We start from the raw sequence: 115,343 nt of genomic DNA on the forward strand, positions 1-115,343 counted from the left end.
TAACTGGGGCTGGAATGTAGGATTTGGGAATAGATGGAACAATTGGGGATGGAACAACTGGGGTTATAATTCTTTCTGGTGCCCTCCTTTTTATGGAGGTGGATATTATGGTGGCTGGGCATTCAACAGTCCATGGAATTACGGATATTATGGCTCTCGCTATAGAAACTACGGATACAGATACAATAATGGCTATTATGGAAATAACAGATATTATAGCAGAAGAAATGTAGCATATAATGCTAGCAGAAGAGGTAGTTACTACTCAGGTAGATCAAGCAATATAAATAGTAATAACATTAATTCATCTAGACGTAGTAGTGCTGTAAGTAGTACAAACAGAAACTCGGCTACTTCAAAATACAACACATCAAGAAGAAGCACTAGCTCTGTAGCAGCATCAACAAATAGTAGAAGAAGTTATAATTCTAATGGCACTCGCACATATAATAATACTCAAAAAAGAACAGTAACGAGCAGAACACCGTCTACAAATTCGGTAAGAAGATCCTCTTCATCTTCGGTAAGAAGAAGTTCAAGTACCGTTTATAAACAACCTTCTAATACTAGCAGAAGCTCAGGAAACACTTCAAGATCTTATTCATCTTCAAGAAATTCAAGTTACACACCAAGTAGAAGTTCTAGCTCTAGTTCTGGATCTGTTTCAAGATCTTCCTCTAGTAGTCGTAGCTCAGGAAGTAGCAGAAGTTCTGGATCTTCAAGCGGAGGAAGACGTCGTTAAAATTTGAAAAAGAAAAAATACAACTACATGAAAAAGTTACATTTACTGTTCATAGGTTTGCTATCTATGTCAACAATTTACGCGCAAGATATTAGCGATGCCGTAAGATACTCTCAAGATAACATACAAGGAACAGCTCGTTTTAGAGCCCTTAGTGGAGCCTTTGGTGCTTTAGGTGGCGATATGAGTGCGGTTAGTTTAAACCCTGCTGGTTCGGCTGTTTTTAGCAGAAGCCATGCTTCCTTTTCTGCATCAAATATAGATACAGAAAACGACACCCAATACTTTAATGGACTAAGTAATACTAATGATTCTAGTTTTGACATTAACCAAGGTGGAATTGCTTTTGTATTTGCCAGTAATACCAACTCCCCTTGGCGAAAATTTACAATTGCTATTGCTTACGATAGAACGAACAATCATGAAACAAATTGGAGAGCAAGTGGCTTAAATACAAACGATGATGGTAATTTTAGCAATTCCATTGCTAGTTATTTTTATGACTATGCAGATGGCAAAAGGTTAGATGAAATATCAGCTTTTTCAGATGAATCATTAAGCGATGCTTATCGAGATATAGGAGCTTCTTATGGTTTTGAACATCAGCAAGCATTTTTAGGTTTTGAGTCTTTTATCCTTGAACCTGACGATATTGACAACAATGCCAATACAACATATTCTTCCAATGTTAGCTCTGGAAATTTTGATCATGATTATTCTTATTTTGCATCTGGATACAATGGTAAAGTCACATTTAATATAGCGGCTCAACATGAAGATAATTTATATTTAGGGTTAAACTTAAATTCACACTTTATTGACTACCAACGTTCTACTCTATTATTTGAAGACAATTCAAATGCAGGATCTATTGTTAACAGTATAGAATTTGAAGATAACCTATCTACTAGAGGTAATGGTTTCTCTTTTCAATTAGGAACGATACTCAAATTAGCAGATGCGTTTAGAATTGGTCTTACTTACGATTCTCCCACCTGGTATACTATTGAAGAAGAAACAACACAATATTTAGCAACAGTAAGAGAGGATGCTGGCACTAATGCCACGCAAGTTATAAACCCAAACACTGTAAATATTTATCCTCAATACAAACTACAAACACCATCTAAAATAACAGGAAGCTTAGCGTATGTTTTTGGAAAACAAGGATTAATTAGTTTTGATTATTCTCGTAAAGATTATAGTCAAACAGAGTTTAAGCCAGGATTCGATTATACTGATTTAAACACTGGCATTAACGATATATTGACCGATGCTTCTACTTATAAAATTGGTGGTGAGTACAAACACGAACAATTTAGCTTTAGAGGCGGATATCGTTTTGAAGAAAGCCCATATAAAGATGGTATTACTATAGGCGATTTAACGGGCTATTCTTTAGGAATTGGTTATAATTTTGGAAACACAAAATTAGACATTACTTACGATCAATCTGAACGTTCTTTCGAAACCCCTTTATATAATATTGGATTAATTGATACTGCAACTATAGATAGAATAAATTCTAACATAACACTATCATTAAGTTTTAATATATAATATAAATTTAAGATACTCTTAAAAAGGTTTGACTATTAAAATAGTCAAACCTTTTTGTTTTTAATGTAATTAAACTAGTAATAGACAGACAAACACAAGAAAATTAATTGTTTGTTAAGACAAAACATAACAAAAGTGTTTTACTTATCTTTGCAGACTAAAAACACCACTTTTTTAGCTAATGAAAATTGAAAACAACATAGAAGAATTCGAATCTTTAGGAGATGACCATATTGGAACTTCTTCAAACACACCATTAAGAAATGATGCTTTTAAACTTTCTAACGAAGAAAAAATAGACATTATTAAGGATGATGTGCGGCATATTATGGAAACCTTAGGTCTTGATTTATCAGATGATAGTTTAAGCGGTACACCAAACCGTGTTGCTAAAATGTTTGTTAAGGAAATTTTTGGAGGACTAAATCCAAAGAAAAAACCAAAGGCGTCCACTTTTGAGAACAAGTATAAATATGGAGAAATGCTTGTTGAAAAAAACATCACAGTTTATTCAACTTGCGAGCATCATTTACTACCTATAGTTGGGAGAGCTCATATCGCTTATATTTCTAACGGTTCTGTTGTTGGTCTGTCTAAAATGAATCGTATTGTAGATTATTTTGCTAAACGTCCACAAGTTCAAGAACGTTTAACCATACAGGTGGTAAAAGAACTTCAAGAAGTTTTAGACACACAAGATGTTGCTTGTGTTATAGATGCTAAGCATTTGTGCGTTAACTCAAGGGGTATTAGAGATATTGAAAGTAGTACAGTAACTTCAGAATTTGGGGGTAAATTTAAAGAAGAAGCGACTCGTAGAGAATTTTTAGATTATATAAAATTAGATACAAAGTTTTAATTTATTTTTAACCATAACCAAATCATTACAATTAACATGCATCTTTTTCAGCATCAACAAATAAAACTATACAATTCCCTTACTGGTAAAAAAGAAACATTCAAGCCCATTAACGAAGGCTATATAGGCATGTATGTTTGTGGCCCCACTGTTTACAGTAATGTGCACTTAGGTAATGTAAGAACCTTCATGTCTTTCGATATGGTATTTAGGTACTTAAAGCATTTAGGTTACAAAGTACGTTATGTTAGAAATATTACTGATGCTGGTCACTTAGAGAATGATGCCGATGCTGGTGAAGATAAAATCACTAAAAAAGCACGTTTAGAACAAATAGAACCTATGGAAGTTGTACAGCGTTATACTGTAGATTTCCATAACATATTAAATATATTCAATTTTTTACCACCAAGTATAGAGCCTACCGCTACAGGACATATTATTGAGCAAATTGAATTGATAAAAAATATTATAGATAATGGGTTTGCATACGAAGTAAATGGCTCTGTTTATTTTGATGTTCACAAATTCGACGAAACAAACGATTACGGTAAATTAAGTAAACGGAAACTCGATGATTTAATTCATAATACACGTGAATTAGACGGACAAAGCGATAAAAAGAATCCTCAAGATTTTGCGCTTTGGAAAAAAGCAGAACCACAGCATATTATGCGCTGGCCTTCACCCTGGAGTGATGGTTTTCCTGGTTGGCATTTGGAATGTACAGCAATGAGTACCAAATATTTAGGCGACAATTTCGATATTCATGGCGGTGGAATGGATTTAAAATTCCCGCATCACGAATGCGAAATCGCTCAAAATGAAGCTGCTAAAGGAAAATCACCTGTAAACTATTGGATGCATGCTAATATGTTGGAGTTAAACGGACAACGCATGTCTAAAACAACAGGCAATACCGTTAACCCTGATGAATTATTATCTGGAAACAATACATTTTTTAGTAAACCTTATGCACCTAGCGTTATTAGATTTTTTAATGCACAATCATCTTATCGAAGTGTTTTAGATTTAACTGATGATGGTTTGTTAGCAAGTGAAAAAGGATTCTACAGATTGATGGATGCTGTTAATCTTTTAGATGATTTAAAAGCTTCTGAAACATCTAGTATTGATATAAATGCATGGAAACAGACATGTTATGATGCTATGAATGATGATTTTAATACGCCAATTTTAATTTCGCATTTATTTGAAGCTGCAAAATACATCCATCAAATTAAAGAAGGTTCTGAGACAGTATCTTCTGAAGATTTAAACACTTTTAAGAATACCATCAACAGCTTTGTTTTTGATGTGTTAGGCTTAGAAAACACCAGTTCTAATAATGAATCTGGAACCGAAAAACTGTCTGGTGCTGTTAATTTATTAATTAAACTAAGACAAGAAGCTAGAGCCAATAAAGATTTTGCTTTATCTGATAAAATTCGTGATGAATTAGCCGAAGTTGGCATCCAACTTAAAGATGGTAAAGAAGGTACGACTTTCTCTGTAAATTAGTTTTATTGCTTGTCTGCTAAGTTATTTGTTATAAAGCTGTTGGTTTACTTCGACTAATTATTAGAAGGCTTTGTCATTCCTGCAAAGGCAGGAATCCACTTTATAAAAATTAAGTTTTAATTAAAAGATTCCCTCCTACGAGGGAATGATAAATTTAAATGTTAAAAAAACTACTCATTGCACCGTTTCTATTTTTGATAAAAGTGTATCAAACACTTATATCACCATTAACGCCTGCAACTTGTAGATTTCAACCAACATGTTCTCATTATACCAAAGAAGCCTTGCAAAAACATGGTTTATTTAAAGGCGGATGGCTGGCTGTTAAACGTATTTTTAGTTGTCATCCTTGGGGCGGTTCGGGGTATGACCCTGTTCCTGAAAAGGAGGATGATTGAGTTATTTCGACATGACAAAAAATTAATTTTTCTCAGGAATCTCTTTCAATATCTCCAATACAAATTTCCAATATTTTTGAACTGATGAAATCTGAGCACGCTCATCTGGTGAATGTGCCCCTTTAATATTAGGTCCAAAACTTATCATATCCATATCTGGGTAATTCGTTCCTAAAATACCACATTCTAATCCTGCATGACATGCAGCCACATGTGGTTTTGTTCCATTTAGGTCTTCATATAATTTCGCCATAACTTTTAAAATAGCAGAATCCATATTAGGGGTCCATCCAGGATAATCACCAGAGAATTCTACCTCACAGCCTGTTAATTCAAAAGTGGCACGTAACGTATTTGCTAAATCCATTTTAGCACTTTCTACAGACGAACGTGTTAAACAACCTATATAGATATTTCCTTCCTTAACCACTACCCTAGCGATATTGTTTGATGTTTCAACTAATTCTGGAATATCGGCACTCATTCTATATACACCATTACAAGCAGCATATAAAGCGCGTGTTAAACCTTCTTGAACCCCTAAATCCATAATAAATTCTGGTGTGTCACATTTAGAAACGCTAATTTCCAAATCAGGTTCCATCGTTTTCAATTCGGCTTTTATAGCGTCTCTTTGCAGTTTCATTTCTAATAGAAATGCTTCTTCATGAAGCCCATCTATAGTAACCACAGCATTACTTTCTCGTGGAATGGCATTACGCAAACTCCCCCCATCAATCTCAGAAATTCGTAGTCCGAAATTTTCAAAACCATCAAACAACACACGGTTCATTATTTTATTAGCATTCCCCAAGCCTTCATGAATTTGCATACCCGAATGTCCGCCTTGTAAACCTTTAACGGTCACTTGATACCCTACTTTAAATTCTGGTGTTTCTTCCTCATTATAACTTCTAGTAGCAGTAACATCGACACCTCCTGCGCATCCTACGCCAATTTCATCATCTTCTTCCGTATCTAAATTCAAAAGAATACCACCTGTAAGCAAACCTCCTTTTAAACCCATAGCCCCTGTCATGCCTGTTTCCTCATCAATAGTAAACAAAGCTTCAATAGCAGGATGCTCAATAGCTGTACTTTCTAAAATAGCCATGATGGTGGCAACTCCTAATCCGTTATCAGCTCCAAGGGTTGTCCCTTTTGCTCGTACCCAATCGCCCTCTACAAACATATCGATGCCTTGGGTATCAAAATCAAAATTAGTATCACCATTTTTCTGATGCACCATATCTAAATGCGATTGCATAACTATGGTCATTCTATTTTCCATTCCTGGAGTTGCTGGTTTCTTTATAATAACATTCCCAACTTCATCTTCTATGGTTTCTAAACCTAGGTTTTTACCAAAGTTTTTCATAAATGCGATCACCCGTTCTTCTTTTTTCGAAGCACGTGGTACAGCATTTAAATCTGCAAATTTATTCCAAAGTTGTTGTGGTTGAAGTTGTCTTATTTCCGAACTCATTTCTGTCTATTTTCCTTTTGTATTATAATTTACAAAGATACAAATTGAGGTCTACAAAATAAGACTTTGTTCAGCTCATATAATATAACCACTAATAAGATGCTATTTAATCAACAGCGTCCTTTTTAAACCTGAGTTTGATGTAAGAATCGTAGATAAAAGTCAATAAATATGCTAGATTCGACTTATAATTAACATAGACTAGCTGGCTAGTTTATGTTAATTTAAGGAAGAAGATGGTATGTTTAGTGGTTTTTAGCTTGAAATTAGTAAAGTCTCACATATTATAAAGAGCCAGAAACATGCCTACTTAACGTAACAAACTAATAAACAATGCTTTACATGTAAGCCCTCGTTTTTCTTGGGTCGAACTCAGGTTTTAAGCTTTTTTTAAGGTTTTATTAAGTAAGCCCATAGCTATATATAAAACAGGCGAAATTAATATCTCCTGTATGGATAGAGCAAAATCCCTTAAACTCAAGCTTATTTCAAATATAAACCAATCAAACAAACCCAAAAAGGTAATAATACCTAGCCCAGAAATATGAACAAGGTGCCAAAGAGACGACATCCATGTATCTTTTAATTTTCCAAGATGGAACGTCCCAACTAAATAAACTGCTATTGTAACTGAGAATGTAATAACATGTTTTACTTTTCTTGATATTAATAAAGTATTTTTATTTTCTACAAAATATAAATAGAACCAAGAATAAATAATAACAATAAATATAAGTCCTAGTATAAAACGACCTTTATCCGATTTGTAGGGATTCATTTTTAAAATGTATTTTGCGGCAATAGAGCATCCATATCAAAAATGTAGCAGTATATACAGTCGCTTTAAATAAATAATGATGTGCAAATTCGAAGTAGATATAAAAATACTCTCGTAGATAGATTAATCCAACACATCTTAAAATATTTATAATATCAAGGACTATTAATCCTAGAATAATATAAAGTATTTTACGCCAAAATTTAGAAGGCATACAAATAATAAAACCAACGTATAAAGCCATTAATGACAATCCGTTACAAGCATTAGCTATATATAAAACTTTATTGTCATAATGATATATCGCCGAAACCTGATTTTCTTGTGTTTCTCCTGCGTAAACAGAGCTCCATCCTTCAGTTTTTGCAATAAACCCATCCATTGAAGTGAAATTATTTAAAAACTGAACTGAAGATTCTCCAACGTGTGTAGTCAATAGGTGATCTAAAAATTGTGAGTCAAATAAGAAAACACCATAAATAATTTCCCAAGCAATGAAAAGCAATAAGGCTTTTCCTAAGAAAAGCCTTATTGGTAAAGGAATTTTATTTTTTAATAAATTAAAGTTTATCATTTTTATTCCCAAACAATTTTCTGATTCCAAAAGCAGCACCACCTATTAATAAGATACTAAGACCTCCATCTAAAGGAATAGAATCTGGCTTATCTGGTTTATCACATTTACCTTTACACTTACGTGAACCACATTTACGACATCTGTTTTTCTTTTTATCGTTATTCCACCACTTACCAGAAATGGCAATGAAGTTAGAAAGAACAGGAGTCTCACTCGCAGGAATTGTTATCACACTAGCAGAACTTGCATTCATATTAGTAGAAAATGTTAAAGCTAAAAGTAGCATAAAGATACTAATAGTTTTAAAAAGGGTATTAGTCTTGATTTTCATAATTTTAATAGTTTTTTATTTGAAAAGATTGATTATAGCTATTCAAATATATTTTTATTTTTCTCTTGCTAAGAATTTTTTCGATGAATCATAGTTTTTTTCATTTAAACTACTTAAAGCTCTATAAAAACTGTTCAAATTTTATTCTTTAGTTTACTTTATCGTCTAAATCTATCACTTTATAGCATTTTTTTTAATGATATAATTCGCATTTATTTTGCCTTGACTGAAAACGTAATCCACCCAAACTAATTCCAAAAACATATGCGTTTGTGCTGGTTTTTGCTTTTTTTGTCATGTACTTAGTAGAATAATAATTATTTTTTTAGGTACTTTTGATTTATGCTGAAGAAAAAAAAAACAATTATAGCACTTTTAGTCATTCCGCAGTACTTATTAATTAAGTTTTTATCTAACTACCCTGAGTTTATTGAACGATTTTACAGCAATGGATTATACCCTTTAATTTCTAAAATATTTAGGTACACTCTGGGTTGGATGCCTTTTTCGTTTGGGGATTTAATATATACTTTTTCTATTATTTATATAATACGGTGGTTTTATAAAAACAGAAAACGCCTAAAAAAAGATACCAAGCAGTGGTTTATAGATGTATTTTCCGCTATCTCGATTATGTATTTTGCATTTCACTTGTTTTGGGGGTTTAATTACTACCGCTTACCATTACATAAGAGCTTGAATCTGGCTAGTGATTATACAACGGAACAGTTAATTTCTGTAACAGAAAGGTTGATTATAAAATCGAATACCCTTCATTTTAAGATCACTAAAAATGATACCATTAAGGCCGATTTACCTTATAGTAAAAGCGATGTGTTAAAGATGGCACCTGCTGGCTATGAAAATTTGAAACAGCTCTTTCCTCATTTAGAATACCATCCAAAAAGTATAAAAAAATCATTATATAGCTATCCGTTAACTTATATGGGCTTTAGTGGCTATTTGAACCCGTTTACCAACGAAGCACAGGTTAATAGCTTAAATCCTGTTTATAAAGTCCCCACAACAGCTTCTCATGAAATCGCACATCAATTAGGCCATGCTGCCGAAAATGAAGCCAACTTTATTGGGTGTATGGCAGCAATAAACCATGACGATATTTATTTTAAGTATACGGGGTACACCTTTGGGCTCCGCTTTTGCTTAAATGAAATATACAGACGTGATCCTTGTATATATGAAGATATGGTTGCAGATGTTAACAAAGGTATTTTAAAGAACTATAAAGAGGTTCGTAAGTTTTGGGAAGCGCATGAAAATCCTACCGAACCTTTATTTAAATTATTTTATGGTAACTTTTTAAAAGCTAACAATCAAAATAAAGGTATGGAAAGTTATAGCTATGTAGTGGCTTTATTAGTTAATTATTTTGAAACTGAAAGTTTATAGATTTATTCTACAAGTCTGGTTTCTTCTGGAACTTTAAAAGGGAGGCTTTCGTTTTTTTATAAGTGCTTAATTTTCAATCGTTTGTCATTCAGAGCACAGCGAAGAATCTTTATCATTAATCTCTAAAGATTCTTCAGTCGTACCTCCTTCTGAATGAACATTACTATTTGTACAAAAACCGAACCTATATTTGTCTATTCAACAATTAATTTTTGTGCAATTTCGTAAAAGCCATCATTAACCTTTAAAAAATACAGCCCTCTTTTTAAAGAAGATACATTTATTTGGATCGTTTTATTGTATGGTTCCTCTTCCGAGTTTAATATTAATTTTCCTTGAATATTGTATACGCTTACATTTACTTTACTACTAATATTTTTATTAAACCTTAATTCTACAATGTCGTTTGCTGGATTAGGAAACACTAAAAAACTTTGGTTAATTAAATCGGTATTAGAAAGCGTTGTAATAAATTCGGTATTAAATGTATTGGTTATTACAGCTTCATTAAAATCGAAATAAATTTCAGCTGTATTTGGTATAATATCTCCAATATTATATCCTGCTAAAGGCTTTATTTTATAATATACATAACCATGACTATTGGGTTCGTCCATATCCTCACTTGGCAAATGGATATCATCAAACTTCCAATTTAGCTGTGCATCTGTTCTTGTAAAAACATAATCATGACTTGCGCTCAGCATTTTAATGGTCGATTTATCTAATTTCGGATTCAACGTATTATCAATCGATACATTTATCGCATCTGCAGTTCCTACGTTTTGAAATCTTACTGTGTAATATAAATAATCATTGTTATTAAAACTGTCGTAAAAGATATCTGGACCATGAGATTCTGCAATATCATTTGGATCGTATGAGCCTATTACGGTTTCTGATAATACCGACGTGTTATTTTCGGTAGACAAATCGATAACAGAATAAGTCGCTGTGTTAGTTAATAGTGTCCCCAAGCTTGTAGCTACAGGAACATTCATCTCTACCATAACTGTCTTTTGCTCATTAGGTTTTAAATCAACAAAATCTAAAGTAAAACCAGTTGCTGTATTGTTTACAGTATCTCCTATATCAACATTGGTTACGGTATTAAATGTTACTAAAGGGTCATGAACAAACTCCACAGTACCAGAAGAGACTGTTTCTAAGCCTTTATTTTTAATTACTAAATAATTAACATAATCAAACCCTGGTCTTGGTGGTACATAAGAAATTAAATAAACCGCAATATCACCACAATCTTGTGTTTTTGTAACAGGAAAATTATAATTAACCATACTACCATTTGAAACGCTTACTGAGTCGTATGAAACTGTTGTAATATCATAACAAGCATCATACTCTGTAAATATTTCATAACTAATATCGTACGTATTATTTTCGTCATCACTTATAATATTGAATACACCATTTGACGAATATAAAACATGCTCAACTCCATCATTATTTTTCTCGTAGGTTAGAGCGCCATTTAAAAAATTGATTTCATCATTATCAAAAGTAGTGTTAGAATCTGTATCATGAAAAGCATTAACTTCTATAACACCTTTAGCCGAGCAGTCTTGAACGACTAATTGTAACGGTAAAATAGTGAAACAACCATAGCCTTCCATATTTTCAACATCAACATATATGGTTTGAGGGTTAGTGATATTAGTATAATTATCAAATATAGCACTACCATATTCATCGTTTTCATCTGTATAAAAAGAAATATCATATATTATTCCTTCACTATTAATTTGATCATAAATTATAGATAAATCAAATAACGCAAATCCATCACCACTTTCATCATCACAAACTTCATAAGGATCTAAGGCGTTTACTAATGGTGGCGTGAAAATGGAAAAACTAAATGATGTTATTGCATAAGTCCCCCCAATACTTTCATCTACCCGTGCATACATTGTTGTAGAATCCGAAATAATATAAATTTCAGATAATTGATTTTCATTAGCTTCTGCATCAGCTTGTGATAAATAATAGGAAACAGAAGAATTATCTGAGTTTTGGTTTCCCATAATAGCACTATCTAAGCTAGTCAAATCATACTCAATTAAACCATCATAATCTTCATCACAAATATAAATATCACCTGGATTATTAGCTCCAGTAAACCAAACCCTTATTTTAAAAGAAGTAGTCGCCACATAGCTAGAGGTATTATGTACTGCTCTTACAAAAATTGTCTGTGGGTTTCTAGTATTTGAAAAAGCTGTAGGGTTTATTATAGAATTAGTTCCTGTATCTGCATCACTTTCTAATACATGATAAGTTAAAGTATAATCATTTTTATCATTTGTACCACAAAATATATTCGCAGATGTTAAATCGAAAGTAGACAAACCACCAGAATTTGCCTCATAGACTACTAATTCGGGTCTGGGGGTTAATAGCTTTTTAACTTCTATAGGATTTTCTCCTGTTAAAAATTCAATGCTATCAGGAATAATTTTATTTGCTCTATAATAAATAATTTGAGGAGTTGAAACATTTATATAATTCTCTGGATTTATTATAGGATTCGTTTCATTAAGCATATCCTCTTGAGTCGTATAATAAACAATGGAGTGGTACTCTTCTGGCTCTCCTTTATCACTTCTACAAAATGTTGCAAAAGAAAATGAATCTACTAAATTGAATATTGCAAAACCATCATCATTATCATCACAAGCATATATTGGTGTATATCCACAAGGTACTGGAGGCAGGCCTTGAATTTGAGAGTAAACAGTAAAAGATAAAAAAATGAACAGAAAAAAGAGTAATCGTTGTACCATAATTGTAGTAGATTTGTTTAAACAAAAATAGAAAGAAATTGTCTACATTAGTAATAACCAGTACACAAAACCCATTTATTCGACAACTTGCACAATTAAAAGATAAGTCGCGCGAACGTAGAAAAACAGGGCTGTTTTTAATTGAAGGGGAACGTGAGATCTCTTTGGCTTTAAAAGGAAATTACGAACTAGAAACGGTTTTATTTTACCCTGAGTTAATTTCGCAAGAACAACTTAACGACTTAACAAACCAACAAGCCAGCACGATAGAAATTTCTAAAGAGGTATATCAAAAATTAGCCTATCGCGATACTACAGAGGGTGTTTTAGCAGTTGCTAAAAGCAAAGATCATGACATCAATCATTTAGAATTCAGCACTAAAACCCCATTAATTTTAATTGCTGAGGCTCCCGAAAAACCAGGTAATATAGGTGCTATTTTAAGAACTGCTGATGCTGCCAATGTAGATGCCGTTATTATAGCTAATCCAAAAACAGATCTATACAACCCCAATATTATTCGTTCTAGTGTGGGTTGCGTATTTACCAATCAAATTGCAACTGGTAGTACTTCTGAGATTATTACCTTTTTAAAAGAAAATAATATCGATATTTACTGTGCCGCTTTACAAGCGTCGGTAAATTACCACACACAAGATTTCACTAAACCAACCGCTATTATTGTTGGTACAGAAGCTACTGGATTGAGTCATGAATGGCTAGAAAGTTCGACTCAAAATATTATTATTCCCATGCAAGGAGAAATAGATTCCATGAATGTGTCTGTTGCCGCAGGAATTCTTATTTTTGAAGCGAAGAGACAACGGGATTTTTTATAAAAAAAACAAATTCTAAATCCTAACTATTAGAATTTGATATTTTAAATATTGGAATTTAAACAATTATGACATCAACAACTTTATTCTATATTATTATTGCAATTATAATTATCAACTTTTTGGTCGATAAAATCCTGGATGCTTTAAATGCCAGGCATTATAACGATGCACTTCCTAAAGATTTACAGGATGTTTATGATGATACAGAATATAAAAAATCACAAAACTATAAAGCTACTAATTATAAGTTTGGTATTTTAACTTCCACATTTTCTATTCTTTTAACCTTAGGATTTTTACTTTTTGATGGTTTTGAGTTTGTAGATAACATCGCCAGAAGTTACAGCAATAACCCCATTATTATAGCTCTTATTTTCTTTGGTATTATTATGATTGGTAGTGATATTGTTTCAACGCCTTTCTCTTATTACAGCACCTTTGTTATTGAAGAAAAATTTGGCTTTAATAAAACAACACTTAAAATTTTTATTCTTGATAAAATAAAAGGTTGGTTGATGATGGCGATTGTTGGCGGTGGTATTTTAGCACTCATCATTTGGTTTTACCAAGTTACTGGAAATCATTTTTGGTTATATGCCTGGGGAGCAGTTGCTGTATTTACACTGTTTATGAATATGTTTTACTCTAAACTTATAGTACCATTGTTTAATAAACAAACACCTTTAGAGGCAGGAAGTTTACGAGATAAAATATCTGAATATGCACAAACAGTTGGTTTTAAACTCGATAAAATATTTGTGATTGATGGCTCTAAACGTAGCACAAAAGCCAATGCCTATTTTTCTGGGTTTGGTAGCGAAAAACGTGTCACGCTATACGATACTTTAATTAACGATTTAGACGAGGAGGAAATTGTTGCTGTACTAGCACATGAAGTTGGCCATTATAAAAAGAAACATATTATTTTTAATCTGTTTGCTTCCATTTTATTAACAGGATTCACCCTTTTTATTTTGTCGCTTTTTATTTCAAATCCATTATTATCGAATGCATTGGGTGTGGAGATTCCTAGTTTTCATATCGGGTTGATAGCTTTCGGATTATTATACTCCCCTATTTCTGAAATTACGGGTTTAATTATGAATCTGTTTTCTAGAAAATTTGAATACCAAGCAGATGATTATGCCAAAAACACTTATAAAGGAGCCCCTTTAATTACATCGCTTAAAAAGTTATCTAAAAATAGTTTGAGTAATTTAACACCGCATAAAGCTTATGTGTTTATGCATTATTCGCACCCTACTTTATTAGAACGGATTAGAAATTTGAAAAAACAGTAATTTTCAGCGCAACCTTTTGTAATAATATTCATCTACAAATAAATGTTTGTTATGAAAAAGTTAAATCTTATTTTACTCTCTTTTTTAGTCCTTGTTTCTTGTTCAAATGACGATGATAGTAGTCCTTCTTTAAATATTAACGGAACATATACATATAGTATTCCCAATTGTGACAATGGTGGTAATTACGAAATACATTGTGAGCTGTTTGTTATTTTCGTTAATGATACACAAGTAAACCCTATTTCAATTACTGGTGGTGATATTGTTTATCAAACTGACTACACGATAAATAATAACGTTGTCAAATTCAACAAATCATCTGATTTTAATTTCGATGTTTCTTTTGAAATTATAGACAACACTACTCTTAAGCGTATTGAAGATAGTACTATATGGGTGAAAAGCGAGTAAGAACTTGCGTTAACGATTGAACGGCATGTCTGAAATCCTTTTTGTTTTTCTCAAAAAGATTGAGTAGTGAAAGCGTGTTAAAATGCCAAAAAACAACAATAAATCTTCTTCTAAACTTAAAAAGATTCCTTCCTGTGAGGGTATAAAAATAAAAGCTTACCTTTGCGACTTCAAATTCCTCAGAGTGAGGATGTGTTACTAGAAGTTTAGGTTTAAGTATGTCGATTCGCTTCTTTATGTAACACTACATAATAAATCGCATACATATAACAAGAATGAGCACATTCCAAGAATTAGGTCTTAATGACGACCTTTTACACGCAATTACAGATTTAGGTTTTACTAAACCAAGTGAAGTACAAGAAAAAGCAATCCCTATTTTATTAGGTTCTGAAACAGATTTAGTAGCATTAGCACAAACAGGAACTGGAAAAACGGCAGCGTTTGGTTTTCCTATGTTACAAAAAATTAATATTGATAGTAGAACAACTCAAGGTTTGATTTTATCGCCTACACGAGAACTTTGTTTACAGATTACTAACGAAATGAAACAATACGGCAAGTACTGTAAAGGTCTTAACGTTGTTGCTATTTATGGTGGGTCTAGTATTACAGATCAAGCTAGAGAAGTTAAGAGAGGCGCGCAGATTATTGTGGCAACTCCTGGTCGTATGAAGGATATGATTAGCAGACGCATGGTGGACATTTCTAAAATCCAATATTCGGTTTTAGATGAAGCTGATGAAATGCTAAACATGGGTTTTAAAGAAGATATCACCGATATTTTATCACATACACCAGATGAAAAAAATACATGGTTATTTTCGGCAACGATGCCTCGTGAGGTAGCAACTATAGCTAAAAGATTCATGAATGATCCGCAGGAAATAACTGTTGGAAATAAAAACGAAAGTACTTCGAATGTATCTCACGAATATTATTTAGTAAATTCCAGAGATCGTTATCAGGCTTTAAAACGCTTATCGGATGCCAACCCTGATATTTTCTCGGTTGTATTTTGTAGAACTAAACGGGATACACAAAAGGTAGCCGAACAACTTATTGAGGATGGGTACAGTGCAGGCGCTTTACACGGAGATTTAAGTCAGAACCAACGTGATTTGGTAATGAAATCGTTTAGAAACAAACAAATACAAATGTTAGTGGCTACAGATGTTGCTGCTCGTGGTATTGATGTGGATGATATTACCCACGTTGTAAATTACCAATTACCAGACGAAATTGAAACGTATACACACCGTTCTGGACGTACGGGACGTGCTGGTAAAACAGGGGTTTCTATGGTGATTGTTTCTAAAAGTGAGGTACGTAAAATAAAAAGTATTGAACGTATTATTAAACGCCAGTTTGAGAAAAAAAATATTCCGGATGGCGCAGATATTTGTGAAGTACAATTGATGTCTCTTGCTAATAAAATACATAACACAGAGGTTAATCATGAAATTGATAAGCATTTATCAAATATTAATGCATTGTTTGAAGACACAGATAAAGATGAATTGATTAAAAAATTCTTCTCTGTTGAGTTTACACGTTTCTACAACTATTACCAAAAATCTAAAAACTTAAATGTTTCTGATGATGGGGGTCGTGGTCGTGACGGTGGACGTGATTATGGTGGTAAATCGAATTCTACGCGTTATTTTATAAACGTTGGTAGTAAGGATGGTTTTGACTGGATGAAACTAAAAGACTTCTTAAAAGAAGTTTTAGAGTTAGGTAGAGATGATGTATTTAAAGTAGAAGTAAAAGAAAGTTTTTCATTTTTTAATACTGAAAATGAAGCAAAAGAAAAGGTATTAGCTTTCTTCACCGATTATAAACATGAAGGACGTTTTGTTAATGTCGAAATATCTGAAAACAGAGGTGGCGGAAGACGTAACGACAGAAACAGAGGTAGAAGACGTGATGATAGAAAAGGAGGAGGAAGACGCGAGGATAAAAAATATAACTCTGGAAACAGAAACGAAAGACGACGTTCTGATGGTGATTCAAGACCAAGACGTTCAGATTCTTCCTTTAGTAGTGGTTCAAATGCACCTAGACCCAGACGTTCTAGACGTTAGTAATAACTTGTGATAATATATATTAAACACCTAAATATACACAGCTGTATATATTTAGGTGTTTTTTTTATCATATCCTATATTTTTTGTCTTAACCTATTAACCTCAAAAATTTATCAAACAAAAAACATTTGCTGTGCCTAATACAAGTTCAAATAAAATTCCTTGAGTAATTTGTTTGCTTGGTTTACCATCAGCTTTTAAACTGATTAACCTACCAATTGCAAAACCTACAAAAATTAGAGATGCAACAAAGTGAGAAGTAAAAGTTAGCTTTTCAATAAATATCCCGAGTGCAATGATGATTCCTGCAGAAAGCATTACTGCACTAACTCCTCTCATTTCGTTTAATAGGCTAGCATCATTTTCTAGTCTGATTCCTGAACTTTTTAAATAGGTTTTTATTGGATTGCTCAACCTCATTACACCTACAAAGACAAGCATTAAAGCTGATAATGACAAGATTGCGATTTTAATAATTTCCATTTTTAGTTTTTTTAATTAATACTTCTGCAAATGTAAATTGAGGTTGTGACAAAGGTGTGTCAAGGGTATTTCTGATTCTTTACATATTTTTCAAAATATTCTTTAATAGTCATATTGTGAGGCCTAAATGTTTCGCTTTCGGTAACAAGTTTTTCAATAAAATCTATTCTAAAGTGTCTAAAATCATTTCGCAATCGACAAAAAGCTATTAATAGAAAATCTCCATGAATGCTGTAGATAGCAAAAGGCTCAATATTTCGGGTGGTTCGTTTATTTTCGGACGATAAATAGTGCATTGTTAAAACTCTATATTGGGTAATAGCCGATTGTATCTGCATTAGGTTATTACTCGTTTTCGCCTCATTATTGTTACCGCTAAAATAAATTCTGTCTGCCAACAAATCTGCGTTCCCCTTTTGAGAGTATCTTAAAATAGCTTTAATTTTTTCTATGCCGCTAGAAATGTTTTCAACAAACGACGAGTCTTTGTTTTTAATCGCCAATTGTTCCATCGTAATTAATGCATTAGCTTCGTCCTCTGAAAAAAGAACTGGAGGTAGGTGGTATCCCTCCATAATTGAATACCCTCTACCTTCTTCGGTTACAATAGGAATTCCAGATTTTTCAAGTGTGCGAATATCCCGATATATAGTCCTTACACTTACATTATGTCTTTCTGCCAATTGTGTAGCTGTAACAATTCTTTTCGCCTGAAGCTGAGTTAGAATTGCAGTTAATCTCGAAAGTCTTGGTTTCTCTTTTTCTTCCATCTTCGTCGGTTTTTTCTACTTGTTTCCTAATGGTTATAAACGTCAAATTCTATATTTGGAGGACTTTGTTAATATACACAGAACTTTGAAATTAGTACAAATGCCCTATGTTTTTTATACATCTCTGTACAGCGCTTTATAAATTATATTTTAAAGATTCTTCAGTTATTATAGTTTCTATTTTAGTAGTCTCGCTTTTTGTTTTTTGATTCTTTTTTTTAGCAAAGTAAAAAATGTCTTTTAATTGGTTATTATTCTTCCAGATGAGTTTGATATTTCTATTATTTAATTCTTTTTGACATAAAAAACTCGGAATTAAAGCGATTCCTTTACTAGTTTTTAAACACCTAATAATTGAATTCATATTTGGAACAATATAATTAGGCTTGTTATAGTGTTTTTTATTAAAATTTAACAACCAAAATTGTCTTATAAATCCAGTTACATTAGAAGAGCTATACCAAATTTGGTTTTTGAGTCCATTTTCTAATGATTTCCATTTTTCATTCTTAATGTCAGCTTCTATTTTTTCGGTTTCAGTTTCGTTATTAGCAACTAACCATATATTTTGATGAAAAAAAGGAGTATAACTAATGTTTTGATTCTGGTTCTTTTTAGGAGTAATGACCAGGTCTAAAACGCCTTCTTCTAATTCTTTTAACATTTGAGGGTATTCCCCGAAATGTGCTATAATGTCAAAATCAAAATGACTCATATTAGGTTCAAAAAAAGTTTGAAAAACTTCCGAACACATTCCTACACTTATTGTTTGTCTATTACCTGTACCTGTTTTTTTAAAATGTTTTTCTGATTTTTCTAATTTTTGTAATGAATCAGAAATGTAATCATAGAGAATTATTGCTCTTTCCGTAGCAATCATATTTCGAGATGTTCTCTCAAAAAGTTTGTAACCTACATACGATTCTAAAGAACTGATATGTAGACTAACTCCTGGTTGTGAAGAAAAAAGTTTTTTAGAGGCTCTTGTTAAATTACCTTCTTCATATACAGCTTTAAAGGTTCTATACCATTCTAAATTTATCATTACTATTATTTTTATGATACAAATATATGATTTGTATTATTTTAATTATATATGTGCTTACCATAATTTTGTAGAAAATAAAATCAGATATAGATGAAAAATATTTTAATAATAAATGGTTGGCATAACTTTGCTGTTGCAAAAGGAGAATTTAATAAATCTCTATTTACGATTAGCAAAACCTTTTTTAAAGACAAAAATAATTATGAGATTAAAGTAAGTGAAATAAATAAAAATTATGAAGTAGAAAAAGAAGTTTCGAAATTTGTTTGGGCCGATATTATTATTTATCACACACCAATTTGGTGGTTTTCAGTCCCTTTTAGGTTTAAAAGATATTTAGATGAAGTATTAACAGCAGGTTACAGAAATGGGCTTTGGAACAGTGATGGAAGAAGTTTTGATAATCCAAAAATTAACTATGGAACAGATGGCTTATTAAAAGGTAAAAGTTATATATTAACAACAAGTTGGAATGCTCCTAAAGAAGCATTTACCTTACCTAATGAATTGTTTAATCAGTTGAGTGCTGATCATGGTGTTTTATCTGGATTTCATGCAATGAATAGATATTTAGGTTTAAGTTTAATAGAATCTTTACAGTTCCACGATGTTGAAAAAAACGCAAATATTATTGAAGAACTTTACAGGTATAAATTATTTCTAGATAAATATTTTGAAGCTTGTTCTTAATGCTATACAACGGTGGAGTATGAAATATTGGGGAGTTCGTGGACGCTCCCCTATCAACCGATAGAAACCTTGCCAGCGTGCGGTCAATGTCATTAAGCGAGCGGTGCGCTTGGCATACCACTTAAACCCTAATATTTTATACCACGTGCTGGTTGCAGTATTTATTTTTTATTTACTTTCATAATCTTTGCTTCAAGCTTCTTTTTAGGTTTTGGCCCTGTTACTATACATCTAAATCTAATACAAAATTCTTTTTCTTCAATCTTAACAGGAGGGGTTTGCTCATATCTCATGGAATGCAATTGTCTTTCAAAATATAATCTGGGCATTTGTTTAAATAAATCAATTACTTGGTTATCTATTAGCTTGTCAATACTTTTTATAATTCTAAGTTGCGTTGTATCTACAAATCCATTTGCTTTCAATTTAAAATACGCAACAAAATCACCTCTTATACAATCAACAAATAATTCGTTTGGATATTTTATTTTCTCTGTCAAGTATTTACAAATCCTACCTTGTAATGCAGTGTCAATACACTTATTATCTAATGAATCAAGAAAAGAGATTTCAAATCGAGCATAATTACAATTCTCATTCACTTCAGAGTCTTGAGCATAAATCAAATTTGTAAATAGAATCAATATCGAAGTTATAAATATACTTTTCATTATTAATCAGTGTCAATGTTCTTTTCTTAAAATTCTGACTAACGTCTTTTTACCGTTCTGAAAATCAACTATTAATGGTTTAAATTTTAAGTCGTGTGTTTTTCTTTTTTTCGCTAAATAACGTTCGCTAAAAGTAATTATTTGTTTTTTTACAAAGGAAGAAATTACCTAGAGCGTTCCGTATATGGTGTCCAAATATCTTATGAAAGTGTCATGTATTTACCTTGACTGCTTTTATTTTTTTCTAACTCGTAGTTTTTTAACTTCCTCAATGGAAAGTCCTGTTGATGCTGCAATCAATTCGTCATCAGCACCATTTCTTTTTAATTGTTTAGCAATTTCAATCGTATTATTTTTTTTAGCAATTTCTGTTGCTTCTTTTTTAATTCTTTGTTCCAACACGAATTTAGGAACATACTTGGTGCTTTTTTTTAATTCATCAAACAGTCCAACATTAGAAAAACTAAAATAACTTTCATCAGATATTATCAAATGATCAATAACTTCGGTTTTTACAATAATTCCAACTTGAATTAATCTATCGGTTACGTCTTTATCTGCATCCGATGGTTTTAATTCGCCACTCGGGTGATTATGACATAAAACTATTTTTACAGCTCTTTTTTGCAAGGCAAAGCTAAAAACCTCCATGGGGTCTGCTAATGTTTCATTTACAGTTCCTAAACTAATGAGTTCTATAAAAAGAATGCGATTGTTATTTGCCAATCCAAGAACCCAAAAGTGTTCTCTGTTCTGATCAATTTTACCTTCTCGCAATAAAATACGCTGCATGATTCCGTAAATATCATCAGAATTCAGGATCTTAATTTTTTCTTCTTTAGTTAGTTTTATATCCATAGCATAAATGTAAGACTTTTTTCAAAATGGACCCTGTGTTTTTATTAGCGGTTGTTTAATTTATTTTCGATTATCTTTTCCAATTTCTTAATTTTATCTGAAGGTTTTCCCCGTTCTCCTAGTCTTATTATTGTGAATAATAGCGTTATTAAAATACCTGGGCTTACTATTTTTTTTGATAGTTTTGATACTTCAAGATCTTTTAATGCAATCAGCTTTTCTTTTTGTTCGCCATCGCTTTTTACTAATTGGTTTGCGAATTTCCAGGCGCTATCTCTAGCCAGTTTCATACTGAAGTTTATTAAAAAGTCATCTACCTTTTTTGTGAATTTTAAAATTTTTAGTAGCGTAGGCCAGATTTCAGCTAAATCTTTTTGGACTTCACCTACTAGCGTTGCCAATAATTCGTTTATTTTATTAAAATCTGATTCTAATGATTTTATAGTGTTAGCATCTGTTATTTCAGATGCCGCTATGCCCAAATCTAAATTTATATGAGCATTCATTCCTAACAATAAATGCTGCAACACTATTAGCATACCATCTGTCGACGATCTAAAAGCTATTTCCCACGATTTTGTTACTTCCTTTTTTTCTTGATATCCTGAGTATGCTGCTAAGTAGCGATTCGCAAAAATAACGTCCAATTGCTCCATCCTCTTATCGTCATCGAAATAATTTGTGCCTATTTTTTCTTTTATATTTATCGTTACATTTTGATATAAAGCCGCGAAATATCCAAGTGTACTTTCTTCTTTTATGGACTGCTGAATGATTTGCTCTAAATATTCTATGACTTCTTCTATTGTTGTTGCTTTCATTTTTTTGGGGTTTGTTTCGAACTCAAGTTCTTTTCGTTATTGCTTTGCAAAGTCTGTGGTTTCATAGGAATGTTCTATTTAAGAGAGTGCAAAGTTTGAAGCTTTATTCTGCGAGGTTTTAACTCATCTTTTTTAGCATGTTTTAATATTCTTAGACAAATCAATTAATCATTTCTTTGCTTTTCTCATCTTCAACAGATAAAGACAACTATTGGGACATTCTTTCTTTTAGTTAAAAAAATCAAGTAAGTTTTTTGGTTTATCTGACAGATAATGGAATCCTAACAAAATAATATCAATTTGTTTTCATTTGATTTTATATACAACGATTTGAATACCGCCCCTTTTTAATTGGAGTTTATTTTTTGTTATGCTTATTTTCTAGTTTTTTTGTTTCTTCTTTCAATGTTTTGGCTAATTTTATTAAGGCAATATTCATTGCTCTCCATTGCTCAACATCACTGTCATTTTCAATTTTGTCAAACTTTTTCTTGAACTCAATCATTGTCGAAATCACAGGCTGACTTTCTCCATAATAAGGTAAATCTGCCCAATAAAGTTGGTAGTATCTTTTTGACGCTTCTATCCAATCAGGAGTATTATAAGTATTTCTATTTGCAAGTATTGATGTGACTTTAACAGTTTCCCTATATAATTCAATTAGAGCAGACTGCTCTTTAATAAACTTTTCCTCTCCAGAAGCCCATTCAAGAATATGACTATCAGTAGAGAAAATCTTAATTAGCCGTAATTTGCGTAACCACAAATCTGGATCGGGAGTCTCAGTCGCCTGAAGATATGAGTTTAATAGACTCTGTTCTTTCTGAGTTTTAGCTTTATATTTCTCTAACTTTAACTTTCCTATGTCAATTACGAAGAACGTTGCCACCGCCCCAATTGCAGCTACGACCCATTTTAAAAGATTTATCGTTTCAGGTTTCATGTTTTTTGTTGTTAAGTACTGTTATTTATGTTCCAATTCTAAATTCTGGCACAATCCAATCTTTTTCTCAATTCAGTTTTTCTGATATGCAAAAATTTGGATTGTGCCTAACTTGTAAATAAACATAATTGCGTTTATTTTTTATCTGCCTCTTCAAATATAAATAAAAATCCTACAAACTGAATACTTATTACTGAATTTAAACCACTTACAGCAACTCACATAAATCCTCCCTTATTTTAATAAAATTACAACCTAGCCATACCACACAAAAAACACTAAAATCCAAACATTTACAACATTACCAACCCTAAAAACAAATCTATAAATCTATATTCCTGATTAAACTTTTTTGTTAATTTTTAGTCAAATTACAACTTAACTACAGCTTTTGCCGTTTTGTTTAGTATTTTAGCTATTGTATTTAACTTAAAAAAGTAAGTCATAGCAATTAATTTAATATAAATCGTTGATGACGAATGACATCTGACAACCGAAAGGAAGTCTGGTCTTAAAACAATAATATAACTAATGAAAAACTACCTATTTCTTTTTGCTTTGATTTTTACTTCTACTGTTTGTATGGGGCAAGAGGCTGATAAAGTTTTAGGTGTAGTTCTTGATGCATCAAACGATTTACCTCTTGAAAGTGTTAATATTGTTAACCTTAATCAAGTAATTGGTACAACAACCAATAAAGAAGGAAGCTTCGAAATTTCTGCTAAAGTAAACGATACACTACATTTTTCATATTTAGGTTTTAAATCTATAAAGGTAAGAGTTACTAACGACTGGTTAAAGTTTGGAAGTTCTAACATCAAATTAACAGAATCTGCTTTAGCTCTTGAAACAGTGACTGTGAACCAACTAAAATTAACGGGATATTTAGAAGTTGATATAAAGCAATTACCTGTAATTAATAATAATTACCGTTACAGTATTTCTGGATTACCAAGTGCAGGTTATGAAGCTGGCTCTAAAGGAGCCATAACCAAAATTATCGGGTCTATTTTTAACCCTGCCGATTTTTTACATCGTATGTTTGGTAAAAAATCAAACGAATTACGGAAGTTAAAAAAGATGAAGGAAGACGATGAAATTAGAAACTTATTAGCCTCCCGTTTCGATAGAGAAATGCTAACTGTTTTATTACAAGTAGATCGTGTTGATCTAGATGAAATTGTAAGCCAATGTGATTACTCTAAAGGCTTTATACAAACTGCTAACGACTTACAAATACTAGATGCTATTAGTGAGTGTTACGAAGAATACAAACTACTAAGTCGAGGCAGGGGTAAAAGAATTTAGGTCTAAAAACGCTGTGATTCAGAGCAAAGCGAAGAATTTTACTTACTTAAAAATCAAAGAATTAAAAACCATAAAAGATTCTTCAGTCGTTCCTCTTTCTGAATGACACCCGTATTACGTCATTTCATCCGCTAGTTAAAATTTTAACACAGATCTACCATTGACGCGTTCTATAAACAACTAACTTTCAGACACTTGTCATTCAGAGCATTCCGACAATTGTCGGAGTCGAAGAATCTTTATAATTAATCTCTAAAGATTCTTCAGTCGTTCCTCCTCTGAATGACAAACGATTACATATTAAGTATTTATAAAAAACTATCAATGGTAGCAAAGCAAAGAATCTCATTATCCTTTCTTTCAATTAAAACTAGAAACTATTGCCCTATCCATATTAGTCACAGGAATCTCGAACCAACCTACCATATTATTATCCATAATTTCTAATGTTCTAAAATTTCTTTTAAACTCGCTAAACCTTCTTCGAAATCTTTCCCTACATGCTTATCAACATTATATAGTAACATAAAGATATTAGTCGGTATTTTATTAATCCCAGAAAATCCCCAGGTCACTTTTGTTTTTCCATTGCCAACAGTTTCAACACTTGTAACGGCATCAGACTCCGATTTCCAAGGTTTAAAAAAACGTAATCTAGCTTCTACGCGATCATTCTCAACAATATGCGTTATTTCTTGTTCTCCCAAACCTACATCTTTATTACCATCCCATTTGGCTATAAATCCAACGTCACCATCATTACCTACAAATTCTTGTTTCATATCTGGATCTTTCTTTTTCCAAGGCGACCAATTATCTTGATTTTTAATGTACTTTAAATATTGAAATACTTCTGGAAGTGGTTTATTAATTACAATACTTCTATTTACTTGATATTTTTTGGGTGCTATAAGAGCTAAAAGAATAAATAGCACAACAATTGCAAGAATGACATAAAGAACTATATACATGGTTATCAGATTATTAATTAACGTTTTTAAAAATACAAAAATTATTATTTACTATAAAAACGAGCAACAATCTCATCGTAACTTTTAATTGTTTTTTTGCACCAATCCAAACGTTTTTCTAATACTTCTTGATCTGTTAACTGCCAATCAATAGAAGTTTGTCTCAATTTAGTCGTTACATGTTGTAAAATTATTGCTGCAGATACCGATATATTTAAACTCTCTGTAAAACCAACCATAGGTATTTTTAAATAACTGTCTGCGGCATCTAAAACTTCTTGAGAGAGCCCTTCCGTTTCTCTTCCAAAGAAAAAGCAGGATTTTTTAGTGATATCAAATTCGTGTAATTCACAATCATTTGTATGAGGTGTTGTTGCTACTATTTGGTAGCCTTTTTGTTTTAAATCCGAAATACAATTACCTACCGAATCATATCTATTCAGATCCACCCATTTTTGGGCTCCCATAGCAATTTCTCTATCTATATGTTTTGAGTTTTGCTCTTCAACAATGTTTACTTCTTGTATTCCAAAGACATCACAACTACGTACTACCGCGCTTGTATTGTGTAATTGATAAACATCTTCTGTAGCAACTGTATAATATTTGGTACGCTGTGATAAAACATGATCAAAACGTGTTTTACGGTGCTCGGTTAGGTAGCTTTCTAAATGCTCTAAAAGTTTAGGATCTATCATATTATAATGTAAACACCGAATTTAATAAAAAAGAGTGATTCTTGCTTTGGTAGGAATGACAAATAATAACTATTTTTATGATATGAAAAAACATATTGTTGTACTTACAGGTGCTGGTATAAGTGCCGAAAGCGGTATTAAAACCTTTAGAGATGCTGATGGTTTATGGGAAGGTCATGATGTTATGGAAGTGGCGACACCAGAAGGTTTTAAGGCGAATCCGGCATTGGTTTTAGATTTTTATAACCAACGACGCAGACAGCTCTTGGAAGTAGCTCCTAATACTGCACATTATGATTTAGCTAAACTTGAAAGTAATTTTAAAGTGACCATCATTACTCAAAATGTAGATGATTTACATGAACGTGCTGGAAGCAGCAATGTGATTCATTTACATGGTGAGTTACTAAAGGTAAGAAGTACTTTTGACGAAACCGATATTCAAGAAAGGCAAACCGATATCGTGTTAGGCGATACATGCAAAAAAGGATCACAATTACGCCCTCATATTGTTTGGTTTGGTGAAGATGTGCCTATGATTGAAAAGGCTGTTTCTATTTGCGAGACAGCCGACATTTTAATCATTATTGGCACTTCTATGCAAGTGTATCCCGCTGCAAGTTTGATGCATTATGTCCCCGAAAATACTGCAACTTATTTTATAGATCCGAAACCAAATATTGATAGTAAAAAAAATCTAACTGTTATTGCTGAACCTGCTACCGTTGGAGTTTCTAAAATTTTAGATATACTAAATAAATAATATTTTTTGAATTATTTTTTTAGTTCTAATACCGTTTTATATTTCCCCTGTAGACAGCTATAAATAGCTTATAAAAATACTTTATAAGAAATAAAACTTAACTAATCTTTTTCAATAATCGTAATGGGTAAATCTTCGGTTCCAGCATAAAACACAACAATTTCAGCAGGTTTATTGCCCTCATTAATACCATAATGTACTTTGTTCACCAGCTCCACTATAACATCGCCTGCTTTAAGTTTTAAAACCTTATTATCTATATCTACAACGGTTAATTCTCCTTTTAATAAAATGCCCGAATTAATTACAGGATGGTAATGTTTATGTAATGTCGTTTTAGGAGGAATCGTTATTTTTAAAACCGTAATCTTTGGATTTCCTTCTGGATACTTAGGAAGTGTATCGCCATTCCAACTTTTAGTAGTCTCTGCTAGTTTAACAACTTGGATCTCTGTTATTTTACTAGCACCACAAGACGATAAGATTAACACGAAATTTAAAAGGGTAATTATTCTCTTCATGTTTAATTGATTATTTATTCTTTTCCTCAATCCACTTACTCATAAACTTAGTACTTTGCATATTGTGATGTTGTAGCATTTGCCCCGTAAAGTTGTTAAGCCGATTGTTACTGAGTTCATCGACCATTTGTGTTATTTTATTAGATAGTTCTTTTTGAAAATCTCCTTTGTTAAAGCGTCCATTTATAATCTGAAATCCGTTTTGTTGCTTTTCTTCCCAAAGACTTTTATTTGTATATAAATCAACAGCTCTATTAACAAAATTTTCTGGAGTATCTTCTATAAAACCATTAGGTTCTAAGCTACCAAACATCCCTTCTGCTCCAATAGTAGTCGTTATACATGGCGTGCCATTTTGCATGGCATCTACTAATTTCCCTTTTAAACCCGCTCCAAATCTTATGGGTGCTAAACAAACTCTGGCTTGTTGCATAACATCGTTTACATGTTCTGCAAACCCTTTAATTAGAAAGCCCTCTTTTATATTATGGAGCTGATTGACTTTTTGTGATGCATACGCTCCGTAAACACGTAATTCGGCTTTGGGTAATTGCTTTTTTATTAATGGCCAAATAGTTTCTTTTAAATATAACACCGCGTTATAATTGGGATTATGCAAAAAATTACCAATGGTTATAAAATGTTGCCGATCATCAAAATTTAAAAGTTTTTCGGTAGCTTCTCCCGAAACACCATCTAACATAAAGGGCAAATAATGTAATAAGGCGTCATCTACTTTAAACTCCTTTTTAAGAATATCCATTTCGGCTTCAGAAATAATTAAACTTAAATCACTTCTATAAATACTTGCTATTTCTCGCTTTGCGGTATCATTGAATAAATAAGACCTATCAAACGTTTTGTCATCTTTAAAAGCTTGGTGCCTTCCCTTTCGTAAACAATGCAAATCTTCGGTATCTATAATTCTCAAAGCTTTCGGACAGTGTTCTGTAACCCGCCAGCCAAATTGTTCTTCCATCATAAAACGATCAAATAAAACAATATCTGGATGCAGTTCTTTTATAAAAATATCGAAACTAGCATGATTTAATTCGATGGGAATTTGATCGATTTCAATAGTACTTAAATCAAAAGCATTATCACTTTTAGCACAAGGGCTAGAAAATGTTATTTGATAATTCTGAGTTTGAAAAAACCGAATTAACTGCATCATCCTACTACCCGCCGCAGAACTTTTGGGCTCAGGCCATACAAAGCCTATTATTAAAAGTTTTTTTACCACTAATTCATGAATATATTTATTTTATTAAGCCCCTTCAATCCCATAATTTATTTAAAACAATAACCTTCTAAACACTGCCTACTGCTACTGAACACTGCCTACCGAACACTGAACACTGAACACTGAACACCGAACACTGAATACTGCCTACTAAACACCGAACGCCAATAAAGACAAACTCACTCAGGCTTAGCCTCCAAACTATATTTAAAACGGACTTGTTTTGCCCAATCTGTTACAGCAGCTATTTGTTTATCTGTAAGTTTAGCTTCGGTATGCGTCCAGGTATATGAATTTAGAGGCATACTTTTATCCTCAATCATTTCTATAAGTTCTTCAAATTTATGATCTTTTCGCTTTATCGAATTCCCATCCCACTTAGATACATTAAAGTGTTTTTTTCCATGTTTTATATGGTCTGCCAACCAATAATTTACAGGAGTAATATGGTTATACCACGGATATCTGGTAACATTGCTATGGCAATCAAAGCAGCTCTCTTCTAAAATAACTTTAACAGCTTCTGGCGGATTCGTTTCATTAAAAAAGGCATTTATTGATGCTAAATCCCCTTCATTCTTTTCAGGACCAAAAAATTGAGCGACAACAAATACAATTAATAAAAACAGAAATACTTTTTTTACTATATTCATTTTTTTAAAATTTTGATATAAATTTACTTTTACAAAATATAAAAATCATTTGACAACTACACAACTTTATCAAGAATTAAACTATGTAAACCACTCTCGTGAAAAACGGTTGTATTATGCAAATTTAGTTATTAATAACCCTAATCTAGTACCTAAATTATTAGATATTCTGTTTACTGTAGATGATAAAATTTCGCCCAGAGCGGCATGGGTTTTTGAATTTATGTGTAGTAAAGATATTGAGACTATTATTCCGTATTTAGATACTTTTACCGAAAACATACATAAAGTTCATATAGATTCTGCTGTGCGCCCTGTTATCAAAATTTGCGAATTACTGGCCAAAGCATATACCTCTAAAACCGACAATAAGATAAAAAAGGCCTTAAATGCGGTACATAAAGAACGTATTATTGAAACCTGCTTTGATCATATGATCAATAATGGCAAAGTAGCTCCTAAAGCATACGGCATGACAACGCTTTATTTGCTTGGAAAATCGTACGATTGGGTATATCCAGAGCTCGTTCTTATTCTAGAACGCGATTTCCAAATACAAAGTGCTGCTTTTAAAGCCAGAGCTAAACAAATTCTTAAAAAAATAAAAAAAGTACGAAGCTAAAAGCATCAGTTAATTACGATTACGGAGTAATATTTTCACCAAAATTCTGTCTTCCTCCCTTCTCTTCTGTCTAAAAAAACTATCTTTGCAACTTCAAAAAAACATACGAAAATGTCATTATCATCATTAAATGCTATCTCTCCAATTGATGGGCGATATAGAAGTAAAGTTAACGAATTAGCACCTTATTTTTCTGAAGAAGCTCTTATAAAATATCGTGTTTTAGTTGAAATTGAATATTTTATTGCGCTTTGTGAAATTCCGCTACCTCAACTTAAGCATATTGATTCTAATATTTTTGATGATCTAAGAAACATCTATAAAGATTTCTCTGAAGATGATGCTTTAGCCATAAAGAAAATTGAAGGCATTACAAACCATGATGTTAAAGCTGTTGAATATTTTATAAAAGAAAAATTTGATGCTTTAAATTTATCGGAGTTTAAAGAATTTATTCACTTCGGATTAACTTCACAAGACATTAATAATACGGCTATTCCTTTAAGTATTAAGGAAGCAATGAACGGTGCTTATGTTCCTGAATATTTTAATGTTTTAAATAGATTAAAAGTTTTATCAAATGATTGGGCATCCATCTCAATGCTTGCTAGAACGCACGGACAGCCTGCCTCTCCTACTCGTTTAGGAAAAGAAATTGCTGTTTTTGTAAAACGCTTAGAAGAACAATTTAATTTATTAAATGATATTCCTAGTGCTGCAAAATTTGGTGGTGCTACAGGTAATTTTAATGCACATCATGTGGCATATCCTAATATAGATTGGAAAGCCTTTGGTTCTAAATTTGTACAAGAAAAACTTGGTTTACACCATTCGTTTCCAACAACTCAAATCGAGCATTACGACCACATGGCTGCATTGTTTGATACTTTAAAACGTATAAACACCATTTTAATTGATCTGGATAAAGATATTTGGACTTACGTTTCGATGGATTATTTCAAACAAAAGATTAAAGCGGGTGAAGTTGGTAGTTCTGCAATGCCTCATAAAGTAAACCCTATTGATTTTGAAAATAGTGAAGGTAATTTAGGTATTGCTAATGCTGTTTTCGAACATTTATCGGCAAAACTGCCTGTTTCCAGATTACAACGCGATTTAACAGATAGTACGGTGTTACGTAATGTTGGGGTTCCTTTTGGACATACACTTATTGGTTTTAAATCTATTTTGAAAGGACTTGATAAATTACTTTTAAATGAATCTAAATTTGCTGAAGACTTAGAAAACAACTGGGCTGTTGTTGCTGAGGCCATTCAAACCATTCTACGTCGTGAGGCATACCCTAATCCTTATGAAGCATTAAAAGGGTTAACAAGAACGAATGAAGAAATTAATCAAAACTCTATTTCTAACTTTATTGACACTTTAGAGGTATCAAACACAATAAAAGAAGAATTAAAGCGTATTACACCTAGCAATTATACAGGAATCTAAAATTAAATAATGCTTATGCTGTTAACCAACAAACAATCTTTAATACTTTGTGGTCTTATGGCTGGCGGTATTTTTGTTGGTGGCATTTTAGATATCTTGAATAATTTTATTGTTTTAACAATTCTTACCATCGTATTCTTAACAATTATTCTTAATCTGTTTTATTTCATATTGAATTCAAAAGAAGAAATAGAGATAAAAATAGAAGAAGAGGCAGAAAATAAAAATGATTCGAAATAAAAAAAAGCTGAATTCTAAGTTAAAAACCAAGTAATTCAGTCAAAAAAATGAAGGTCTTTCAATAAAAAGAAAGACCTTTTTTATTTGTAATCTAATTTCAGAAAAGGTTGCTGTCTAAAAAAAGATGAACTTTGTCATTCAGAGCGCAGCGAAGAATCTTTATAATTAATCTCTAAAGATTCTTCAGTCGTAAGCTTCGCTTATATCTTCAAACAAAATATATTTTGTTTTCGATAGCCTTCTGAATGACATAGCGACTCCTTTTTGTTCAAAGGTTTGTGTCATCCTATGTTTGCAAAAGTTAGTGTCATTCTGAGCAAAACGAAGAATCTTAAAAATAAAGTATTAAATTTCATGAGATCCTTCAGTCGTAAACTTCGCTTACATAGATAGCGACTCTGTTACATCTCAGAATGTTTTTAGACTCTTTCTTGTCCCCGCACTTACGAGCATTACAATCCTTAAATTAAAAGAAACTTCTATAAAAAATTAAGGAGCACACTTTTAATAATTAACATGACTATATATAAATTATTTAAAGAAATTCATAAGGTCTTTTACCTGACTTTCGTCAATATTGGCAGTTTGTAGAGCGGTAAATAGAATTGTCATCTTATCTGGACTCATATCATCACCCAATACACGAATTATACCAAATCCTAATTCCTTGGAACTTCCAAAAACAACCACTTCATCAGCTTCATCATCTGTACCAATATACTTTACAATAACTTTCCTTCCTTTATCGCTAAATTCCAAAAGGTCATTATATTTACTATCACTCAAAATAGTTTTAACTTTTGCTAATTCCACTTGATAGGTCTCTGTATCTGCTTCAGTAGTTTTATAACCTAAAAAATTTAATCGTCTTACAGAATTGAAAGCTTCATTTTGCTCTTCTGTAAAATTAGATTTGTCCAATTTCACCATAGATATAGGTATATCTTGTGATATAAAATTGTTTGATTCTTGATTATCGACAAAATAGTGTTGCAGGCTTGCTCCATTTCCACAGCTTACCAAAATAACAGCTATAAATAAAATGTAAAAAATATGTTTGATTGTTCGTTTCATCTGTTAATGTTTATTTGTTATTTTTCTCAGGAGTTTCCTGTTGCCAGATGTCATTCGCATATCTAAAAACTTCGGTAATTATTGAAATTTCTAGATATGCTCATTTCATGATTGATGAATGTTTTTGTTATTTCTTATTTTCTAAATGTTTCCCTCCTGGGATATTCATTTTATCGGTAAGTTTAGAGATTTCGTTTAAGTCTATATCTCCCGTAAGCGATACAACAACTGTTTCAATTTTTCTTTTTTCACCATTAATTTCAATGCCTTCTCCTTTCATAGCTCTATCAACACCATTTACAAAAATTAAAAGTTCTTTTACATGGTCTGCATCTTTACCTTCTTTTACATAAAATTTCACTTCGGTACCATCATCTTTCACTTCCATTAATTCTTCTAAAGCGCTTGAGCGAGATTTTACCCATTTTGTAATGTCTCCAGAAATAGTTTTGTTGTCTGTCACAATTGTTTTAAAACTGGTAATACTTTTTACCATATCCATATAAGCTTTTGCTTCAGCATCTTCTACATTAATACCCATTTTAGCTATCATTTGAAACATTTTCGGCTTAATGGATACATAAGTAACATCGGCATTATCGCTGTATTTATCAAAAATATTTTGCGCCATTCCTGTTAATGGTAATAACATTAATGCTGTTATAAATACAATTATTTTTTTATTCATCTTTTTCTTATTAAAATTTATTATCGTTTTCATTTTTTCGTTTTTTAATTGTTAATTCTTAAAAATTATACTTGTTGTATTCTCAATTTCATTAAGATACCCTAGTGTAGCTGTACCTTTGTTTACTTCGTTTAGATAATTTACAGTAGAAGCTCCTTTATTAAAATGACTTGAGATCATAGCTAACGACCTTGTTACTTCGTTAAGCGCTTGTTCAGGTTCACAAAATGTACCTAACAAATCTTCTTCACAAGAATTGTCTGGTTGATTAAAATAAAACCCTAACATAAGAACAGCTACCGCAGCAACAGAAATCCATTTGTAATTAAAAGTACGTTTAGTTTTTAATGGAATGTCTTTAGTAAATTGTTCTTGTTTGTTTACTAAAAAATACGCAAACATAGGCTTATACACTTCTAAATGTGGCGCTACAGTTTCTTGTGAGAAATAGTGTTTTAACTGCTGCTCTTCTTTTAGCGTTGTTTCACCGTTCTCGTACTTTTCTAGTAATTTTTCTATATTATTTAACACCATAATTATGTGTATTAGTTAATTTCTCTCTTATTGTTTTTCTTGCTCTCGATAAGTTTACACGTACTGCTGTATTATTCATATCCAGCATTTTTGCAATCTCATCAAAATCGTATTCTTCTATATCTCGTAATTGAATAATCATTTTCTGTTGTTCGGGCAATTCCTCAATAATTTTTGAAACCCAATCGACGCTATCATTTAATTCAATTTGCTTTTGTAATGGTGTGTTACCATCTTCATAATTACTATGTACAATTTTTAAATTTTGAGCTTGTTTAGATTTTAATTTATCAAAACAAAAATTCTTTGTCATTGTCATAGAAAAGGCTTCTACATTTTTATATTCTTGTATTTTCTTTTTATTATTCCATAATCTCAACAAGACCTCTTGCGTGGCATCCTCGGCTTCCTCTCTAGATACCAGTAATCGTTTTGCTAAACGAAAAACTTTATCTTTAAAAGGCATTACAATATTTAAAAACTCTATTTGAGTCATTGTATTGGTTTGGTTTAGTTAGCTCCTTTGTCTTTAATACATTTTCCCAAAGGAGAAAATTGCTTTATTATGGCTATTTGATATTACGACGAACAACAATATATTTTGTTACAGCAAAAAATAAATCTTTTTTAAATTAGGCTATTCTTATTCTTTTTATCAATGGTATATACGATAAAACGGGTACTTTCCTCCTAAGAATAGCAACTTAAATGCTGTCTCCAATTAATTATTTGAGGCCATATTATTTTTTTAATATAAAATAATGTAAGTAAATTTAGAGTTTTAAAGACTAAACGTTTATAAAAAACAGCTATGAAATATTTTAAACCCCAAATTTTACTGCTTATCCTTACCTTTTTAGCAACAAGTTGTTTCCAGGATGATGATGATATTGTAGTTTCTTCGAGTGACATAAATGATTTTGTATGGAAAGGTATGAACTCCTGGTACAATTGGCAATCTCAAGTACCTGACTTATCTGACTCAAAAGATGATAACTTAGCAGAATACAACGCGTATTTAAGCCAAGGTCAGTTTGCAAATCCAGAAAATCTTTTTAATAGCCTTGTGTACCAAACTGGTACTGTTGATAGGTTTTCTTGGTTTATAGAGGACTATATAGTACAAGAACAACAATTTCAAGGTATTTCAAAATCTCATGGTATTCAATATGGACTTGTTCAAACAAATAGTGATGATGTGGTTTTATATGTAAGATACGTCGCCGATGATTCTCCAGCCAGCAATGCTAATATTAAAAGAGGTGATATCATTAATGCTGTTGATGGCACTATTTTAAATATTAGTAATTATAAAAGTGTGCTAGGTAATTTGTCGAATGAAACAATAAAACTATCCTTTGTTTCTGAAAACGGAGGTATTTTAACACCTATTGAGGACAAAACCATCACATCTGTTGTGTTATCTGAAAACCCAGTATACTTAACAAAAGTCTTTGACGATATTGATGGTAAAAAAGTTGGTTATTTAGTTTATAACGGATTTAGATCATCTTATAATGATGAATTAAATGCTGCTTTTTCATTTTTTAAAAGTGAAAACATAGACGAACTCATATTAGATCTAAGAATTAATGGAGGTGGATCTGTACCTACATCTGCATATTTAGCGAGTATGATATATGCTGGTGCTGGGTTAGAAAAATTTGCCGATTTAAAATTTAATTCAAAGCATGACAATGAAGATGGTTTTTATACCTTTCAAAATACGTTAGATGTATATGATACAAATAATAACAAGACTGGTGAAGAAACTATTAATAGATTAAATACAATTAATAATTTATATGTCTTAGCATCATATAGTACAGCTTCTGCAAGTGAAATGGTTATAAACGGATTGAAACCGTTTATCCCTGTGAAAGTAATTGGAACCACAACATATGGTAAAAATGTTGGATCTATTACTTTGTATGATTCTCCTTTAACTGATTTTCAAGATAGAAGCTCTGCCAATGCTGGTCACTTAAATGCTATGCAGCCCATTGTTTTTCAAATATTTAATAAAAATGGCGAAAGTGATTATACGCAAGGTTTCCCTCCAGATATCGAAGTAACAGAACACCAATATTTGAACAACATACTACCATTTGGTGACGAAAATGAAATTGTTTTAAAAGCAGCCCTTGATGATATAAGAGGAATAACCATAAAAAGTATTGCTACTAAAAAGAGCTCCTCATTCACAAAAGAACTAGATATTAGTTTCCTTGATAAGAAATTTGAAAAGGAAATGTACATAGAAAATCATACGAAGTAGCATTTCAATTATTCTTGATATATGGCTATATAAAATGGGTTATCTAAAAACCTAGTTTTTGTCAACTAACATTAACTGGGTTTTTATTGAAATTGTCATTCCCGTGAAATCGCAAGATTCATAAATTACTTATTATAAAAAATAGTACATAATGAATAAAACAGGAATCTAAAAAATGCCGCCAAAAAAAGTAGCGGCATTTTATAAAGTAGTTAAGTGACTGAATTTAATTAAAATAAATTTTAGAAGCTCCTAAAGCTACAGATTTTGTATCTAACTTATCTTTTGTTGTTAAATCATAAATATTCAGCTCACTTAAATCTGAAAAACTGGAATCTAATAAATAGGCTTTACCATCTTTAACTTCCATCCCATATAAATAGCCTTGAGGTTCAAATATTGATGTTGATGGTAACGCCGTTGCATTTTCATCAATCATATACACCTCATTATTTATATCGTAATATAACGCTCCATTATCTAATACTAATAGAGATGGATGCTCTCCTGTGGCAAATGTTAAGGATGAAATTTCTAAATTAGTTGACACATCAATTTTTCTGATCGATGCTTCGGTCTCACCATTAGCAGTCCAAGATTCATTTCCACCACATAGAACGATTAATTCTCCTTGATCATTAACAAATATTTCATCTGGCTTATAACCTACAGTAATTTCTTCAATACTATTATCTGAAAGATCTATTACAGATACAACATTATTTGTTGAAAAAGCACCTTTATGAGATACATATAATTTACCGTTATTTTCAATAATCCTTTCAGGACCAATGGCTACATCTATTTTTTCTTCAACAGTATAAGTGTCTAAATTAATAACTGTTATAAAATCATCATCTATATCTGTAGTGTAATCTCCTTTACCCCAATTTGTCACATAACCTTTGTTTCCTACAACTGCCATATATCTTGGAACTTCTAAACCTGATGTAATAGTAGCTTTTTCTTCAAAAGTATATCTATCAACAACAGTAACTGAGTTGGCATTATCTACAATAATAAAAGCCCTATCATCATCAAAAGCCATGGATTGTAAATAAATACCCAATTCGGTAGTATTTACTTTTTTATAAATAAGATTTTCGGTTGTTGTCAAATCATTTGAAACGAAAGATACAGAGCCTGTACCTGCTCCACTTCCTTCTCCGCTAATTAAGAGGCCATTTTCGTAATCTCCTTTAGGTAATTGTGGTGAATCATCATCACTACAGGATGCTAAAAATAATACACTTAAAATAAAGACTTTTGATATTAATTTATTAGTTTTCATTAATTAGAATTTATAGTTTATATTAAAATTAAAATTTCTATTGGGCATAGGTCTTCTAGGTCGTACCACATAATATTTGTTAAATACGTTATTTATTTTAAGACCTATTGTTAATTGTTTATTCTGAAGATTTAAAAGTTTATAGTCCAATCCTGTATTGGCTACAAAGTAATACGGTATAACAAAATCGTTAGAATTGCTTTCTGTGGTATACACTTTACCATTAAATAATTGCTGATAAAAAAAGCTAAATCGTTTATAAGTATATCCCAGACTACTGTTAAGCAAATGTTTAGGCACAAAAATAAGTTGTTTATCTGTCGCTTTATTTGTGGCTACAGTATAACTATAATTCGCGTTAAACGTTACAGTATGTTTATTAAAGGTTTTGTTAAATGACAAAGACATTTCTAAACCTTTATTATTCACTTCTGATAAATTTATTGGCACCCAAACGCTTGGCCTGTCTGGGTCTCCACCTGGCGTCCAAACTATTTTATCTTTAGCAGCTATGTAAAATATTCCTATATCAATTAAAATTTGATTGTTCTTATAACCAAATCCAAATTCTCCTTGTAAAGCTGTTTCGGGTATTAAATCTAAATTCCCTTGTCCTGGCCAAAACAAATCATTGTAAGTTGGCACACGATAGTTTTTAGAACCATTCGCTCTAAAAAATAAATTCCTTATTCGTTTTACTTTTACTCCCAAAGCATAAGTAAATGGAACATCATAATCTGAATTAAAATCTTTTCTAAGCTTAGCATCAAAAGACACGAAACTATTGACCTTCTGATTATAAATTAAAGATTGGGAAAACTGTTTTCTATTTCTCTCTGCGATTTGATCTGTTTTTCCAAAAGCAGATTCATACTCCGAATAAGAAGTTATACTTGCTTTTAGTTTTGGAAAACTATAAGAAACATTATAGTTAGCGAGATAACGTTTGGATTTCCCGAAGTTAAATGTACTTATAGTTCTATCTTCAAAATAGCGGTATTCCTGGGTTAAAAAGGCAAGCTTTGCTTCATGGTTTAACCTTGACTTTTCATGTGTATAAATCAATAAGTTTCTATGGCTAAAATCTTGATATTTCTCATTAGCTGTTAATGGGTTTGGTAGTTCGCCAGAAAAGAACCTTTTTCCAAAATAATTAGCCCCATAAAATTTTAATTTAGAAAACTTTGTTAGCGAATAAGCAGCACTCACATTAAATCCATAATTTTCGTAAGCACCATTTGTATTTTTAAAGTCTGTATTTAAAAACTTATAATCGTTTTCAGACTGGTTATAAGAAACCCCAGCATTAATAGCCAATTTAGAATTTGATAGTTTAAATTTATATACCCCTCTATAGGTTTCAAAACTACCAACCGAACTTACAAATTGGTTTTTAATTTGCTCCGTATTTGTAAATTGTAAATTATCGTTTAAATGAATGGTTCCTCCTACTGCTCCAGAGCCATATTCTAAGCTTCCTCCCCCACTTCTTATATCTATGTTATCAAACAGGCTAACTGTAAATGAATTAAATCCAGCTTCCCCATTATTAATAGAATTAATATTAATACCATTCCAAATAACAGCCGTATTTGATGCACTAGTTCCCCTAAAACTCGCAGAACTTGTTCCGCCTGCGCCATACTCTTTTAAATATAATGGAGAATTAAATCGCAATAAGGAAGTAAACGATTCTGTGTTTCTAACTATAACGGAGTCACTTAAAGTAGAGACCTTATAGCCTACAGAATGCTTACTCAACTTTTTATCAGCCTGAATAACAACCTCCTCTAACCGATTTACCAAACTATCGTTTTGAGTAAAGCAACTAAAACAAGTAATATATAATACTGATGCAATTAGTGTCTGCTTCATATCTAACTTTTATCCCGAAAGTTTATACTTATTCGTTTTGAAAATGGCAGGTCTCCTGACTTGTCTTTATGTTATTACACCTTCCCAGTGATAAACCAGTGGTTTTAGTAGTTAATAACATACCTCTATGAGGCCTGAGATTAGCTCAGTTTAAACTTACAGTTGCGGGAACAGTTCTGGTTTCTCACCAGATTCCCTTTTAATCCGTTCAAAATTAGTATTGAACGGAACCAAAATTCGCTGCAAATGTACTACCAATTTTTATAATCAAAACTATTTTATTGTGTTATTCTTTAAAAAAAGAATAATCTTTGTTCTTTTAAATTAATTACAAAAATGATTTATTATATAACAGGAGGGGAACGCTCTGGAAAAAGTAGTTACGCTCAAAATTTAGCGCTATCATTTTCAAATAAACCCAAGTATATAGCTACATCTCGCGTTTGGGACGATGATCATAGAAAACGTATTGATAGGCATATTGCAGATAGAGATAAAAGATGGACCTCTATTGAAGAAGAAAAAGTCCTTTCTAAAACGATAAATCCAAAAGATGTCGTAGTAATTGATTGTGTAACGCTATGGCTCACAAACTTCTATGTAGACACAAAAAATGATGTTGATAAAAGCCTAGAATTAGCTAAAATTGAATTTGATAAACTACTCGGTATTGATGCTACAATCATTATAATTTCTAATGAAATTGGTATGGGAGTACATGCCCAAACTGAAATAGGCAGAAAATTCACAGAACTTCAAGGCTGGATGAATCAACATATAGCTAAACATGCAGATAAAGCAACTTTAATGGTATCTGGAATACCTGTAAAAATTAAATAAATGACCTACCTTATAGAATCTATCTCAAATCCTGAATTAGAGACCAAACTTAAAAACAAAATAAACTTAAAAACAAAGCCCATTGGTGCTTTGGGTGAACTTGAGCGTATCGCTTTTCAAATTGGGTGTATCCAGCAAACCGAAAACCCAAAAATAGAAAACCCTACTATTGTTATATTTGCAGGCGATCATGGTATTGCTACTAAAGGCGAAGTAAACCCCTTTCCTCAGGAAGTAACTTCTCAGATGGTTTATAACTTCGTTAATGGTGGAGCTGCAATAAATATCTTTAGCAATACTAATAATCTAAACTTAAAAATAGTTGATGCTGGCGTAAACCATAAGTTTCCTGAAGACCTTGATATTATTAATGCAAAAATTGATTTTGGTACCAAAAACTATCAAGACACTCCTGCCATGACATTAGAGCAATGCAATAAGGCTTTTAATAAAAGTGGTGACATTATTTCTAAACTTAAAAAGGAAGGCACAAATACCATTGGCTTTGGAGAAATGGGTATTAGCAACACCTCCTCTGCCACTTTACTTATGGCCTATTTTACAGAAATGCCTATATCTGCATGTGTAGGTTCGGGCACAGGATTAAATAGTGAAGGCATTAGCAAAAAACAACATATCTTATCTGAAGTATATAATAAATACAATCCGCAAAATGCTACAGAAGCCATGTGTACTTTTGGTGGTTTTGAAATAGCCATGTTAACGGGTGCCATTTTAAAAGCAGTGGAACTAAAAATGGTTGTAATCATTGACGGTTTTATAGTAACTGCTGCCCTATTAACTGCTTTGTCAATTAACCCAAATGTTTTGGAGTATTGCATATTTGCTCATAATTCAAATGAAAAAGGGCACACAAAGATGCTGGAGTTTTTAAATGCAAAGCCCCTGTTATCCTTAGACCTGAGATTAGGAGAAGGAACAGGTGCTGCACTAGCAATACCTCTAATTCAGGCTTCAGTGAATTTTTTAAATGATATGGCAAGTTTTGATACTGCTGGGGTAAGTGGTGAAACCAAAGATTAATATAAACTCATGAAAAAAGAAGTTCAAATTTTCTTAACAGCCATCATGTTTTTCACAAGGATTCCTTGTCCGAAATGGGTCGATCATAATCCCGAATACCTTTCTAAAAGTGCTAAATACTTTTCACTGGTTGGTATTGTTGTTGGTAGTATTGGAGCATTCGTTTTTTATGGATTTTCGTTTATTCTTCCTACCGAAATAGCAATCTTATTAAGTATGGCTGCTACGATCTATACAACAGGAGCATTTCATGAAGATGGTTTCGCAGATGTTTGCGACGGACTTGGAGGTGGATGGACTAAAGAAAAAATTCTTCTCATTATGAAGGATTCCCGTCTAGGCACCTATGGTGTAACAGGATTAATTTTAATTCTAGCCATTAAATTTTCAGCATTAAGAGACGTGTCGTTTCATTTTATTCCTATTACAATTATTGCAGGACATAGTTTAAGCCGATTTATAGCAACCACATTAATTTACACGCATCCATATGTTCGCGATACCGAAGACAGCAAAGCAAAACCAGCTGCAAAAAGTATTACTGTAGGTACGTTACTTCTTAGTGGTGTTTTTGGAATAACCCCCTTATTCTTTTTTGGTAAGCCTTTTATATTTTTAACCATTATTCCATGTTATTTAGCAAAAGTCTATCTGGGTATTAAATTCAAAAAATGGTTGGGTGGACAAACAGGAGATTGTGCTGGAGCAGTTCAACAATTAAGTGAAGTTGTATTTTATTTGAGCGTGATCGCATTATGGAAATTTATATAATTAGGCATACAACACCAGACATTGAAAAAGGGATTTGCTACGGACAAACCGATTTGGGTTTAGTTGATACCTTTTCTGAAGAATTTAAAACCATAAAACAACAAATTCCCAACAACAGAGATTACCTAATAAAGAGTAGTCCATTAAAACGATGCGCATTGTTAGCAAACCACCTGGGGTCACATGTACTTTTTGATGATCGTTTAAAAGAACTTGATTTTGGAGATTGGGAAATGAAACCATGGAATACTATTCCCGAAGAGACATTAAACCCCTGGATGAAAGACTTTGTAAACACTACTGTTCCCAATGGAGAGTCTTATATCGATTTAGCCTCTAGAATCAATAATTTCTTTGAAGAAATATACCATTTACATGACGATAAAAATCTAATAATTGTAACACATGCTGGTCCTATGAGAGCTTATCTTGCATCTGTTTTAAATATTCCGTTAGAAAAATCATTTAATATTAAAATTCAATATGGAGATGTGTTTCATCTTAGGAAAGAAAAAGATGAACTGAAACTTATTTCAGAAATTGAATCAACATAAATTCAATTTAAGTGATATACTTTACTTATTAAATTTGTTTTTGCCCTCCCTGTAAAACTTACCTAATTCGATAACAAAATAAAAGAATAATTAATTTTAAGCATCAAAAACAGCTTTAATTACTATAAGTTTATAGTTTTACAAAAAAAATAAAGACCTTTATGCCTTAATTTTTTTTCATGCGATTTTTAATTCTTTTAGTAACATACGCTGTGCTTCTTTCGTCTTGTAAAGAAGAAAAAAAACAGACCACACTATCCATAAACCAATCAGAAGGAATTAAAGAGACCCTAAACTATGCTAAAGGTTTCTCTATAACCAATTATAAAGGTTACAAAAAAGTAATTGTTAATTCTGCATGGCCTAATAGCAATAAAACGTTCACCTATTTATTAGTAGAAAAAGGTAAAAAACGACCCGATCATGATGCAAATACTAAAATAATAGAAGTTCCTATTAAAACACTTGTTGCTATTTCTACAACTAATATTCCTGCTTTAGAATATTTAGGAGTGTCCAATAGTTTAATTGGTTTTCCTAATACAAAATACATTTGTTCCGAAAAAACCAGAGCCCGAGTAGATAATGGAGATATTAAAGATTTAGGTAACGATACAGAACTCAATACCGAATTACTTTTAGAATTAAACCCAGAATTAGTCATTGGTTTTTCTATTAATAGTATTAATAAAAAATTAGATCAAATAGAAAAACTAGGTATTTCAGTTGTATTAGACGGTGCCTGGACCGAGCAGCATCCCTTAGGAAGAGCCGAATGGATAAAATTTATAGCCGCGTTTTACAACAAAAAAAAAGAAGCTGATTCCATTTTTAAAACGATAGAAACCAATTATTTAAAAGCAAAAGAAATAGCAAAAATAATCACCAGAAAGCCAACAGTTATGTCTGGATCAACCTTTAAAGATGTGTGGAATGTTCCTGGAGGTAAAAGTTTTATTGCTAAATACTTAGAAGACGCCAATACCGATTATATTTGGAAAGAAAACAATAACAATGGAAGTTCACAAATAAACTTTGAAAATGTGTTAGAAAAAGCACAAAAAGCAGAATTTTGGATAGGAGCTGGAAACTTTGACACAAAAAAACAAATGTCGGTTAATAACAAAAATTACGTTTTTTTTGATGCTTATAAAAACAATAATGTATACACTTATACAAAAAGAAAAGGAGCAAAAAATGGATTGCTCTACTACGAGTTAGGGTCTTTACGACCAGACCTCATTTTAAAAGATTGTATAAAAATTGCACATCCCGAACTGCTAAATGACTATGAAACTTTCTTTTTTAAACGTCTAGAATAGTTGCAACACACAAAAACATATAAACGAACATTTGCAGTATTAATTTTAATGCTTTTGCTATGTTTTTTTGGAAATATAAGTTTAGGTTCAGTTTCTATTCCTTTTCAAGATGTTTTTAATGGCCTTATTGGAAATGCAACCGAAAACGAATCCTGGCGGCATATTATTCATGAATACAGATTACCAAAAGCTTTAACAGCTATAATCGTTGGTTCTGGTTTAGGAATTTCTGGATTGTTAATGCAAACACTGTTTAGAAACCCTTTAGCAGGGCCTTTTGTTTTAGGAATCACCTCTGGTTCTAGTTTAGGGGTGGCTTTAGTTATTATGGGCGCCTCTGTTTTTGGTAGCACTTTAGCGGGTATACTTGTTTCCAAATGGAGTATTGTTATTGCTGCTAGTTTAGGTAGTTTTATTGTACTTCTAATGGTATTAATACTATCTAACAAAGTTAGAGATACCATGGCGATACTAATTATAGGTCTTATGTTTGGTAGCATTACAGCATCAACAGTTAGTGTGCTCTCTTATTTTAGTTCTGCAGAAGAATTACAGCAATATATATTTTGGGGGTTTGGTAGTATAGGAAATCTTACCTGGCACGAATTATTCATATTATTTGTAATTTATGCTATAGGTATATTATTAAGTTTAGTTTCTATTAAAACATTAAACACATTGTTATTAGGAGAAAATTATGCAAAAAGTCTGGGGGTGAATGTAAAAACAAGTCGATTATTAATAATTATCACAACCAGTTTATTAGCAGGAACTATTACCGCCTTTGCTGGCCCTATTATGTTTATTGGTTTAGCGATCCCACATATGACACGACAACTTTTTAACACTTCTAACCATAAAATATTATTACCTGCTGTTTTTATATTTGGTGCCATTATTATGCTTATTTGTGATAGCATTGCACAATTACCATCAAGTGATCTTACCTTACCAATTAACGCTATTACCTCCTTAGTTGGAGCCCCAGTTATTATTTGGTTATTAGTTAGAAAACGAAAAATGATGTTTTAAAATGGATGTAAGATGAAAGATGAGAGATGAAAACCTTGAGACTTATACCTTAACTATTTAGAATTTGGAGTTTTCCTATTGGAATTTATGACAAAAAACAAATCACATATCGTTTTAAAAACTCAGGATTTAACCATTGGTTATACTTCTAAAAAAGCAAAAACAGTTATTGCCTCTAACATAAATATTGAATTACATAAAGGGGAGCTTGTTGGACTTATAGGCGCTAACGGTATTGGAAAGTCTACATTACTGAGAACGCTTACTAATGTTCAGCATAAACTAAACGGAAACATCTCTATTAATAATTTACCTTTAGAAAACTATTCAAATATTAATTTGGCGAAAGTACTCAGCTTGGTTCTTACAGAACCTTTGGGCTCAAAAAATCTGACTGTTTTTGAATTGGTGGCTTTGGGTCGTCAACCTTATACCAATTGGGTTGGAAATTTAGCTGTTGAAGATTTTGAAATTATAAACCAATGTTTACTTCAAACAAATATTGACGATTTAAAACACAAAAAATGCTACGAGTTAAGTGATGGCCAATTACAAAAGGTAATGATTGCACGCGCTTTAGTACAAGATACTGATTTGATTATTCTGGATGAACCGACTACCCATCTGGATATGTACCATAAAGCCTATATTTTAAAACTGCTTCAAAAACTGGCTAAAGAAACTAATAAAACTATTTTATTTTCTTCTCATGAAATAGATTTAGCAATTCAATTGTGTGACACCTTAATTGTTATGACTAAAGATACTGTTATCACAGATCAACCATGTAACCTCATAGAAAAAGGCACCTTTAATAATTTATTTCCAAAAGATTTAATAATTTTTGATGATAAAACGGGTAGTTTTAGAGTGAAGAAATAGACATGGCATATTCCAAACCTTTTTCGGCTAAGACAGATTGAAAGTCCGATTCGTGTTTATGTTAGACACAAAGATCTCAGCCATATTGAGATTTTATTCGTGTCTTAATGGTTGGTAAAACAACATTTCCATTGAAATTGACATTCCCATAAAAACTGGAATCTAAATACAGTACTTTCGTTGTTGGTCTTTTTGGTCAAAACTTGTGAGCAACTTAATCGGGTATGAAATCCGAAAAAGGCCTCTATAACTCTAAGAAGATAATTGTTTCAAGAAATTCTATATTTCTTCCTATATCATACTTTAATCTTCCAACTAAAAATTTATCTTTGAGTATATATTTTTAAATACATGAACGACAACCTTATTCTTATAATTTCTATACTCATTTCTGCTGCTATTGGCGGTTATTTAGGCATCTTATTCACTAAATTAAAAAGTAAAAGTGAAAAAAGTACACTTGAAGAACGTCAAAATCAAATGAATGTAACGATTGATGCGCTAAAACAAAACCTGGGTAAAGTTGAAAACGAACGTGAAGAAATAAGACGAGAGAAAGATTTTTTAAATTCTGAGTTAACCAGAAAAAATACAGAGTATGAAAACCTTCAACAATCAAGTTTAAAACGGGATAAAGAATTAGAGGAACGTCAGGAACAATTACGCAAAGATTTTGAGTTATTAGCCACTAAAATATTAGATGAAAAGTCTGAAAAATTCACGCTTCAGAATAAAGAAAACATCAAAAACATTTTAAATCCGTTACAGGAAAAAATTAAAACTTTCGAGGAAAAAGTAGATTTAACTCAAAAAGAAAGCATCAGTATGCATTCTGCTTTAAAAGAACAATTGCTGGGTTTAAAAGACTTAAATCAACAAATGACGAAAGAGGCCACCAACCTAACCAGAGCTTTAAAAGGCGATAGTAAAATGCAAGGAAATTGGGGGGAATTGGTTTTAGAGCGTGTTCTTGAAAAATCTGGATTAGAAAAAGACAGGGAGTATTTTGTACAACAAAATTTCACCTTAGATGATGGCTCCAGAGTACTGCCCGATGTTGTTTTACACCTTCCTGATAGTAAAAAAATGATTATCGATTCTAAAGTATCGTTAACAGATTACGAACGTTTAGTAAATGCTGAAGATGACAATAGAATACCATTTTTAAAAGCACATGTTAATTCCATTAGAAGACATGTCGACCAACTTTCTGAAAAAAATTATCAAGATTTATATGATATAGAATCACCAGATTTTGTGCTTATGTTTATTCCTATAGAACCTGCTTTTGCTGTTGCTATAAACGAAGACAACTCTATATACAATAAAGCTTTCGAGAAAAACATTGTTATTGTAACACCATCCACTTTACTAGCTACACTTCGTACTATTGATACTATGTGGAATAATGAAAAACAACAGCGTAATGCTATAGAAATAGCCAGACAAGCTGGTGCTTTATACGATAAATTTGAAGGCCTGGTTAAAGATTTAACTGGTGTCGGCAAAAAAATTGATGCAGCAAAAACAGATTATTCCGCAGCTATGAATAAATTAGTTGAAGGTAAAGGCAATCTGATTACAAGTGTTGAAAAGATTAAAAAAATGGGTGCCAAAGCTAAAAAAGCATTGCCAGAAGCCATTATAAAACGTGCAGAAGAAGATCATTAAGCACATTGTTTTATCACACAAAAATGTGATATTATTATTTATCACACATAAACACGATATATTCACTTATCACATTAAAGTGTGATATATTTGTTTATCACATAAAAATGCGATATATTTGTTTATCACATAAAAACGTGATATATGATACCCAAAATAATAACAAGCGTCGTAACTGGAGATATTATTAAATCCAGAACACAGGTAAATCCAGAAGTATGGATAAAAGTACTAAAGGATGCTTTAGCTTATTTAAGTACAGATGCGTCATACTGGGAGATATACCGTGGAGACAGCTTTCAAATAGAAATTAAAGATGTTGGTTCCAGTTTTATGGCGGCACTATATATAAAGGCTTGTATAAAATCTATTCATGGTTTAGATGTTCGATTGGCTATTGGTATTGGCAATAAAACCTATGAAGGTGAAAATGTAACAGAATCTAATGGTGAAGCCTTTGTGTTTTCTGGAGAAACACTGGAAACTTTGAAAAAAGAAAAACAGAATTTACGTATAAAAACCAATAGTTTCAAAATAGACGAAGCACTAAACTTATATTTTAAGTTAGCCCTTATATCTATGGATAGCTGGACCGTAAATCTGGCAGAAGTTGTTAAACTAAGTATAGAAAACCCAGATGCTTTACAAAGCGAGCTAGGTAAACTCATAGGCATAAATCAAAATGCTATAAGTACCAGACAGAAAAGAGCCCACCTAGACGAAATTGAGGCGTTAGACCTTATGTACAGACAAAAAATAGAGACTTTAACATGATACTACTAAAACTTTTATTAGCCCACTTAATTGGTGATTTTTTTCTGCAACCTCAAAAATGGGTTGAAGAAAAAGAAGAGAAAAAATTAAAATCACCAAAGCTGTATTTTCATATACTAATTCATGTTATTCTAACAATAATATTACTTTGGGATATATCGTTATGGCCAATTGTACTAATTATAGGTTTTTCACATCTCATTATTGATGCTTTAAAGCTTGTCTTTCAAAAGAAAAAAACAAAACGATTATTTTTCTTTATAGATCAGTTACTTCATATTTTAGTGATTATTGGATGTTATTTTTTCTATTTGGATACGACATTTCATCTGGAATCTTTTATTACCGAAAACAATCTTTTATTGTTAACTTCTTTGTTGTTTTTAACAATTCCTGCCTCTATAATTATGAAAACCATTTTTTTAAAGTGGAATATTTCAGAACTTACTAAAAATAATCAATCACTTAAGGATGCTGGTAAATATATTGGTATTTTAGAACGTATTTTAGTGTTTATTTTTATAATTTCAGACCACTGGGAAGCTGTTGGTTTTTTAATTACTGCGAAGTCAGTTTTTAGATTTGGAGATTTAAAAGAGTCTAAGGACAGACAACTTACAGAATATATTTTAATAGGCACTTTAATTAGTTTTGGAATAGCAATCATCACAGGTATTATATACACTGTGTTAATTTAAGATATATGTTTAAAAGTACAGAAGAATCCCAAATTACCATCTCGGAATTAATGTTACCATCACACTCAAACTTTAGTGGAAAAATTCATGGTGGTTATATTTTAAACTTAATGGATCAGATAGCATTTGCCTGTGCCTCTAAACATTCCAGAAACTATTGTGTTACCGCATCTGTAAACAAAGTAGATTTTTTAAACCCTATTGATGTTGGTGAATTGGTTACCTTAAAAGCATCGGTTAATTACACTGGTAGAACATCTATGGTTATTGGTGTTCGTGTTGAATCGGAAAATATTCAAACAGGAAAAACAAAGCATTGTAATTCTTCTTATTTTACGATGGTAGCCAAAGATGAAAATGGAAAAAATGTACCTGTTCCTGGTATTATATTAGATTCTGAACAAAGTATTCGTCGTTTTTCAAGAAGTATTACCAGACAAGACCAAGCAAAGAAAAGATCTAATAATTTTAAAGCTTCTGAATTTAAAATGGATGACTATATAGAACTTTTAAAAGATCATAATGCGAAAGTTAAGCTTTAAAAATAAACCCTAAAAACAGCATTAGGCGTAAACCCTAAAGAATTTTGTACAGTCTCCGTAATATTTCCATCTTTTACACGATAGAAATTATTAATTTGATTTTCTTTATCCAAAATATTCCAAACTGAGATGCCTAGATTGGCTCTTGCTTTATTTGCAAGTTTAAAATTATAAGTTGCAGAAACATCCAAACGTAAATAATCATTTAAAGTTGAAGCATTAGTCGCTTCATAATTCACTCGTTCATTAATAATTTCATTACCAAAAACGGGTTTGGTGGTAGGTTTCCCTGAATGCCAATTAAAACCAGCAGAAACTTTTAAATTATTTAATGCATAGGTCATTCCCAAAGTAGCAGTATGTGAGATATTATAATTGCTAGGAAAATAATTCGTTTCTAAATCTTTAAACAGATAACGATTATTCATATAAGAATAACTTAACCAAGTGTTGAATCTTTCAATATGCTTTCTCAATAATACATCCACACCTTTTACATCATAACGCCCTTGGCTCTTAACAAATTCGTATTGATTTTGAAACCCTTGACTTTGAGTGGTTATACCATCAATAATTTTATAAAAACCATCTACAGCTATTAACCATCCATCATAACTATAGTTTAATCCCATAGAAATTTGTTTGCTTGTAATAACTGGAATGTCCTTATTATTTGATAATTGCCACCTACGTTTTTCTATTCCTAAAAAATCATTTTGAAAATTAATAACCTGAGACACATTTTGATGTTTAAACTCTCCTAATACCTCGAGTGTAAAATGTTTAAAAAAACGATGGTTAAAACTCAACCGGGGTTCTAAAATAGATTTATTAAACTTTCCAATGTAATTATATCTAAGTCCGATATTTAAGTTTGTTTTGTTATCTAAAGTTTTATAATCAACCTGAGAAAAAACACTATGGGTTCTTACCACTTCAGATATTAAAGACCTAAACAGTGGATTATCAACATCATCTAAATTAGTAACCTCTGTCTCCACAAAATGATAACCGTTTAAAAGTTGTAATCTAGTATCTAAGATATAACTTACTTTTAATTTTGTACTGGTCTCTGATACTATATTTTCTTGTAAAAATCGTTGAGAATCCAGTATATTAACATTTATAGCCCTAAGCTTATAATCGGTCTCATAAATTTCAAGATCCGTACTAAACGTATCACTCCATACCCTTTTATAATGTAAAGCACCTGCAATACTATTTTGGTCCAGTCTACTATCACGAGATTCCTCTGTTTCATCTATTATAGCATTTTCGTTAAACTGAAGTTGATTATGAGCATTAATAAAATTAACTCTCAGTTCTTCTTTATCATTAATATTATAGATCCACCTTAATGAGGTATCATAAAAATCGAAAGTTTTATTGGTATTTGTAATCGCCATAACATTTGAAGCCACTTCTGTATTTTGTGAAATTCTGTCAAAAAAAGCAGAGTATGTTGGGGTTTCAACAAAATCGCTAATTGATTTTCTTGCTGCTACCTGTATTGAAGATGATTCATTGATCGGAATATCTGCAAACCCATTAACATCTATTAAATTAACCCCTATAACACCTTTAAATTCGCTATTCACTTTGTGATCTGTCTGCATGGCAATAGTTCCCGAAACACCATCGGAATAACTAACATGACTCCCATTTTTTCTTAAAGAGACTTTTTGAGTAATATGAGGGTTATACATGGAAATCAATCCAAAAAAATGACCAGATTGGTACATTTTTATATCATCCCAGAGCATTAAATTTTGATCGTGAGTACCGCCTCTTATATTAATATTTGAAACCGTTTCATTCACACTCTGAATACCTGGAAATGCTTGAACAGACTGCAAAACATCATTATCAATTAACCCTGGTAAGATCTTTAAATTAGAAAAATCTATCTGGAAAGAACCATTGTCTATCTTATTGATGCCACTGGTAATATAGTTTGAGATAATAACTTGAGATAATAGTTGAAGATCTGGTTGTAAATATACATCCTCACAACCAGATCGTTTAAATTGATCATAAGACCTTGTAATAGTTCCATAACCTAAATAACGTATTGTAATTAACTGAGATACATTTTTAATTTTAATTTGAAAAAAACCATTTTCATCACTTGTGGTAAAACGATCTGATGTTTGAACTGTTGCAGAAGCTAATGCTCTCAAATTATCTCTATCCTTAAGGTAACCGCAGAGTATAATATCTGCTCTCGGTTTAACAAGAATAAAACTATCGTTCATTAAGGCGAACGATAAACCTGTATGGTTCTCTAAATAAGCCAAAACTTCTGGAAGTGGTAATTTTTTAGCTGGTGGTTTTAAAGAAATCTCATTAATAACATCTTCTGCATAATTAAATTGAATATCATACGCCTCTTGAAGTGTTGTAATTATTTGAGATAAAGCTCTTGAATCGCCAGTATCTTGGGCATAAATACAATTAGTAATAAAAAACAAAAGGCTAAAAAAAATAGCTGCTTTTTTAATGTTCTTTTTCATGAAGTATCACCAAGTTTGAAGAACGCAATTCAAAAGTCATATTCATAGGTTGCGTAATAGATATTAATGCATTCTCAAGTTTATTATGTTCAAACCCTCCAGTGAATAATCGGTTAGCATCTATTCCTTTGTAGATAACTTGTATATTATATTGTCTCTCTAGTTCCATTAAAACCTCTTTAAACGGAATGGTTTCAAAGTTGCTTATATTATGAGGCCACCTTGGGGTTGAAGCCTTTGTTTTTCTTTCCGAAAATGTCCCGTTTAAAACCTGAAAAACATCTCCAGCATGCAATACTCTTACAATGGTATCTGATGTTACTTTAACAATACCTTCAAAACATTTAACTTCAAAATAATGGGCACGCTGTTTTACGTTAAATTGTGTACCAACTACTGTTACTATACCATCATGTGTTTTAACATCGAAAACACGTCCTTTGGCAACTTTAAAAAAAGCTTCTCCTTCAAGCTTAAGTTCTCTTTTCTTATTCCAATTCTCAGCATTAAACGTAACCCGTGTTAGGGCATTTAATTCAACCTTAGAATGGTCTGGCAACTCAATAATAGTTTTTTCACTCGCCAATGTTTCAATATGTGTAAGGGTATTGAAAAAAAATGAAAAATAGATTCCTAAACCTATTATAATAACACTTGCTATTTTTAATAAAGGAGGTAACCAATATAATTTTTTAACAAATGTTTTCTCTGAATGATAACGCTGATTGAATGTTTTAAAATCATTTACTTTAGAAAAATGAGACGCTTTAAAATGTTGCGCTGTATCAACAATATACTGATTAAACAGGGCATCATCCAACTTACTAAATGCTTCTTTTTCAGCAACAGTCAGATCTCCTTTTAACCATGTCTCTATTAAATAATCCTTCTCCATTAAATATATAACAACTTCACTTCTATTTCTCCTTATTATTTTATTTTAAATCCTTTAAGTTCCTTTTTCAAAATATTGAAAGCACTATAAATTCTGTATTCAACTACCTTTTGTGTTACTCCCAACATCTCTGCAATCTCACTGTGTTTCTTCCCTTCCGTCTTATTTAGTAAAAAAGCGACACGCTGTTCTTCATTTAAACTAGTTAATACTTTATTATAACGTTGCAAAAATTGTTCTTTTTCTAAAAGAAACTCTGGTGTTTCGTAAGTATGTTGCTTAGTATGTACTTGTTGGTGCCTCAAAACTACTTTTTGATGTTTAATATCATTTAACATCATATTATTAGCTACAGTATATAAAAAAGACTTGGCCTTATTTAATGATACTTTTTTGCAGTTGCTCCATAATTTCACAAAGGCATCCTGAACTTTGTCATTTGGATTAAATCGTTCTCCGTACTTATAATACAAATAACCATGTAAATCTTTAGAGTATTTATTATAAATACGTTCAAAAACTACTTCTTTACAAATTGAATCGTTAAGGTCTTTTTTCAAAATATTATTTTATATCGATAAAGTTAGATAAAAAATTAATTAAAAAATAAGGAGTTTATAAACTTAAGTTGTTATAGTTATAATCAAAAAAGTTTAAATCACTTCATTAAAAAAATTGATGAAAAAAATAGTTAAGACGCTTTTCATATTTTCAATAGCTATAATAATGCTATTAACTTCTTGTAGAACCGAAGAAACGGAATTAATAGAAGCACCCGAAGATGAAGTGTTAGTTCCAAACTCAAAAATTGCAGATCTGATATTAAAAACATCTAGTAATGATGGTTCTAATGATAATATCATTGATTTTTCTAACTGCTTTAACATTGACTTACCTATTGGAGTGACTGCCAACAATCAAAAAATTAATGTGAGTTCTAAAGATGATTATAAAATTATTGAATACATTTTTGATGAAGAAGACGATGATACAGATACTATTGATATCACCTACCCTATAACAATAAGCCTTAAAGACCACTCCAAAGTAACTATAAACAATCATACCGAATTGTTAAGTTACTCAAACAATTGTAATGGTGAAAATGAACAAGACGATGATATAGAATGTCTCGATTTTAAATATCCCATTTCGGCATCTGTTTTTAATACCGAAAATGAACTTATAGATGTTATAACGGTAAGTTCAGACAATAACCTATACAACCTTGTAGATAATTTAAGTGTAACCGATTTTGTAACAATCAATTTCCCTATTACTGTTATCCTTCTTGATGGCACCGAATTAAACGTTAATAATTTAGTAGAGTTAGAAACTATTATTGAAACATATAATAATGATTGTGATGAGGATGATGACTATGATTATAATGATGATGATTGTGATGATTGTGAGCCCGATCAATTAACGACTGTTTTAACAACTTGTGTTGATTGGACTGTTGATAAACTAGAACGTGATAATAACAACTTAGATAATGTATATGATGGCTATACATTTAACTTTTTTACAAATGGCACATTATCTGTATTCTGGGCTAATACAACGGTATATGGTACTTGGGTAGCAAGTGGTATTGGAAATAATATTACAGTAACTATAAATGTTCCTAGTCTGCCATATTGCAACAACGATTGGGTATTACATGAAATATCGAAATATTCTGAAACTAAAATAGATTTAAGAGTTGGTGACGATGATAGGTTACGATATGACAATGGCTGTAATTAAATATTGAAACAAAAAAGCTAGTAGAAATACTTATATGAAAAAGAAAAATTTCATTTGTCAAGTGTGTTTCTATTTATAAACCATTTGATTGCTAGCAAAACTGCTTCAGTTCTGGTACTGAAGCAGTCTTTAAATTTATTATATGAAAAAGTGGAAAATTTTAATCATACTTATAGGCCTGTGCACCATTGCTTACCTATATGTGTATAAAGATCATAGAAATATTGAAACTGAAAAACCGAGTTTTATAGTTACTGCGGATTCAATTGGTTTAGAATTTTCTAATATCCTTTTAGAATCAGAAAAAAAATACCTCAATAAAACCATTATCGTTTCTGGTATTATTTCAGAAATAAATCAAAATAATTTGACTTTAGATGAGACCGTTTTTTGTCAGTTCAATAATTCTATAGATCAATATCAAAAAGTTGCATCTAAAATAAAAGTTAAAGGACGCGTTATTGGCTATGACGATTTATTAGAGCAAATCAAATTAGACCAATGTACCATTGAATAAAAAATAATTTAAAACCAATTGTCATGAAAAAATTTTACACTATTAAAACATTTTTATTACTAGCCATTCTTTTTTGTTTAGCACCATTAGCAAATGCTCAAATACGATTTGTGAACGTTGACCCATCGACTGAGGTAATAACAATTAAAAATTTTGGGGCTAGCACTATTGATATCTCCGATTATAAACTATGTGTTTTCCCTAATTATCCAAAATTAAATACTCTATCTGTTACAAGTGGTTCTTTAAATTTAGTTGCAGGTGGCGAAGTTACAGTAACAAGTTCTACAAACCTTGTAGATGCTGGTGGTGAATTAGGGCTATATATTGATACATCCGATTTTTCTAATTCTGCCAATATTCGAGATTATATTCAATGGATAAGTACAGGTGGTACGCGAGAACCAGCCGCCGTTGGAGCTGGTATTTGGACTGCAGGAACTGCGATTCCCAATACGGTTTCCCCTCCATATCAATATCATGGAAATGGTACTTCAGAAAATGGACAATCCTTTTGGGGAGTTACATTAGCGGTTAACGATTTTTCAATCAACACTTTTTCAATGTCACCTAATCCAACATCTTCTCTTTTATCTTTGAAATTCCCTCAAACCATAGACAATGGAACCTTAGATATCTATAACATTTTAGGTGAAAATGTTTTAAACAAAACGTTTTCTTTCAACAATACTCTAGAAATTGATGTTTCCAACCTTAACCAAGGTCTCTATTTAGTAAAAATAAATAATCAAACAAAACGCTTCGTAAAAAAATAAAAGCTACCTACCTCTTTAAAAATATTATATATGAAAAAAACGCTATTGATCTTTATTTGCTTTCCGCTTCTTATATACTCACAAGAGGATTTATTAGAAGAAATAGACACAGATTCGACAGGAACACAGCATACCACAGCCGCTTTTAAAGGGTTGAAAATTGTAAACTTTGAGTCTACAAAGTTAGTAGCAAAAAAAGAACTCACATTTATAGTATCCCACCGCTTTGGTAGTTTAAAAAATGGTATTGATACATTTTTTGGATTGGATGAGGCCGTAACTCGATTAAACTTTGTTTATGGTATTTCTGATGCGATCAATATTAGTGTATCTAGAAGTTCCTTTTTAAAAATTTATGAAGCATCAATAAAGTATAGACTTATTAGGCAAGAAGATAATGGTTTCCCTTTTACAATTGTTGGTTATAATACCATTTTGGTAAATACTGCTCTGGATAAAGAAAACCTCCCTCTTATTGAGTTTATAGATCGCCTAGGGTATACTGCTCAACTATTAATATCCAGAAAAATTGACACAAATTTTTCTGTCGAATTAGCTCCAACCTTTTTTCATGATAACTATGTTTCTATAAATGAACAGGACAATAGCCAATTTGCATTAGGTCTTGGAGGACGTTATAAACTTAATAAACGATGGTCTATAAACGCAGACTATGGTTTCCATTTAAATAGAGCTAACAATTCACCTTTTAAAAATCCGTTATCTATAGGGATAGATATAGAAACTGGTGGGCATGTATTCCAAATGCATTTTTCTAATGCTCAAGCCATGAATACCAATGGTTTTTTAGGTCAGGGGAATGGAGATTGGAGTGATGGAAATCTCTTTTTCGGGTTTAACTTAAGTAGAAGATTTTAATCAGAATTATAAAAAATGAGAATAAATAATTATAAAAAAGAAGCTATGAATTTAAATAAAATAATTTACGCATTAGCAATTTCGGTATTGCTTTTTAATTGTTCAAGTAACAGTAATGATGACCTTAATCCAGACCCTGATCCAGACCCAAACGGAAAAATTACTTACGAGGCAAATGTAAAAAATATTATAAATAGTAATTGTGCACAGTGTCATGATAGTACACCAATAAATGGCGCCCCTTTTTCTTTAGTCACTTATACGCAGGTTAAAGATAGAATAGATGCTATATTATCCCGAATTAATAGCGTTTCTAGCCCCATGCCCCCTAGTGGACAAATGCCATCTAGCAATAGAGATCTTATTCAGCAATGGAAAGACGATGGTCTTTTAGAAAACTAATTTTTGTCTCATAAATAAAGAATTTCTTGAAACCAACTATTCCTGCTTTTGCAGGAAGGCAAAGCCTAGAGGAATTCTTTTCGATTTAAAACGACATAAAACCATAAAATTATAATGAGAAATCTTATTTATTTTTTCGCCTTTATAAGCTTAAATTGTTTTGCGCAAAGCAAATACTTAACAAAAACTGGACATGTTAATTTTGAAGCTTCTGTACCTTCTTTTGAAGAGGTAAAAGCCACAAATAATACCGTTACTGCGATCATAAATTCTAAAAATGGAGAATTTGCATCACTAGTATTGGTTAAAGGTTTTCGATTTAAAAATGCGCTTATGGAGGAACATTTTAATGAAAATTATGCTGAGTCTGATACATACCCAAAAATAACTTTTAAAGGTAAAATAGGCGATTTTTATTTTAATGAATTATCAGAAATACCTAAAGTGCTAAAAGTTAATGGTGCATTAACGTTTCATGGTATAACAAATCAATTAGAAAATATTCCTTTAAACATTTCAATAAATAATCAAGGTGATATTATAATATCTGGAAGTTTTACAACAACCCCTTCAGACTATGATATCGAAATACCAAAAGTAGTTAGGAGTAAAATTGCAAAAAATATTGATGTTACGTTTAACTTCCAATTGAAGAAGAAATAAAAAATCCGCTTAAAGCGGATTTTTTATTTAATACTTCGAATGCATTTTATTTACTCAAATACATTTTTCATTTGAAATATAAATATCAAAGAATTCGTTATCTCTTCAACTATTTCTTATTAAAATACTTAAAAGGAAGACTCATTTCATTCTAAATCCGTAAATAATTTTAGAACAAAATATTTATTCTTTTTCTAATAAAGTTTTGATCAAAGTTTTCAATTCTTCAACTTCTTTTGATTGCTTTTCCAATTCTAAACTTTGTTTATCATTAATTTTATTTTGTTCAATAACATACAAAGTCAATTCCTCAATTTTTTCTTGTTGAATTTTTGATATTTCTCCAAGTTCTAAACCATTTTCAACTATGTCTTTGGCAGAAGGCACATTAGGTAGGCGACCATTTTTATTGATATAAGTTTCCAATTCTTGTAATGATGGTAGTTTATAACCTTTAAAGAAAACATAATCAGGCCATCCTAATAAATCTACTTTTACTTCTTTGGTATGAATATTACCATTTACAGCTAATTTTGCATCTGGTGTGGTTGTTCCTATCCCCACATTACCAGCAAAATAATTCTTAGTGGTATCTCCTTGCTGATAAATACCATAGGTATTTGTTCCTTGCACACGTTTAATAAATACTCCATAGCCATTATTAACTATTCCATTTCCTTTCTGAACATCAATATTTACTCCATAAGCATTCTTTACGATACCAGTTGCACTACTTTCATTTCCTGCACCAACATCTATCCCCATAGATTCGTTCAGCTCCCCAGAGTTATTGTTTAAACTTAGTGACCAAACTCCTCTTATTTTACTTTGTTCTCCACTGGTATGCGAAATACTATTAAAAGCAAATAATGCTGCCGAACCATAGCTGGGAGTTATCGTTTCACTCTGAAAAATATAAGTTTTAATTCCATCAAAAGGATCTGCTCCAATACCCACACTTCCTGAAGAAGGAAAAGTATTAGTTTGAGCATCTAAACAAAAAACTGTTAACAAGCATAAATGAAAAATAAAAATTTGTGGTTTCATAAATTATGACATTTTAAAAATTAATAAAAGTATTTTTCTCAAAATTACTACTTAAAAGTGAAAGTTAGCTAAGGTTAAACCTTAGACTATATAAGGTTTTACCTTACTTTTAAAAGATAATTTATTATAAAAAAGACCAATATATAAATAGCAACAAGACACACAAAACCACTTAAGACAATACACAGCAACACATCATCATTAATTTCCAATAAAAAATCCGCTTAAAGCGGATTTTTTATTTAATATTTCGAATGCATTTTATTTACTCAAATACATTTTTCGTCTAGAATACAGATCGTAAAAATCATCATCTTTTAAGCTATCAATAAACAAGATACTTTCTCCCGTACTTTTCATTTCTGGTCCTAATCTCTTATCTACATTTGGAAATTTATTAAAAGAAAATACAGGTTGTTTGATGGCATAACCATCTAACTGAGGATTAAAATCAAAATCCGTGACCTTTTTTTCTCCTAACATAACCTTTGTCGCATAGTTTACATACGGTTCTTTGTAAGCTTTAGCTATAAAAGGCACTGTTCTGGAAGCTCTAGGGTTCGCTTCAATAATGTATACGATATCATTTTTAATGGCAAACTGAATATTGATCAGTCCAACAGTGTTCAATGCTCTGGCTATGGTATGTGTATGATCAATGATTTGTTGCATAACTAAATCTCCCAAATTGAATGCTGGTAAAGTGGCATTAGAATCTCCAGAATGTACTCCACATGGTTCTATATGCTCCATGATTCCAATAATATAAACATTCCCATCTGCATCACAAATAGCATCGGCTTCGGCTTCAATGGCTCCATCTAAATAATGATCTAATAACAATTTGTTATTAGGCATTCTTCTCAATAAATCAACAACATGTTCAATTAAATCTTCTTTATTGATAACAATTTTCATCCCCTGTCCTCCTAAAACATAAGATGGTCTTACTAAAATTGGGAAATCTAATTTATCTGCTAACTCAAGAGCTTCATCAGCATTTTCTGCAATTCCAAACTCTGGATAAGGAATGTTGTTTTCTTTTAATAAGCTAGAAAAGCTTCCTCTATCTTCAGCTAAATCTAAAGATTCAAAACTGGTACCAATAATTTTAATACCATATTTGGTTAGCTTTTCTGCTAATTTTAATGCTGTTTGCCCTCCTAATTGAACAATAACGCCTTCTGGTTTTTCATGACGAATAATATCATAAATATGTTCCCAAAAAACAGGTTCAAAATATAATTTATCGGCGGTATCAAAATCTGTAGAAACCGTTTCTGGGTTACAGTTAATCATAATCGTTTCATAACCACATTCTGCAGCTGCTAAAACACCATGAACACAACAGTAATCAAACTCAATACCCTGTCCTATTCTATTTGGTCCTGAGCCTAGTACTACAATTTTCTTCTTATCGCTTACTATACTTTCATTATGAGTGTATACTTCTCCAGAAGCAGTCTCAACCATATTTTCAAATGTAGAATAATAATATGGTGTTTTGGCTGTAAACTCAGCAGCACAAGTATCAACTAACTTAAATACACGCTGAATATTAAACTCTTCTCTCTTATTATATACTTGACTTTCTAAGCAGCCTAACATATGTGCGATCTGACGGTCTCCATATCCTTTTTGCTTCGCTTCTAATAATAAATCTTTATCAAGCGTATCAATAGTATATGTAGATATTTCTTTTTCTAATTGAAATAATTCCTCATACTGCTTTAAATACCACATATCAATTTTTGTGATATCATAAATCTGACTTAGTGGAATTCCCATGGCAATCGCATCATAAATAACAAAAACACGATCCCAAGAAGCATTGGTAAGCTTATCTATAATTTGGTTGTAATTTTTGTAACCTTTTCCGTCTGCACCTAAACCATTTCTTTTAATTTCTAAAGATTGAGTCGCTTTATGTAAGGCTTCTTGAAAAGAACGCCCAATCCCCATAACTTCTCCAACAGCTTTCATTTGTAAGCCTAATGTTCTATCAGACCCTTCAAATTTATCGAAATTCCAACGTGGAATTTTCACAATAACGTAATCTAAAGTTGGCTCAAATAAAGCCGACGTAGATTTAGTTATCTGATTATCTAATTCATCCAAAGTATAACCAATAGCAAGTTTTGTAGCTATTTTAGCAATCGGGTACCCCGTTGCTTTACTTGCTAATGCTGAAGAACGTGAGACACGTGGGTTTATTTCGATGGCAATAATGTCTTCTTTTTCATCTGGACTTACAGCAAATTGCACATTACATCCACCTTCAAAATCACCAATACTGCGCATCATCTTAATAGCCATATCACGCATCTTTTGAAACGTAGTATCACTTAAAGTCATTGCTGGAGCCACCGTAATAGAATCTCCTGTATGGATTCCCATTGGATCCATATTTTCTATAGAACATATAATGACTACGTTGTCATTTCTATCACGAAGTAATTCTAATTCATACTCTTTCCACCCCATCATGGCCTTATCAATCATGACCTCATGAATAGGAGAAATTTCTAATCCGCGACGTAATAATTTATCAAAGTCCTCTTCTTCATAAACAATTGCGGCACCTGCTCCTCCTAGAGTAAATGAAGAACGAATACATAATGGAAAACCAAACTCTTGTGCTATCTCTTTTCCTTTCAAGAAAGAGGTCGCTGTAGCTTGTGGAGCCATAGCTACACCTATCTTTCCCATCAATTCTCTAAATTGTTCTCTATCTTCTGTTATATTTATAGCATTAATATCTACACCTATCAATTCAACTCCAAAATCTTTCCAAATGCCTTTTTCATCAGCTTCTATACATAAATTTAAAGCTGTTTGTCCTCCCATAGTTGGTAAAACAGCATCAATTTGTGGATGTTCTTTTAAAATTTTGATAATGGATTTTGTATTAAGAGGGAGCAAATAAACATGATCGGCCATAGAAGGGTCTGTCATGATAGTTGCTGGATTGGAATTAATAAGAATCGCTTCAATTCCGTCTTCTCTAAGAGATCGTAAAGACTGAGAACCTGAATAATCGAATTCACACGCTTGTCCTATAACTATTGGACCTGAACCTATTATTAGTATCGATTTTAGTTTTGAATTTTTCGGCATTTTTTACTGGTTATGTAATGTAATAATAATTTGTTACAAAAATAATATTCATTAGATATAAAAAAAGGCGTTACACTTAAGTAACACCTTTAAAATATCAACAATTGTTAATCATTATTTCTTATGTCTTGTTTCAGATGACACAGATATTTTTTTTCTTCCTTTAGCTCTTCTACGTGCTAATACCTTTCTACCGTTAGCAGAAGCCATTCTCTCTCTGAAACCGTGTTTGTTTCTTCTCTTTCTTTTGGAAGGCTGAAATGTTCTTTTACTCATTATCTTGTATCTTTAAATCTGAATTGTATTTTTCTAATAGTTAAGCATTCGCAAAACCGAGGGCAAATATACAAAGCCTTTATTACTTTGCAAACCATTTTTAAAAAAATATTTTTAATTCTTTTTTTACTCAAAAATATTACGGTAAACCCTTGTTTATTTGGCTTAAACACTAACTTTTTTTGTTAAATATCTATGTGTTATTTTTAATAAAAATTTAGTTTCTTTGTAGTCTGAAATAAAAGAGACCTTATTAATATAAAAAATAACGTCTATTCACATTGCAAACTTACTAAAATGTACAATAAAATTATAAAACTAATTATAGCTGCGGGAATTATTGCCTATGCAGTATATCTATTTACTGAGGATTATATAGGAAATGGTATTATGCTTATTCTTCTGTCTCTTATTTTTATATTCCTATATTTTAAGAACGAGTTTATACTTCTTGCTTTTATGAGATTACGTAAACAAGATTTTGAAGGCGCTAAAAAATGGCTTAATAAAATTAAAAAACCAGAATCTGCTTTAGTAAAAAAACAACAAGGGTATTATAATTATTTGCACGGCATTATGGTATCTCAAAGTAATATGAATGATGCTGAAAAATATTTTAAAAAAGCTATTTCTTTAGGGCTATCCATGGATCATGATCTGGCGATGGCAAAATTAAATTTATCTGGTATTGCTTTTTCTAAACGTAGAAAGCAAGAAGCTCAAAAACTACTGTCTGAAGCTCAAAAACTGGACAAACAAGGTATGTTAGCCGATCAGATAAAAATGATGAAGGAAAACATGAAACGCTCTCAAATGCCAAACCAACATTATGGCAGCGGTGGTTCTGTAAGAGCTCAGAAAAGAAGAGGGTAAAAATATTAGCCGTTTACGCTTTACTTGTTTAAAATGTTCTAAGTTTGGATTTGTTCTGTTAACTCAAGAAATTACATTTTGCTGGTAAAAACTTATACAAACCTTTTTCATAAGCATTCCAATACAACAAGTTAAATTTCAAAAAGTTAAAACTTAATGTCTGATTGAGGGCAATCAAAACCTATTTAAACATCTAGATTTTAATGGCATTTCGACTTTAGCCTGTCTTGATAGTCGAAAGGCTCAAAGCGACATGTAGTAACACTAATTAGTGAGTTTATCGTTATAAATACGCTTGCATTAAATCGAACTCTCGTTTATAGCTAATCACCATCTTCTTCTAAATCAATTTTAGCAAAAGATATTATAATAAGGTATAATCATTTTTCACTGTTCCCCTTCTTTATTATATACATTGAGTTTTTTTGCTTTTTCTCTTGAATTTTGAAATAATTAAGAATCAACAAAAATCCAATTTCTAAGAGAAAACGCAAAAAAACATGTATTCATTTTAAAACTGATTAATTTATTTATTGTACATCATAATACCCTTTTTCTGGTATATCAATTGTATACATTTTTTTTGATTTATTATTCAGATGCGATTCGCGTAACCAAGGATTATGAAGTTTTAATATTTTGTAATTAATATCAAATTGTTGTGCAAATTTTGAGAAATTAGTTACTGCTGTATCAACCTCAACTTTATATGTAGGAACGCTTTTATACAAATCCTTATCTCTAAAATTAAAACCGTACTTATCTGGGTTTGATAAAATTTCTTTTAGAGCCACTATTCTAAAAATATAACGCCCTGTTTCTTCAACAAGTAATAAATCATAATAATCGGAAACATTTTGTTCTTTCAGTCTTCTGGAAATCCCTGCATTACCAGCATTATATGCAGCTGCAGCTAAAGTCCAAGAACCTAACCTTTTTTTAGATTTTAATAAATATTTACACGCTACTTCGGTTGCTTTTTCTAAATGATAACGTTCATCTACATTATCATTAACCTCCAAACCATTTTCTCTGCCTGTAGCTTTCATAATTTGCCAAAAACCTCTTGCTCCAGCAGGAGATACGGCATTTGTTAAACCGCTTTCTATAACTGCCAAATATTTAAAATCATCTGGAATACCATGTTTTTTTAAAATAGGCTCTATAATTGGGAAATACTTTTTAGCACGCTTAAACATTAACAACCCATTAGATTGCCAATAGGTATTAACTAACAATTCTCTATCCATTCGCTCTAAAACATCAGGGTTTTTGAGTGGCATCATTTCACCAGAAAAATTTAAATTATCTGGCACCTGTAATGCATAAACATTATAATCGTTAATTAATTTTCTTTCAAAATTCTCATCCGTTGGAGCGTCTTGTAAGGCATAAATAAATAGTGCCGACAAACTTAATAATCCCACAAACGCCAATAATTTCTGTACTATCTTCATTTTTAATAAGTTTTTTTTTAAAGATAAAATTTTTATTTAATTTTCTAAAATTATATGTGGCAAATTCTTATTAAACCACTTATATTTATTAATAATCATGATATGTGTGCCATTTTTTACAACGATGCAATCGGTTATATTTTTAATAGGAAATACAGGATCGCTATCCCCATGAATATGTACAATATCTGGTTGGTTTTCGTTTTTATCCCAACAAACTATTTGCTTAATAGCCCAGCTTAGATATTTACTATCATTAACAGATAGATACTTTTTATACAGATCTAAATGCTTTTTTATACTACTACCAAAAGCATACTTCGCAAGTAAATCAATGTTACTCGCCAACTGTGTTGGCACCAAAGCATAAGCTTTCGTTTTTTTGGCTAGTAACATATGCTTAGGCAATTCATGCATCGACTTAACACTAGATACTATAATAAGTTTTCTAACACGTATATGTTTACTCATTTCCTGAACCAAAATCCCTCCAAACGAGACACCAAGCAACACAATATTTTCATGTTTTATATTAGCGGTCATTCTTAATGCATAATCACTGATAGACTCATTATCAACTGGTAAAAACCACTCAAGCCAATGTATTTTAAATTGATCTTCAGGCAATTTTATATGCTCAAAAATCAGGGGGTCTGCTGCCATTCCTGGCATTAAATAAACATGGATCATTGCTTTACTCATTTAATTATAAATTTAAACAGAACTTATTCTAATGATTTATTTTATAAGGCATTAACATTGATTTATCTTTAAAATAACAATTTTTTTTTGTACTTTTGCAAAACAAAGTTATATAAATAGTGCTCACTATTTAAGATTCCTTAGAAATAAAACAAAAATTACCATGGTTGAAGCTGCAGAACTAATTGATAACGATTTTTTACGTCAATTTGAAATAAAAATTGATGACCATTTAGCTAAGATTGAATACTCTTTACAAGAAAGGAAGATTTTTCTAACTAAGCTCATTGTTCCAGAAGGCATTACAGACCAAGACTTTAGCAAAGATTTTTTAGTTGCGGTTTTCGAACAAATTGAAGAACGTAATTTAAGTGTTGTACCAACAAGTCCTGAAATTGCTAAGTTTGTAAGAAGCAATAGAAAATACAAACGTATGCTTCCTGTTGGCTTAAGAATTTAATTTTTAAAATAAAAAATAACAATAAAAAAATCCGAAGTTTATAGCTTCGGATTTTTTGTTTTTCAAGAGTCTAAGAAGATTTTGATTCGTTATCGTTTTGTATAAACTAATTTTAAATCCTTAGTAGCTACTACTTCTGTAAAATCTTCGTTATATATTTTTACCGATTCTTTAATAACACGAAATAATTGGTTGTCGATTACAGTAAACTCAATATCATTAAATATAACGGTATTATTAGTTTGCGAATATGATGTTGCAAAACCTATAATGCCTTGCTCATCGCATGATACATTAAACATATACTCATCTGTTGTTCCTTCTAATAAAGCAATATTAATGTCTGGATTATACGTTTCATTTGAAGACATAACACCATTATCTTCGAAAATTAAAGTTTCATTATTTGTACATTCAATTTCATCTATAATATTAGTACTAGCAGTGCCGTCATTATTGATATCGAATCCGTCCATAACATCCCAAGCAGTCAGTTCCCATACACCTATAATCGATACTCCATCGTTATCATCACTTGAACAACTAGTGAACACTAGAACAAAACATAAAATATAAAATAATTTATTCATCTCAGGGACTTGGTTAATCCCACTAAAATATATCGCGAAGTTTTATTTGCACAATAAATAAGTCAAAGTGAGTAAAACTCAAGGTAATATGCAATATAATTACGATTTCTAGTTTGAAAGTACTTGAATAAATTCAAATCTTACCAAACCATCATCATCAATTTTGGTAAGATCAACATGATGTAATGTATTAATCAATTCAGGATTCCAAGGTGTTTTTACTTTCACATAGTTTTCGGTAAACCCATAAATGTATCCTTCTTTATTTTCACTTTCAAACAAAACGGTTCTTTCACTACCAATTTGATTTTCGTAAAAAGCCCGTCGTTTTTTAACAGATAACCCTCGCAACATTTTACTACGCTTACTCCTTACATTGTTTGGAACCACCCCATCCATTTCTGCAGCTTCTGTATTGTCACGCTCTGAATACGTAAATACATGTAAATATGAAATATCTAATGCATTCAAAAAATTATACGTTTCTAAGAAGTGTTCATCTGTTTCTCCTGGAAATCCAACAATAACATCCACCCCTATACAGGCATGTGGCATCACCTCCTTTATTTTTGAAACGCGATCTACATACAGTTCACGCATATAACGACGTTTCATTTTTTTAAGAATAGCGTTACTTCCAGATTGTAATGGAACATGAAAATGAGGCACAAAAGCTCTTGATTTAGAAACTAAATCTATGGTTTCATTTTTTAAAAGATTGGGCTCTATAGACGAAATCCTTAATCGTTCTATACCTTCTACCCTATCCAGTTCGGTAACCAAGTCTAAAAAGGTATGTTCGTGTTTTTTGTTACCAAACTCCCCTTTACCATAATCACCAATATTAACGCCCGTAAGAACAATTTCCTTTATGTTTTGTTTAGAAATCTCTCTAGCATTTTTTAAAACATTTTCCATGGTATCACTTCGTGAAATGCCACGTGCTAAAGGTATGGTACAGTAAGTACACTTATAATCACAACCATCTTGAACTTTTAAAAATGCTCTGGTTCTATCTCCAATAGAATAGCTCCCTACATAAAAATCGGCTTCTTCAATCTCGCAAGAATGCACTTCTCCGAAATCATTTTTAGAAAGATCGTTTAGATAATCTGTTATTTTGAATTTTTCGGTAGCTCCTAAAACCAAATCAACCCCATGAACATCGGCTAATTCTTGAGGCTTTAATTGCGCATAACATCCTACTGCTGTAACAAATGCATCAGGATTTGCCTTTTGAGCTTGTTTTACAATGGTTTTAAAGCGTTTATCGGCATTCTCGGTAACAGAACAAGTATTAATAACATAAATATCTGCCTTTTCAGAAAAATCGACACGATCAAAGCCTTCATTTGTAAAATTTCTGGCAATGGTTGATGTTTCCGAAAAATTCAATTTACAACCTAAGGTATAAAATGCGACTTTTTTATTCATTTATTGTGTTTCATTTCCTTTACGCTGGAAATGTATTTATATTTACTTGTTTTCTAACTTAAAGCCTGCAAATTTACGCAATTGCTACAAGTAATACAATCTAAGTGTGAAGACTTGAACTAAAACCTTACAATTTATAATAACAAATGACAAGAGCTGAAGCGCGAATCAAAAAAGTTATTACCTTTTTTGAAAACAAAGACACTTTTCTAGGGTATCGGAAACTTATGGATTGTGCTATTGATACTCAAAACTTAGATATTTACAACCATGTTATAGCATTAACCGATTGGAAAGAAAAATTTCCTAATGAAGAAGATGAATTAATAAAAAGAAGCCTTCAAGCTCTAAATAAAATTTCTAAAATTCCAGTTGAAGACCATAACACTAAATCCCCTGTGATAATGGGCTCAAACCTTATTAAGAGCTATGGTCTTAATCGTTTTAAACTAGGTCCAATTTCTATGAACATCCATAAAGGGGACGTATATGGATTGGTGGGAGAAAATGGAAATGGAAAAACTACCTTATTAAGAATTTTAGCTAAAGAACTAAAACACAACGAAGGCACTTTGGAATTTAATTTTAATAAAGCTTTTAATAACAACTATGATTTACGTTCCAATTTGGTATATATTCCACAACGAACTCAAAAATGGTACGGTAGTCTTAAAGATAATTTAAAATTTGTTTTATCAAACTACGGCATAAGCCCTGAGGAAAATGAAACTAGAGTTTTAATGATGATCGCTCGTTTAGGTTTATGGAATTATAAACATTTAAAATGGAACGAATTATCTTCTGGATATAAAATGCGGTTTGAGTTAGCTAGAACATTATTAAGACAACCTGAATTACTACTTTTAGACGAACCATTAGCCAACTTAGATGTGTTAGCACAACAAGTTATTTTAGAAGATTTAAAATCGATTTGCAATTCTATTAATAATCCCATCGCATTAATATTAAGTTCCCAGCAATTGTATGAAGTCGAAAAGGTATCAGATAAAGTCATATATCTTAAAAACGGCATTTATGAAGATCAAAATACGATTACAAACACTAATAATTATTTAATAGTAGAAATTGATTGTAATTGCGAAAGAGAGACGCTCAAACAAATTTTCGCAGGGTTAAACCTAGAAAGATTAGTTTTTAATGGTGGTATTTTTGTTGCTTATTTCCCTATTGAAACGGCTTTTTCTTTGGTTCTTGAAACTTTAGGAAAGCACAAAATTGATGTTACTTATACACGTAACATCACAAAATCTACAAGACGTTTCTTTGTTTCTTAAAGCCAAATCAATGAAAAAATTTATTTACAAAACCAATCAATATTTACTTGAAAATTATCCCATAATTTGGAACACAAAATTAGTTTGGGTCTTATTATCTGCACTAATTCTACATATTTTATTCTTTATTTTTGGATTCTTAGCTATTTCAAATCCAGAAATTTTACACGAATATGGTGCTGGGGATATCTTCTTTGATAATGGTACTGTTTTTATAAGTATTATTTTATCAATATTACTACTTGTTACATGGCTTATTTTTCTATTTAAGAATAATGCTTTTAAAAGTTTTTATCCAACATCTAGACAAAAATTATTTAAACAATTTTTAATTTATTTAATTATAACATTCTTTTCTACTACGTTTTTTATTTCATACAATTTGGGGGTTAAGTCTTATATCACATCCAAATATGATGATGAAAGAATAGAAAAAGAGATTACCACATCCAATACTGCTGCATTATTTTTCTCAAAAAACATACAAGACTACACCATTAATCAGCGTAGATATCCGCAGCCATTCAATACATTATACTGCGAAGTTTATAATGGAAAAAACATAAATAAAGATAACATATTTTTAAGTTTTTTAGATTATGAATATCGATTTTATACGCTTTATAAAAAAGAAGGAACACTAAGCCAAGGATTCTCAGACCCCAATTATAAAGGATTTGTGTATCACAAAACCAAAGACACTCTTAGAACATACTTTTATAAAGATTCAATTTTTGATGTTTCAAATTTAGTTCAAAATGCAAATCCTAATTATTTTAATTACTCAAAAACCTTTTATCAATCTAAAAAGAGAAAATTAAAATATGGAGACACGAAGTATGATGAGTATGTTTATACACAAGAACAAAATTTTACTAAAACTAATGAATTAAGTAATAAACAAGGGCACAACCTTTTAAAACGGAATGACGCTAGTGAGATCAAGCAAATTTTGACTGATTTTTTAGTGATTAGTGATCTGTATAAAATTAAACATGATCTAACTGTTAATATATGGTTTGACATGGTATACCATCCAGCCGAAAACTTTAAATTAAAACACTTAATTAGAAACGAACCTAAGTCCACACTACTATATGCTTCTAACAACCCTGAAACTGCTATTGATACTTTTTATGAAGAACATATTACGGATTATTATCTAGATCATGATTCTTTATATAGAGCTTTTGAAAATATTGAAGACATAAAAACAAGTGAACCCTTTTTAGAAAGCATTCATTTTTTTATGTGGTTTTCATTCTTTTTTTCAGCCTTAATATTTATGTTTAGAGTTACAGGACTAAAATCACTACTCTTTACAATTATAAGCATGGGTATATTAACCATACTTGTAACCTTACTAACCGTACTTTACGCATATATAACCAAATTTGATGATAATAGCATTGGTTATTTTGCATCCTACTTAACCTTTATATTAGGCTCCATTATTTTATCCATTCCATTATTTTATGCGAAAAAAATTAAAAAGCTCGTTGTAGCTATTTGCTTAAACATATCTATTATTGGTTTTATTCTTTATACCTTTTTAATAATTACAATAATATCCTTACACCAATCTGATGCATGTGTTGGAAATTATTCTTTTAATTTTAATAATAAAGATTGTTTTAATTTAATGGGAAGTTTAGGTGTAAATTGGAGTTATATCTTATTCATAATTAATTTGCTTTTTGTCTATTTTTATTCTGCTGTGATAAAAAACTGGAAAGCTTTACCAGAAGGGTAACTAACAAAATTATCTATTTTTAAATGAAACTAGTAAAAACGAATACAAAATACCTCACCTTTTATTTATTTATAGCATGCTTTACTTTATTGCTAAACGCTTGTAAAGACAACAAATTAACTAGTAAAGATCATTTAGTTTTTAGGTACAATGAGCATAAAAACATAAATACTTTAGACCCTGCCTTTTCCAGAACTTTACAAGATACCTGGGTAAGTAATCAGTTATTTAATGGATTGGTACAAATGGATAATGAATTGAATATTATTCCATCTATTGCAAAAAACTGGATCATATCTGAAGATGGGTTAACTTACTCCTTTTCGTTACGAGACGATGTTTATTTTCATAAACATGAATTATTTGGAAAAGATTCAACAAGAGTCGTTGTTGCAGAAGATTTTAAATATAGCTTCAACCGATTAAGAGATGAAAAAATTGCAGCTCCTGGAAACTGGGTATTAAAAAAGGTAGATAACTTTGAAGCTGTGAACGATACACTTTTTAAAATTGTATTAAAACAATCTTTTCCTGCATTTATAGGGTTATTATCTATGAAATACTGTTCTGTTATTCCTAAAGAGGTCGCAGAACATTATGGTAGTGATTTTAGATCGAATCCTATAGGTACTGGTCCTTTTATATTTAAACGTTGGGAAGAAAATGTTAAGCTTGTTTTTAGAAAAAACGACCACTATTTTGAAAAAGATGAAAATGGAAATGATTTGCCTTATTTAGAAGCAGTAGCTATAACCTTTTTACCAGACAAACAAAGTGAGTTTTTACAATTTGCTCAAGGAAACATAGATTTCTTAAACGGTATGGATGTTTCTTATAAAGACGAATTACTGACAGCAGACGGACAGCTTCGAAGTACTTATGCAGAGACTGTAAATATGGTTCAAGGTCCTTATCTAAATACAGAATATTTAGGGTTTTACTTAGATTCTAAAACCCCCGAAATACAATCTGAATTAATACGAAAAGCTATTAATTATGGATTTGATAGAAAAAAAATGATGATATTTTTAAACAACGATATAGGCAACCCTGCAAACGGAGGCTTTATTCCAAAAGGCCTAGCTGGATATAATGAATCTATTGGTTTTACTTACCAACCAAGAAAGGCTAAACAATTGGTCGAACAATTCAAAAAAGAAAGTGGTATATCAAAACCTGAGATTAATTTAACCACAACCAGTAACTACTTAAGTTTTTGTGAATTCATTCAACGTGAACTTCAAAAAACAGGGTTAATAATTAATGTAGATGTTATGCCTGAGGCAAGCCTAAGGGCTGCTAGGTCAAATGGAAAAGTAGACATGTTTAGAAGTTCTTGGATAGCAGATTATCTAGATGCCGAAAACTATTTATCTATTTTTTATAGTAAGAATTTTGCTCCCAAGGGTTCTAACTATTTTCACTTTAAAAATACATTATTTGATAGTTTATACAATAAAGCTTTTACTATTACCAACATTGAAGAGAGAAAGCATTTATACACAACCATGGATTCTCTAGTTATGCAAAAGGCCATTATTGTACCCTTATTCTATGATGAAGTCGTTCATTTTAAAAGAAAAAACGTTTCTAGTCTTGGAATTAATCCTATTAATTTATTAGATTTAAGACGGGTTAAAAAAGATTGACACGTTACTGCTTTACATGTTCCTTTATAACCCCGAAAGTAATAAAATATACTCCCATACCATAAAACAACATAATTAAAACATCTTGCATTGGCAGGTCTGTTTTAAATGTTTTTATTGTTATCATACTCTCAGAAAACATATAAAAAATAACACCGAGAAGCACATATAAATAACTACCTCTATCTACAACAACTTTTCTTAAAAAAGCAAATTGAATCAGTAATAATGATATAAAAAAGCTAAGCAACGCTGGTACAAAAAAGTTCCTTAAACTATTAAAAAGTAAACTCACAATAAAAACGGTATAAGCAAATACTATTATAGAAAAAGGGATCAGGCTGGCAATATTAAAATCTACCCTATGGGAAAATCGTAAACTTAAAAAGACCTTTGCTAAAGCAAAAACAAACACACTAATACCTAAACAAACAACATTAGTATGGTTTATAATAATTATATCTCCCAATAGAAAGCAAGATAGCGCCAAGATCATCCATAATTTTTTTTTCTTTCTCTTCTCTACAGTATTAAAATAATAATACAAAAATAAAAATAGTATTATTGGTGGTTTAGAAATATAACGATATGGAAAAGCATCACAGCTTATTTTAACTAAAATATCTATAGTTAAAATAACAAAAAAAACAATACTAGATTTTCTTTCGTTTTTTAAAATATGTAACATTGTTTATCTTTTTTGGGGCTAGGATAAATATCTACATAACTCTAAAAGTTATAAGGACAGCAATATAAGAAAATAATTACATCTTAATCAGATAGAACGATAATTAAAAATCAGTAAGTAAATAACATTAAAAAAAAGAATTTATACCAATTATTATTTAAAATGGGTTATAAATAATTTGGATTATATTTTGTTCAGATAAGGTAGAAAATTCTATCATATCATTAGTCATGGTTTTAGTTTATATTGAAATATGAGCAAAATAGAAATCGAAAACCCATAAACTCCTATTTTTAGGAACCAAACAAATTATATAGGTTATTTTGAGTGATAATTGGTATTAGTCCAATCACATCAGCTTATTTTTAACCTATCATATAACTAACTACTCTTCAGTATTTTTACCAATATCTTGAATTTCATCTTTTATAACAACTACTGTTTTTTTCCATTTTTTTTCTAGTATAATGTAAAATAAATATACCACACCAATTCCAAGCGGTAAAGCTATTATGTTTATCATTAAACTATTCTCCAAGTCTATATCTACTATCCCGAACTCAATTAAAACTCCTAAAACGATTCCAACCATAAAAGTTCCTGCATAATAAACAACAACACTTAATATAGCGTATAACCATTTATTTTGGTTGTATTCTTCCGATAAATCATAAAATCTTTTTCCAATAAAATAAATAAGTAAAATTCCTAACATAAAATATTTTTAGTTTTGTTTAAAATAATAAATATCATCATCCCCCTTACCTTCTGGTCTTTTTGATGAAAAATATCCCGTTTTATTTTCGGAATCAATAATCAAACAGAAATCGTCTTGTTTACTATTTATTGGCTGGGGCAATTTTTCGGCTTTTTCAAAAGTTCCATCATCATTCATAACACTCTTATAAATATCGAAGCCTCCAAAGCCATTTGGTCTGTTCGAGGCAAAATACAAGGTATTATTAGCACTTATAAAAGGGAACATATCTCGACTATAAGAATTTATTTTACTTCCTAAGTTTTTTGGTTTGCTAAAAGTATTATTCTCTAAAATAGCTACCTTAAAAATATCTGAACCTCCTCGAGTGGTTTCTTTCCCTCCTCTTTCGTTTGCTGTAAAATAAAGTGTTTTTCCATCATTACTTATTGCTGGATGTGCATAAGAATATTTTGGCTTACAAAATGGTAGAACTTTAAAATTAGTCCACCCCAATCCAGTTTTAAACTCGCCCACCTTAAGATGGAAATTTTCCATATTAAAATCTCCTTTAGGTTTATTTTTATAAGTATATCTTGTCGTTAAATATAATTGTTTTCCGTCTCGAGATATCGTAGCGCTTGTTATGTGAGATATATTCTCCTTAGGATCTATTATTATTTGGTCTATATTACTAATACGACCATCATTAGATAAATCTCCTTGAAAAACAGTTAGTATTGGTACACCTTGAAACCGTTTTAACCTTCCTTTTTTATCGAGTAAGTTCGTTGTGAAAATAATTTTTTTACTTGCAATTTGCATTAATCCAAAATGTGGATGCTCACTATTTATATCTAGATTAGTAACAGTATATACCTCAGTTTGGGAAAAACTAAGCAAGCTAAATAAAGACATATATAATCCCCAAAAAACCTTCATAATCTAATTTAGATTTGAATAAAGGTACTAAAAAGTTTTATTCTCTTCTATATATCTTAGTTTCTTCAAATACATGTTCCAAAATAGCCTGATCTTGTTCTGTGAATTCTTCTTTACGTCTGGACATAACCACATCTGCCACCTCAAATGCTTTTTTAGTTAAATAGGTTGTAAAACCACCGCTACCTCCCCAGCTAAAACTGGGTATAAAATTTCTTGGAAACCCACTACCAAAAACATTGGCGCTTACCCCCACAACTGTTCCTGTATTAAACATGGTATTAATACCACATTTACTATGATCCCCCATCATTAAACCACAAAACTGTAATCCTGTTTTTGCAAAACCCTCAGTCTCATAATCCCATAAACGCACTTCTGCATAATTATTTTTTAAATTAGAAGTATTAGTATCTGCACCTAAATTACACCATTCTCCCAAAACAGAATTCCCTAAGAAGCCTTCATGTCCTTTATTTGAATTAGCAAATAAAACGGAGTTATTAATCTCTCCCCCTACTTTACTATAAGGCCCAACTGTTGTTGGTCCATAAATTTTTGTAGCCATTTTAACGATGGCGTGTCCACACAAAGCAAAAGGGCCACGTATCATAGCACCTTCCATTATTAATGTATTTTTACCTATATATATAGGACCTTTACTAGCATTAAGTGTTACGAATTCCAATTTAGCACCTGCTTCAATAAAAATATTCTCTGGAGCTATAATATTGTTATTCGATGGGATAGGTTGCGATGTTCTATCTTTTGTAATCAAGTTAAAGTCTTCTTGTATGGCTTCACCATTTATAGAAAATATATCCCAAGTATTTTCTATCGTTATAATAGTATCGCTAAATTCAAATCTTTCAAAACGATCAAAATCAATATCATCTTGCGCTTCTTTAGCAAAAAAAGCAATCACATCTTCTCCTTTAAAAATGGCTTGATTTTCTTTTAAACCTTTAATCATTTCTACCAACTCTAAATTTGGAAGGCAAGACGCATTAATCATCACATTCTCTTCCATTTCTACCATTGGGTATTTATCAGACAAATAATCTTCTGTAACCGTAGTTGTAGTTGTCTCTAAAAAAAATTCCCATTTTTCCCGAATGGTAAGAATTCCGACTCTAATATCGGCGACTGGTCTGGTGAATGTAAATGGCAACAAATTGTTACGAGAAGATCCATCAAAAAGAATGTAATTCATAAAAAGTTAAAGTTTATGATTAGAAGCTAAAAGTCTTTACGCTTATATTGAACATTGTTTATATATTCAAAAGTAACTTAATTAGATAAAACAAAAAAGCCTTTCAGTTTATGAAAGGCTTAATAAATATTAAATATCGTATTACGCTTAAATTATTTCTTAAATTTCGCGTATTTAGTTTTGAATTTATCAATACGACCAGCAGTATCTACTAATTTAGATTTACCAGTGTAATATGGATGTGATGTTCTTGATATCTCCATTTTAACAAGTGGATACTCAACTCCATCAACCTCTAAAGTTTCATTCGTATCTGCAGTAGACTTTGTTAAAAACACATCGTCGTTAGACATATCTTTAAATGCTACTAATCTATAATTTTCTGGATGTATACCTTTTCTCATCGCTAAATGCTTTTTATTCTTTACAATTTTGGACTGCAAATTTAAGGTTTTTTTATAAACGCACAACATTTTTATTATTTTTTATTTCGATCTCATATGTAACGTTTCATTATATTTGAATACTTATAAATCAACTAACATTTTAAACAAAAAAATATGGAAAAATCATTGAAATCTATAGCCTCAAATTACGGATTATATTTAGGGGCAATTCTTTCCCTTTTAACACTTATTGGATATGCTGTTAGTCTCGATTTATTCACCAAAATATGGTTCGGGATTGGTTTTTTACTTATTATTATTGTACTAGGTATAATATCTGTTTCTAATTCAAAAAAATCTTTAGGCGGATTTATTAGTTTCAAGAATGCATTCACTTCTTATTTTATAACCATTTTAATTGGTCTTATAGTAAGTGCCGTTGTAAGTATTATTATCTTTAATTTTATTGACCCCGATGCAGCAAAAACTTTACAAGAGAAAATAATTGAAACACAAATACAACGACTGGAGAGCTTTAACGTTCCTAGTGAGGCAATCGCAGAGACCCTGGAGAAAATGGAATCGCAAGGTAATATGTACTCTATAGGTAACATTTTACAATCTATTGTTTGGCAACTTGCAGGATTTAGTGTGGTTGGATTAATAGTAGCAGCTGTAATGAAAAAAAGTAACCCAGACACAGAATAAATTCATTATTTTTGAATATTGAATTTTGAAAATATTTAAATGAATATATCTGTAGTTATACCACTACTAAACGAACAAGAATCTTTAACAGAATTACATGATTGGATTGCAAAAGTGATGCAATCCAATCATTTTTCGTATGAAATCATTTTTATTGATGATGGTAGTACAGATAATTCCTGGCAAATTATTTCTCAATTAGGCTCACAAAACAATCATGTAAAAGGCATTCGGTTTTTTAAAAACTTTGGAAAATCACAAGCACTTCATGCTGGTTTTGAAAAAGCGGAAGGCGATGTGGTTATTACTATGGATGCGGATTTACAAGATAATCCTGATGAAATTCCAGACCTTCACAATATGATTACGAATGATGGTTTCGATTTGGTTTCTGGATGGAAAAAAAAACGTTACGACTCTATTATTGCCAAAAATTTGCCATCTAAATTATTTAATTGGGCTGCTAGAAAAACCTCAGGGGTAAAATTAAATGATTTTAATTGTGGTCTTAAAGCATACCGATTAGACGTTATTAAAAACATTGATGTAAATGGAGAAATGCACCGTTATATCCCCGTACTATCTAAAAATGCTGGATTTACAAAAATTGGGGAGAAAGTAGTACAACATCAAGCTAGGAAATATGGTGAAACAAAATTTGGAATGGATCGTTTTGTTCATGGCTTCTTAGATTTAATTACCATTTGGTTCTTATCGCGCTTTGGGAAACGTCCCATGCATTTATTTGGTGCTTTAGGATTTATTATGTTTACCATCGGTCTCGGATTTTCATTCTATCTGGGCATAGACAAGTTATTTCTTAATCCAACAGGCAGGCTTATTACACAACGACCTCAGTTTTATATTGCACTTTCGACCATGATTATTGGTACCCAATTTTTTGTTGCTGGTTTTTTAGGTGAAATTGTTTTACGTACCAAACAAAATATAAAACGTTATTCAATTAAAAATGAATTGAATTTTAATTAGATTTATTGTTTTTAATTAAAAACACAATTCTCTAAACCCATAACTTAATACTAAAACGTTTGCGATATTTAATATTAGTTCAGTAGAAAAAAGCAAGAAACTATCTGACTAATTGATTATTTTTGCACTTATTTAATTGACAATATGATTTATATAGAACCAAAGATTTTAGATAGAATAAATACGTGGTTAACTCCAACTTTTGATGACGATACACAAACTTTCATTAAAAACAGCATTGCAAACAACCCGAAAGACATTCAGGAAAGTTTTTATAAAGACTTAGAATTCGGAACAGGTGGTATGCGCGGTATTATGGGAGTTGGCACCAATCGCATAAACAAGTATACACTTGGAAAAAGCACTCAAGGGTTAAGTGATTATTTATACACATCATTTCCAAATGAAAAACTAAAAGTTGCCATTGCATACGATTGTAGACATAACAGTAAAACACTAGCTAAAGTAGTTGCTGATGTCTTTTCAGCAAATAATATTGAAGTTTATTTATTTGAAGATCTACGAGCAACTCCAGAGTTATCTTTTGCTGTTAGGCATTTAAACTGTCATTGTGGTATTGTTTTAACCGCTTCTCATAATCCACCAGAATACAACGGGTATAAGGTATATTGGCAAGATGGAGGTCAATTAGTACCACCACACGATGATGGTGTAATACAGGTTATAAATGATCTAGACTATGCCAATATAAAATTTGAAGCCAACGATAGCCTTATCCATTATATAGGAAAAGATGTTGACGATGCTTTCATTGATGCTTCTGTTAAAAATGGTAGCGAGAGTGCTTCGCAAGAAGCTAAAGATCATTTAAATATTGTTTTCACATCACTTCATGGTACTTCTATAACAGCAGTTCCAGAAACCTTAAAACGGGCTGGGTATAAAAATGTACATATCGTAAAAGAACAAGAGGTTCCTGACGGAGATTTTCCAACAGTAGCATCTCCAAATCCAGAAGAACCTGCTGCATTAAAAATAGCATTAGAACTGGCGGACAAAGTAGGTGCCGATATTGTTATAGGAACCGATCCTGATTGTGATAGATTGGGTGTTGCTGTTCGTAATTCTGAAAACAAATTACAACTGCTTAACGGAAATCAAACCATGTTGATGATGACCGATTTCTTATTAAAACAATGGAAAGCAGAAGGAAAAATAAAAGGAAAAGAATTTATAGCCTCTACCATAGTTTCAACACCTATGTTAAACAAACTTGCTGAAGCTTATAAAGTAGACAGTAAAATTGTATTAACAGGCTTTAAATGGATTGCAAAACTAATCGAAGACTTCTCCGAACTTGATTTTATTGGTGGTGGCGAAGAGAGTTTTGGTTTTATGGTCGGTGATTTTGTTCGAGATAAAGATGCTGTAACTTCAACACTTTTAGCTTGCGAAATAGCTGCACATTCTAAAGCTATTGGCAGTTCTTTTTATAGTGAACTAATTAAGCTATATGTTGAACATGGATTCTATAAAGAACGTTTAGTTTCTTTAACTAAAAAAGGTATTGAAGGCGCAGAAGAAATTAAACAAATGATGGTTGATGCCCGTGAAAATCCACTAACCGTAGTTAACGGATCGAAAGTAGTCAAAGTTGAAGATTATCAATTGTCTATTACAAAAAACATGATCTCTGGTGAAGAAACTACTATTAACATCCCAAAATCTAATGTATTAATTTATTATACAGAAGACGGGAGTCAAATAGCATTAAGACCAAGTGGCACAGAACCTAAAATAAAATTCTACGTTAGTGTAAATGACACTTTAGAATCTGTTGATCTCTTTAATGAAGTCGAAGCCAAACTTGAATCTAAAATAGATGCTATTTTAAAAGATATGAAACTTAATTAATGGGGCATTTTGTAAACATATTAAGGTATGCAAAGCCTTACAAGCGTTTTGCTGCAGGACACATTATAGCTAATATGTTTTTTGCATTATTCGGCACACTATCTTTTGTAGCTTTAAAACCTATGTTAGATGTTATCTTCAAGCAAGATAAAATCGTTCCTTCTGTTAAACCTACTTGGTCGGGAATAATGAAAATTGGAGACTTTGCAGAAAACTACTTAGCATATCAAATGAATCTATATACAGATGGAGATAACTCTAAAGCTTTGATATTTGTTGTAGGTTTAATTATTATAATGTTCTTCTTTAAAAATATATCTGGTTATCTAGCTAATTATTTTTTAGTATTTCTAAGAAATGGTGTTATAAGAGATCTTAGAAATCAAGTTTATAGAAAAACAGTGGAATTACCACTTTCATTTTTTTCTGAAAAAAGAAAAGGAGATATTCTATCTCGAGTAACAAGTGATGTTTTGGACTTACAGTATTCTTTCTTATCTGTCTTAGAACTTATAGTAAGAGAACCTCTTACTATAATATTTACTATTACTGCTATGCTCATTATTAGTGCAAAACTAACTTTGTTTGTATTTGTTTTAATTCCAATAATGGGTTTTGCAATATCAAAAATTGGTAAAAGTTTAAAACGAAAATCAGACCGAGTACAAAAAGAACAAGGTACATTTTTATCAACTCTGGAAGAAACCTTAACAGGTTTACGCATTATTAAAGGTTTTAATGGCGAAGAAAAATTCAATGAGAAATTTCAAGAATCGACATCTCGTTTTTACCATTTTTCTAATAAATTATTAAATCGTCAAAATTTAGCATCACCAACCAGTGAATTTTTAGGTATTTGTATTATAGCCATTATTTTATGGTATGGAGGGAATTTAGTGCTTAGTGGAGATGCGTCCTCTAATTTAAAGGGCAGTACTTTTCTTGTCTATATGGGTTTATCTTATAATATCCTAACACCAGCTAAAGCCATTTCAAGAGGTCTTTATAGTATTAAAAGAGGTGGTGCTGCAGCCGAGAGAATACAAGAGATTATTGACTCCGAAAATCCTTTAAAAGATAAAGAAGGCGCCATTGAGAAAAAAGGGTTTGATACTAACATCATATTTGATGATATTTCATTTAAATACGAAAACGAATACGTATTAAAAAACTTTTCATTAGCCATTTCTAAAGGGAAAACCGTAGCATTAGTTGGACAATCAGGAAGTGGAAAATCGACTATAGCCAATCTAATTACACGTTTTTATGATGTTAATAAAGGGAAAATTTTGATGGATGGTACCGATATTCGAGATCTAACGACCGAATCATTAAGAAATCAATTAGGAATTGTTACTCAAGATGCCATTCTCTTTAACGATAGTATTAAAAATAATTTGAAGCTAGGAAATAATAATGCTACTGATGATGAAATTATTGAAGCATTAAAAGTAGCTAATGCCTGGGAGTTCGTAAAAGATTTACCAGAAACCATTCATACAAATATTGGTGATTCTGGAAATAAGCTTTCTGGGGGGCAAAAACAACGTTTAAGTATTGCACGTGCAGTTCTTAAAAGCCCGCCTGTTATGGTTTTAGACGAAGCAACCTCAGCACTTGATACCGAAAGCGAACGTTTAGTACAAGTAGCTTTAGAAAATATGATGAAAAACAGAACATCTATAGTTATTGCACATAGATTATCTACCATTCAAAATGCAGATGAGATCGTTGTTCTTAATAAAGGTGAGATTGTTGAACAAGGCAAGCACAATGAGCTTATTAGTAAAAAAGGTGTTTACTACAAACTAGTAGAGATGCAAAGTTTTGAATAAAAAACCGTAACGATTAAAAATAAAAAAGGATAGAGATTTGAATTTCTATCCTTTTTTTGTTCATTGATAGACTTGGGGACGACTAACAACAATAAGTAGGTTACTGGTACAAACATAAGACAAAAAACACTTTCAACCAAGAAAAAAGCGTATTTAATCGTCGTTTTGTACCTTTCGTCGATAAAAAATAATCAACATTGCTGATTACCAGTGTTTTATAATATTTAAACAAAATCAAAAAATAAAATTTAAACTTTCTGTATATTTATTAGTCTAAAGACTAAACAATTTTTGTGATCGAAGAAACACAACTATTAGAACAATTAAAGTCAGAAAACGAAAGGGATAAAGCTTTTAAAGAGTTAATTACGCTTTACAAAGAACGTTTATATTGGCACATTCGTAATATAGTAAAATCGCATGACGACACAGATGATGTGCTACAAAACACGTTTATTAAAGTTTACAAAAATATTCATAGCTTTAAAGGAGATAGCAAATTATTTTCATGGTTATACCGTATTGCAACAAACGAATCAATTACATTTATTAATAAAAATGCCAAACGATTGCAAGTTACTAATGAAGAGGTACAACAATTAGCTATAAACAATTTAGCATCAGATGTCTATTTTGAAGGCAATACTATTCAACTAAAATTACAACAAGCTATTGCTACTTTACCAAAAAAACAGCAACTTGTTTTTAATATGAAATACTTTGAAGACATAAAGTATAAAGACATGTCTGATATTCTGGAAACTAGCGAAGGTGCTTTAAAAGCATCATACCATATTGCTGTCAAGAAAATTGAAGCATATTTAACCAAAGATTAAACCTTTTTTAAAATCACAGGTCTTATTAATAAGATAATGAAACAGAAAAAACTACATAACATTAAAGAAACGGGATTTAAAGTCCCTGATAACTATTTTAATAATTTAGAAGATGTTATTTTAAGTCATGCAAAATTAAAAAAAATGTCGAGTGATTCTGGGTTTAAATTACCTGATGACTATTTTGACACTTTAGAGGACTCTATAATAAAAAAAGTTTCAACAAAAACACCTACTAAGGTAATCCCGTTATTTAGAAAAAGAACCCTAATTTATATATCTGGTGTAGCAGCCGCTGTATTACTTTTATTTAATCTTTCTATTTTTGAAAAAGAATTAACTTTCGATTCTTTAGATATTGAAACAGTAGAAAATTATATTATAAGTGAAAATATTGGCTCTTATGAAATTGCAACACTATTACCCGAAGAAGATTTATTAGAAGAAAATTTTATAGAATATAATAACGTAGAAGTAGAAGCCGTAGAAACATATATACTAAACAATATAGACGTTGAAGATATCTTTATTGAATAAAAGCAGAAACACCATGAAAAAAATCATACTCCCCATATTATTGTTTTTCTTTTCGCTAAATATATTAGCGCAACAACAGAGAGAGAAAATAAAAGCACTAAAAATTTCATTTATTACAGAAAAATTGGATTTAACAGAGCAAGAAGCTCAACAATTTTGGCCAGTTTATAATAACTATGATAAGATTACATCTAAAATAAAGTATCAGGATATTAGAAGTGTTCGTAAAGAAATAAGAAATAATATAGATACCATGACAGATGAAAAAGCCAGAAATTTAATTACTAAATTAAATGAAGCTGAAAAAACGTTACACAAACATCGTATGGAATTATCTTCTAAATTGTTGAAAATTATTTCACCAAAAAAAATAATTTTATTAAAAGTCGCTGAGGAGGATTTTAAAAGAAAAATATTAGATCATTATAAAAAGAAAGAACATAAAAAGAAGAAATAAAACGATTTTATAAAAAATCATTGTTTATCTACTTTTTAAATTAATTGCCCTATAAAATATATTTGTCAACCTTCTTTTTTATTCCCTAAAAGTTAATTTAGAGACTCTTCCAGCACCAGCCGCATAGGCAATAGAATCATTTAAAAATCGAATGGTATAAAAGCCTTCATCACTTAAATGTTTCCATGAGTTCCCAGAATCGTTGCTATAATCAATTCCTTTATACCCAATAGCAACTAGCTCCTTCCCTGCTCTATTTGGTATATATTGAACACAACTTCTATACCCTGGACTTTCATTTTGAGCAACCAACTCCCATGTTTTACCTCCATCAACCGTTTTAATCTTATTAGCTGTATTATCATCTGGTTTTGTATAATCACCACCAATAGCAAAACCATGAAGGGCATCATAAAAATCAATAGAATACATACCTGTTGTTTCTAACCCCTGTACTATTGGTGTATTATAAACCTCCCATGTTTTCCCTTTATCGGGAGAATATAAAACCCTACTCGACTTTCCTCCTGTGGCAACCCAAGTATTATTACCTACAATAGCAATATTAGTATCACTTGCAGCAAAAGCAGCTTCCCCCTCTTTAGCTTTTGGTAAATCATCACATGATAATTTAGTCCAAGTTGCACCACCGTCTCGGGTAATGATAATACTCATACAATCATCTGTAGGATCTCCAATAGCAATACCTTCATCGTCATTCCAAAAATCCATGGAATCGTAAAAAACCTTAGGATGATCTTCTCGATATACTATATAATCTTTTCCTATATCTAACTTGAACAACAAAGCAGGTGACCCTATACTTAAACCATACCCATGCTTGTTTCTTCCTGCTAAAGCTCTGAAATTAGGCGTAATCGAATCGCTTTTAATTTTAATAGGATACATCATTTTTTTATCGGGTGCTGCATCTTCTTTTGTTGTTACAATCCCCATGTTTCCTTTAGAAGTTAAAAAAACACAAAAGTCAGTACTATCAATAATTTCCAAAGCTCTTACATTTAACAATGAGTCTTTTATAATCGTTTCAATTTCAACCTTATTAATTTTTCGAGATTTAAATAAATCACTTTCTTTAAATCCTAAAATAACAATTGTTACTAGTAATAATACAAATACTTTTTTCATGAAACTTAAATTTCTATAAAAATAGAAAAGCTCCATGAAGAATCATGAAGCTTTTACAAAAAACATGGATATCCAGATAATTTTCAGGATTTACTCAAAATCAAAAAAACCAAATTTTAGTCATGCCGAACAAAAGCAAGATATTCCATAATATATTAAATAATCATTTGCCCTCTTATGTGTGATATTTCCTTTCACCCGACACGACATCTGTCAAAACAAACTTAACCTTCTTCTCTTTTTAAAATCTTTATATGTCGTTTTAAACGATCTACGTCAATCTCTAAAGTGCCGTTATAGACACCCCGTATATACCCTTTTTTATCTATTAAAATAAAATTTTCGGTATGTATAAAATTACTCTCATCCTGTGTTTTTATAAAATCTTCATCTGCAAAATAACCCGTTCTTGCAATTTTATAAAGCGCATCTTTATCTCCAGTTACTAAATGCCATTTTTTAACATTCACATGATTTTTTTGTGCGTATTTTTTCAAAACAGGAATTGAATCTTTCCAAGGCATTACTGTATGCGAGAGTAACATAATATCTTCATCATTTTTATAAACTTCTTGAAGATTGCTCATATTTTCAGTCAGCTTCGGACAAATACCTGGACAACTCGCAAAAAAGAAATCTGCTATATAAATCTTGTTCTCATAAGTTTTATTAGTAACCGTTTCTCCTTCTTGATTTGTAAAGGAAAACTCTGGGATTTTATGCCTCGCCTTTCCCCATTCTGGTGTAAAGTCACTGCTATTAAAATAAGGTAATTTCATTACCTCATTACTTTCCTCCTGTTTGTGTTTACAAGATGTAACAATAAAAACGAATACTATTAAAATATAATACCTCATTTAATTTCGTCACTATTTGTAGTTACCGTATAACATTTTTTTAACCCTATTAAACCAAACCGTTCTCCTTTAACGACTTCATAATTAGCTTTAATACTACCATCTAATTTCCAAAGACGCTGACTTCCAGATTCTTTTCCTTTTACATAATTAAAACTCATATATAATTTACCTGTCTTTCTCCATTCCTTTACACTACCATGATACTCCCCTTTATCATTAAAATAGTATTCAAACTTTTGGTTTCCATTTTCCCACCATGCTTTATGAATTCCCGACTTAAAACCATTTGTATAAAACCGTTCCATGGCCAAGTCTCCATCTATAAACCAACGCATTTCCTTTCCATGTTTTTTACCTTTGGAGTATTGAATATCAGACTTTAAACGTCCGTTAGGGTAATACATATTCAAATGCCCAGAGAATGGTATATCATCCAATTTCAAAACACCATTCACTAAAATCAAGCCAGGATTTGATCCATCTATTACTAATGGTTTTTCTACGCTAATACAAGCAATAAAAAAAACAGATAGTATAATGATATATTTAGGCTTAAACTTCAATTATCTAGAAATATTTCCTGGTGTACCAAAATAGCCATTGCCATTAATATATGGATCCTCACTAGTTATATGATAATGATAGATTTCATCAGGAAAGTCAGCAGTAATTGATGTATGACCATGATACACATCTAAATCATCATTTGTTATAATTTTTCCATTTTCAACAGGGCCATAAACGGGAAATCCATCAGCTAAAAGACCTAAAAAAGCATCTTCTCCAAATTCGTTAGTTAAATATGTGGGTTCAATATGATAATGATATATATCCGTCCCAGTTGGGTGACCTAACCATTGATCAAATGAATTAATTTCATTCGTTAAAGGTTGGTCTGGTCCTGCATACTGATTAAAAAACACGATGCCATTTCTTGAAATACCAATCGGTCCTAAGCCTGTAGCTTGTTTATTTGCCGCCTCAGCTGGATGCAACGAAATTGTAAATACAATGTTCTGCTCACTAATTACATTTGGATTTTGATTCCAATTAGAATTTGTACCATTATAAGCTTCGTATAATGAATTGTTTATTGGCCAATATGGACTTGTATGATTGGGTAAATCTTTTGTTGTGAATGTCACGATATCTCCATTTACAGCATAAGACAATCCTGTTCCTTCAAACTTTGAAAGAATAGAAGTTATATCATAATTTGTATCCTCAACTTCTTCTTCTATCATAGTCACAGACTCTTCTTCTGTTTCATTAGAGCAACCTATAAAAATAATAGCCGTTAATAGTAGTAGAATTAATAGATTTTTTAAATTCTTCATAAGTTTTATTTTTTATTCTATGAATAAACAACTATAATATTTAATAACACTAAAGTAATTACTAAAAATGAAAGACTAATTACTAGCGCATTTTTTCTAATTTTCATCATGGTATATTTATCATTAGTCTTTTAGATGCACTTTTAAAAAAAAACTTGCACCAAATCGTAACTTTTTTTAAAATCAATTTTTATCACTCCTTTTTCAAAACCTTTATATCTGTAATTAATTGTGCCAAAGTGCTCTGTTTGATCTTGAAGTGGTTTAAACTTTAAAAGCTTGTATGGTATTTTTTAAGAACCATTTAGAAACTGTTTAAGTTTTGTTTTTCGAATTAGTTTTGGGGGATTACGTTCTCAATCAAGGCAAAATAAAGGCGAATAGCATCGCTATTTAAAGAAATTTAGCTGCAGAATGAAGCCTAAGAATAAAAATTAAACCGTTTCTTATTCTTTAAAACAAAAAAAGACCTTCATTTTCATGAAAGCCTTAAATATATAAATAGATCCTCTTAATGCCTAGGTGGAGGTGGCTCACCATGCCTTCCTTCTGGTCTTCCTTCTCGTCTTCCCTCTGGTCTTCCTTCAGGTTTATCTCCTTTATGCAACGCATCATTAATTATCCTTTTAAATTTTTTCTTTTGTTTGTCATTGCACAATGCTTGAATACTTTTAAAATGATAAAAAATGACTTCTCCCTTTTCTTTTTCTTTTTCACCTATTAAAGTTGTAATAGAGTCTACTGTATTTTCTTTTAAAGAAATATCCGATATTCTATTAAACAAAGCATCTTTCAATTTCTTGTTATTATCACTAATGCGCCTCATTTGTTGATGATGCTTTTTATTAATTTCCTCAAATTGTTGCATTTGCTCATCATCAAAATTTAATTGTTTAACGATAAAATTAGCAGGACCTTTAGGTCTTTCTTTATTATCTATTTTATCAGAATTCCCTATATAATTAAATAGAAAAAAACCATTAACCACTATTAAAAATACTAGTAGTATATATAAGAGTACGTTTTTTTTCATAATCTTTTATTTAATTAAATAATGATGCATTCGAATCTGAAGAGAATCCATATGTTTCTGAAAACTCATTAATATCACTATCATATTTATTAGAATTTAATTGCGTGAACGCTACTACATTTAAAACTATAACACAAACCAATGTTGCCAATTGTAACTTAGGAGAAAACCAAGATTCTATTAACGACACCTCTTCCTTCTCTTCAAACAACCGCTGCATGGTTTTATCTTTAAAAAAGGGAGAAACAGTTACTGGTTCAATAGCTTCTATAGCATTAAAAGTAGCTTCAATCTTGTCTTTTATGTTTGTATTTTTTTCCATTTTATATTTAGATGCAATAATTTTTAAAAACTTGCGTTACTTTTCATTTTTATAAAAATTCTCTAATATTTTTTGCAAATTCTTCTTTGCTCTAAACATTAAAGATTCTACAGAAGACACACTTTTATTAATAACCTCTCCTATCTCTTTGTTACTCATTCCATCTATTTTACTAAGCGTAAATACTGCTCTTTGCTCTTCAGACAGCTGATTTATAGCAAGAAATAATGTTTCACTTTTCTCCTTATTCTCTAAAATGATTCCAGGATGGTTCATCTCTGTAAAGTATTTACTTTTATCCATGGGTACATCGTTACCCATTATAGATTGCATAAAAGCAAAACGTTTTTTAGTATTCTTTTTTCTTATAAACTCTAAACATTTATTTGTAGTAATGCGATATATCCAGGTAGATAACTTAGAATTGCCTTTAAATTTTCCAATCGAGTTAAAAACCTCAACAAAAACATCTTGAGCAATATCTTCGGCATCTTCTTTATTTGGTACAAATGATATGCAAGTAGCAAATACTTTTTGTTGAAAACTGTCAATTAGCTTACTATAAGCCGATTGTTTTCTTTCAATTAAGTCATTTATAAAATTTTCTTCTTCCAAACACATTCTTTAATACGCGCAAATTAAGAAATTAATTGATGAATTAAACGTAACTTTGCAGCCTTATTAAAAATATCATGCGATTACATAGAAACTTATGCTTTTCTGTTATAGACGGATTAACCTTAATTTTTAATGAAGGGAAATATGCCGACAAAGTCATTCAACAACTTTTAAAACGCGATAAACGTTGGGGAGCTCGTGATAGAGCTTTTGTTGCTGAAACCACTTACGACATAGTACGGTGGAAACGTTTATATGCTGAAATTGCAGAAGTTAAAGAACCTTTCGACAGAGATAATCTATGGCGTATATTTGCTGTTTGGGCAACACTAAAAGGTATAAAATTACCCGATTGGAAATATTTTGAAGGCACACCTTCTCGTAAAATAAAAGGGCGTTTTGACGAACTTTCTAAAATTAGAAAATCTAAAGAGTCTATTCCAGATTGGATGGATGCTATAGGTGAAAAAGAATTAGGAGCTGCCCTTTGGACCAAAGAAATAGAAGCTTTAAATAAACAAGCAGATGTTATTTTAAGAGTAAATACACTTAAAACGACTAAAGAGAAATTACAAACCGAATTATTTGATCTAGATATTGAAACAGATTTTGTTCCTAATCATCCTAGTGCTTTAAAACTTAAAGAACGCGCTAATGTTTTTAGTACCGAAGCTTTTAAAAAAGGTTTTTTTGAAGTACAAGACGCTTCTTCTCAATTAGTAGCTGAGTTTTTAAATGTAAAACCTGGTATGCGTGTTGTTGATGCTTGTGCTGGTGCAGGAGGAAAAGCGCTTCACATAGCTTCTTTAATGGAAAACAAAGGCCAAGTTATTGCCATGGATATTTATGAAAATAAGTTGCACGAGTTAAAGCGAAGAGCAAAACGAAATGGCGCACATAACATTGAAAATCGAGTTATAGAATCTACTAAAGCCATCAAAAAACTTTATGATAAGGCAGATCGTGTATTAATTGATGCTCCCTGTTCTGGACTTGGTGTACTACGTCGTAACCCAGATGCTAAATGGAAATTACAACCCGATTTTATAGATAAAATAAAGAAAACTCAGCAAGAAATTTTACAACAATATTCTAGAATGGTAAAAGTTGGCGGACAATTAGTATATGCTACGTGTTCTATATTGCCATCTGAAAATCAAGAACAAGTAAAAACATTCTTAAAATCGGAAGCTGGAACTAATTTCACACTTATAAAAGATAATAAAGTATTGGCTCACAAATCTGGGTTTGATGGGTTTTATATGGCGCTTTTGGAAAGGAATTCGTAAAACACAGACGATTCATATATCTAGTTTAAATCAATTATATCATGGTTCTTTCTTATTTTTAAGTCATGAATAACGATTTAAAAATACGCCTATCAAATATTTTAAACGAATCTATTGTTAGAGTTTCTGAGATTCACGGTGGCGATATCTCAAAAGCATATAAAATTGATACTCCAAACAAATCATATTTTTTAAAATTAAACAGTGCTATCAATGCCGTAAAAATGTTTCAAACAGAAGCTTACGGACTTCAATCAATTAATGAAACAAATACTATAAAAACACCAAAAGTTTTAGCTTGCGAAACTTTTCAAAATTATGCTTTTCTACTTTTAGAATTTATCGAAAATAAACCACCTTCATCTGAAGATTTTAAAAATTTAGGACATCAATTAGCTAAATTACACAAATGTACTTCGGAACATTTTGGTTTAAATCAAGATAATTTTATTGGTAGTTTATATCAAAAAAACAAACCACACGTAACTTGGGTAGATTTTTATGCTATAGAACGCTTACTATACCAACTTGAACTAGCCAAACAAAAACAATTACTTTCAAAAAGCGCATGTCCCTCTCTACAAAAAATAAAAAACACCTTAAAGCCTTTATTTACAGATATAAAACCAACATTATTACATGGCGATCTATGGAGTGGTAATTACCTCATCTCCAAAGATGGCACACCATACCTAATTGATCCTGCTGTTTATTATGGACATCACGAAGTAGACATTGCCATGACCAAATTGTTTGGAGGTTTTGGTGACTCTTTTTATAATGCTTACTACTCCAAATTAAAAAGCGATGAGAATACGTCTAATAGGATAGAAATCTATCAATTGTACTACCTTTTAGTTCATTTAAATTTATTTGGTAGTTCTTATTATGGGTCTGTGGATTCTATACTTAAAAAGTATTTTTAGGTTCCTGTCATTCCTGAGCAGAAATGACAACAACTCTTAATATTTCGATCTATATAAACGGTATTAATTTAGAGTATTAATTTATATGAAAAATAGTACCTTTGAGTATTAAAGTCTCAAATATTGAACAACATACCTGCTTATAAAACCGAACTGCTTGAATCTAGAACAAGAAAAATTCAGTATTTATTTGAAAGCAGAGGACATAAATCGATAATTAAAGCCATCGAATATACTCCTGTTGCCAAAAGAAACGGAAAAGTAATTTATAATCTAGGATTTGGAGATTATGATGAAGAAAATGGCAACATTTTTGATGATTCTAATAGTAATAATGGAGACATGAGAAAAGTATTCAGTACCGTTCTTAATACCATTCCAAAATTCTTTAAAGAAAACGAAGAGGCCTCTATTTGGATTCAAGGGAGTGATAGTGCTCATAAATTTAAAGAACTTTGTGAAGCTAATTGTAAAAAGAACTGTGAAGAACTCTGTAAAAATTTTAACAGGAGAATTAAAACTTACAGATACTATATAAATAAAAACTTCGTTGCGTTAAGTAAAGAGTACATTCTTTTTGGATTAAAAAACGAAAAAAAAGCGATCCTAACGCAATATATCCCTAATAACGAATATGTTGGCATTTTGGTTTTTAAGAAAAAATAAAGTAAATTTGTATAGAGTCTGTTTAAGATTTTAGAAAAATATGGAAAGTAAAGAACAAATACTAAAAGCAACAAAAGTGGTATCTATGTCTAAAACGGCAAAAGAAAGAATATCTGCTATTGCTAAAGATATTAAAGGAAAAGAATTGTTTCCAGAAAAAACATATTTAGCAAAAAAAACATTGAGCAATATCAAAACACTTCCCATATAGAGGGATTTCCTAACACATTTTAAAATAACGAGATAAGTGCAAACCTAATGGTTTGCTTTTTTTATAAAACAAATTTATTTTTTGTTTAAAACCTCGTGAATAACTCGCTATTTTACCTATTATATTTTTACAAGAAATTCAACTAAAAAGAAGTAAATTTGCACTTTCTTTAAACACTCACAAATTAAGACATAATGATTCATTTCTTTGGAAACGTAACCAGTAAAGTATTTGCTGTTCAAACAACAAAAGAATTATCAACTGAAACCACATCAAAATTAATGTGGTTATTTGGCAAGCAGCCAAAAATAGAACAAGCATCTCTCGATGCTTTTTTTGTTGGTCCGCGCGCAGCAATGATAAGCCCTTGGAGTACAAACGCTGTGGAGATCACTCAAAATATGGGAATCTCAGATATTATTAGAATTGAAGAATTTACAGCCGTTTCTAAAGATTTTAAAGCATTCGATCCTATGATTTCGGAGAAATTCAATGGATTAGATCAAAATTCTTTTACCATAGATATTCAACCAGAATCTATTCTTGAAATTGAAGATATTGCTAAATACAACAAACAAGAAGGTTTATCGCTAAGTGATGAAGAAGTCGCTTATCTTGGAGATGTTTCTAGAAAAATAGGCAGACCATTAACAGACTCTGAAGTTTTTGGTTTCTCTCAAGTAAATTCAGAACACTGTCGTCATAAAATTTTCAACGGCACTTTTGTTATTGATGGAGAGGAAAAGCCTGTTTCGCTTTTCAAAATGATTAGACAAACATCAGAAGCAAATCCAAACGATATTGTTTCTGCATATAAAGATAATGTCGCTTTTGTAAAAGGCCCAAAAGTGGAACAATTTGCACCGAAACGTGCCGATGTTCCAGATTATTACACCACTCGAGAATTTGAATCTGTTATTTCGCTTAAAGCAGAAACACATAACTTCCCAACAACTGTAGAGCCTTTTAATGGGGCTGCAACAGGAGCTGGTGGAGAAATTAGAGATAGGCTTGCAGGAGGTAAAGGGTCGCTTCCTTTAGCTGGAACTGCTGTTTACATGACCTCTTATTCTCGCTTAGAAGAAAACAGACCTTGGGAAGAAAAATTTGAAGCAAGAGATTGGTTATACCAAACACCAATGGATATTTTGATAAAAGCATCTAATGGTGCATCAGATTTTGGTAATAAATTTGGACAACCTCTAATCTGTGGCTCCGTATTAACTTTTGAGCACCAAGAAAATGCTGCTTCTAGTACATCGACAGCAAGAAAACTCGGTTTCGACAAAGTTATTATGCAAGCTGGAGGTATTGGTTATGGTAAAATTGATCAAGCTTTAAAAGACACACCAAAAACAGGTGATAAAATAGTTATTCTTGGTGGTGAAAATTACCGTATTGGTATGGGTGGTGCAGCGGTATCGTCTGCAGACACTGGTGCATTTTCTTCGGGTATCGAGTTAAACGCCGTACAACGTTCTAACCCAGAAATGCAAAAACGTGCTGCCAATGCTGTTCGTGGTATGGTGGAAAGTGATGAGAATTTTATTGTATCTATTCACGACCATGGTGCAGGTGGTCACTTAAATTGTTTATCTGAACTTGTTGAAGATACGGGTGGTAAAATAGATTTAGATGCTTTACCTGTTGGAGATCCAACACTTTCTGATAAAGAAATTATTGGTAATGAATCTCAAGAACGTATGGGCCTTGTTATTGCAGAAGAACATATAGAAACATTAAATAAAATAGCCGATCGTGAACGCTCTCCAATGTATACTGTTGGTGATGTTACAGGAGACGATCGTTTTACCTTCCAATCTAAAACCAAAGGTAATAAACCAATGGACTTAGCCATGGAAGATATGTTTGGAAGTTCTCCTAAAACTATTTTAACAGATAAAACTGTTAAAAGAAATTATAAAAACTCAAGATATAAAACCAAGAACTTACAAATCTATTTAGAGCAAGTTTTACAATTAGAAGCTGTAGCTTGTAAAGATTGGTTAACGAATAAGGTAGATAGATGTGTTGGTGGTAAAGTAGCCAAACAACAATGTGTTGGACCTTTACAAATTCCGTTAAATAATGTTGGTGTTATGGCATTAGATTATAACGGAAAAGAAGGTATTGCGACGTCTATTGGCCACTCGCCTATTTCTGGATTAATTCATCCAGAAGCAGGAAGTAGAAATTCAATTACAGAAGCTTTAACGAATATAATTTGGGCGCCTTTAAAAAATAATTTAGCAGCTGTTTCTCTTTCTGCAAATTGGATGTGGCCCTGTAAAAATGAAGGTGAAGACGCTCGTTTATATAAGGCTGTTAAAGCTATTTCAGAATTTTCGATAGATTTAGGAATCAATGTTCCAACAGGAAAAGATTCACTTTCTATGAAACAGAAATATAAAGATGGAGACGTTATTTCTCCAGGAACTGTTATTATTTCTGCTGCTGCAAATTGTAACGAAATTTCTAAAGTTGTAGAACCTGTTTTAAAACAAAATGGTCAAAACATCTATTATATTAATATATCTCAAGATACCTTTAAATTAGGAGGAAGTTCTTTTAACCAGGTTTTAAATACTATTGGAAATGAAGCGCCTGATGTAAAAAATTCAACGTTTGTAAAAGACACTTTTAATACGATTCAAAATTTAATTAAAGCTGATAAAATTTCTGCTGGACACGATGTTGCTTCTGGTGGCTTAATCACCACATTGTTAGAGATGTGCTTTGCTGATGTTAATTTAGGTGCTGATTTTGATATTTCTGCTTTAAATGAAGAAGATTCTATAAAAATTTTATTCTCTGAAAATTCAGGAATTGTTTTTCAAGGTGATGCAGCAATAGAAACTATTTTGTCAGAAAATAAAATTGAGTTTTTTAATATAGGAACAGTAAATAGCTCTGCAACTTTAAATATCAAAAACAACGAAGATAATTTCTCTTTTAACATTGCTGACATGAGAGATGTTTGGTACAAAACATCGTTCTTATTAGACCAAAAACAAACAGCAAATGGTTTAGCTGAAGATAGATTCAACAATTATAAAAATCAACCTTTACAATACACATTTCCAAAACAGTTTACTGGGAAGTTAGAAGATATGCTGTCAGGTCAAGCGCAGTCGAAAACTCATGCGCTCGAGGAGACAAGTCGTCCTAAAGCTGCTATACTTCGTGAAAAAGGAAGTAATTCTGAACGCGAAATGGCAAACGCTATGTATTTAGCTGGTTTTGATGTAAAAGATGTACATATGACCGATTTGATATCTGGTCGTGAAACCTTAGAAGATATCCAGTTCTTAGGAGCCGTGGGAGGCTTTAGTAATTCTGATGTTTTAGGTTCTGCCAAAGGTTGGGCAGGTGCTATTAAATATAACGAAAAGGCTAATAAAGTTATTAAAAACTTCTTTGCAAGAGAAGACACCTTATCTGTTGGTATTTGTAATGGTTGTCAGCTTTGGATGGAATTAGACCTTATAAATCCAGATCATGATGTTCATGGAAAACTAACTTATAACAATTCACATAAACACGAAAGTGCTTTTACATCTGTAAAAATACAAGAGAATGATTCTGTAATGTTATCTACTTTAGCTGGAACTACTTTAGGTGTTTGGATCTCTCATGGTGAAGGAAAGTTTGATTTGCCATATACTGAAGATCAATACAATATTGTTGCAAAATATGGCTATGCAGAATATCCTCATAACCCAAATGGGTCCGATTTTAATACAGCGATGCTATCTGACAAATCTGGAAGACATTTAGTAACCATGCCACATATAGAACGTTCTACATTCCAATGGAATTGGGCTAATTACCCTGATGGTCGTAAGGACGAAGTATCCCCTTGGTTAGAAGCTTTTGTGAATGCCAGACTTTGGATCGAAAATAAATAATCAAATCATAATAACATAATAATAAAACTTAACATCCAGCAAACTGCATATTAAATATTTTGGATTTGAATCTTAGTAACGAAAACAAAAGACAGAGCATTTTTGTATCTATTTGTTGACTTGTTGTATCACAATTAACCCGAATAAAGCAGAAGTAAAAAACGGAATAAGATCGCTAATAGTTCGATAACATTTTGAGCTGTTACGATACAAAATAGATTATGCTTACCTGTTATTTAAGTACATTCACCATTAAAATAGTATGCTTCATCAAATTAATTATAGAAACACAATAACATTTTTATAAATTTAGTTTTAAAAAGTTAAATCTAAAATTAAAAATGTTCTTAAATTACAAAGAATTAGGAGTCATATTGTTTTCTGCATTTTTTATGATGAGTTGTTCTGACGATGATAATTCTGATCCAACAAACAATGTGAATTTTGAAGAAGCACTACTTAATGGTTTTCCACTTTCTGAAATTGATATTACTTTAAAAGCAGATAGTTTTTCTATTGAACAACCTACAATGCTCAATGGAATTCCTCAGGAAAAAGGAAAAATCACAATAGAATTAGAAAATACAGACATATCTAAATTTAGTCTTAAACAAATTGATTTTGATGCTTCAAAGTTTAATATTTCTCCTGCTGTAGGTGAACAAAGTATAATCCCAGGTGAAACAATTACTTATGTTATAACTTCTACTAAGGACACCAACGTTTCTTTACAGTATGACGTGTTAGTTATTGTAAAGGACATCCATCCAGCACTTCAAAAACTAAACATAAAAAAGCTTCATTTCTTAAAGATTGACAACCCGAGTCTTGATCAGGATATCACAAGTATTGAAGTAAGAGAACATACAGGTCAGCCATACAGTGGAACTATCATGGTAATAGTACCTGACGGAACGGATTTTTCTAGTCTAATACCAACATTAGACCATGAAGGATCATCAGTTAAGTACACTACAGAACATTATGGAAATTATGCTGATTTCAAAGTTTTTGACGAAAAATCTAAGATCGATTTTAAGTTTCCTAATATAATCGCTTTTCAAATATACAACATTGATGAGACCAGATATCTTGAATATCGCGTACTTGTAGATGTGAAAAAACTTGTTACTTTCGATGAGGAATTTGCTACTATAAATAATGGTAGTATCGTTGCTTATGATAAAACTTATAACAATGTTCTTGGGTTTACCTATCATGGAAATTACCCAATTAATAACAAACTGTCTTCCTCTGAAATTGAGGTGACAGAAACCCCAGAAAATCCAAGTGTTAACTATTACTTCACAAGAAATATTAGTTTAATGGAAGACAATCCTTCCGATAACAATACTCAGATCCAAACAAATGAAAGAGGGAGGCTCTATATTTCGCTTAATTTTCCATTTAATTTTAGTGGTAATGACAATCTCTTTATTACTTCTGCAACTTACGGAGTTAAGGTCACCTTCTCTCCAATGCTTAACTCTTATTCCACGCCAAACATCGAGGAAAGTTACAATAACATTACCATTTTAAAATACCTTAACTTTCTAATATACGACCCTATAGAAATAGAGGTTAAGGCAAATGTAAATAATTTAGTAAGGTAACAATCTTTGCAAATCATTCAATAATATTTAAAACCTTCGAGAGTTGATACCCTCGGAGGTTTTATTTTTAAATACTACTTTTTAGACTTAAAAGACTCATAAAAACTGACTATCCTTGAGGTAAGTCATAGGGGAATTTCACCAGTCTCATTTTACTATTAGAGTCAAAAACCGAGTTTTGTAATTTTACCTCACCCAGAACTGTAAAAAAGGTAGTTCTGAGGCTCCAAAGGTGTGATTTAAATTGGAAACCTCGTCCGAGTATCAAATAATTTTCGCACTAAACACCCTCATGTATAAGAAAATATTTTAGATGCTTTAAAACCCCGAAATAATAAATAATCATCTCGGGGTTTTTCGACTAATTTGACTAAAAAAAAAATACAAAAATGAAAAACTTCATTTTTATGCAAATTCTAGACCTTTATCTATTTTTTTATACGTTTTAAATACTAATCGTTTCATTAACAACGATATTATAAATGCTATAACAAATAAGCCTGCAAACACTTTTAAAGTGGCATCTAACGATCCTGTTGTATTTTTAACCACATCATAAATTGTAGGGCCTACAACGCCTGCTAATCCCCAGGCAGCTAATACCATACCGTGTATGGCTCCAAGTTGTTTGGTTCCAAATAGGTCTCCAAGGAATGCTGGCAATGTGGCAAAACCTCCCCCATACATGGTAATAACTGTAAATAATATAACTAGAAAAGTGAGTTCCAGTGAAATGGTTGGTAAGAAGTAAAAAGCCAGAATCTGGAATGCAAAGAAAATAATATAAGTATTTGCACGTCCCAAATAATCTGAGAGTGTTGACCACATAATTCTACCCAAACCATTAAAAACACCTATTAAACCTACTATACCCGCAGCTTCCATAGGAGTATAATTTAATTTTTCTTGCATCATGGGGCTAGCTGCAGATATAATCGCGATACCACAAGCAATATTTATAAACATCATGATCCAGATATAATAAAAACGCCATGTCTTTAGTGATGCATTCGCATCAATATTTGCCATATCTGCCTTTATTGTTTTACCTTCTCCTGATTTAAACCCATCTGGTATATAACCTTCTGGTGGTTTTTCAATATATCTTGCTGAGGATAATATTAATATCATGTATATAGCACCTAAAATATAAAAGGCATTCGATACACCTACAGCGTCAAAGAGAGATTGCATAACAGGTCCAAAAATTAAGGCTGCAAAACCAAATCCCATAATGGCCATACCTGTTGCTAAACCACGTCTGTCTGGAAACCATTTTACTAATGTACTTACTGGTGTAATATAACCAAGTCCCAATCCAATACCACCAATAACTCCATAACAAATATAAAATAGCGTTAATGATTCTAATTGAACTGCAAGTCCAGAACCTAAAATGCCTATTCCATAAAATAATCCTGCAGTCGTACCACTAACCTTTGGTCCTACTTTCTCGACCCATCTGCCTAAAAATGCTGCCGATAAACCTAATAATAAAATAGCGATTTTAAACGCCCATTTTATAACACTTCCATCAACATCAAAAATATCCTTAACAGGGTTGGTCATAACCGAATATGCATACACAGATCCTATTGAAATATGAATTCCAACAGCCGAAGCAGCTATTAACCAACGGTTTTTAAGTTTTTGTGTTTTCATAATATATCTAATTTAAGTGTTGATCATAACAACACTTTCTAATTTATTTTAACTTCTTTAAAATAGTTTTTTAAGATCTCAACTGCTGCATCTAGTTCGTCCTCTGTATTTTCACGAGCATCTTTTAATTGGTAATCCCAACCTAAAGCCTCCCATTTATGAATCCCTAATTTATGATAAGGCTGAATCTCAATCTTTTCAATAGTTTTGTAATCTTTAAAATGCGCTCCCATGGCATGCAATAGCTCTGGCTTATTCGTAAGCTCTGGTATTAACACATACCTCAACCACATTTTTTTTCCTGAAGCTTCTCTATGTTTAGCAAAATTGAAAGCCGTTTCATTATTACGCTTTCCAGTTAAAGCTTCGTAGCCTTCTTCAGTCATGTGTTTTATATCTAACATAACTAGATCTGCATAGGTATCTATTAATTCTTTTGTAAAATGATTTAATACCCTGCCATTTGTATCAATATTAGTATGAATACCTTCTTCCTTAAGCCTTTTAAAAAAAGGCACTAATTCTTTAGATTGCAATAAAGGCTCTCCTCCTGATACCGTAACCCCTCCCTTTTTACCAAAATAGGGCTTCATTTTTAGAGCCATTTCTACCAACTCTTCAATATGGTATAACTTGCCTCCAGAAGTTTCAATAGCATCTGGATTGTGACAATACAGACATTTTAATTTACAACCTTGTAAAAATATAATCATCCGAATTCCAGGACCATCGTGCGTTCCAAAAGACTCAATAGAGTGCACTCTTAATATGTTTGCTTCTGTTTTGATAGAATACTCTTTTTTAAATTTAGTACCCGCAAAAGAAGCATGATACTTCTTTTGCAGATACTTGGGAATATTAATAAAACTACATGGACTCGTGAAAAGAACGTGTGATTACTTCTAATTGCTGTTCTTTTGTTAATCTTACAAAATTAACAGCGTAACCAGACACTCTTATTGTTAATTGCGGATATTCCTCAGGACGTTCCATCGCATCAAGCAAGGTCTCTTTATTTAATACATTTACATTAACATGTTGTGCATTCTTAGAGAAATAGCCATCTAAAATAGTTGCTAGATTTTCGATTCTATCAGCTTCATCTGCACCTAAAGATTTTGGTACAATTGAGAAAGTATTAGAGATCCCATCTTGAGAATCTTCATAATCAATTTTAGCAACAGAGTTTAACGATGCAATTGCTCCATTAGAATCACGACCGTGCATTGGGTTAGCACCTGGTGCAAATGGAATTCCTTTTGCTCTACCATCTGGTGTAGCGCCCGTTTTCTTTCCATAAGAAACGTTAGATGTAATAGTTAATACAGACATCGTTGTTTCTGCTCCTTTATAAACTGGTAAAGGCTTTAGCTCATTGTTAAAATCGGCAACAGCTTTTGCTGCTAAAGCATCTACCCTATCATCATCATTACCATAATATGGGAAGTCTCCTTCTATCTTAAAATCAACAGTTAAACCTTCCTCATTTCTTATTGGTTTTACTTTGGCATATTTAATTGCCGAAAGTGAATCTGCAACAATTGATAAACCAGCTATACCGTAAGCAATATTAATACTTGGATTCGTATCAATTAAAGCCATTTGAGCTTTTTCATAATAATATTTATCATGCATGTAGTGAATAATGTTCATAGAATCATTATAAACACGTGCTACTTCTCTCATAGCTACTTTAAAATTAGCCATTACCTTGTCGAAATCTAAATATTCACAATCACAAGCCTCAATACCATCAACCATTTGTGTTCCAGTTATCTCACAACGTCCACCATTAATAGCTAATAATAATGTTTTAGCTAAGTTAGTACGTGCACCAAAGAACTGGATTGATTTCCCTAATGCTTGGTGGGAAACACAACAAGCGATTCCATAATCATCAGACCCTCTTTTATTTCTCATTAATTCATCATTTTCAAACTGAATTGATGATGTATCAATAGATACTTTAGCACAATAATCTTTAAAGTTTTGAGGTAAGTCTTCAGACCAAAGAATCGTCATATTCGGCTCTGGTGAAGGACCTAAATTATATAAGGTATTCAAGAAACGGAAAGACGTTTTAGTAACCTTAGTTCTTCCATCTTCAAACATCCCACCAATAGCCTCCGTTACCCAAGTAGGATCTCCAGCAAAAATTTCGTCGTAAGCACTCATTCTTAAGTGGCGAACCATACGTAATTTCATTACAAATTGATCTATATATTCTTGGGCTTCCTCCTCTGTAATGAGACCTTCTTCTAGATCATTCTCAATAAAAATATCTAAAAATGTAGACACATTACCCAAAGACATCGCTGCACCATCCTGTTCCTTAACAGCAGCTAAATAAGCCATATAAGTCCATTGTACTGCTTCCTGAGCATTTTTGGCAGGTCTAGCTAAATCTAAGTTATATTTAGCACCTAGTTCAATCATTTCTTTTAATGATCTTATTTGCTCTGATACCTCTTCCCGTAAACGAATAACCGCATCGCTCATAGGGCCTGCTATCTTCTCTAAATCTTCTTTTTTAGATTCAATTAAAAAATCAATCCCGTATAAAGCGACGCGACGATAATCTCCAATAATTCTTCCTCTTGCATAATTGTCTGGCAAACCTGTTAAAAAGCCAAGCGAACGGAATTTTTTAATTTCTGTCGTATAAGCATCAAAAACACCATCGTTATGTGTTTTAACATACTTCGAAAATAATTCTGTTAAGGCATCATTAGGTTTTACCCCTTGCTCCAATAAGGCTTTTTGAACCACTTTAAAACCTCCAAAAGGTTTCATCGTTCTTTTTAATAGTTCGTCTGTTTGCAATCCTACAATAACTTCATTTTCTCTATCAATGTATCCTGCATTAAAGGCACTAACTGTTGAAATTACCTCAGTATCTACCGAGCGTACACCATTATTTCGGAGCTCTTCTTTAGTAGCTTCTTTACATACCTCCCATAATTTTTGAGTTTTCACGCTAGATCCAACCAAAAATTCTGACGTACCATGATAAGGAGTAATGTTATTAATAACAAAATCTCTTACATCGACTTTCTCAGTCCAAATTCCGTAGTTAAATTGTTTTACTTCCATTGTTTTATTTTATTAATATTTTGAAAAAAAATTATGATTTGTTATGCTTATTCAAAGGTAATTACCACCTCTAATTATAAACCTGACAATTATCAGTTAACACTTGAAAAAGAAAATATTGCTCACTATTTTTTTCACGAAAACGTTTGAGTTTTGAAGTTTTTTTAATAAAAAATTCACACTTTTAACTCTTATATTAAACAAACAACCTAAAAAATATATTTTTTTATATCATTTTATTATTTTTTACAACAATTAAATACAGATTTCATAATAATTAACAAAAAAGTGATTAACTTAGTTGTTTAACGGCAATAAAAAGAGATATAGAAAATTCAGCATAAATAATGATCAATTTAATAGACCTTCTATTACACTTAGAAACTGTTTAAGTTTAGTTTTTGGAATTAGTATGGAGGGATTACGTTCTCAGTCAAAGCAAAATAAATGCGAATAACATCGCTATTTAAAGAAGTTTTGCTATAGAATGAGGGCTTAAGACGACAAAATAAACTAAAGGATAAAATTTAAACAGTTTATAAAAGATCGTTGTATTAATTAGAGGCATTTTACATACTCGATTTGAAAATCTTTTTTAATTTCCTATTTTGCAATTCAAGAACCTATTTAAAACAGCAAATGGTAGAGATCACAAAAATTTTTGATTTTCCTTATTATCAATTAGAAAAATATAATTTAGATAAAGCGCTTACTAGCAAAAACAATGGTGAATGGCATTCTATATCAACTCAAGAATATATTGATCAAGCAAATGCTATTAGCAGAGGTTTGTTACGTTTAGGCGTCCAACCAAATGATAAAATTGCTGTTATCTCTTCAACAAATAGAACCGAATGGAGTGTTTTAGATATTGGAGTCCTTCAAACTGGCGCACAAAATGTCCCTATTTATCCTACTATAAGTGCTGAAGATTACGAATATATTTTAAATCATTCTGAATCTACTTATTGTTTCGTTTCCGATAAAGAAGTAGTGGATAAATTAAACACGATAAAAGGTAATACAAAACTTAAAGAGATTTATACGTTTAATGATATTGAAGGCGAAAACAGCTGGAAAGAAATTTTAAAATTAGGCGAAGATACGAGCAATCAAAACGAAGTAGATTCTAGAAAAGAAGCTGTAAAACCTCATGATTTAGCCACCTTGATTTATACCTCAGGTACAACTGGCAAACCAAAAGGCGTTATGATATCTCACAATAATCTGGTTTCAAATGTATTAGATAGTTTATCTCGGGTACCTCTAGAATTGGGTAAATCTAAAGCACTAAGCTTCTTACCTATATGTCATGTTTTTGAAAGGATGATATTATATCTGTATCAATATTGTGGTATTGAAATATATTTTGCTGAAAGCATTGAAACTATAAGTGATAATTTAAATGATGTTAAACCAAACATCATGACAGCTGTCCCAAGGTTATATGAAAAAATGTATGATAAAATAATCGCAAAAGGAGCAGATTTAAAAGGTATTAAAAAGAAACTGTTCTTTTGGGCTGTTAACTTAGGTTTAAAATATGAACCTTATGGTAAAAATGGTTGGTGGTATGAGTTTCAATTAAAAATAGCTAATAAACTTATTTTTAATAAATGGCGGGATGCTTTAGGAGGCAATATTAATACCTTGGTATCTGGAAGTGCCGCCTTGCAACAGCGACTAATTAAAGTCTTTTCGGCTGCAAGAATGCCTATCCTTGAAGGGTATGGACTAACCGAAACATCTCCTGTAATATCTGTAAACTGCCCATTTAATGGCGGTATTAAAATTGGAACTGTTGGAAGAATTATAGATAATGTTGATGTAAAAATAGCAGAAGACGGAGAAATTTTAGTAAAAGGTCCTAATGTGATGCTTGGCTATTTTAAAGACCCTGAGAAAACTAAAGAAATTATGACCGGAAACTTTTTTCACACTGGTGATATTGGAGAAGTTGATCATGATAATTTCTTAAAAATTACAGATCGTAAAAAAGAAATGTTTAAAACCTCTGGCGGAAAATATGTTGCTCCCTCTCTATTAGAAAATCAATTTAAACAATCAAGATTTATTGATCAGATAATGATAATTGGAGAAGGCGAAAAAATGCCAGCAGCTTTAATTCAAGTGAATTTTGAATTTGTTGAAGAATGGGCAAGACGACATAACATCACCTTTCAATCTAAAAATGACATCATAACGAATGTTCAATTACTAGAGCGTATTCAAGAAGAAATTGACACAGCAAATGAAAACTTTGGTAAGTGGGAACAAATTAAAAAATTCGAAATCACCCCAGATATTTGGTCCATTGATGCTGGACATTTAACACCAACATTGAAAATGAAAAGAAAAGTGATTAAAGGAAAGTATGTAGATCTCATAGAAAAGATCTACAGACCTTAACATAAAAGGTCATAAAACTCATTTTCAGTATACTCTCAATTAATTTGTATTAATTTTTACACAATTTATTATGCATGCATAATAAATTTTTCATATATTTGATCACCAACTAAATTATATGAAAGATAAAACCATTGATTACGTCCTCCGAACAACTTGGCTCTCAGTTCAGAAGATGTATAATGAAGAAGCGGCAAAATTTGAGAGTACCATGGCAACAGGTTTTACTTTATTGAGTATCGATCGGGAAAAAGGGACACCTTCGACTGCTCTTGGACCTAAAATGGGTATGGAAGCTACCAGTTTATCCAGAATATTAAAAACCATGGAAGAGAAAGGGCTCATTGAACGTAAACCCAACCCAGAAGATGGACGTGGCGTTATTATTTCTCTCACCGAATTTGGTCTTGAAAAAAGAACTTATTCAAGAGAAAAAGTTTTAATGTTTAATGAAGCTATAAAAAATAATATTTCAGAAGAGAAATTAAATAACTTTTACGAAGTCGCTGAAATTATTAATGATATGGTATCAAATAAAAAAATATATAATAAAAACGGTTAGTTATATAAAATGAGCAAACGTAGAATAAAAAAAGTGGCCATTATAGGTTCTGGTATTATGGGAAGTGGTATTGCATGCCATTTTGCTAATATTGGTGTAGATGTTTTGCTGCTTGATATCGTTCCTAGAGAACTAAACGATAAAGAAAAAGCTAAAGGCTTAACACTTGAAGATAAAGTAGTAAGAAACAGATTAGTTAATGATGCGCTTGCTGCTTCATTAAAATCAAAACCTGCTCCTATATATCATCCTAAGTTTGCAAATCGTATTACAACAGGTAACTTGGAAGACGATATTTCCAAAGTCTCCAGTGTGGACTGGATTATGGAAGTGGTGGTTGAACGATTGGATATCAAACAACAGGTTTTTGAAACACTTGAAAAACATAGAACACCAGGCACTTTAATTACTAGTAATACGTCTGGTATTCCTATTAAGTTTATGAGTGAAGGTCGTAGTGAGGATTTTCAGAAACATTTCTGTGGCACACACTTTTTTAATCCTGCACGCTACCTAAAATTATTCGAGATTATTCCTGGTCCAAAAACAGATGCTTCAGTTTTAGAATTTCTTAATGGTTATGGAGAACAATTCCTTGGAAAAACATCTGTAGTCGCTAAAGATACACCTGCCTTTATAGGAAACCGTATCGGCATATTTAGTATTATGAGTTTATTCCATGCCGTTAAAGACATGGGATTAACGATTGAAGAAGTTGACAAATTATCAGGTCCCGTTATTGGTAGACCTAAATCTGCTACTTTTAGAACAGTTGATGTTGTTGGATTAGACACTTTAGTTCATGTAGCAAACGGTATTGCAGAAAACTGTAAAGAAGATGAGCGCTTAGAACTTTTTAAATTACCAGATTTCATCAATACCATGATGAAAAACAAATGGTTAGGAAGTAAAACGAAGCAAGGGTTTTATAAAAAAACAGTGTCTGCCGAAGGCAAAAAAGAAATCTTATCATTAGACTTAAACACTTTAGAATATCGTTCTGCACAAAAAGCAAAATTTGCAACTTTAGAACTTACTAAAACAATCGATAAGGTTGTAGATAGATTTAAAGTACTCGTCTCAGGTAAGGATAAAGCTGGTCAATTTTACAGAAAAAGCTTTGCTGCTTTATTTGCCTACGTTTCTAATCGTATTCCTGAAATAACAGACGAATTATATAAGATTGACGATGCCATGAAAGCTGGTTTTGGTTGGGAACACGGTCCTTTCCAAATTTGGGATGCTATAGGTGTAGAAGCAGGCATAGAAATAATGAAAGCCGAAGGTTTAACACCCGCAGCTTGGGTTAACGATATGTTGTCATCAGGAAGTAAATCCTTTTATTCCGTAAAAGAAGGAGCCACTTATGCTTACGATATTCCGAATAAAACACAAGAAAAAATACCAGGTCAAGACGCATTTATCATCTTAGATAATATCAGAAAATCGAATGAAGTATTTAAAAATTCTGGTGTTGTTATTGAAGATTTAGGCGATGGCATATTAAACTGCGAATTCCAATCTAAAATGAATACGATTGGAGGCGATGTTTTATCAGGACTTAATAGAGCTATCGATTTAGCCGAAAAAGAATATCTGGGATTAATTATTGGTAACCAAGGCGCCAATTTCTCTGTTGGCGCCAATATTGGTATGATATTCATGATGGCTGTAGAACAAGAATATGATGAACTTAATGCCGCGATCAAATATTTTCAAGATACGATGATGCGTATGCGTTATTCTTCTATCCCAACCATTTCAGCACCACATGGCATGTCCTTAGGAGGTGCTTGCGAGTTATCGATGCACGCCGATAAAGTTGTGGCTGCTGCCGAAACGTATATAGGCTTAGTAGAATTTGGAGTTGGTGTTATTCCTGGAGGAGCTGGTTCCAAAGAAATGGCTCTAAGAGCTTCTGATACTTTTAGAAAAGGAGATGTCGAATTAAACACCCTACAAGAATACTTTTTAACGATAGGCATGGCAAAAGTGGCAACTTCTGCCTATGAAGCCTTTGATCTGGGTGTGCTTCAAAAAGGAAAAGATGTAGTCGTTATTAATAAAGACAGACAAATAGCAACCGCAAAAGCACACGCTAAACTAATGGCAGAAGCTGGCTATACACAACCTGTAAAACGCAAAGATGTAAAAGTACTTGGCAAACAAGCTCTAGGTATGTTTTTAGTTGGAACAGATTCTATGGAAGCTGCAAATTATATAAGTGAACACGACCATAAAATCGCTAATAAATTAGCTTACGTCATGGCTGGTGGTGATTTATCAGAACCTACCTTAGTGAGCGAACAGTACTTGTTAGACCTAGAACGTGAAGCTTTCTTAAGTTTATGTACAGAACGAAAAACATTAGAACGTATACAACATATGTTGAAGACGGGGAAACCGTTGCGTAATTAAAATCCCCCAAAGGGAGGCGCTTTAAAAGATGAATATAATGTATAACTAAAAACAAACCCGTAACAGTTCCCGCTCCTTTGGAGAGGGGTAGATTTAAGACGCATTGACATAGGATTGAAAGACGAAATAGAAGGTCCTATATGATATGTCTAACAAAAAAATAAGAGTAATAGTAAAGAATAAGATGGCTGCAAGACATAATTTTAGAAAGTTAACAATTTGGAAAGAAGGTATTTCAATAGTAAAAGATACTTATACAACGACCAAAACATTTCCAAAGTCAGAAATTTATGCACTTTCAAATCAAATGCAACGGTGCTCTATCTCTATTCCTTCTAATATTGCTGAAGGTACAAGTAAAGGAACAGATAAGCATTTTACTCAATATTTAGAAACAGCTTTAAGGGCTGCCTTTGAGTGAGAGACACAATTAATAATTTCTTTTGAAATAGGATATATTTCCGAAGACACTTTTAAACATTTAGAAAATAAAATTCAAATGATTCAAGGAATGATAACACGATTCATGGAAAACTTATGCAAGTCTTAAGTCATTCGTCTTATCGTCTTATGTCAAAATATTCATAAACTATGAACAAAACCGCATACATAGTAAAAGCATATAGAACAGCAGTTGGAAAAGCTCCAAAAGGCGTATTCCGTTTTAAAAGAACTGATGAATTGGCTTCAGAAACCATTCAACACATGATGAAAGAATTACCACAATTAGACAAAACTCGTATCGACGATGTTATTGTTGGTAATGCCATGCCAGAAGGCTCTCAAGGTTTAAATATGGCACGTCTTATCTCTTTAATGGGATTAGATAGTGTTGATGTTCCTGGAGTTACTGTAAATCGTTTTTGTTCATCGGGTATTGAAACTATTGGGATTGCTACAGCGAAAATTCAATCAGGAATGGCCGATTGTATTATTGCTGGAGGTGCAGAAAGTATGAGTGCTGTTCCAATGACGGGGTTTAAACCTGAGTTAAATTACGACATTGTAAAAGCAGGTCACGAAGATTATTATTGGGGTATGGGAAATACTGCTGAGGCCGTTGCAAATCAGTTTAAAGTATCTCGTGAAGACCAAGATGAATTTGCTTATAATTCACATATGAAAGCTTTAAAAGCACAAGCAGAAAATCGTTTTCAAGATCAAATAGTACCTATAGAAGTAGCACAAACTTATGTAGATGCAAACGGAAAGAAAGCTACTAAATCATATACCGTAACAAAGGATGAAGGACCACGAGCGGGAACTAGCAAAGAAGCCCTGGCAAAATTACGAGCCGTGTTTGCTGCTGGTGGTAGTGTAACCGCAGGAAACTCTTCTCAAATAAGTGATGGGGCTGCCTTTGTTATGGTGATGAGTGAAGACATGGTAAAAGAATTAAACCTGGAACCCATAGCTCGTTTAGTAAACTATGCCGCTGCAGGTGTAGAGCCTCGCATTATGGGGATTGGCCCTGTAAAAGCGATTCCAAAAGCATTGAAACAAGCTGGTTTACAACAATCAGATTTAGAACTTATCGAATTAAATGAAGCCTTTGCGTCACAATCTCTAGCCGTAATTAGGGAACTTGGTTTAAATCCCGATATAGTAAACGTTAACGGTGGTGCTATTGCCTTAGGACATCCACTTGGTTGTACTGGAGCAAAATTATCTGTACAATTATTTGATGAAATGCGTAAACGTAATATGCAAGGTAAATATGGTGCCGTAACCATGTGCGTAGGAACTGGACAAGGAGCCTGTGGGATTTTTGAATTTTTAAATTAGAAACCCACCTAACCTCTCCAAAAGAGAGGTACAATTGAAAATAAAAAAAATAAGTTATTAATTAAAAAACACCCACAAATTCTCTTTCCTTCGGAAAGGGTTGGGAATCGGAAAATGGAAGCAACAGAAAAAGATATTTTACGCGGCGGACAATTCTTAGTAAAAGAAACCAATTGTGAAGACATATTCACTCCTGAAGATTTTAACGAGGATCAGTTGATGATGAAAGAAGCTGTCACTGAATTTGTTGATAGAGAAATTTGGGCAAATAAGCCACGTTTTGAAGCTAAAGATTATGCATTAACAGAATCGTGTATGCGTAAAGCTGGAGAACTTGGTTTTTTAAGTGTTTCTGTGCCAGTAGAATATGGTGGCATGGGAATGGGTTTTGTAGATACCATGCTTGTTTGCGATTATATTTCTGGTGCCACTGGCTCGTTTAGTACCGCATTTGGTGCCCATACTGGAATTGGTACAATGCCTATTACTTTATATGGAACCGAAGAGCAAAAGAAAAAATACGTTCCCAAATTAGCTACAGGCGAATGGTTTGGTTCCTATTGCTTAACAGAACCTAGTGCTGGTAGTGATGCCAATTCTGGTAAAACAAAAGCAGTACTTTCTGCTGATGGTAAAAGTTACAGCATTACAGGGCAAAAAATGTGGATCTCTAATGCTGGTTTTTGTAGCTTAATGATTGTTTTTGCTCGTATAGAAGATGATAAAAACATCACTGGATTCATCGTAGAATACGACCCTGAAAACCCGAATGGTATCACTATGGGAGAAGAAGAACACAAATTAGGGATTCGTGCCTCTTCCACACGTCAGGTTTTCTTTAATGATACTGTTGTTCCTATTGAAAATATGTTATCAACAAGAGGCAATGGGTTTAAAATAGCCATGAACGCTCTTAATGTTGGCCGTATAAAATTAGCTGCGGCCTGTTTAGATGCGCAACGACGTACTATTACAGAATCTATTAAATATGCTAATGAACGTATTCAATTTAAAACACCCATATCTAGTTTTGGTGCGATTCGTCAAAAAATTGCTGAAATGGCAACTAACTGTTGGGTTGGTGAAGCCGCTAGTTATAGAGCTGCAAAAAATATAGAAGATCGTATTGCACTTCGTCAAAAAAATGGAAAAGACACCCATCAAGAAGCAGAATTAAAAGGTGTTGAAGAATATGCTATTGAGTGTTCCATTTTAAAAGTAGCTGTTTCAGAATACACACAAAAATGTACCGATGAAGGGATTCAAATCTTTGGTGGTATGGGATTCTCTGAAGAAACCCCTATAGAATCTGCATGGAGAGATGCTCGTATCGCAAGGATCTACGAAGGTACTAATGAAATTAATCGTATGTTAAGTATAGGTATGCTTATCAAAAAAGCGATGAAAGGACATGTAGATCTTTTAACACCTGCCACAGCAGTTAAAGATGAATTGGTAGGCATTCCGTCTTTTGATGTCCCAGATTATTCTCAATTATTTTCTGAAGAAAAAAACATTATAAAGAATCTAAAAAAACTCTTTTTAATGGTCGCTGGAGCTGCATTACAGAAGTATGGTGAAAAAATAGAGCAACAACAACAATTAATGTTAGCAGCATCAGATATTTTAATACAAATATACATAGCAGAGTCAGCTATTTTACGCGCAGAAAAAATGGCAAAAAAGGAAGGGGAAGCTGCTGCAAAAGAACAAATAGCTATGGCTAAGTTAAATTTATTCCATGCTATAGATGTTATTGAAACTGCTGGTAAACACTCCATCATTTCTTTTTCTACAGGAGATGAACAACGTATGATGCTTATGGGCTTAAAACGTTACATTAAATATGTAAACATGCCAAACATTATAGAATTAAGAAATATTATAGCAGATAAAGTAACTGAAGAAAATAAATACTGTTTTTAGTATAAAGAAAAAAGTAGTGACTAACTCTCAATTGGAAAAAGCGTTTCGAAGTTAACTTTCGAAGCGTTTTTTTTATTTTATTATCTTTAAACCTGAGTTCGACGTAAGGAAAATAAAGTTGTTTTTATAAAACACTGCTTATAAAGCGTTTATATTAATAAAGTAAATTTTAGATATCTGAAAACATATTCAAATCTATTAGCTTCAAGCTAAAAATCAATAATTATAGTACATGAAAATAATAGTTACAAGCTTATTGGTATTTTCAAGCTTCTTTTTATCAGCTCAAACAAATCAGAAATTATACCATATTATTGATGCAGTCTCATCAGAACGTATCAAACAAGATGTTCAAACGCTTGTGGATTTTGGAACAAGAAATACTTTTAGTGATACTATTTCTAATACCAAAGGCATTGGAGCAGCGAGACGGTGGATAAAATCGGAATTTGAAACCATCTCGAAAGGTTGTAATAATTGTCTGGAAGTCTTTTATCAAAAAGATTTTGTTACTAAAAAAAATAACAATCGTGTGCCACACGACGCTTGGGTAGTCAATGTTGTTGCTATTCAAAAAGGAACTAAATACCCCAATCGATACATTATTATGAGTGGAGATATTGATTCCCGTGCCAGCGATACTATGGATTTTACTACGGATGCTCCTGGAGCAAATGATAATGCTTCTGGTATGGCTGGAACTATGGAAGCCGCAAGAGTTTTATCTAAGTATAAATTTGAAAGCAGTGTTGTTTATGTTGGTCTATCTGGTGAAGAACAGGGGCTTTTTGGCGGTGCTGGATTAGCAAAATATGCTCAAGAAAAAAAATGGGATATTATTGGGGTTTTTAATAATGATATGATCGGAAATATTAAAGGGGTTGATGGTGTTATTGATAATAGAACCTTTAGAATATTCTCTGAGCCTGTACCTCCAAACGAAACAGAACGCGCAAGAAAAATGCGTCGATTTTATGGAGGCGAGGTAGATGGTATCTCACGCCAATTGGCACGTTACGTGCATAAAACTACAAAAACATATATGCCAGAAATGAACCCCATGATGGTTTATAGATTAGATAGATTTGGTCGTGGTGGTCATCACCGCCCTTTTAACGATTTAGGATATGCAGGTATTCGTATTATGGAAGCACATGAAAACTACACGCAACAGCATCAAGATATCCGTGAGGAAAATGGCATAAAATATGGTGATGTAATTGAGCATGTTAATTTTGATTATGCAAAAAAGCTCACCGCAGTAAATGCCATAAATATGGCAAGTTTGGCTTCTGCCCCTCCTGCACCCAATAATGTTGCTATTGGGGGTGTTGTAGCACCTGCTGCAAAATTCAAATGGGATAAAGTTAATGGTGCCAAAGGTTATAAAATTTACTGGAGGAATACCACCTCTCCTACTTGGGATCATAGCAGGTATGTTGGTGATGTATCAGAATTCACATTAGAAGGCATCGTTATTGATAATTACTTTTTTGGAATAGCTTCGGTTAATGAAAATGGTTTCGAAAGTGTGGTCGTATTTCCCAATAAGGTTTTTAGAGATTAAGAAAGGGTTTAAGTTTTGTTTTTGAAATTAGTTTAGGTGGATTACATTCTCGATCAAGGCAAAAACAAATGCGAATAGCATCGTTATTCAAAGAAATTTTACTGCAGAATGAGGGCTTATAACGACAAAATAAGCTAAAGGATAAAATTTAAACAGTTTCTAAGCTTTACATAATTATCAGCTGCAATATCAAACTCACGCTAAATATTAACAAATTATTAAGAATCTTTTTCTTTAATTTTGAACAAAGCCAAAATAATGACTTACCGTTTATATCTATTACTATTTTTCTCAATAATTTCATGTATTTCCGTGGAAGCACAAGGATTACTTTCGGAGAAAAATAATTTCACCAGACAAGATACATTAAGAGGTTCCATAACTACAGAACGCGTATGGTGGGATTTAACCTATTACCATTTAGATATAAAAGTAGATCCTGATAACAAATTCATTTCGGGGAAGAATACGATTCAATATAAAGTTTTAAAAGATCATTCGGTCATGCAAGTTGATTTGCAAACACCTTTAAATCTGACTAAAGCCATTCAAAATGGAAAAGAATTAAACATAAAACATGACGGTAATGCTCATTTTATAAACCTTGTTGAAAAACAAAAAATAGGAGATATAAATACTATTGATGTTTATTATAATGGAAATCCGAAAGAAGCAGTTAGAGCCCCTTGGGATGGTGGTATCTCATGGAAAAAAGACCAAAACGACAATCATTTTGTTGCATCGTCTTGTCAAGGGTTAGGAGCCAGTGTATGGTGGCCTTGTAAAGACCATATGTATGATGAAGTAGACAGTATGCTTATTAGTGTAAATGTTCCTAAAAATTTAATGAATGTTTCTAATGGTAGATTAAGGAGTGTCGAGCAATATGGAGACACAAAAACGTACCGTTGGTTTGTAAATAGCCCAATTAACAACTATGGCGTAAACATCAATATTGGTGATTATGCTAATTTTTCTGAGGTTTATGATGGACAGGCTGGACATTTAGATATGAAATATTATGTTTTAAAAGATAATATAGAGAGAGCCAAAGATCATTTTAAAGATGCTCCCAAAATGATGAAGGCTTTCGAGCATTGGTTTGGTAAGTACCCCTTTTATGCAGATAGTTTTAAACTCGTTGAAGTCCCCTATTTGGGAATGGAACACCAAAGTTGTGTTACTTATGGTAATCAATATAAAAAAGGTTATTTAGGTAAAGATCTATCTGGTACAGGTTGGGGTTTAAAATTCGATTTTATTATCATTCACGAAGCTGGTCATGAGTGGTTTGCTAATAACATTACTAATAAAGATGTGGCAGACATGTGGATTCATGAGGGGTTTACTTCCTATTCTGAAAACTTGTTTTTAGATTATTATTACGGTAAAAAAGCTTCCGCAGATTATGTTATTGGTACTCGGAGAAATATTCAAAACGATAGACCTCTTATTGGACATTATAATGTAAATGCCGAAGGGTCTGCCGATATGTATTATAAAGGTGCCAATATGCTACACACTTTAAGACAACTTATTGAAGATGATGAAAAATGGCGACACATTTTACGTGGACTAAATAAAGATTTTTATCATCAAACAGTTACCACACAACAAATCGAAAATTATTTGAGCCTGAAAACAGGTATTGATCTAACTGAATTTTTTAATCAATATTTAAGAACTGTAAAAATTCCAACGCTTGAATATGCTATCGAAAAAAATGAATTGAAATATCGTTGGACCAATATTGTTGATAAATTTGACATGCCTGTTCAAGTAAACATTAACGGAAACGAACAATGGCTATTTCCTATTTCTGATTGGAAAACACTACCATTTGAATCAAAAATCACATTATTTAAAGTAGATCGAGATTTTTATGTAGAAGCAAAAAAACTTTAATAATAGTGGAAATCCCTGAGTTATATTTTAAGACAGATACAGAATGGCGCGACTGGTTACATAAAAATCATGACGCTTCCAGCGGTATTTACCTCATCCTTTATAAAGTAGAAAACAAAGAACCTTCCATGC

Annotated in this window: 109 protein-coding genes and 1 riboswitch (2 of these 110 cut by a window edge); of the genes, 61 read left to right on the forward strand and 48 right to left on the reverse strand. The window is 31.7% G+C overall.

Annotated features, from left to right (window positions below; all coding sequences use genetic code 11):
* The 5 genes from Q4Q40_RS07865 to yidD all read left to right on the forward strand — a co-directional run.
* Positions 1-742 carry the 3' portion of a hypothetical protein gene (locus tag Q4Q40_RS07865; protein ID WP_303301236.1) on the forward strand. Its footprint begins 422 nt before the window's first position, so 742 of the gene's 1,164 nt are visible here — the last part of the coding sequence; its start codon lies beyond the left edge, outside the window; its stop codon occupies positions 740-742.
* A gap of 27 nt (positions 743-769) precedes the next feature.
* Positions 770-2,302, forward strand: coding sequence for an OmpP1/FadL family transporter (locus tag Q4Q40_RS07870; protein ID WP_303301237.1), 1,533 nt, complete (start codon positions 770-772; stop codon positions 2,300-2,302).
* A 181-nt stretch (positions 2,303-2,483) separates the two neighbouring features.
* On the forward strand, positions 2,484-3,161 hold the full coding sequence (gene folE / locus Q4Q40_RS07875) for a GTP cyclohydrolase I FolE (RefSeq protein ID WP_303301238.1): 678 nt from the start codon (positions 2,484-2,486) through the stop codon (positions 3,159-3,161).
* A 36-nt stretch (positions 3,162-3,197) separates the two neighbouring features.
* Positions 3,198-4,682: a cysteine--tRNA ligase gene (gene cysS, locus Q4Q40_RS07880; RefSeq protein WP_303301239.1), complete on the forward strand. Its 1,485-nt coding sequence runs from the start codon at positions 3,198-3,200 to the stop codon at positions 4,680-4,682.
* A 158-nt stretch (positions 4,683-4,840) separates the two neighbouring features.
* On the forward strand, positions 4,841-5,080 hold the full coding sequence (gene yidD / locus Q4Q40_RS07885) for a membrane protein insertion efficiency factor YidD (protein ID WP_303301240.1): 240 nt from the start codon (positions 4,841-4,843) through the stop codon (positions 5,078-5,080).
* 22 nt (positions 5,081-5,102) lie between these two features.
* On the opposite strand, the gene Q4Q40_RS07890 is transcribed toward yidD, so the two are convergent.
* From Q4Q40_RS07890 to Q4Q40_RS07905, 4 genes are all read right to left on the reverse strand, one after another.
* Positions 5,103-6,566, reverse strand: coding sequence for an aminoacyl-histidine dipeptidase (locus Q4Q40_RS07890; protein ID WP_303301241.1), 1,464 nt, complete (start codon positions 6,564-6,566; stop codon positions 5,103-5,105).
* Positions 6,567-6,945: 379 nt separating this feature from the next.
* A complete protein-coding gene (locus Q4Q40_RS07895; RefSeq protein WP_303301242.1) occupies positions 6,946-7,344 on the reverse strand; it encodes a hypothetical protein in 399 nt (132 codons plus the stop codon).
* Positions 7,322-7,918, reverse strand: a complete 597-nt coding sequence (locus tag Q4Q40_RS07900; protein ID WP_303301243.1) for an archaeosortase/exosortase family protein — start codon at positions 7,916-7,918, stop codon at positions 7,322-7,324. The genes Q4Q40_RS07895 and Q4Q40_RS07900 overlap by 23 nt, the downstream gene beginning before the upstream one ends.
* The gene (locus Q4Q40_RS07905) at positions 7,905-8,252 is read right to left on the reverse strand and encodes a PID-CTERM protein-sorting domain-containing protein (RefSeq protein WP_303301244.1); all 348 of its coding nucleotides are present in this window, start codon (positions 8,250-8,252) and stop codon (positions 7,905-7,907) included. The genes Q4Q40_RS07900 and Q4Q40_RS07905 overlap by 14 nt, the downstream gene beginning before the upstream one ends.
* Positions 8,253-8,594: 342 nt before the next feature.
* Here Q4Q40_RS07905 and Q4Q40_RS07910 point away from each other — a divergent pair, with 342 nt between their 5' ends.
* Complete coding sequence (locus Q4Q40_RS07910) at positions 8,595-9,662, forward strand: DUF3810 domain-containing protein (RefSeq protein WP_303301245.1); 1,068 nt, start codon at positions 8,595-8,597, stop codon at positions 9,660-9,662.
* A 194-nt stretch (positions 9,663-9,856) separates the two neighbouring features.
* Here the strand turns inward: Q4Q40_RS07910 and Q4Q40_RS07915 are convergent, their stop codons facing one another.
* Positions 9,857-12,466 carry a T9SS type A sorting domain-containing protein gene (locus Q4Q40_RS07915; RefSeq protein ID WP_303301246.1) on the reverse strand — a complete coding sequence of 870 codons (2,610 nt, stop codon included), beginning with the start codon at positions 12,464-12,466 and terminating at the stop codon, positions 9,857-9,859.
* A 38-nt stretch (positions 12,467-12,504) separates the two neighbouring features.
* Between Q4Q40_RS07915 and Q4Q40_RS07920 the strand changes: the two genes are divergently transcribed.
* From Q4Q40_RS07920 to Q4Q40_RS07935, 4 genes are all read left to right on the forward strand, one after another.
* Positions 12,505-13,305, forward strand: a complete 801-nt coding sequence (locus tag Q4Q40_RS07920) for a TrmH family RNA methyltransferase (protein WP_303301247.1) — start codon at positions 12,505-12,507, stop codon at positions 13,303-13,305.
* Positions 13,306-13,370: 65 nt separating this feature from the next.
* Positions 13,371-14,606 (forward strand): M48 family metallopeptidase, encoded by a 1,236-nt coding sequence (locus Q4Q40_RS07925; protein ID WP_303301248.1) that lies wholly within the window; start codon positions 13,371-13,373, stop codon positions 14,604-14,606.
* Between the two features lie 51 nt (positions 14,607-14,657).
* A complete protein-coding gene (locus Q4Q40_RS07930) occupies positions 14,658-15,020 on the forward strand; it encodes a hypothetical protein (RefSeq protein ID WP_303301249.1) in 363 nt (120 codons plus the stop codon).
* Positions 15,021-15,295: 275 nt separating this feature from the next.
* Positions 15,296-17,107, forward strand: a complete 1,812-nt coding sequence (locus tag Q4Q40_RS07935; protein ID WP_303301250.1) for a DEAD/DEAH box helicase — start codon at positions 15,296-15,298, stop codon at positions 17,105-17,107.
* Between the two features lie 105 nt (positions 17,108-17,212).
* Here Q4Q40_RS07935 and Q4Q40_RS07940 read toward each other — a convergent pair whose 3' ends face one another.
* The 3 genes from Q4Q40_RS07940 to Q4Q40_RS07950 all read right to left on the reverse strand — a co-directional run bounded on the left by Q4Q40_RS07940 (position 17,213) and on the right by Q4Q40_RS07950 (position 19,408).
* Entirely contained in the window at positions 17,213-17,593 is a 381-nt protein-coding gene (locus Q4Q40_RS07940) for a DUF4345 domain-containing protein (RefSeq protein ID WP_303301251.1), read from the reverse strand.
* Between the two features lie 59 nt (positions 17,594-17,652).
* A complete protein-coding gene (locus Q4Q40_RS07945; RefSeq protein WP_303301252.1) occupies positions 17,653-18,363 on the reverse strand; it encodes a helix-turn-helix transcriptional regulator in 711 nt (236 codons plus the stop codon).
* Between the two features lie 136 nt (positions 18,364-18,499).
* Positions 18,500-19,408 carry a LysR family transcriptional regulator gene (locus tag Q4Q40_RS07950; RefSeq protein WP_303301253.1) on the reverse strand — a complete coding sequence of 303 codons (909 nt, stop codon included), beginning with the start codon at positions 19,406-19,408 and terminating at the stop codon, positions 18,500-18,502.
* A gap of 93 nt (positions 19,409-19,501) precedes the next feature.
* Here Q4Q40_RS07950 and Q4Q40_RS07955 point away from each other — a divergent pair, with 93 nt between their 5' ends.
* On the forward strand, positions 19,502-20,101 hold the full coding sequence (locus Q4Q40_RS07955; protein ID WP_303301254.1) for an NAD(P)H-dependent oxidoreductase: 600 nt from the start codon (positions 19,502-19,504) through the stop codon (positions 20,099-20,101).
* Positions 20,102-20,262: 161 nt separating this feature from the next.
* Here Q4Q40_RS07955 and Q4Q40_RS07960 read toward each other — a convergent pair whose 3' ends face one another.
* The 4 genes from Q4Q40_RS07960 to Q4Q40_RS07975 all read right to left on the reverse strand — a co-directional run bounded on the left by Q4Q40_RS07960 (position 20,263) and on the right by Q4Q40_RS07975 (position 23,394).
* Positions 20,263-20,772 carry a hypothetical protein gene (locus tag Q4Q40_RS07960; RefSeq protein WP_303301255.1) on the reverse strand — a complete coding sequence of 170 codons (510 nt, stop codon included), beginning with the start codon at positions 20,770-20,772 and terminating at the stop codon, positions 20,263-20,265.
* A 234-nt stretch (positions 20,773-21,006) separates the two neighbouring features.
* On the reverse strand, positions 21,007-21,630 hold the full coding sequence (locus tag Q4Q40_RS07965; RefSeq protein WP_303301256.1) for a JAB domain-containing protein: 624 nt from the start codon (positions 21,628-21,630) through the stop codon (positions 21,007-21,009).
* Between the two features lie 44 nt (positions 21,631-21,674).
* A complete protein-coding gene (locus tag Q4Q40_RS07970; RefSeq protein ID WP_303301257.1) occupies positions 21,675-22,451 on the reverse strand; it encodes a DUF5995 family protein in 777 nt (258 codons plus the stop codon).
* Between the two features lie 358 nt (positions 22,452-22,809).
* Entirely contained in the window at positions 22,810-23,394 is a 585-nt protein-coding gene (locus tag Q4Q40_RS07975; protein ID WP_303301258.1) for a hypothetical protein, read from the reverse strand.
* 531 nt (positions 23,395-23,925) lie between these two features.
* On the opposite strand from Q4Q40_RS07975, the gene Q4Q40_RS07980 reads away from it, so the two are divergent.
* Positions 23,926-24,702: a carboxypeptidase-like regulatory domain-containing protein gene (locus Q4Q40_RS07980; RefSeq protein WP_303301259.1), complete on the forward strand. Its 777-nt coding sequence runs from the start codon at positions 23,926-23,928 to the stop codon at positions 24,700-24,702.
* 443 nt (positions 24,703-25,145) lie between these two features.
* On the opposite strand, the gene Q4Q40_RS07985 is transcribed toward Q4Q40_RS07980, so the two are convergent.
* Together Q4Q40_RS07985 and Q4Q40_RS07990 are read right to left on the reverse strand one after the other, a co-directional pair.
* Entirely contained in the window at positions 25,146-25,673 is a 528-nt protein-coding gene (locus Q4Q40_RS07985) for an SRPBCC family protein (RefSeq protein WP_303301260.1), read from the reverse strand.
* A 44-nt stretch (positions 25,674-25,717) separates the two neighbouring features.
* On the reverse strand, positions 25,718-26,371 hold the full coding sequence (locus Q4Q40_RS07990; RefSeq protein ID WP_303301261.1) for a TrmH family RNA methyltransferase: 654 nt from the start codon (positions 26,369-26,371) through the stop codon (positions 25,718-25,720).
* An 82-nt stretch (positions 26,372-26,453) separates the two neighbouring features.
* Between Q4Q40_RS07990 and Q4Q40_RS07995 the strand changes: the two genes are divergently transcribed.
* On the forward strand, positions 26,454-27,134 hold the full coding sequence (locus tag Q4Q40_RS07995; protein ID WP_303301262.1) for an SIR2 family NAD-dependent protein deacylase: 681 nt from the start codon (positions 26,454-26,456) through the stop codon (positions 27,132-27,134).
* Between the two features lie 101 nt (positions 27,135-27,235).
* Here the strand turns inward: Q4Q40_RS07995 and Q4Q40_RS08000 are convergent, their stop codons facing one another.
* The 3 genes from Q4Q40_RS08000 to Q4Q40_RS08010 all read right to left on the reverse strand — a co-directional run bounded on the left by Q4Q40_RS08000 (position 27,236) and on the right by Q4Q40_RS08010 (position 29,551).
* On the reverse strand, positions 27,236-27,655 hold the full coding sequence (locus Q4Q40_RS08000; RefSeq protein ID WP_303301263.1) for a cupin domain-containing protein: 420 nt from the start codon (positions 27,653-27,655) through the stop codon (positions 27,236-27,238).
* A gap of 10 nt (positions 27,656-27,665) precedes the next feature.
* On the reverse strand, positions 27,666-28,898 hold the full coding sequence (locus Q4Q40_RS08005) for a glycosyltransferase (RefSeq protein WP_303301264.1): 1,233 nt from the start codon (positions 28,896-28,898) through the stop codon (positions 27,666-27,668).
* Positions 28,899-29,077: 179 nt separating this feature from the next.
* Positions 29,078-29,551 carry a heme-binding domain-containing protein gene (locus tag Q4Q40_RS08010; protein WP_303301265.1) on the reverse strand — a complete coding sequence of 158 codons (474 nt, stop codon included), beginning with the start codon at positions 29,549-29,551 and terminating at the stop codon, positions 29,078-29,080.
* A gap of 49 nt (positions 29,552-29,600) precedes the next feature.
* Between Q4Q40_RS08010 and Q4Q40_RS08015 the strand changes: the two genes are divergently transcribed.
* From Q4Q40_RS08015 to Q4Q40_RS08025, 3 genes are all read left to right on the forward strand, one after another.
* Positions 29,601-30,173 (forward strand): HEAT-like fold family protein, encoded by a 573-nt coding sequence (locus tag Q4Q40_RS08015; protein WP_303301266.1) that lies wholly within the window; start codon positions 29,601-29,603, stop codon positions 30,171-30,173.
* Between the two features lie 111 nt (positions 30,174-30,284).
* Positions 30,285-31,628, forward strand: a complete 1,344-nt coding sequence (gene purB / locus Q4Q40_RS08020) for an adenylosuccinate lyase (protein ID WP_303301267.1) — start codon at positions 30,285-30,287, stop codon at positions 31,626-31,628.
* 15 nt (positions 31,629-31,643) lie between these two features.
* The gene (locus Q4Q40_RS08025; RefSeq protein WP_303301268.1) at positions 31,644-31,868 is read left to right on the forward strand and encodes a hypothetical protein; all 225 of its coding nucleotides are present in this window, start codon (positions 31,644-31,646) and stop codon (positions 31,866-31,868) included.
* Between the two features lie 531 nt (positions 31,869-32,399).
* Here Q4Q40_RS08025 and Q4Q40_RS08030 read toward each other — a convergent pair.
* The 4 genes from Q4Q40_RS08030 to Q4Q40_RS08045 all read right to left on the reverse strand — a co-directional run bounded on the left by Q4Q40_RS08030 (position 32,400) and on the right by Q4Q40_RS08045 (position 34,660).
* Complete coding sequence (locus tag Q4Q40_RS08030; protein WP_303301269.1) at positions 32,400-32,942, reverse strand: GFO_1091 family lipoprotein; 543 nt, start codon at positions 32,940-32,942, stop codon at positions 32,400-32,402.
* 127 nt (positions 32,943-33,069) lie between these two features.
* On the reverse strand, positions 33,070-33,630 hold the full coding sequence (locus tag Q4Q40_RS08035) for a GFO_1090 family protein (RefSeq protein ID WP_496559856.1): 561 nt from the start codon (positions 33,628-33,630) through the stop codon (positions 33,070-33,072).
* Positions 33,631-33,681: 51 nt separating this feature from the next.
* A complete protein-coding gene (locus Q4Q40_RS08040) occupies positions 33,682-34,164 on the reverse strand; it encodes a PG0215 family putative anti-sigma factor (RefSeq protein ID WP_303301271.1) in 483 nt (160 codons plus the stop codon).
* Positions 34,151-34,660, reverse strand: coding sequence for a GFO_1088 family ECF-type sigma factor (locus tag Q4Q40_RS08045; protein WP_303301272.1), 510 nt, complete (start codon positions 34,658-34,660; stop codon positions 34,151-34,153). Before Q4Q40_RS08045 ends, Q4Q40_RS08040 begins: the two co-directional genes overlap by 14 nt.
* Positions 34,661-34,975: 315 nt before the next feature.
* Between Q4Q40_RS08045 and Q4Q40_RS08050 the strand changes: the two genes are divergently transcribed.
* Positions 34,976-36,442 carry a GFO_1087 family putative carboxy terminal peptidase gene (locus Q4Q40_RS08050; protein ID WP_303301273.1) on the forward strand — a complete coding sequence of 489 codons (1,467 nt, stop codon included), beginning with the start codon at positions 34,976-34,978 and terminating at the stop codon, positions 36,440-36,442.
* 226 nt (positions 36,443-36,668) lie between these two features.
* Here Q4Q40_RS08050 and Q4Q40_RS08055 read toward each other — a convergent pair whose 3' ends face one another.
* Positions 36,669-37,733 (reverse strand): YncE family protein, encoded by a 1,065-nt coding sequence (locus Q4Q40_RS08055; RefSeq protein WP_303301274.1) that lies wholly within the window; start codon positions 37,731-37,733, stop codon positions 36,669-36,671.
* Positions 37,734-37,736: 3 nt separating this feature from the next.
* Complete coding sequence (locus tag Q4Q40_RS08060) at positions 37,737-39,608, reverse strand: TonB-dependent receptor plug domain-containing protein (protein ID WP_303301275.1); 1,872 nt, start codon at positions 39,606-39,608, stop codon at positions 37,737-37,739.
* Between the two features lie 28 nt (positions 39,609-39,636).
* A riboswitch (cobalamin riboswitch) is annotated at positions 39,637-39,858 on the reverse strand.
* Between the two features lie 86 nt (positions 39,859-39,944).
* On the opposite strand from Q4Q40_RS08060, the gene Q4Q40_RS08065 reads away from it, so the two are divergent.
* The 11 genes from Q4Q40_RS08065 to Q4Q40_RS08115 all read left to right on the forward strand — a co-directional run bounded on the left by Q4Q40_RS08065 (position 39,945) and on the right by Q4Q40_RS08115 (position 49,738).
* Positions 39,945-40,448, forward strand: coding sequence for a bifunctional adenosylcobinamide kinase/adenosylcobinamide-phosphate guanylyltransferase (locus Q4Q40_RS08065; RefSeq protein ID WP_303301276.1), 504 nt, complete (start codon positions 39,945-39,947; stop codon positions 40,446-40,448).
* Positions 40,449-41,492, forward strand: coding sequence for a nicotinate-nucleotide--dimethylbenzimidazole phosphoribosyltransferase (gene cobT, locus Q4Q40_RS08070; protein ID WP_303301277.1), 1,044 nt, complete (start codon positions 40,449-40,451; stop codon positions 41,490-41,492).
* A 9-nt stretch (positions 41,493-41,501) separates the two neighbouring features.
* Positions 41,502-42,263 (forward strand): adenosylcobinamide-GDP ribazoletransferase, encoded by a 762-nt coding sequence (locus tag Q4Q40_RS08075; RefSeq protein WP_303301278.1) that lies wholly within the window; start codon positions 41,502-41,504, stop codon positions 42,261-42,263.
* Positions 42,248-42,817 (forward strand): alpha-ribazole phosphatase, encoded by a 570-nt coding sequence (gene cobC / locus Q4Q40_RS08080; RefSeq protein WP_303301279.1) that lies wholly within the window; start codon positions 42,248-42,250, stop codon positions 42,815-42,817. The genes Q4Q40_RS08075 and cobC overlap by 16 nt, the downstream gene beginning before the upstream one ends.
* A gap of 179 nt (positions 42,818-42,996) precedes the next feature.
* Positions 42,997-44,139 carry an ABC transporter substrate-binding protein gene (locus tag Q4Q40_RS08085; RefSeq protein ID WP_303301280.1) on the forward strand — a complete coding sequence of 381 codons (1,143 nt, stop codon included), beginning with the start codon at positions 42,997-42,999 and terminating at the stop codon, positions 44,137-44,139.
* Complete coding sequence (locus tag Q4Q40_RS08090) at positions 44,140-45,171, forward strand: FecCD family ABC transporter permease (protein WP_303301281.1); 1,032 nt, start codon at positions 44,140-44,142, stop codon at positions 45,169-45,171.
* 87 nt (positions 45,172-45,258) lie between these two features.
* A complete protein-coding gene (locus Q4Q40_RS08095) occupies positions 45,259-46,053 on the forward strand; it encodes an ABC transporter ATP-binding protein (RefSeq protein WP_303301282.1) in 795 nt (264 codons plus the stop codon).
* Between the two features lie 351 nt (positions 46,054-46,404).
* Entirely contained in the window at positions 46,405-47,724 is a 1,320-nt protein-coding gene (locus Q4Q40_RS08100) for a DNA recombination protein RmuC (RefSeq protein ID WP_303301283.1), read from the forward strand.
* Positions 47,725-47,868: 144 nt separating this feature from the next.
* The gene (locus tag Q4Q40_RS08105; protein ID WP_303301284.1) at positions 47,869-48,498 is read left to right on the forward strand and encodes an HMG-box domain-containing protein; all 630 of its coding nucleotides are present in this window, start codon (positions 47,869-47,871) and stop codon (positions 48,496-48,498) included.
* Positions 48,495-49,196 (forward strand): DUF3307 domain-containing protein, encoded by a 702-nt coding sequence (locus tag Q4Q40_RS08110; protein ID WP_303301285.1) that lies wholly within the window; start codon positions 48,495-48,497, stop codon positions 49,194-49,196. Before Q4Q40_RS08105 ends, Q4Q40_RS08110 begins: the two co-directional genes overlap by 4 nt.
* 5 nt (positions 49,197-49,201) lie before the next feature.
* Positions 49,202-49,738 carry an acyl-CoA thioesterase gene (locus Q4Q40_RS08115; protein WP_303301286.1) on the forward strand — a complete coding sequence of 179 codons (537 nt, stop codon included), beginning with the start codon at positions 49,202-49,204 and terminating at the stop codon, positions 49,736-49,738.
* Here the strand turns inward: Q4Q40_RS08115 and Q4Q40_RS08120 are convergent.
* From Q4Q40_RS08120 to Q4Q40_RS08130, 3 genes are read right to left on the reverse strand one after another with little or no spacing between them, the layout of a single operon-like run.
* Positions 49,735-52,251, reverse strand: coding sequence for a TonB-dependent receptor (locus Q4Q40_RS08120; protein ID WP_303301287.1), 2,517 nt, complete (start codon positions 52,249-52,251; stop codon positions 49,735-49,737). The genes Q4Q40_RS08115 and Q4Q40_RS08120 overlap by 4 nt on opposite strands.
* Complete coding sequence (locus Q4Q40_RS08125) at positions 52,235-53,146, reverse strand: FecR family protein (RefSeq protein ID WP_303301288.1); 912 nt, start codon at positions 53,144-53,146, stop codon at positions 52,235-52,237. Before Q4Q40_RS08125 ends, Q4Q40_RS08120 begins: the two co-directional genes overlap by 17 nt.
* Before the next feature lie 35 nt (positions 53,147-53,181).
* Complete coding sequence (locus tag Q4Q40_RS08130; RefSeq protein ID WP_303301289.1) at positions 53,182-53,706, reverse strand: RNA polymerase sigma factor; 525 nt, start codon at positions 53,704-53,706, stop codon at positions 53,182-53,184.
* 118 nt (positions 53,707-53,824) lie between these two features.
* Between Q4Q40_RS08130 and Q4Q40_RS08135 the strand changes: the two genes are divergently transcribed.
* The 6 genes from Q4Q40_RS08135 (at position 53,825) to Q4Q40_RS08160 (ending at position 58,135) form a co-directional block, all read left to right on the forward strand.
* Positions 53,825-54,898, forward strand: coding sequence for a hypothetical protein (locus tag Q4Q40_RS08135; RefSeq protein ID WP_303301290.1), 1,074 nt, complete (start codon positions 53,825-53,827; stop codon positions 54,896-54,898).
* Positions 54,899-55,040: 142 nt separating this feature from the next.
* Positions 55,041-55,415: an OB-fold protein gene (locus tag Q4Q40_RS08140; RefSeq protein WP_303301291.1), complete on the forward strand. Its 375-nt coding sequence runs from the start codon at positions 55,041-55,043 to the stop codon at positions 55,413-55,415.
* Between the two features lie 23 nt (positions 55,416-55,438).
* On the forward strand, positions 55,439-56,191 hold the full coding sequence (locus Q4Q40_RS08145) for a T9SS type A sorting domain-containing protein (protein WP_303301292.1): 753 nt from the start codon (positions 55,439-55,441) through the stop codon (positions 56,189-56,191).
* 30 nt (positions 56,192-56,221) lie between these two features.
* Positions 56,222-57,070, forward strand: a complete 849-nt coding sequence (locus tag Q4Q40_RS08150) for a DUF5777 family beta-barrel protein (RefSeq protein ID WP_303301293.1) — start codon at positions 56,222-56,224, stop codon at positions 57,068-57,070.
* Between the two features lie 15 nt (positions 57,071-57,085).
* Positions 57,086-57,472, forward strand: coding sequence for a hypothetical protein (locus Q4Q40_RS08155; protein WP_303301294.1), 387 nt, complete (start codon positions 57,086-57,088; stop codon positions 57,470-57,472).
* 114 nt (positions 57,473-57,586) lie between these two features.
* Positions 57,587-58,135, forward strand: coding sequence for a YceI family protein (locus Q4Q40_RS08160; RefSeq protein WP_303301295.1), 549 nt, complete (start codon positions 57,587-57,589; stop codon positions 58,133-58,135).
* Between the two features lie 183 nt (positions 58,136-58,318).
* Here the strand turns inward: Q4Q40_RS08160 and Q4Q40_RS08165 are convergent, their stop codons facing one another.
* The 3 genes from Q4Q40_RS08165 to rpmH all read right to left on the reverse strand — a co-directional run bounded on the left by Q4Q40_RS08165 (position 58,319) and on the right by rpmH (position 62,575).
* Positions 58,319-59,182 (reverse strand): tail fiber protein, encoded by an 864-nt coding sequence (locus Q4Q40_RS08165; protein WP_303301296.1) that lies wholly within the window; start codon positions 59,180-59,182, stop codon positions 58,319-58,321.
* A 261-nt stretch (positions 59,183-59,443) separates the two neighbouring features.
* Complete coding sequence (gene carB / locus Q4Q40_RS08170) at positions 59,444-62,299, reverse strand: carbamoyl-phosphate synthase large subunit (RefSeq protein WP_303301297.1); 2,856 nt, start codon at positions 62,297-62,299, stop codon at positions 59,444-59,446.
* A gap of 114 nt (positions 62,300-62,413) precedes the next feature.
* On the reverse strand, positions 62,414-62,575 hold the full coding sequence (rpmH, locus tag Q4Q40_RS08175; RefSeq protein WP_092133229.1) for a 50S ribosomal protein L34: 162 nt from the start codon (positions 62,573-62,575) through the stop codon (positions 62,414-62,416).
* Between the two features lie 297 nt (positions 62,576-62,872).
* Between rpmH and Q4Q40_RS08180 the strand changes: the two genes are divergently transcribed.
* Positions 62,873-63,448 (forward strand): tetratricopeptide repeat protein, encoded by a 576-nt coding sequence (locus Q4Q40_RS08180; RefSeq protein ID WP_303301298.1) that lies wholly within the window; start codon positions 62,873-62,875, stop codon positions 63,446-63,448.
* A gap of 530 nt (positions 63,449-63,978) precedes the next feature.
* Here the strand turns inward: Q4Q40_RS08180 and Q4Q40_RS08185 are convergent.
* Both Q4Q40_RS08185 and Q4Q40_RS08190 read right to left on the reverse strand, forming a co-directional pair.
* Positions 63,979-64,905, reverse strand: coding sequence for a lytic transglycosylase domain-containing protein (locus Q4Q40_RS08185; RefSeq protein ID WP_303301299.1), 927 nt, complete (start codon positions 64,903-64,905; stop codon positions 63,979-63,981).
* A gap of 36 nt (positions 64,906-64,941) precedes the next feature.
* Positions 64,942-65,607: an alpha/beta hydrolase family protein gene (locus Q4Q40_RS08190; protein WP_303301300.1), complete on the reverse strand. Its 666-nt coding sequence runs from the start codon at positions 65,605-65,607 to the stop codon at positions 64,942-64,944.
* Positions 65,608-65,770: 163 nt separating this feature from the next.
* On the opposite strand from Q4Q40_RS08190, the gene Q4Q40_RS08195 reads away from it, so the two are divergent.
* Positions 65,771-66,067: a GNAT family N-acetyltransferase gene (locus Q4Q40_RS08195; protein WP_303301301.1), complete on the forward strand. Its 297-nt coding sequence runs from the start codon at positions 65,771-65,773 to the stop codon at positions 66,065-66,067.
* A gap of 89 nt (positions 66,068-66,156) precedes the next feature.
* On the opposite strand, the gene Q4Q40_RS08200 is transcribed toward Q4Q40_RS08195, so the two are convergent.
* A complete protein-coding gene (locus Q4Q40_RS08200; RefSeq protein WP_303301302.1) occupies positions 66,157-66,657 on the reverse strand; it encodes a hypothetical protein in 501 nt (166 codons plus the stop codon).
* Positions 66,658-66,765: 108 nt separating this feature from the next.
* Positions 66,766-68,091 (reverse strand): tRNA (N(6)-L-threonylcarbamoyladenosine(37)-C(2))-methylthiotransferase MtaB, encoded by a 1,326-nt coding sequence (mtaB, locus tag Q4Q40_RS08205; RefSeq protein ID WP_303301303.1) that lies wholly within the window; start codon positions 68,089-68,091, stop codon positions 66,766-66,768.
* A 146-nt stretch (positions 68,092-68,237) separates the two neighbouring features.
* Here mtaB and Q4Q40_RS08210 point away from each other — a divergent pair, with 146 nt between their 5' ends.
* From Q4Q40_RS08210 to Q4Q40_RS08220, 3 genes are read left to right on the forward strand one after another with little or no spacing between them, the layout of a single operon-like run.
* Positions 68,238-69,386 (forward strand): ATP-binding cassette domain-containing protein, encoded by a 1,149-nt coding sequence (locus Q4Q40_RS08210; protein WP_303301304.1) that lies wholly within the window; start codon positions 68,238-68,240, stop codon positions 69,384-69,386.
* A 10-nt stretch (positions 69,387-69,396) separates the two neighbouring features.
* Positions 69,397-71,139 carry a hypothetical protein gene (locus tag Q4Q40_RS08215; RefSeq protein ID WP_303301305.1) on the forward strand — a complete coding sequence of 581 codons (1,743 nt, stop codon included), beginning with the start codon at positions 69,397-69,399 and terminating at the stop codon, positions 71,137-71,139.
* Between the two features lie 23 nt (positions 71,140-71,162).
* The gene (locus tag Q4Q40_RS08220; RefSeq protein ID WP_303301306.1) at positions 71,163-72,788 is read left to right on the forward strand and encodes an ABC transporter substrate-binding protein; all 1,626 of its coding nucleotides are present in this window, start codon (positions 71,163-71,165) and stop codon (positions 72,786-72,788) included.
* A 4-nt stretch (positions 72,789-72,792) separates the two neighbouring features.
* On the opposite strand, the gene Q4Q40_RS08225 is transcribed toward Q4Q40_RS08220, so the two are convergent.
* From Q4Q40_RS08225 to Q4Q40_RS08245, 5 genes are all read right to left on the reverse strand, one after another.
* Positions 72,793-73,476, reverse strand: a complete 684-nt coding sequence (locus Q4Q40_RS08225; protein WP_303301307.1) for a lysoplasmalogenase family protein — start codon at positions 73,474-73,476, stop codon at positions 72,793-72,795.
* A 385-nt stretch (positions 73,477-73,861) separates the two neighbouring features.
* Positions 73,862-74,191 carry a hypothetical protein gene (locus Q4Q40_RS08230; RefSeq protein WP_303301308.1) on the reverse strand — a complete coding sequence of 110 codons (330 nt, stop codon included), beginning with the start codon at positions 74,189-74,191 and terminating at the stop codon, positions 73,862-73,864.
* Between the two features lie 9 nt (positions 74,192-74,200).
* Positions 74,201-75,115 carry a TolB family protein gene (locus Q4Q40_RS08235; RefSeq protein ID WP_303301309.1) on the reverse strand — a complete coding sequence of 305 codons (915 nt, stop codon included), beginning with the start codon at positions 75,113-75,115 and terminating at the stop codon, positions 74,201-74,203.
* A 37-nt stretch (positions 75,116-75,152) separates the two neighbouring features.
* Entirely contained in the window at positions 75,153-76,328 is a 1,176-nt protein-coding gene (locus tag Q4Q40_RS08240; RefSeq protein ID WP_303301310.1) for a GlmU family protein, read from the reverse strand.
* Between the two features lie 152 nt (positions 76,329-76,480).
* Positions 76,481-76,732, reverse strand: a complete 252-nt coding sequence (locus tag Q4Q40_RS08245; RefSeq protein ID WP_135876988.1) for a type B 50S ribosomal protein L31 — start codon at positions 76,730-76,732, stop codon at positions 76,481-76,483.
* Between the two features lie 156 nt (positions 76,733-76,888).
* Here Q4Q40_RS08245 and Q4Q40_RS08250 point away from each other — a divergent pair, with 156 nt between their 5' ends.
* The 7 genes from Q4Q40_RS08250 to Q4Q40_RS08280 all read left to right on the forward strand — a co-directional run bounded on the left by Q4Q40_RS08250 (position 76,889) and on the right by Q4Q40_RS08280 (position 83,952).
* The gene (locus tag Q4Q40_RS08250) at positions 76,889-77,422 is read left to right on the forward strand and encodes a DUF4199 domain-containing protein (RefSeq protein WP_303301311.1); all 534 of its coding nucleotides are present in this window, start codon (positions 76,889-76,891) and stop codon (positions 77,420-77,422) included.
* 39 nt (positions 77,423-77,461) lie between these two features.
* Positions 77,462-78,412, forward strand: coding sequence for a glycosyltransferase family 2 protein (locus Q4Q40_RS08255; protein ID WP_303301312.1), 951 nt, complete (start codon positions 77,462-77,464; stop codon positions 78,410-78,412).
* 144 nt (positions 78,413-78,556) lie between these two features.
* Positions 78,557-80,287 carry a phospho-sugar mutase gene (locus Q4Q40_RS08260; protein ID WP_303301313.1) on the forward strand — a complete coding sequence of 577 codons (1,731 nt, stop codon included), beginning with the start codon at positions 78,557-78,559 and terminating at the stop codon, positions 80,285-80,287.
* Positions 80,287-82,122: an ABC transporter ATP-binding protein gene (locus Q4Q40_RS08265; RefSeq protein ID WP_303301314.1), complete on the forward strand. Its 1,836-nt coding sequence runs from the start codon at positions 80,287-80,289 to the stop codon at positions 82,120-82,122. Before Q4Q40_RS08260 ends, Q4Q40_RS08265 begins: the two co-directional genes overlap by 1 nt.
* Positions 82,123-82,418: 296 nt before the next feature.
* A complete protein-coding gene (locus Q4Q40_RS08270) occupies positions 82,419-82,958 on the forward strand; it encodes an RNA polymerase sigma factor (RefSeq protein WP_486320587.1) in 540 nt (179 codons plus the stop codon).
* A 36-nt stretch (positions 82,959-82,994) separates the two neighbouring features.
* On the forward strand, positions 82,995-83,495 hold the full coding sequence (locus Q4Q40_RS08275) for a hypothetical protein (RefSeq protein ID WP_303301316.1): 501 nt from the start codon (positions 82,995-82,997) through the stop codon (positions 83,493-83,495).
* Positions 83,496-83,508: 13 nt separating this feature from the next.
* Positions 83,509-83,952, forward strand: coding sequence for a sensor of ECF-type sigma factor (locus Q4Q40_RS08280; RefSeq protein WP_303301317.1), 444 nt, complete (start codon positions 83,509-83,511; stop codon positions 83,950-83,952).
* Between the two features lie 78 nt (positions 83,953-84,030).
* Here Q4Q40_RS08280 and Q4Q40_RS08285 read toward each other — a convergent pair whose 3' ends face one another.
* The 7 genes from Q4Q40_RS08285 to Q4Q40_RS08315 form a co-directional block, all read right to left on the reverse strand.
* Positions 84,031-85,101, reverse strand: a complete 1,071-nt coding sequence (locus tag Q4Q40_RS08285; protein WP_303301318.1) for a WD40/YVTN/BNR-like repeat-containing protein — start codon at positions 85,099-85,101, stop codon at positions 84,031-84,033.
* 224 nt (positions 85,102-85,325) lie between these two features.
* Positions 85,326-85,958 (reverse strand): SCO family protein, encoded by a 633-nt coding sequence (locus Q4Q40_RS08290; protein ID WP_303301319.1) that lies wholly within the window; start codon positions 85,956-85,958, stop codon positions 85,326-85,328.
* Complete coding sequence (locus Q4Q40_RS08295; RefSeq protein ID WP_303301320.1) at positions 85,955-86,524, reverse strand: toxin-antitoxin system YwqK family antitoxin; 570 nt, start codon at positions 86,522-86,524, stop codon at positions 85,955-85,957. Before Q4Q40_RS08295 ends, Q4Q40_RS08290 begins: the two co-directional genes overlap by 4 nt.
* Entirely contained in the window at positions 86,525-87,298 is a 774-nt protein-coding gene (locus Q4Q40_RS08300; protein ID WP_303301321.1) for a YHYH protein, read from the reverse strand.
* 511 nt (positions 87,299-87,809) lie between these two features.
* Entirely contained in the window at positions 87,810-88,331 is a 522-nt protein-coding gene (locus Q4Q40_RS08305; RefSeq protein WP_303301322.1) for a Spy/CpxP family protein refolding chaperone, read from the reverse strand.
* 10 nt (positions 88,332-88,341) lie between these two features.
* Complete coding sequence (locus tag Q4Q40_RS08310) at positions 88,342-88,653, reverse strand: hypothetical protein (RefSeq protein WP_303301323.1); 312 nt, start codon at positions 88,651-88,653, stop codon at positions 88,342-88,344.
* Positions 88,654-88,689: 36 nt separating this feature from the next.
* Complete coding sequence (locus Q4Q40_RS08315) at positions 88,690-89,274, reverse strand: RNA polymerase sigma factor (protein WP_303301324.1); 585 nt, start codon at positions 89,272-89,274, stop codon at positions 88,690-88,692.
* 71 nt (positions 89,275-89,345) lie between these two features.
* Between Q4Q40_RS08315 and Q4Q40_RS08320 the strand changes: the two genes are divergently transcribed.
* The 6 genes from Q4Q40_RS08320 (at position 89,346) to Q4Q40_RS08345 (ending at position 97,884) form a co-directional block, all read left to right on the forward strand.
* Complete coding sequence (locus tag Q4Q40_RS08320) at positions 89,346-90,560, forward strand: RsmB/NOP family class I SAM-dependent RNA methyltransferase (RefSeq protein WP_303301325.1); 1,215 nt, start codon at positions 89,346-89,348, stop codon at positions 90,558-90,560.
* A gap of 65 nt (positions 90,561-90,625) precedes the next feature.
* Entirely contained in the window at positions 90,626-91,486 is an 861-nt protein-coding gene (locus Q4Q40_RS08325; RefSeq protein ID WP_303301326.1) for a fructosamine kinase family protein, read from the forward strand.
* A gap of 123 nt (positions 91,487-91,609) precedes the next feature.
* Positions 91,610-92,152 carry a DUF6934 family protein gene (locus Q4Q40_RS08330; RefSeq protein WP_303301327.1) on the forward strand — a complete coding sequence of 181 codons (543 nt, stop codon included), beginning with the start codon at positions 91,610-91,612 and terminating at the stop codon, positions 92,150-92,152.
* 40 nt (positions 92,153-92,192) lie between these two features.
* Complete coding sequence (locus tag Q4Q40_RS08335) at positions 92,193-92,363, forward strand: hypothetical protein (RefSeq protein WP_303301328.1); 171 nt, start codon at positions 92,193-92,195, stop codon at positions 92,361-92,363.
* A 194-nt stretch (positions 92,364-92,557) separates the two neighbouring features.
* Positions 92,558-96,271: a phosphoribosylformylglycinamidine synthase gene (gene purL / locus Q4Q40_RS08340; RefSeq protein ID WP_303301329.1), complete on the forward strand. Its 3,714-nt coding sequence runs from the start codon at positions 92,558-92,560 to the stop codon at positions 96,269-96,271.
* A 341-nt stretch (positions 96,272-96,612) separates the two neighbouring features.
* The gene (locus Q4Q40_RS08345) at positions 96,613-97,884 is read left to right on the forward strand and encodes a hypothetical protein (RefSeq protein ID WP_303301330.1); all 1,272 of its coding nucleotides are present in this window, start codon (positions 96,613-96,615) and stop codon (positions 97,882-97,884) included.
* A gap of 405 nt (positions 97,885-98,289) precedes the next feature.
* Here Q4Q40_RS08345 and Q4Q40_RS08350 read toward each other — a convergent pair whose 3' ends face one another.
* From Q4Q40_RS08350 to pflB, 3 genes are all read right to left on the reverse strand, one after another.
* On the reverse strand, positions 98,290-99,546 hold the full coding sequence (locus tag Q4Q40_RS08350) for an L-lactate MFS transporter (protein ID WP_303301331.1): 1,257 nt from the start codon (positions 99,544-99,546) through the stop codon (positions 98,290-98,292).
* Between the two features lie 38 nt (positions 99,547-99,584).
* Positions 99,585-100,307 carry a pyruvate formate-lyase-activating protein gene (pflA, locus tag Q4Q40_RS08355; protein ID WP_303301332.1) on the reverse strand — a complete coding sequence of 241 codons (723 nt, stop codon included), beginning with the start codon at positions 100,305-100,307 and terminating at the stop codon, positions 99,585-99,587.
* A 106-nt stretch (positions 100,308-100,413) separates the two neighbouring features.
* Positions 100,414-102,639 (reverse strand): formate C-acetyltransferase, encoded by a 2,226-nt coding sequence (gene pflB / locus Q4Q40_RS08360; protein WP_303301333.1) that lies wholly within the window; start codon positions 102,637-102,639, stop codon positions 100,414-100,416.
* Positions 102,640-103,278: 639 nt separating this feature from the next.
* Between pflB and Q4Q40_RS08365 the strand changes: the two genes are divergently transcribed.
* From Q4Q40_RS08365 to Q4Q40_RS08405, 9 genes are all read left to right on the forward strand, one after another.
* Entirely contained in the window at positions 103,279-105,048 is a 1,770-nt protein-coding gene (locus tag Q4Q40_RS08365; protein ID WP_303301334.1) for an AMP-dependent synthetase/ligase, read from the forward strand.
* A 118-nt stretch (positions 105,049-105,166) separates the two neighbouring features.
* Complete coding sequence (locus Q4Q40_RS08370; protein ID WP_303301335.1) at positions 105,167-105,610, forward strand: MarR family winged helix-turn-helix transcriptional regulator; 444 nt, start codon at positions 105,167-105,169, stop codon at positions 105,608-105,610.
* A 9-nt stretch (positions 105,611-105,619) separates the two neighbouring features.
* Positions 105,620-108,028 carry a 3-hydroxyacyl-CoA dehydrogenase/enoyl-CoA hydratase family protein gene (locus Q4Q40_RS08375; protein ID WP_303301336.1) on the forward strand — a complete coding sequence of 803 codons (2,409 nt, stop codon included), beginning with the start codon at positions 105,620-105,622 and terminating at the stop codon, positions 108,026-108,028.
* 145 nt (positions 108,029-108,173) lie between these two features.
* Positions 108,174-108,449, forward strand: a complete 276-nt coding sequence (locus Q4Q40_RS24200) for a four helix bundle protein (protein WP_425556016.1) — start codon at positions 108,174-108,176, stop codon at positions 108,447-108,449.
* A 170-nt stretch (positions 108,450-108,619) separates the two neighbouring features.
* Positions 108,620-109,813, forward strand: a complete 1,194-nt coding sequence (locus tag Q4Q40_RS08385) for an acetyl-CoA C-acyltransferase (protein WP_303301337.1) — start codon at positions 108,620-108,622, stop codon at positions 109,811-109,813.
* 114 nt (positions 109,814-109,927) lie between these two features.
* Complete coding sequence (locus Q4Q40_RS08390) at positions 109,928-111,739, forward strand: acyl-CoA dehydrogenase FadE (protein WP_303301338.1); 1,812 nt, start codon at positions 109,928-109,930, stop codon at positions 111,737-111,739.
* Positions 111,740-111,971: 232 nt separating this feature from the next.
* Complete coding sequence (locus Q4Q40_RS08395; RefSeq protein ID WP_303301339.1) at positions 111,972-113,306, forward strand: M28 family peptidase; 1,335 nt, start codon at positions 111,972-111,974, stop codon at positions 113,304-113,306.
* A gap of 258 nt (positions 113,307-113,564) precedes the next feature.
* The gene (locus tag Q4Q40_RS08400; protein ID WP_303301432.1) at positions 113,565-115,211 is read left to right on the forward strand and encodes a M1 family metallopeptidase; all 1,647 of its coding nucleotides are present in this window, start codon (positions 113,565-113,567) and stop codon (positions 115,209-115,211) included.
* Positions 115,212-115,216: 5 nt separating this feature from the next.
* A protein-coding gene (locus Q4Q40_RS08405) for a YdeI/OmpD-associated family protein (RefSeq protein WP_303301340.1) crosses the window boundary here: on the forward strand, positions 115,217-115,343 show its beginning. 446 nt of this gene lie beyond the right edge of the window; the window shows 127 of its 573 coding nt (coding positions 1-127); its start codon is at positions 115,217-115,219; the stop codon falls past the right edge of the window.

The organism is Flavivirga jejuensis, assembly GCF_030540765.1.
Lineage (GTDB): Bacteria > Bacteroidota > Bacteroidia > Flavobacteriales > Flavobacteriaceae > Flavivirga > Flavivirga jejuensis.

Coding starts and splice junctions, on each gene's coding strand:
- Q4Q40_RS07870 (WP_303301237.1), top strand. CDS start 770: ATGAAAAAGTTACATTTACTGTTCATAGGTTTGCTATCTATGTCAACA.
- folE (WP_303301238.1), top strand. CDS start 2,484: ATGAAAATTGAAAACAACATAGAAGAATTCGAATCTTTAGGAGATGAC.
- cysS (WP_303301239.1), top strand. CDS start 3,198: ATGCATCTTTTTCAGCATCAACAAATAAAACTATACAATTCCCTTACT.
- yidD (WP_303301240.1), top strand. CDS start 4,841: ATGTTAAAAAAACTACTCATTGCACCGTTTCTATTTTTGATAAAAGTG.
- Q4Q40_RS07890 (WP_303301241.1), bottom strand. CDS start 6,566: ATGAGTTCGGAAATAAGACAACTTCAACCACAACAACTTTGGAATAAA.
- Q4Q40_RS07895 (WP_303301242.1), bottom strand. CDS start 7,344: ATGAATCCCTACAAATCGGATAAAGGTCGTTTTATACTAGGACTTATA.
- Q4Q40_RS07900 (WP_303301243.1), bottom strand. CDS start 7,918: ATGATAAACTTTAATTTATTAAAAAATAAAATTCCTTTACCAATAAGG.
- Q4Q40_RS07905 (WP_303301244.1), bottom strand. CDS start 8,252: ATGAAAATCAAGACTAATACCCTTTTTAAAACTATTAGTATCTTTATG.
- Q4Q40_RS07910 (WP_303301245.1), top strand. CDS start 8,595: ATGCTGAAGAAAAAAAAAACAATTATAGCACTTTTAGTCATTCCGCAG.
- Q4Q40_RS07915 (WP_303301246.1), bottom strand. CDS start 12,466: ATGGTACAACGATTACTCTTTTTTCTGTTCATTTTTTTATCTTTTACT.
- Q4Q40_RS07925 (WP_303301248.1), top strand. CDS start 13,371: ATGACATCAACAACTTTATTCTATATTATTATTGCAATTATAATTATC.
- Q4Q40_RS07930 (WP_303301249.1), top strand. CDS start 14,658: ATGAAAAAGTTAAATCTTATTTTACTCTCTTTTTTAGTCCTTGTTTCT.
- Q4Q40_RS07935 (WP_303301250.1), top strand. CDS start 15,296: ATGAGCACATTCCAAGAATTAGGTCTTAATGACGACCTTTTACACGCA.
- Q4Q40_RS07940 (WP_303301251.1), bottom strand. CDS start 17,593: ATGGAAATTATTAAAATCGCAATCTTGTCATTATCAGCTTTAATGCTT.
- Q4Q40_RS07945 (WP_303301252.1), bottom strand. CDS start 18,363: ATGGAAGAAAAAGAGAAACCAAGACTTTCGAGATTAACTGCAATTCTA.
- Q4Q40_RS07950 (WP_303301253.1), bottom strand. CDS start 19,408: ATGATAAATTTAGAATGGTATAGAACCTTTAAAGCTGTATATGAAGAA.
- Q4Q40_RS07955 (WP_303301254.1), top strand. CDS start 19,502: ATGAAAAATATTTTAATAATAAATGGTTGGCATAACTTTGCTGTTGCA.
- Q4Q40_RS07960 (WP_303301255.1), bottom strand. CDS start 20,772: ATGAAAAGTATATTTATAACTTCGATATTGATTCTATTTACAAATTTG.
- Q4Q40_RS07965 (WP_303301256.1), bottom strand. CDS start 21,630: ATGGATATAAAACTAACTAAAGAAGAAAAAATTAAGATCCTGAATTCT.
- Q4Q40_RS07970 (WP_303301257.1), bottom strand. CDS start 22,451: ATGAAAGCAACAACAATAGAAGAAGTCATAGAATATTTAGAGCAAATC.
- Q4Q40_RS07975 (WP_303301258.1), bottom strand. CDS start 23,394: ATGAAACCTGAAACGATAAATCTTTTAAAATGGGTCGTAGCTGCAATT.
- Q4Q40_RS07980 (WP_303301259.1), top strand. CDS start 23,926: ATGAAAAACTACCTATTTCTTTTTGCTTTGATTTTTACTTCTACTGTT.
- Q4Q40_RS07985 (WP_303301260.1), bottom strand. CDS start 25,673: ATGTATATAGTTCTTTATGTCATTCTTGCAATTGTTGTGCTATTTATT.
- Q4Q40_RS07990 (WP_303301261.1), bottom strand. CDS start 26,371: ATGATAGATCCTAAACTTTTAGAGCATTTAGAAAGCTACCTAACCGAG.
- Q4Q40_RS07995 (WP_303301262.1), top strand. CDS start 26,454: ATGAAAAAACATATTGTTGTACTTACAGGTGCTGGTATAAGTGCCGAA.
- Q4Q40_RS08000 (WP_303301263.1), bottom strand. CDS start 27,655: ATGAAGAGAATAATTACCCTTTTAAATTTCGTGTTAATCTTATCGTCT.
- Q4Q40_RS08010 (WP_303301265.1), bottom strand. CDS start 29,551: ATGAATATAGTAAAAAAAGTATTTCTGTTTTTATTAATTGTATTTGTT.
- purB (WP_303301267.1), top strand. CDS start 30,285: ATGTCATTATCATCATTAAATGCTATCTCTCCAATTGATGGGCGATAT.
- Q4Q40_RS08025 (WP_303301268.1), top strand. CDS start 31,644: ATGCTGTTAACCAACAAACAATCTTTAATACTTTGTGGTCTTATGGCT.
- Q4Q40_RS08030 (WP_303301269.1), bottom strand. CDS start 32,942: ATGAAACGAACAATCAAACATATTTTTTACATTTTATTTATAGCTGTT.
- Q4Q40_RS08035 (WP_496559856.1), bottom strand. CDS start 33,630: ATGAATAAAAAAATAATTGTATTTATAACAGCATTAATGTTATTACCA.
- Q4Q40_RS08040 (WP_303301271.1), bottom strand. CDS start 34,164: ATGGTGTTAAATAATATAGAAAAATTACTAGAAAAGTACGAGAACGGT.
- Q4Q40_RS08045 (WP_303301272.1), bottom strand. CDS start 34,660: ATGACTCAAATAGAGTTTTTAAATATTGTAATGCCTTTTAAAGATAAA.
- Q4Q40_RS08050 (WP_303301273.1), top strand. CDS start 34,976: ATGAAATATTTTAAACCCCAAATTTTACTGCTTATCCTTACCTTTTTA.
- Q4Q40_RS08055 (WP_303301274.1), bottom strand. CDS start 37,733: ATGAAAACTAATAAATTAATATCAAAAGTCTTTATTTTAAGTGTATTA.
- Q4Q40_RS08060 (WP_303301275.1), bottom strand. CDS start 39,608: ATGAAGCAGACACTAATTGCATCAGTATTATATATTACTTGTTTTAGT.
- Q4Q40_RS08065 (WP_303301276.1), top strand. CDS start 39,945: ATGATTTATTATATAACAGGAGGGGAACGCTCTGGAAAAAGTAGTTAC.
- cobT (WP_303301277.1), top strand. CDS start 40,449: ATGACCTACCTTATAGAATCTATCTCAAATCCTGAATTAGAGACCAAA.
- Q4Q40_RS08075 (WP_303301278.1), top strand. CDS start 41,502: ATGAAAAAAGAAGTTCAAATTTTCTTAACAGCCATCATGTTTTTCACA.
- cobC (WP_303301279.1), top strand. CDS start 42,248: ATGGAAATTTATATAATTAGGCATACAACACCAGACATTGAAAAAGGG.
- Q4Q40_RS08085 (WP_303301280.1), top strand. CDS start 42,997: ATGCGATTTTTAATTCTTTTAGTAACATACGCTGTGCTTCTTTCGTCT.
- Q4Q40_RS08095 (WP_303301282.1), top strand. CDS start 45,259: ATGACAAAAAACAAATCACATATCGTTTTAAAAACTCAGGATTTAACC.
- Q4Q40_RS08100 (WP_303301283.1), top strand. CDS start 46,405: ATGAACGACAACCTTATTCTTATAATTTCTATACTCATTTCTGCTGCT.
- Q4Q40_RS08105 (WP_303301284.1), top strand. CDS start 47,869: ATGATACCCAAAATAATAACAAGCGTCGTAACTGGAGATATTATTAAA.
- Q4Q40_RS08110 (WP_303301285.1), top strand. CDS start 48,495: ATGATACTACTAAAACTTTTATTAGCCCACTTAATTGGTGATTTTTTT.
- Q4Q40_RS08115 (WP_303301286.1), top strand. CDS start 49,202: ATGTTTAAAAGTACAGAAGAATCCCAAATTACCATCTCGGAATTAATG.
- Q4Q40_RS08120 (WP_303301287.1), bottom strand. CDS start 52,251: ATGAAAAAGAACATTAAAAAAGCAGCTATTTTTTTTAGCCTTTTGTTT.
- Q4Q40_RS08125 (WP_303301288.1), bottom strand. CDS start 53,146: ATGGAGAAGGATTATTTAATAGAGACATGGTTAAAAGGAGATCTGACT.
- Q4Q40_RS08135 (WP_303301290.1), top strand. CDS start 53,825: ATGAAAAAAATAGTTAAGACGCTTTTCATATTTTCAATAGCTATAATA.
- Q4Q40_RS08140 (WP_303301291.1), top strand. CDS start 55,041: ATGAAAAAGTGGAAAATTTTAATCATACTTATAGGCCTGTGCACCATT.
- Q4Q40_RS08145 (WP_303301292.1), top strand. CDS start 55,439: ATGAAAAAATTTTACACTATTAAAACATTTTTATTACTAGCCATTCTT.
- Q4Q40_RS08150 (WP_303301293.1), top strand. CDS start 56,222: ATGAAAAAAACGCTATTGATCTTTATTTGCTTTCCGCTTCTTATATAC.
- Q4Q40_RS08155 (WP_303301294.1), top strand. CDS start 57,086: ATGAGAATAAATAATTATAAAAAAGAAGCTATGAATTTAAATAAAATA.
- Q4Q40_RS08160 (WP_303301295.1), top strand. CDS start 57,587: ATGAGAAATCTTATTTATTTTTTCGCCTTTATAAGCTTAAATTGTTTT.
- Q4Q40_RS08165 (WP_303301296.1), bottom strand. CDS start 59,182: ATGAAACCACAAATTTTTATTTTTCATTTATGCTTGTTAACAGTTTTT.
- carB (WP_303301297.1), bottom strand. CDS start 62,299: ATGCCGAAAAATTCAAAACTAAAATCGATACTAATAATAGGTTCAGGT.
- rpmH (WP_092133229.1), bottom strand. CDS start 62,575: ATGAGTAAAAGAACATTTCAGCCTTCCAAAAGAAAGAGAAGAAACAAA.
- Q4Q40_RS08180 (WP_303301298.1), top strand. CDS start 62,873: ATGTACAATAAAATTATAAAACTAATTATAGCTGCGGGAATTATTGCC.
- Q4Q40_RS08185 (WP_303301299.1), bottom strand. CDS start 64,905: ATGAAGATAGTACAGAAATTATTGGCGTTTGTGGGATTATTAAGTTTG.
- Q4Q40_RS08190 (WP_303301300.1), bottom strand. CDS start 65,607: ATGAGTAAAGCAATGATCCATGTTTATTTAATGCCAGGAATGGCAGCA.
- Q4Q40_RS08195 (WP_303301301.1), top strand. CDS start 65,771: ATGGTTGAAGCTGCAGAACTAATTGATAACGATTTTTTACGTCAATTT.
- Q4Q40_RS08200 (WP_303301302.1), bottom strand. CDS start 66,657: ATGAATAAATTATTTTATATTTTATGTTTTGTTCTAGTGTTCACTAGT.
- mtaB (WP_303301303.1), bottom strand. CDS start 68,091: ATGAATAAAAAAGTCGCATTTTATACCTTAGGTTGTAAATTGAATTTT.
- Q4Q40_RS08210 (WP_303301304.1), top strand. CDS start 68,238: ATGACAAGAGCTGAAGCGCGAATCAAAAAAGTTATTACCTTTTTTGAA.
- Q4Q40_RS08215 (WP_303301305.1), top strand. CDS start 69,397: ATGAAAAAATTTATTTACAAAACCAATCAATATTTACTTGAAAATTAT.
- Q4Q40_RS08220 (WP_303301306.1), top strand. CDS start 71,163: ATGAAACTAGTAAAAACGAATACAAAATACCTCACCTTTTATTTATTT.
- Q4Q40_RS08225 (WP_303301307.1), bottom strand. CDS start 73,476: ATGTTACATATTTTAAAAAACGAAAGAAAATCTAGTATTGTTTTTTTT.
- Q4Q40_RS08230 (WP_303301308.1), bottom strand. CDS start 74,191: ATGTTAGGAATTTTACTTATTTATTTTATTGGAAAAAGATTTTATGAT.
- Q4Q40_RS08235 (WP_303301309.1), bottom strand. CDS start 75,115: ATGAAGGTTTTTTGGGGATTATATATGTCTTTATTTAGCTTGCTTAGT.
- Q4Q40_RS08240 (WP_303301310.1), bottom strand. CDS start 76,328: ATGAATTACATTCTTTTTGATGGATCTTCTCGTAACAATTTGTTGCCA.
- Q4Q40_RS08245 (WP_135876988.1), bottom strand. CDS start 76,732: ATGAGAAAAGGTATACATCCAGAAAATTATAGATTAGTAGCATTTAAA.
- Q4Q40_RS08250 (WP_303301311.1), top strand. CDS start 76,889: ATGGAAAAATCATTGAAATCTATAGCCTCAAATTACGGATTATATTTA.
- Q4Q40_RS08255 (WP_303301312.1), top strand. CDS start 77,462: ATGAATATATCTGTAGTTATACCACTACTAAACGAACAAGAATCTTTA.
- Q4Q40_RS08260 (WP_303301313.1), top strand. CDS start 78,557: ATGATTTATATAGAACCAAAGATTTTAGATAGAATAAATACGTGGTTA.
- Q4Q40_RS08265 (WP_303301314.1), top strand. CDS start 80,287: ATGGGGCATTTTGTAAACATATTAAGGTATGCAAAGCCTTACAAGCGT.
- Q4Q40_RS08275 (WP_303301316.1), top strand. CDS start 82,995: ATGAAACAGAAAAAACTACATAACATTAAAGAAACGGGATTTAAAGTC.
- Q4Q40_RS08280 (WP_303301317.1), top strand. CDS start 83,509: ATGAAAAAAATCATACTCCCCATATTATTGTTTTTCTTTTCGCTAAAT.
- Q4Q40_RS08285 (WP_303301318.1), bottom strand. CDS start 85,101: ATGAAAAAAGTATTTGTATTATTACTAGTAACAATTGTTATTTTAGGA.
- Q4Q40_RS08290 (WP_303301319.1), bottom strand. CDS start 85,958: ATGAGGTATTATATTTTAATAGTATTCGTTTTTATTGTTACATCTTGT.
- Q4Q40_RS08300 (WP_303301321.1), bottom strand. CDS start 87,298: ATGAAGAATTTAAAAAATCTATTAATTCTACTACTATTAACGGCTATT.
- Q4Q40_RS08305 (WP_303301322.1), bottom strand. CDS start 88,331: ATGAAAAAAAACGTACTCTTATATATACTACTAGTATTTTTAATAGTG.
- Q4Q40_RS08310 (WP_303301323.1), bottom strand. CDS start 88,653: ATGGAAAAAAATACAAACATAAAAGACAAGATTGAAGCTACTTTTAAT.
- Q4Q40_RS08315 (WP_303301324.1), bottom strand. CDS start 89,274: ATGTGTTTGGAAGAAGAAAATTTTATAAATGACTTAATTGAAAGAAAA.
- Q4Q40_RS08320 (WP_303301325.1), top strand. CDS start 89,346: ATGCGATTACATAGAAACTTATGCTTTTCTGTTATAGACGGATTAACC.
- Q4Q40_RS08325 (WP_303301326.1), top strand. CDS start 90,626: ATGAATAACGATTTAAAAATACGCCTATCAAATATTTTAAACGAATCT.
- Q4Q40_RS08335 (WP_303301328.1), top strand. CDS start 92,193: ATGGAAAGTAAAGAACAAATACTAAAAGCAACAAAAGTGGTATCTATG.
- purL (WP_303301329.1), top strand. CDS start 92,558: ATGATTCATTTCTTTGGAAACGTAACCAGTAAAGTATTTGCTGTTCAA.
- Q4Q40_RS08345 (WP_303301330.1), top strand. CDS start 96,613: ATGTTCTTAAATTACAAAGAATTAGGAGTCATATTGTTTTCTGCATTT.
- Q4Q40_RS08350 (WP_303301331.1), bottom strand. CDS start 99,546: ATGAAAACACAAAAACTTAAAAACCGTTGGTTAATAGCTGCTTCGGCT.
- pflB (WP_303301333.1), bottom strand. CDS start 102,639: ATGGAAGTAAAACAATTTAACTACGGAATTTGGACTGAGAAAGTCGAT.
- Q4Q40_RS08365 (WP_303301334.1), top strand. CDS start 103,279: ATGGTAGAGATCACAAAAATTTTTGATTTTCCTTATTATCAATTAGAA.
- Q4Q40_RS08370 (WP_303301335.1), top strand. CDS start 105,167: ATGAAAGATAAAACCATTGATTACGTCCTCCGAACAACTTGGCTCTCA.
- Q4Q40_RS08375 (WP_303301336.1), top strand. CDS start 105,620: ATGAGCAAACGTAGAATAAAAAAAGTGGCCATTATAGGTTCTGGTATT.
- Q4Q40_RS24200 (WP_425556016.1), top strand. CDS start 108,174: ATGTCTAACAAAAAAATAAGAGTAATAGTAAAGAATAAGATGGCTGCA.
- Q4Q40_RS08385 (WP_303301337.1), top strand. CDS start 108,620: ATGAACAAAACCGCATACATAGTAAAAGCATATAGAACAGCAGTTGGA.
- Q4Q40_RS08390 (WP_303301338.1), top strand. CDS start 109,928: ATGGAAGCAACAGAAAAAGATATTTTACGCGGCGGACAATTCTTAGTA.
- Q4Q40_RS08395 (WP_303301339.1), top strand. CDS start 111,972: ATGAAAATAATAGTTACAAGCTTATTGGTATTTTCAAGCTTCTTTTTA.
- Q4Q40_RS08400 (WP_303301432.1), top strand. CDS start 113,565: ATGACTTACCGTTTATATCTATTACTATTTTTCTCAATAATTTCATGT.